Annotated in this window: 92 protein-coding genes, 1 tRNA gene, 4 pseudogenes and 1 riboswitch (2 of these 98 cut by a window edge); of the genes and pseudogenes, 63 read left to right on the top strand and 34 right to left on the bottom strand. The window is 40.8% G+C overall.

All coding sequences use genetic code 11. The annotated features are described in order from the left end of the window. Together FSB73_RS06115 and FSB73_RS06110 are read right to left on the bottom strand one after the other, a co-directional pair. Nucleotides 1-815, bottom strand: the 5' portion of a protein-coding gene (locus tag FSB73_RS06115; protein WP_146780591.1) for a basic secretory protein-like protein. 1453 nt of this gene lie to the left of the window's left edge; only the first 815 of its 2268 coding nucleotides appear in the window; the start codon lies at nucleotides 813-815; the stop codon falls past the left edge of the window. A 111-nt stretch (nucleotides 816-926) separates the two neighbouring features. Continuing rightward, a complete protein-coding gene (locus FSB73_RS06110; protein ID WP_146780590.1) occupies nucleotides 927-2600 on the bottom strand; it encodes a molybdopterin-dependent oxidoreductase in 1674 nt (557 codons plus the stop codon). A gap of 308 nt (nucleotides 2601-2908) precedes the next feature. On the opposite strand from FSB73_RS06110, the gene FSB73_RS06105 reads away from it, so the two are divergent. Further along, nucleotides 2909-4009, top strand: coding sequence for a mandelate racemase/muconate lactonizing enzyme family protein (locus tag FSB73_RS06105; RefSeq protein ID WP_146780589.1), 1101 nt, complete (start codon nucleotides 2909-2911; stop codon nucleotides 4007-4009). Nucleotides 4010-4131: 122 nt separating this feature from the next. Here the strand turns inward: FSB73_RS06105 and FSB73_RS27450 are convergent, their stop codons facing one another. The 7 genes and pseudogenes from FSB73_RS27450 to FSB73_RS24270 all read right to left on the bottom strand — a co-directional run bounded on the left by FSB73_RS27450 (nucleotide 4132) and on the right by FSB73_RS24270 (nucleotide 12487). Beyond that, complete coding sequence (locus tag FSB73_RS27450) at nucleotides 4132-4368, bottom strand: T9SS type A sorting domain-containing protein (protein ID WP_158639434.1); 237 nt, start codon at nucleotides 4366-4368, stop codon at nucleotides 4132-4134. Between the two features lie 38 nt (nucleotides 4369-4406). Next, nucleotides 4407-5666 (bottom strand): choice-of-anchor Q domain-containing protein, encoded by a 1260-nt coding sequence (locus FSB73_RS06095; protein WP_146780588.1) that lies wholly within the window; start codon nucleotides 5664-5666, stop codon nucleotides 4407-4409. Nucleotides 5667-5766: 100 nt separating this feature from the next. After that, a complete protein-coding gene (locus FSB73_RS06090) occupies nucleotides 5767-8328 on the bottom strand; it encodes a ligand-binding sensor domain-containing protein (protein ID WP_146780587.1) in 2562 nt (853 codons plus the stop codon). A gap of 486 nt (nucleotides 8329-8814) precedes the next feature. Then, nucleotides 8815-9096, bottom strand: a complete 282-nt coding sequence (gene rpmA, locus FSB73_RS06085) for a 50S ribosomal protein L27 (protein WP_146780586.1) — start codon at nucleotides 9094-9096, stop codon at nucleotides 8815-8817. A 45-nt stretch (nucleotides 9097-9141) separates the two neighbouring features. Continuing rightward, nucleotides 9142-9447 carry a 50S ribosomal protein L21 gene (gene rplU, locus FSB73_RS06080; RefSeq protein WP_146780585.1) on the bottom strand — a complete coding sequence of 102 codons (306 nt, stop codon included), beginning with the start codon at nucleotides 9445-9447 and terminating at the stop codon, nucleotides 9142-9144. Between the two features lie 603 nt (nucleotides 9448-10050). Continuing rightward, a pseudogene (locus FSB73_RS24275) lies at nucleotides 10051-11126 on the bottom strand (zinc-dependent metalloprotease). A gap of 380 nt (nucleotides 11127-11506) precedes the next feature. Beyond that, on the bottom strand, nucleotides 11507-12487 hold the full coding sequence (locus FSB73_RS24270; RefSeq protein ID WP_225974534.1) for a DUF5117 domain-containing protein: 981 nt from the start codon (nucleotides 12485-12487) through the stop codon (nucleotides 11507-11509). A gap of 527 nt (nucleotides 12488-13014) precedes the next feature. Here FSB73_RS24270 and FSB73_RS06070 point away from each other — a divergent pair. The 12 genes from FSB73_RS06070 to rpoB all read left to right on the top strand — a co-directional run bounded on the left by FSB73_RS06070 (nucleotide 13015) and on the right by rpoB (nucleotide 25147). After that, nucleotides 13015-13707, top strand: coding sequence for a MotA/TolQ/ExbB proton channel family protein (locus FSB73_RS06070; protein ID WP_225974533.1), 693 nt, complete (start codon nucleotides 13015-13017; stop codon nucleotides 13705-13707). Nucleotides 13708-13871: 164 nt separating this feature from the next. Then, nucleotides 13872-14558 (top strand): ExbD/TolR family protein, encoded by a 687-nt coding sequence (locus tag FSB73_RS06065; RefSeq protein ID WP_146780583.1) that lies wholly within the window; start codon nucleotides 13872-13874, stop codon nucleotides 14556-14558. Between the two features lie 34 nt (nucleotides 14559-14592). Next, on the top strand, nucleotides 14593-15069 hold the full coding sequence (locus FSB73_RS06060; protein ID WP_146780582.1) for an ExbD/TolR family protein: 477 nt from the start codon (nucleotides 14593-14595) through the stop codon (nucleotides 15067-15069). A 145-nt stretch (nucleotides 15070-15214) separates the two neighbouring features. Continuing rightward, nucleotides 15215-16063, top strand: coding sequence for an energy transducer TonB (locus tag FSB73_RS06055; RefSeq protein WP_146780581.1), 849 nt, complete (start codon nucleotides 15215-15217; stop codon nucleotides 16061-16063). Between the two features lie 467 nt (nucleotides 16064-16530). Next, nucleotides 16531-17136, top strand: a complete 606-nt coding sequence (locus FSB73_RS06050) for an ExbD/TolR family protein (RefSeq protein ID WP_146780580.1) — start codon at nucleotides 16531-16533, stop codon at nucleotides 17134-17136. Nucleotides 17137-17479: 343 nt separating this feature from the next. Further along, nucleotides 17480-17668, top strand: a complete 189-nt coding sequence (locus FSB73_RS23220; RefSeq protein ID WP_158639433.1) for a hypothetical protein — start codon at nucleotides 17480-17482, stop codon at nucleotides 17666-17668. 186 nt (nucleotides 17669-17854) lie between these two features. Next, entirely contained in the window at nucleotides 17855-18304 is a 450-nt protein-coding gene (locus FSB73_RS06040; RefSeq protein WP_146780578.1) for a hypothetical protein, read from the top strand. After that, nucleotides 18301-18693: an energy transducer TonB gene (locus tag FSB73_RS06035; RefSeq protein WP_146780577.1), complete on the top strand. Its 393-nt coding sequence runs from the start codon at nucleotides 18301-18303 to the stop codon at nucleotides 18691-18693. Before FSB73_RS06040 ends, FSB73_RS06035 begins: the two co-directional genes overlap by 4 nt. 337 nt (nucleotides 18694-19030) lie before the next feature. Then, on the top strand, nucleotides 19031-19711 hold the full coding sequence (locus tag FSB73_RS06030) for a FadR/GntR family transcriptional regulator (RefSeq protein WP_146780576.1): 681 nt from the start codon (nucleotides 19031-19033) through the stop codon (nucleotides 19709-19711). A 182-nt stretch (nucleotides 19712-19893) separates the two neighbouring features. Then, nucleotides 19894-21132, top strand: a complete 1239-nt coding sequence (locus FSB73_RS06025; RefSeq protein ID WP_146780575.1) for an ATP-grasp domain-containing protein — start codon at nucleotides 19894-19896, stop codon at nucleotides 21130-21132. A gap of 212 nt (nucleotides 21133-21344) precedes the next feature. After that, nucleotides 21345-21593 (top strand): hypothetical protein, encoded by a 249-nt coding sequence (locus tag FSB73_RS27930; RefSeq protein ID WP_225974532.1) that lies wholly within the window; start codon nucleotides 21345-21347, stop codon nucleotides 21591-21593. An 8-nt stretch (nucleotides 21594-21601) separates the two neighbouring features. Next, entirely contained in the window at nucleotides 21602-25147 is a 3546-nt protein-coding gene (rpoB, locus tag FSB73_RS06020; RefSeq protein ID WP_262712514.1) for a DNA-directed RNA polymerase subunit beta, read from the top strand. Between the two features lie 403 nt (nucleotides 25148-25550). On the opposite strand, the gene FSB73_RS06015 is transcribed toward rpoB, so the two are convergent. Then, nucleotides 25551-26204: a type II toxin-antitoxin system HigB family toxin gene (locus FSB73_RS06015; protein ID WP_146780574.1), complete on the bottom strand. Its 654-nt coding sequence runs from the start codon at nucleotides 26202-26204 to the stop codon at nucleotides 25551-25553. Nucleotides 26205-26804: 600 nt separating this feature from the next. Here FSB73_RS06015 and FSB73_RS06010 point away from each other — a divergent pair. The 3 genes from FSB73_RS06010 to FSB73_RS06000 all read left to right on the top strand — a co-directional run bounded on the left by FSB73_RS06010 (nucleotide 26805) and on the right by FSB73_RS06000 (nucleotide 28635). After that, nucleotides 26805-27461 carry a PD-(D/E)XK nuclease family transposase gene (locus FSB73_RS06010; RefSeq protein ID WP_146780573.1) on the top strand — a complete coding sequence of 219 codons (657 nt, stop codon included), beginning with the start codon at nucleotides 26805-26807 and terminating at the stop codon, nucleotides 27459-27461. Between the two features lie 156 nt (nucleotides 27462-27617). Continuing rightward, nucleotides 27618-27881: a hypothetical protein gene (locus tag FSB73_RS06005; RefSeq protein WP_146780572.1), complete on the top strand. Its 264-nt coding sequence runs from the start codon at nucleotides 27618-27620 to the stop codon at nucleotides 27879-27881. Nucleotides 27882-27999: 118 nt separating this feature from the next. Continuing rightward, a complete protein-coding gene (locus FSB73_RS06000; RefSeq protein ID WP_158639432.1) occupies nucleotides 28000-28635 on the top strand; it encodes a PD-(D/E)XK nuclease family transposase in 636 nt (211 codons plus the stop codon). 535 nt (nucleotides 28636-29170) lie between these two features. On the opposite strand, the gene FSB73_RS05995 is transcribed toward FSB73_RS06000, so the two are convergent. After that, nucleotides 29171-30136 (bottom strand): sensor histidine kinase, encoded by a 966-nt coding sequence (locus tag FSB73_RS05995; protein ID WP_146780570.1) that lies wholly within the window; start codon nucleotides 30134-30136, stop codon nucleotides 29171-29173. A gap of 658 nt (nucleotides 30137-30794) precedes the next feature. On the opposite strand from FSB73_RS05995, the gene FSB73_RS05990 reads away from it, so the two are divergent. Next, the gene (locus FSB73_RS05990; RefSeq protein ID WP_146780569.1) at nucleotides 30795-32516 is read left to right on the top strand and encodes a helix-turn-helix domain-containing protein; all 1722 of its coding nucleotides are present in this window, start codon (nucleotides 30795-30797) and stop codon (nucleotides 32514-32516) included. A gap of 112 nt (nucleotides 32517-32628) precedes the next feature. Here the strand turns inward: FSB73_RS05990 and alr are convergent, their stop codons facing one another. From alr to FSB73_RS05965, 6 genes are all read right to left on the bottom strand, one after another. Next, nucleotides 32629-33477, bottom strand: a complete 849-nt coding sequence (gene alr / locus FSB73_RS05985) for an alanine racemase (protein WP_262712513.1) — start codon at nucleotides 33475-33477, stop codon at nucleotides 32629-32631. After that, nucleotides 33393-33794 (bottom strand): alanine racemase, encoded by a 402-nt coding sequence (locus FSB73_RS26370; RefSeq protein WP_262712512.1) that lies wholly within the window; start codon nucleotides 33792-33794, stop codon nucleotides 33393-33395. Before FSB73_RS26370 ends, alr begins: the two co-directional genes overlap by 85 nt. An 84-nt stretch (nucleotides 33795-33878) precedes the next feature. Next, nucleotides 33879-35048 (bottom strand): amidohydrolase, encoded by a 1170-nt coding sequence (locus FSB73_RS05980; protein WP_146780568.1) that lies wholly within the window; start codon nucleotides 35046-35048, stop codon nucleotides 33879-33881. A gap of 613 nt (nucleotides 35049-35661) precedes the next feature. After that, nucleotides 35662-36771: a homoserine dehydrogenase gene (locus tag FSB73_RS05975; RefSeq protein ID WP_225974531.1), complete on the bottom strand. Its 1110-nt coding sequence runs from the start codon at nucleotides 36769-36771 to the stop codon at nucleotides 35662-35664. Nucleotides 36772-36777: 6 nt separating this feature from the next. Beyond that, nucleotides 36778-37818, bottom strand: a complete 1041-nt coding sequence (locus FSB73_RS05970; RefSeq protein ID WP_225974530.1) for a homoserine O-acetyltransferase family protein — start codon at nucleotides 37816-37818, stop codon at nucleotides 36778-36780. Between the two features lie 79 nt (nucleotides 37819-37897). Then, the gene (locus FSB73_RS05965; RefSeq protein WP_146780566.1) at nucleotides 37898-39202 is read right to left on the bottom strand and encodes an O-acetylhomoserine aminocarboxypropyltransferase/cysteine synthase family protein; all 1305 of its coding nucleotides are present in this window, start codon (nucleotides 39200-39202) and stop codon (nucleotides 37898-37900) included. A 571-nt stretch (nucleotides 39203-39773) separates the two neighbouring features. After that, nucleotides 39774-39890, bottom strand: a riboswitch (SAM riboswitch). A gap of 213 nt (nucleotides 39891-40103) precedes the next feature. On the opposite strand from FSB73_RS05965, the gene FSB73_RS05960 reads away from it, so the two are divergent. The 6 genes and pseudogenes from FSB73_RS05960 to FSB73_RS05930 form a co-directional block, all read left to right on the top strand. Next, nucleotides 40104-40176, top strand: a tRNA-Lys gene (locus FSB73_RS05960). Nucleotides 40177-40651: 475 nt separating this feature from the next. After that, a complete protein-coding gene (locus tag FSB73_RS05955) occupies nucleotides 40652-41614 on the top strand; it encodes a hypothetical protein (protein ID WP_146780565.1) in 963 nt (320 codons plus the stop codon). A gap of 237 nt (nucleotides 41615-41851) precedes the next feature. After that, nucleotides 41852-42067, top strand: coding sequence for a hypothetical protein (locus FSB73_RS05950; protein WP_146780564.1), 216 nt, complete (start codon nucleotides 41852-41854; stop codon nucleotides 42065-42067). 1133 nt (nucleotides 42068-43200) lie between these two features. Next, on the top strand, nucleotides 43201-44313 hold the full coding sequence (locus FSB73_RS05940; RefSeq protein WP_146780563.1) for an acyltransferase family protein: 1113 nt from the start codon (nucleotides 43201-43203) through the stop codon (nucleotides 44311-44313). A 379-nt stretch (nucleotides 44314-44692) separates the two neighbouring features. Continuing rightward, nucleotides 44693-45904: a basic secretory protein-like protein gene (locus FSB73_RS05935; RefSeq protein ID WP_146780562.1), complete on the top strand. Its 1212-nt coding sequence runs from the start codon at nucleotides 44693-44695 to the stop codon at nucleotides 45902-45904. A gap of 194 nt (nucleotides 45905-46098) precedes the next feature. Further along, nucleotides 46099-46887, top strand: a pseudogene (locus FSB73_RS05930) (DUF6929 family protein); the annotation flags it as partial. 122 nt (nucleotides 46888-47009) lie between these two features. Here FSB73_RS05930 and FSB73_RS05925 read toward each other — a convergent pair. Further along, entirely contained in the window at nucleotides 47010-47681 is a 672-nt protein-coding gene (locus FSB73_RS05925) for a hypothetical protein (protein ID WP_146780560.1), read from the bottom strand. A 333-nt stretch (nucleotides 47682-48014) separates the two neighbouring features. On the opposite strand from FSB73_RS05925, the gene FSB73_RS05920 reads away from it, so the two are divergent. The 5 genes from FSB73_RS05920 (at nucleotide 48015) to FSB73_RS05895 (ending at nucleotide 53890) form a co-directional block, all read left to right on the top strand. Beyond that, nucleotides 48015-48938 (top strand): hypothetical protein, encoded by a 924-nt coding sequence (locus FSB73_RS05920; protein WP_146780559.1) that lies wholly within the window; start codon nucleotides 48015-48017, stop codon nucleotides 48936-48938. Nucleotides 48939-49170: 232 nt separating this feature from the next. Next, the gene (locus tag FSB73_RS05910) at nucleotides 49171-49938 is read left to right on the top strand and encodes an enoyl-CoA hydratase-related protein (protein WP_146780557.1); all 768 of its coding nucleotides are present in this window, start codon (nucleotides 49171-49173) and stop codon (nucleotides 49936-49938) included. A 413-nt stretch (nucleotides 49939-50351) separates the two neighbouring features. After that, on the top strand, nucleotides 50352-51242 hold the full coding sequence (prpB, locus tag FSB73_RS05905) for a methylisocitrate lyase (RefSeq protein WP_146780556.1): 891 nt from the start codon (nucleotides 50352-50354) through the stop codon (nucleotides 51240-51242). Between the two features lie 4 nt (nucleotides 51243-51246). Continuing rightward, on the top strand, nucleotides 51247-52398 hold the full coding sequence (gene prpC / locus FSB73_RS05900) for a bifunctional 2-methylcitrate synthase/citrate synthase (protein ID WP_146780555.1): 1152 nt from the start codon (nucleotides 51247-51249) through the stop codon (nucleotides 52396-52398). A 37-nt stretch (nucleotides 52399-52435) separates the two neighbouring features. Further along, a complete protein-coding gene (locus tag FSB73_RS05895; RefSeq protein ID WP_146780554.1) occupies nucleotides 52436-53890 on the top strand; it encodes a bifunctional 2-methylcitrate dehydratase/aconitate hydratase in 1455 nt (484 codons plus the stop codon). A 215-nt stretch (nucleotides 53891-54105) separates the two neighbouring features. Here FSB73_RS05895 and FSB73_RS05890 read toward each other — a convergent pair whose 3' ends face one another. The 4 genes from FSB73_RS05890 to FSB73_RS05875 all read right to left on the bottom strand — a co-directional run bounded on the left by FSB73_RS05890 (nucleotide 54106) and on the right by FSB73_RS05875 (nucleotide 60248). Then, complete coding sequence (locus FSB73_RS05890; RefSeq protein ID WP_146780553.1) at nucleotides 54106-56355, bottom strand: 3-hydroxyacyl-CoA dehydrogenase NAD-binding domain-containing protein; 2250 nt, start codon at nucleotides 56353-56355, stop codon at nucleotides 54106-54108. A gap of 52 nt (nucleotides 56356-56407) precedes the next feature. Next, the gene (locus FSB73_RS05885; protein ID WP_146780552.1) at nucleotides 56408-57574 is read right to left on the bottom strand and encodes an acyl-CoA dehydrogenase family protein; all 1167 of its coding nucleotides are present in this window, start codon (nucleotides 57572-57574) and stop codon (nucleotides 56408-56410) included. A 385-nt stretch (nucleotides 57575-57959) separates the two neighbouring features. Further along, nucleotides 57960-59867: a M56 family metallopeptidase gene (locus tag FSB73_RS05880; protein WP_146780551.1), complete on the bottom strand. Its 1908-nt coding sequence runs from the start codon at nucleotides 59865-59867 to the stop codon at nucleotides 57960-57962. Between the two features lie 24 nt (nucleotides 59868-59891). Then, nucleotides 59892-60248, bottom strand: a complete 357-nt coding sequence (locus FSB73_RS05875) for a BlaI/MecI/CopY family transcriptional regulator (RefSeq protein WP_146780550.1) — start codon at nucleotides 60246-60248, stop codon at nucleotides 59892-59894. A gap of 564 nt (nucleotides 60249-60812) precedes the next feature. Here FSB73_RS05875 and FSB73_RS05870 point away from each other — a divergent pair. From FSB73_RS05870 to FSB73_RS05805, 14 genes are all read left to right on the top strand, one after another. Further along, nucleotides 60813-61562 (top strand): hypothetical protein, encoded by a 750-nt coding sequence (locus tag FSB73_RS05870; protein ID WP_146780549.1) that lies wholly within the window; start codon nucleotides 60813-60815, stop codon nucleotides 61560-61562. Nucleotides 61563-61709: 147 nt separating this feature from the next. After that, nucleotides 61710-62990: a T9SS type A sorting domain-containing protein gene (locus FSB73_RS05865; protein WP_146780548.1), complete on the top strand. Its 1281-nt coding sequence runs from the start codon at nucleotides 61710-61712 to the stop codon at nucleotides 62988-62990. A 932-nt stretch (nucleotides 62991-63922) separates the two neighbouring features. Beyond that, nucleotides 63923-65335: a T9SS type A sorting domain-containing protein gene (locus FSB73_RS05860; RefSeq protein ID WP_146780547.1), complete on the top strand. Its 1413-nt coding sequence runs from the start codon at nucleotides 63923-63925 to the stop codon at nucleotides 65333-65335. 195 nt (nucleotides 65336-65530) lie between these two features. Further along, nucleotides 65531-67117 (top strand): apolipoprotein N-acyltransferase, encoded by a 1587-nt coding sequence (gene lnt / locus FSB73_RS05855; RefSeq protein WP_146780546.1) that lies wholly within the window; start codon nucleotides 65531-65533, stop codon nucleotides 67115-67117. Between the two features lie 142 nt (nucleotides 67118-67259). Continuing rightward, nucleotides 67260-67784, top strand: a complete 525-nt coding sequence (locus FSB73_RS05850) for a 3-hydroxyacyl-ACP dehydratase FabZ family protein (protein WP_146780545.1) — start codon at nucleotides 67260-67262, stop codon at nucleotides 67782-67784. A 2-nt stretch (nucleotides 67785-67786) separates the two neighbouring features. Then, complete coding sequence (locus FSB73_RS05845) at nucleotides 67787-68605, top strand: beta-ketoacyl synthase N-terminal-like domain-containing protein (protein WP_146780544.1); 819 nt, start codon at nucleotides 67787-67789, stop codon at nucleotides 68603-68605. Then, nucleotides 68542-69093, top strand: a complete 552-nt coding sequence (locus tag FSB73_RS05840) for a beta-ketoacyl-[acyl-carrier-protein] synthase family protein (RefSeq protein ID WP_146780543.1) — start codon at nucleotides 68542-68544, stop codon at nucleotides 69091-69093. Before FSB73_RS05845 ends, FSB73_RS05840 begins: the two co-directional genes overlap by 64 nt. A 56-nt stretch (nucleotides 69094-69149) precedes the next feature. Beyond that, the gene (locus FSB73_RS05835) at nucleotides 69150-70433 is read left to right on the top strand and encodes a beta-ketoacyl-[acyl-carrier-protein] synthase family protein (RefSeq protein WP_146780542.1); all 1284 of its coding nucleotides are present in this window, start codon (nucleotides 69150-69152) and stop codon (nucleotides 70431-70433) included. A gap of 28 nt (nucleotides 70434-70461) precedes the next feature. Then, nucleotides 70462-71328 (top strand): enoyl-ACP reductase FabI, encoded by an 867-nt coding sequence (locus FSB73_RS05830; protein WP_146780541.1) that lies wholly within the window; start codon nucleotides 70462-70464, stop codon nucleotides 71326-71328. 23 nt (nucleotides 71329-71351) lie between these two features. Beyond that, on the top strand, nucleotides 71352-71855 hold the full coding sequence (locus FSB73_RS05825; protein ID WP_146780540.1) for an acyl carrier protein: 504 nt from the start codon (nucleotides 71352-71354) through the stop codon (nucleotides 71853-71855). Nucleotides 71856-71858: 3 nt separating this feature from the next. Further along, on the top strand, nucleotides 71859-72614 hold the full coding sequence (gene fabG, locus FSB73_RS05820) for a 3-oxoacyl-ACP reductase FabG (RefSeq protein ID WP_146780539.1): 756 nt from the start codon (nucleotides 71859-71861) through the stop codon (nucleotides 72612-72614). 257 nt (nucleotides 72615-72871) lie between these two features. After that, complete coding sequence (locus FSB73_RS05815; RefSeq protein ID WP_158639431.1) at nucleotides 72872-75064, top strand: 2OG-Fe(II) oxygenase; 2193 nt, start codon at nucleotides 72872-72874, stop codon at nucleotides 75062-75064. A 103-nt stretch (nucleotides 75065-75167) separates the two neighbouring features. After that, nucleotides 75168-75929 (top strand): DUF6597 domain-containing transcriptional factor, encoded by a 762-nt coding sequence (locus FSB73_RS05810; RefSeq protein WP_146780537.1) that lies wholly within the window; start codon nucleotides 75168-75170, stop codon nucleotides 75927-75929. Nucleotides 75930-75963: 34 nt separating this feature from the next. Next, nucleotides 75964-77133 carry an FAD-dependent oxidoreductase gene (locus tag FSB73_RS05805; RefSeq protein WP_146780536.1) on the top strand — a complete coding sequence of 390 codons (1170 nt, stop codon included), beginning with the start codon at nucleotides 75964-75966 and terminating at the stop codon, nucleotides 77131-77133. An 18-nt stretch (nucleotides 77134-77151) separates the two neighbouring features. Here the strand turns inward: FSB73_RS05805 and FSB73_RS05800 are convergent, their stop codons facing one another. From FSB73_RS05800 to FSB73_RS05790, 3 genes are all read right to left on the bottom strand, one after another. Further along, entirely contained in the window at nucleotides 77152-80157 is a 3006-nt protein-coding gene (locus tag FSB73_RS05800; protein ID WP_158639430.1) for a ligand-binding sensor domain-containing protein, read from the bottom strand. Nucleotides 80158-80362: 205 nt separating this feature from the next. Then, nucleotides 80363-81445 carry a Gfo/Idh/MocA family protein gene (locus FSB73_RS05795; protein WP_146780534.1) on the bottom strand — a complete coding sequence of 361 codons (1083 nt, stop codon included), beginning with the start codon at nucleotides 81443-81445 and terminating at the stop codon, nucleotides 80363-80365. Nucleotides 81446-81527: 82 nt separating this feature from the next. Further along, nucleotides 81528-82976, bottom strand: a complete 1449-nt coding sequence (locus FSB73_RS05790) for a Gfo/Idh/MocA family protein (protein ID WP_146780533.1) — start codon at nucleotides 82974-82976, stop codon at nucleotides 81528-81530. A gap of 295 nt (nucleotides 82977-83271) precedes the next feature. On the opposite strand from FSB73_RS05790, the gene FSB73_RS05785 reads away from it, so the two are divergent. Continuing rightward, nucleotides 83272-85470, top strand: coding sequence for a ligand-binding sensor domain-containing protein (locus FSB73_RS05785; RefSeq protein WP_146780532.1), 2199 nt, complete (start codon nucleotides 83272-83274; stop codon nucleotides 85468-85470). Beyond that, the gene (locus FSB73_RS05780; RefSeq protein ID WP_146780531.1) at nucleotides 85449-86357 is read left to right on the top strand and encodes a sensor histidine kinase; all 909 of its coding nucleotides are present in this window, start codon (nucleotides 85449-85451) and stop codon (nucleotides 86355-86357) included. Before FSB73_RS05785 ends, FSB73_RS05780 begins: the two co-directional genes overlap by 22 nt. 62 nt (nucleotides 86358-86419) lie before the next feature. Here FSB73_RS05780 and FSB73_RS05775 read toward each other — a convergent pair whose 3' ends face one another. After that, on the bottom strand, nucleotides 86420-87064 hold the full coding sequence (locus tag FSB73_RS05775) for a response regulator transcription factor (RefSeq protein ID WP_146780530.1): 645 nt from the start codon (nucleotides 87062-87064) through the stop codon (nucleotides 86420-86422). Between the two features lie 464 nt (nucleotides 87065-87528). On the opposite strand from FSB73_RS05775, the gene FSB73_RS05770 reads away from it, so the two are divergent. The 6 genes from FSB73_RS05770 to arsB all read left to right on the top strand — a co-directional run bounded on the left by FSB73_RS05770 (nucleotide 87529) and on the right by arsB (nucleotide 94852). Continuing rightward, nucleotides 87529-88239: a hypothetical protein gene (locus FSB73_RS05770; RefSeq protein WP_146780529.1), complete on the top strand. Its 711-nt coding sequence runs from the start codon at nucleotides 87529-87531 to the stop codon at nucleotides 88237-88239. Next, nucleotides 88236-91781, top strand: a complete 3546-nt coding sequence (locus FSB73_RS05765; RefSeq protein ID WP_146780528.1) for a T9SS type A sorting domain-containing protein — start codon at nucleotides 88236-88238, stop codon at nucleotides 91779-91781. Before FSB73_RS05770 ends, FSB73_RS05765 begins: the two co-directional genes overlap by 4 nt. 589 nt (nucleotides 91782-92370) lie before the next feature. Then, entirely contained in the window at nucleotides 92371-92706 is a 336-nt protein-coding gene (locus FSB73_RS05760) for an ArsR/SmtB family transcription factor (protein ID WP_146780527.1), read from the top strand. Between the two features lie 62 nt (nucleotides 92707-92768). Then, the gene (locus FSB73_RS05755; RefSeq protein WP_146780526.1) at nucleotides 92769-93215 is read left to right on the top strand and encodes an arsenate reductase ArsC; all 447 of its coding nucleotides are present in this window, start codon (nucleotides 92769-92771) and stop codon (nucleotides 93213-93215) included. Between the two features lie 33 nt (nucleotides 93216-93248). After that, on the top strand, nucleotides 93249-93713 hold the full coding sequence (locus FSB73_RS05750) for a DUF6428 family protein (RefSeq protein ID WP_146780525.1): 465 nt from the start codon (nucleotides 93249-93251) through the stop codon (nucleotides 93711-93713). 41 nt (nucleotides 93714-93754) lie between these two features. Beyond that, nucleotides 93755-94852: an ACR3 family arsenite efflux transporter gene (gene arsB, locus FSB73_RS05745; RefSeq protein WP_146780524.1), complete on the top strand. Its 1098-nt coding sequence runs from the start codon at nucleotides 93755-93757 to the stop codon at nucleotides 94850-94852. A 36-nt stretch (nucleotides 94853-94888) separates the two neighbouring features. Here arsB and FSB73_RS05740 read toward each other — a convergent pair. Then, nucleotides 94889-96174: pseudogene (locus FSB73_RS05740) on the bottom strand (lysine N(6)-hydroxylase/L-ornithine N(5)-oxygenase family protein). Between the two features lie 689 nt (nucleotides 96175-96863). After that, nucleotides 96864-97496, bottom strand: coding sequence for a GNAT family N-acetyltransferase (locus FSB73_RS05730; RefSeq protein WP_146780521.1), 633 nt, complete (start codon nucleotides 97494-97496; stop codon nucleotides 96864-96866). Between the two features lie 449 nt (nucleotides 97497-97945). Between FSB73_RS05730 and FSB73_RS05725 the strand changes: the two genes are divergently transcribed. From FSB73_RS05725 to FSB73_RS05680, 11 genes and pseudogenes are all read left to right on the top strand, one after another. Beyond that, on the top strand, nucleotides 97946-98980 hold the full coding sequence (locus FSB73_RS05725; protein ID WP_146780520.1) for a helix-turn-helix domain-containing protein: 1035 nt from the start codon (nucleotides 97946-97948) through the stop codon (nucleotides 98978-98980). 149 nt (nucleotides 98981-99129) lie between these two features. Beyond that, complete coding sequence (locus FSB73_RS24260) at nucleotides 99130-99432, top strand: hypothetical protein (RefSeq protein ID WP_225974529.1); 303 nt, start codon at nucleotides 99130-99132, stop codon at nucleotides 99430-99432. Nucleotides 99433-99503: 71 nt separating this feature from the next. Beyond that, complete coding sequence (locus FSB73_RS05720) at nucleotides 99504-100340, top strand: glycoside hydrolase family protein (protein ID WP_225974528.1); 837 nt, start codon at nucleotides 99504-99506, stop codon at nucleotides 100338-100340. A gap of 258 nt (nucleotides 100341-100598) precedes the next feature. After that, nucleotides 100599-101854, top strand: a pseudogene (locus FSB73_RS27445) (DUF2264 domain-containing protein). Nucleotides 101855-102045: 191 nt separating this feature from the next. Beyond that, nucleotides 102046-102450 (top strand): Rrf2 family transcriptional regulator, encoded by a 405-nt coding sequence (locus FSB73_RS05710; protein WP_146780519.1) that lies wholly within the window; start codon nucleotides 102046-102048, stop codon nucleotides 102448-102450. Nucleotides 102451-102620: 170 nt separating this feature from the next. Beyond that, the gene (locus tag FSB73_RS05705; protein ID WP_146780518.1) at nucleotides 102621-103259 is read left to right on the top strand and encodes an NAD(P)-dependent oxidoreductase; all 639 of its coding nucleotides are present in this window, start codon (nucleotides 102621-102623) and stop codon (nucleotides 103257-103259) included. Nucleotides 103260-103707: 448 nt separating this feature from the next. Then, nucleotides 103708-104235, top strand: coding sequence for a DUF2059 domain-containing protein (locus FSB73_RS05700; RefSeq protein ID WP_146780517.1), 528 nt, complete (start codon nucleotides 103708-103710; stop codon nucleotides 104233-104235). A gap of 163 nt (nucleotides 104236-104398) precedes the next feature. Continuing rightward, a complete protein-coding gene (locus FSB73_RS05695) occupies nucleotides 104399-104935 on the top strand; it encodes a DUF2059 domain-containing protein (protein ID WP_158639429.1) in 537 nt (178 codons plus the stop codon). A gap of 61 nt (nucleotides 104936-104996) precedes the next feature. Next, nucleotides 104997-105596, top strand: coding sequence for a methylated-DNA--[protein]-cysteine S-methyltransferase (locus FSB73_RS05690; RefSeq protein ID WP_146780515.1), 600 nt, complete (start codon nucleotides 104997-104999; stop codon nucleotides 105594-105596). A gap of 562 nt (nucleotides 105597-106158) precedes the next feature. Next, nucleotides 106159-106407: a hypothetical protein gene (locus FSB73_RS05685; protein WP_146780514.1), complete on the top strand. Its 249-nt coding sequence runs from the start codon at nucleotides 106159-106161 to the stop codon at nucleotides 106405-106407. A 285-nt stretch (nucleotides 106408-106692) separates the two neighbouring features. Then, entirely contained in the window at nucleotides 106693-107499 is an 807-nt protein-coding gene (locus FSB73_RS05680) for a copper resistance protein NlpE N-terminal domain-containing protein (protein WP_146780513.1), read from the top strand. A gap of 46 nt (nucleotides 107500-107545) precedes the next feature. Here the strand turns inward: FSB73_RS05680 and FSB73_RS05675 are convergent, their stop codons facing one another. Continuing rightward, nucleotides 107546-107791, bottom strand: coding sequence for a hypothetical protein (locus FSB73_RS05675; RefSeq protein ID WP_146780512.1), 246 nt, complete (start codon nucleotides 107789-107791; stop codon nucleotides 107546-107548). A gap of 218 nt (nucleotides 107792-108009) precedes the next feature. Between FSB73_RS05675 and FSB73_RS05670 the strand changes: the two genes are divergently transcribed. After that, the gene (locus tag FSB73_RS05670; protein ID WP_146780511.1) at nucleotides 108010-108441 is read left to right on the top strand and encodes a hypothetical protein; all 432 of its coding nucleotides are present in this window, start codon (nucleotides 108010-108012) and stop codon (nucleotides 108439-108441) included. A gap of 494 nt (nucleotides 108442-108935) precedes the next feature. On the opposite strand, the gene FSB73_RS05665 is transcribed toward FSB73_RS05670, so the two are convergent. Together FSB73_RS05665 and FSB73_RS26355 are read right to left on the bottom strand one after the other, a co-directional pair. Further along, on the bottom strand, nucleotides 108936-109508 hold the full coding sequence (locus FSB73_RS05665; protein ID WP_225974527.1) for an NUDIX hydrolase: 573 nt from the start codon (nucleotides 109506-109508) through the stop codon (nucleotides 108936-108938). Next, entirely contained in the window at nucleotides 109508-109639 is a 132-nt protein-coding gene (locus FSB73_RS26355) for an NUDIX hydrolase (protein WP_262712510.1), read from the bottom strand. Before FSB73_RS26355 ends, FSB73_RS05665 begins: the two co-directional genes overlap by 1 nt. Nucleotides 109640-109946: 307 nt before the next feature. Between FSB73_RS26355 and FSB73_RS05660 the strand changes: the two genes are divergently transcribed. Then, nucleotides 109947-111083 (top strand): aldose epimerase family protein, encoded by a 1137-nt coding sequence (locus tag FSB73_RS05660; protein WP_146780510.1) that lies wholly within the window; start codon nucleotides 109947-109949, stop codon nucleotides 111081-111083. Between the two features lie 191 nt (nucleotides 111084-111274). Here the strand turns inward: FSB73_RS05660 and FSB73_RS05655 are convergent, their stop codons facing one another. The 3 genes in view from FSB73_RS05655 to FSB73_RS05650 are tightly spaced (at most 17 nt apart) and all read right to left on the bottom strand, a layout consistent with a single transcriptional unit that may run on beyond the window. Continuing rightward, entirely contained in the window at nucleotides 111275-112864 is a 1590-nt protein-coding gene (locus FSB73_RS05655) for a RagB/SusD family nutrient uptake outer membrane protein (RefSeq protein WP_146780509.1), read from the bottom strand. A gap of 17 nt (nucleotides 112865-112881) precedes the next feature. After that, on the bottom strand, nucleotides 112882-113688 hold the full coding sequence (locus FSB73_RS24255) for a SusC/RagA family TonB-linked outer membrane protein (RefSeq protein WP_225974526.1): 807 nt from the start codon (nucleotides 113686-113688) through the stop codon (nucleotides 112882-112884). Further along, nucleotides 113658-115343, bottom strand: partial view of a SusC/RagA family TonB-linked outer membrane protein gene (locus FSB73_RS05650; RefSeq protein ID WP_225974525.1) — the 3' portion only. Its footprint extends 507 nt past the window's final position; only the last 1686 of its 2193 coding nucleotides appear in the window; its start codon lies beyond the right edge, outside the window — the gene reads right to left on this strand; its stop codon occupies nucleotides 113658-113660. The genes FSB73_RS24255 and FSB73_RS05650 overlap by 31 nt, the downstream gene beginning before the upstream one ends.

Raw genomic sequence — 115343 nt, 5'->3', positions numbered from 1 at the left:
TCCCTGCGTAAGTTTCCAAGGATGGTTGAATAGACGGCAGCTGAAGGCTTTGAGCTGCCTGCTTTGCCTAATAACAGATCAAAAGGATAGGGTTGAAATTGATTTCTTTTGGCTCTTAATAACTGGATCTCTTGCGCTAACTGCGCTCCCTGACCAGCATAATGTAAATTTTTACCATGGGTTTGTAATAAAGTAATAGATGAACCTGGTAATAGGTATACTTCACCCCGTTGATCTCTATAAGGGAGATTGATTTCAAGTAAAACCGGATTTGTTACAGGAATGGAAAGGTGTAGCAGGCCTTGGTGGTCTACGGGTTTAAAATAAGTGGTTGTCAGCCCTGTTAATAGTTGATGTACCTTAATGGATATCTGTTCTGCATTTGGTGTTAATAGGAAATAATTAAAATAAACAGAATCCTTTTTAAAATGAGAGGATTTGATGCGGGCAAGGTTGTGTTGGATGACGCACTTTGTTTGATCATGGAGACAAACGACTGGTTTGCCGTCTGTAGGCAAGAATTTTAATTGGTCATTTTTCTGGTTAAGTTGCAGGACTGCCTTTTGATTATTGTCATTTGACAAATTAAGGGTGGTTTTATTGTGTTTGTTGCTGATATTATAGTAATGCCAGAATGTATTATTGTAAAATACGCCCCTTTCATATAGGCCGAACATAAAGTTTCCGCCTTCTTTCGTATACCATTCACCAAGCAGTTGCTCAGGCAGTTTTTGATTTTGTTCAACGATTTGCCCGAAAAGGAATGCAGAGGGTATGAACAAAAGAAGTAAGGATGCGCAAATGGATCGCTTCATAAGCTTAATATTTGCATTAAGTTAAAAATTATTTACATGTTGAGGCGAAGTGTTAACAATGTATTAATGGTTTGGTGGTGCTGTTTAGCTAAATAAAAGCCTCCATATACATTAAGTGTCGGCCAGTAAATCAAAATACTCATCATCCTCATTTTTACCACCAAATCCTTTACCTACATCCTTATGAGACTCAATAAACTCGATATAATCAATCCATTTGACCATTTTATATCCCAGTTGATTTTCAATACGCAGTCTGAGGGGAGCCCCATGTTCAATGGTGAGCGGTTTATAGTTCATTTCCCAGGCCAGCAGACTCAAGGGCTTTTTACAATTATCCAGCGTATGGGTATCATAATAAACACCGCCATACAAACCGCTGCCAAAGGAATAAAAGGCAACAGTGGTTACGTTGGCATGGGGTTTAACCAGTTCTATTAACTTAGACATGGGTAAGCCACCCCATTCAGCGATACCAGACCATCCCTGAATACAATGGTGCATGGTGATATTCTGGTCTTTTGCGATCTTTTTGAGCTCATCCATGGATAATTCCATTGGATTTTCTACGAGCCCGGTTATTTTGAGCTTATAATCTTTGAAGTCATTTTTGGCTAGCGCTAGCCAACGCTCGGAGTCCTCAGGGATTTTTCCGTTCGGCCAAAAATAAGGGGATATATCCTTTTTCGTGTAATAACGGGCGGGCTTGAAAGTATTTATGCTGCGGCGCCAGAGATTGCCATTAATATCTGCCTGCAATTTCTGTAATGGTCTGGGGTGGTGCCAGGAAAGCCATAAGGCGATAAAACAACAAAGCACCACAAAAAGGACTATACCGATACCAATATATAATCCCAGATGGCTGGTGGTACTGTCTGTGCCCATGACAATATGATTCATATTGCGGGAGAGGCCAGTGGCGACTACCAGAGATACATGGATCAGAATAAAGACCAAGTAACAAACCATGACCATAAAGTGACCGGACCTGGCGGATTGACGGTTGCCAAATAGCTTTGGATACCAGGGGAATCGGTTAGCGATAGCAGGAGACATGGCCATGCCTGTCAACATGGCCAGCGGCGCTAAAATAAAAACGACGGCAAAATAGGACAGTTGTTGAAGGGCATTATAATGATAAAACCCATTAGGCTCTACCGGAAAATTAAAGGTGGCATAATGCACAAAAACATTCCAGGCATCGGGTAGAACCTGCCAGGAGGTTGGCACCAGTCGCAGCCAGTGATTGGTGAAAAATAAGAAGAAAATGAAGATAATCCCGTTGATGATAAAAAAAGGCACGGTCAGAAAATGCCAAACCCTAGCCAGTCCAACACTGTGCCGATAACCAGGAAGACCTAAAATTGGACTGATATAACGGGCATCTTCCTTTGCTGTCCACATTTTGTCTTTTGGTACTTTAATTGGAGTAAATCGCACCCATTCTGACTCAGGTGAGCATCCATTATTGAAGTAAAGTCGGGGATGGTCTACCAGGATAGAAAGGCCACTTCTGATAATCAAGGAAAGGAACAAAAAATTCACCCAGTGACTAAGTCTTGCCCACGCCGGAAACCCAGGTGTGGCCTCAGAAGGTAAATGTACTAATACTGCCGATGGATCCGGCGGAAGGCCGAAAAATAAATATTGTATCCAGGCCGCGCCCAATGGAATTAGGATAATGGCCCCAAAGATAATCCACATATAGGGCTTAATGACCATGGTGAGTCTTCTGTCTTTGGGATAGAGAACCGCCTGTTCTGCTTTACTTAAGTGACCAATCATACCTTCAGAATTTTATTGTTATTAGACCACCTTGTACCTAAATAGCTATATTTCTGAATAGCGGTTACTCCCTTTAATTATACACCTTGCCTGAGCACCCGCATTTTGTTCGCCTTTAAAAGGGCATATTGCGCCTTGAAAACTTACCACAATTTACAAAAGCTGCGGGGTTTGACAAAAAATATCAAGGAATGCGTAATTTTATTTAACAGGAGCTTCTACTTCCCATTTGGTCAATTGCGGCTATTCCAGACAGTTGTTGTTGGTTGGATCTTGAAGGAGTAGCTTTTTAACCTAATAATTTCAAGATGAAGATTACATATACTGAGATTTACCAGTTTAGTATCCCTATGGTACCCTTTACCATTGCAACGGGCACTATGGAATTTGCCCAAAATGTGCTGATTCGGATTCATACAGATGCGGGATTGATTGGTATCGGGGAATGCTCCGCCTTTCCAATGATTGTAGGAGAAACTCAGCAGACTTGTATCGCTGTAGGTAAAGACCTGGCGAAAATCATAAAAGGGCGTGATCCTTTAGCGATGGTGGATTTACTGGAGGATTTTGATCACTATATTGCAGGTAATACTACTATTAAGAGCGCTTTTGATATGGCGCTTTATGATCTGGCTGCGCAGGCGGCTGGATTACCATTATATGCGTATTTAGGTGGACAGTTAAAGCCCATAACCACAGATATTACAATTGGGATCGACTCCCCTGAAAAAATGGCTGCCCAGGCTTTATTTTTTAAAAACAATAAAGCCAGTATATTAAAGGTCAAAGTAGGTAAGGATCCGGATATGGATATTCAACGGATTGAGGCGATCAGAGCTGTTGCGGGACCGGACATGAAAATTCGCCTCGATGCCAATCAAGGATGGAGTCTCCCGGCAGCTATTGCCGCCCTGGAAGGTATGCAGACACTTGATATTGAGTTTTGTGAACAACCATTGCGCTCCTATAATGATGCCGAGATTAAAGAACTAAAAGCAAAGGTGCAAATACCGATTATGGCCGATGAAAGCTGTTATCATCCTAGAGACGTCAGCGGCTGTGCAAATGCAGGATTTGACTTTATCAATATCAAACTGGCCAAATCAGGGGGCATATATAATGCGCTTCAGATTGCCAGTAGTGCAGCGACGCTGGGTATTCCTTGTATGATGGGCGGCATGCTGGAAAGCAGGGTAGCGCTTACTGCCATGACCCATTTGGTAATGGCTACGGATAATATCAGGTTTTTTGATATGGATACCTGCCTGTTGGGGCACAGCGAGGATCCTGTTTGCAGCGGGGTAAATATACAAGCGTATCAGCTAAGTCTTCCACACCCAGAAAGACCAGGAATTGCAGTGGAAATAGCTCCCGTGTTTTTAAGTAAATGCCAGTCTTGGAAGGTATAAACACTAAAGTGTTGAAAGATGGACTTTCAAAGGCATTGCTAAAAGAGGATAAAAAAATGGCACTGCTGTGTAAAGGCTAAGTTTACACAGCTGTGCCATTAAGCAATAACTTATGAGTTTGTTTATTTTTTAATAAAGTTTGCTTTTTGTTGGTTTAGGCGAATATAATACATCCCTGCTGCTAAATTGGCTATTTGGATTTGGTTTTGACCTTTAATAATGCGGCCGGATCCAACTTGCTTTCCGGTAGCGTCATATATGTAATATTGCCCCACCTCCGCACTGTTTATCTTTATATAATCACTGGCAGGATTTGGGAACAGCGTGAAATTTTGTATTTGCTGAACTAATTTGATCACCTTGCTGTAGCCTGGTTGCCCTTTTTGATCTATTAGTTTCAGGCGGTAATAAGCGGTAGCTTCCTGTTGCGGACAGCTGTATTGGTAAAAGCTATTGTTTCCTGTTGGAAGCGTGGTGGCAATCTGATTAAAAGTGATATTATCTGTACTTTTTCTATTTCAAATTGCTTAAAATTAACCTCTTCCCCTGTTTGCCAATTTAAAGAAGCCTGACCATTTTTGAGTCCGCCCTCAAATTTGATTAATTGGATTGGTGTGGCAAGTGGAATATAGGCTACAGAGCCGCTGCTGAACTCAGATACCTGAAATTCAAGATAAAACAACTTCTGGTATTGTCCGATGATAAAATGACTCAAATCTGCCGTCTCGTTGTTTTCGCTAAAGGTATATTGTTTGTAGTTGGTCGCATTTGATGCATAGGCATCATCACCTTCTACTTTATAGACTCGGATTAAAGGAGCAAAATCCATCCATTCCGAAATGGAATGCGGTAACTTAGTATTTGCAGGCATCTCCGTAATCAAGTCTCTTAGATCGGTTGTATCAATAAAAAAGCGTACGGTGACGGGGTTATTAAAATCCGGATTGGTCAGGGTTACATGCCAGGAGCGGTTTAAACAATGGACTTCTCCTTCAATTCCAAAGGGGCTTTCAAGTGTGGTAGGCTGGCCTGATCCATAATTAGTACTAAGTGAACCTGTAGCTTCAATATTCCCCAGATCCTGTCCATTGGGGTCCACACCTACAATCACAGTATTTTCTGTATTGTTATACAGGTAAATAACACCGCCTGAGGCTGTATCTGCCCGGTTAGACGTTAATTTTTGACCGGGAGTGGCAAAAAACTCAAGTCCTTTGCTTTGGAAAGCGCCCAGGTCGATCTTATTATTTTCCACACGTTGATTGCCTGCCAGATCGGTGGGGTAGAAATTAGCTAAAGAACCCACACTAATGCAAGGACTCGCTGGTTGTAACCTAAAATCACTGTTTTTGGCATCCATAAACATGGGGTCTGTATTATATGGGAGGTCGTCGATCACATCCTGCTCGTCAATAATACCATCTTGATTGAGATCGACCTCATAACCTTTAATGACACTACGATTAATATTCAGGGAGTTGGCAGTCAATTGAGCGATATGACGAGAAGGGGCACCATCCACAATGCTGTTCAGCAGCCTTACTTGGCTGCTGCCAGTACCGTAAGGATCAATGGAGAGTGTGTTACCTTGTGAAAGTTGCGTGCCGAATAATGCGGTTGACATATTGCCATAGAAGGTACAGTTATTTATATCCACTCTACTATTATCAATAAAGATGGCACCGCCTCCGCCATCATTTTACCCAGAGATTTGTTATCCTCAAAAAGGCAATTATAAAAGGCGGTATTGGTATTGGTCAGACATGCAGCCCCCCTGCCCCTGATTCTCCTGTTACATTACCGGCCTGATTTTCTTTAAATACACAGTTAATATAGGAATTACTGGAGCCTTCTTCATACAAGGCGCCGCCATTGTATTCTAAGGTAACTTTATTATTTAGGAACTGGCAATGCTTAATATAGATAGCGCTGGCTTGATTATAGAGTGCACCACCAACGCCGGCCTCATTATCTTCAAAAATACAATCCGTAATGGAAGGGGATACATTAAAGTTAGCCATCGCGCCACCTCTATTCAAATTGAAGCTATTGTACCCTCTGCCTTGGGTGAGGGTAAAGCCATCTAATACCGTAGAGGCAGTCAGGCCATTATTGTAATTTACAATGATAGCTGAGCCATTGCCTTTTATGACGGTTTTAAATTCGTTGTCCAGAAAACGCTGGGAAAAGTCTGTTTCGGTCCCCTTAAATCCTCCAAAGAGTTTAACACCAGCTTTTAGTATAAAAAAACTATCTTGGATAGGTTGAAAAATACCAGCGGCAACAAATATGCTGTCTCCGGCATTTGCCTTGTCTATGGCATAGGCAATATCGCCTGAGGCATCTGCCCAAGAACTGCCACTACCGGACGCATTTTGTCTGACGAACCATTTTCTTTGCGGTTGAAAGTCAATGATTCCATCAAACAGTTCACATAAGCCTCCTCCAGCGGTGGCGATCCATTTATTGTTTTGGGCATCCACCTGGATAGAGCAGATATCATTGGCAGTGAGGCCACCTGTGCCGTAGACAAAAGTTGCCCACTGAGATCCGTCAAAAACACTTACCCCGCCCGTTGTGCCCATCCAGACATTATTATTCTTATCAATAGTTAGCGTCCTGATATTGCCATTAATTAATGGGCTATTGGCGGTGGTAAATTGTTGCCAATTCTTATGCTCAATATTATATTTTAATAATCCATTAGGCGAACTGAGCCAAAGATTGCCAGCAAGATCCATGGTCATAGCCATGATGGATTTAGACATAACGCCCTCTAAGTCTGGCACAATAGAAGTAAAAGCAGTGCCATTAAACTTATAAAGACCTTCATCAATGGTGCCGATCCATAGATTTCCCTGATTATCTGCCAATAGACTTTGAATAAGCCGGGCATTAAAACCATTGCTGAAAGACGGAATTATTGACCACTCATGACCGTCAAATTTACTCAAGCCATGCTGAAAACTTCCAAACCAAAGATTGCCTTGTGCGTCGCAGGCAATACTTGACACATAATTATCTCCAATCTGGCTGTTTCCAGTTGTATAAATCGACCAAGCAGTACCATCAAATTTAATTGCACCGTTTTCTCTTGTGCCAAGCCAGATATTGCCCTCCTTATCCTCTGCAATACAGGTAAAGCCACTGACTGGGAGGGTGGAAGTGTTGCTGTGGTTGTAATGCGTCCAGGTACTTCCGTCATATTTGGAAATATTGGCTGGATCCGTAATCATCCAATGATGCCCATTATGGTCAATAAAATGTTGTATTAGGTGGTTGGAAAGAGGGCCGGGGCCTCTGGTCGTTTCTTTATTGTAAACGACCCAGCTTTGGGTGTCCATTTTGGAAAGCCCTGCCGCTGTAGCTATCCATGCTATTCCATTTTGATCAAAGGCAATACGGTTAACTGTATTGCTGGGCAAACCACTGTTGGCGGTTGTAAAAACTGACCAGGTGCCATTACTCAGTTCAAATAAGCCGTTTTGAGGGCTGCCTGCCCACAGATTACCTTGCGAGTCAATCGCTACGGTAGTTGGCTCTTTGTCTATAGGGGGTAATATACTATTGATATAACTGTAGTATTCAAAGCTTTGGTTACCCACTGAAAATTTACAAATGCCGGCCACGTGCGTCGCCATCCAGATATTACCACTTGCGTCTTCTGTCAGATCATAAATGAAATCGCTTCTCAAGTCGCCATTCGTATTTGCATTGGTATAAGTCACCCAGTTGTGCCCGTCGAATTTACTCAGGCCACCGCCCCAGGTCGCAAACCACATATTGCCAGCATGATCTGTCAGAATCCTACGGATTATATTGCTTTTCAGGCCGCTGTTATTCATATAAATTGTACTAAAATCAGTTCCATCCCATTTAAGGGCACCGCCACCATCAGTACCAAACCAAAGGTTGCCCTGGTGATCCTTTGTCGCTGAAAAAGTCATATTGGATAAGAAAGCACCGTTGGAATTAATATTGTAATTAGTAACAGTCGCATCAATGCGTACAATACCGCCACCATAGGTGGCTAGCCAGGTAGCGCCTTCGTTATCAATAACTACGTCTGAAACGTCGTTGACCAATAGTGGCATATTAGCTGTCGTATAAGATTGCCAGCTACCACCGCTAAACCGACTCGCGCCGCCACCCCAGGTACTACACCAGATGTCGTCCGGACCAGCGACCGTAATGCCTCTGATATCATTAGAGATTAATGCCTGGTAAGGCGAAGGAGACATGAAATGTTGCCAATTTTGTGCTTGTAGTATTGGATAAAGTCCACCAATACACAAAAGAAAAAGTAATAGTTTTTTCATGAGACAGATAATTTAAGTGAGAGAAATAGTACCTCGAATGCCATTTACTGCATTCCCATCCGGAACTATGATTACATAAAGCCAGTTATTGACAGGGCTGATTTAAAAGCAAGGAGATGGTCATTTTGTTTTAATACGACTACCCGCCTTTAGTCTGCCTGAAGTAGTAAAAGTAACTCGGATAACAGGTTTAGAAAATACCCGCTAGAGGGTATTTTTTGGGCGATTTGTCAAGAAAAACGACTTAATACGGATAGGGATGTAGAGGGAATAAAACTAGGGGAAAAGCCATAAAGTGGCTAAAACCAGGTCAGCGTAGGGGTATATTGCAATAAAATTATTTGTCGGATGACAAGGGCAAGCACAAAAAAGCTGTCGGGTACTTATAAGATATACTATAAGTACCCGACAGCCAATGAATCTATTATTAACCTAAATAGTAGTTGTGAATCGTAGCTTTAAAAGCGAAATCAGCAAGTTTACTTACTAAGCTTCTGCAACTTCCACCGGGGCTTCTGAAGGAATTACAGAAACCTTGGTAACATCACCTTTGGTTTTTCTGAATTCAACGATACCGTCAGTCAGTGCGAATAAAGTAAAATCTTTACCAACACCTACATTCTTACCAGAATGGAATTTGGTACCACGCTGACGTACAATGATGTTTCCGGAGATAGCAGGTTGACCACCAAAGATCTTAACACCTAAGCGTTTGCTGCGGGAATCCCGTCCGTTTTTTACACTACCTTCACCTTTCTTATGTGCCATGGTATTATATAATTAAAAAGTTTGTAAATGGTTATATATCAATGATTATGCAATTGCATCAATCTTGATCTTTGTGTACTGAGTTCTGTGACCGTGCTTCTTACGGAAGCCTTTTCTTCTTTTTTGTTTGTAAGCAATTACTTTATCACCTTGTACCAGACTAGTCAGGACTTCAGCCTTTACAACTTTAGTCACATCGGTACCTATAGATAAAGTTCCGTCGGTGCTTACCAGCAGAACGTCTTTAAACTCAACTTTATCACCATTATTTGCAGACAGGTGAGGTACGAAAAGGGTGTCACCTTCCTGTACTCTGAATTGTTGGCCTGCGATTTTTACAACTGCGAACATAACATTAAAAAATTAGGACTGCAAAGGTAGGTATAAAAAGCATATGTCACAAGATTATTGCAAAATAAATTTTCCAGGGTTCTGCTAAATGTCCTGAAAATGCCAAATTTCTGGGAAGTTCACCTATAAAATCGAAAATAAGCCTATAGTTCCGGGTTAAATTTAAATGATTTTACATGCGAAAACCTCCCTACCTGGAAGGCGTGGTTGGCTCCACTGTTTCCACAAAATCTACTAAAACTGTCCTAAAGGTTAAAATCAGGGACAAAATTAATAATAAACCTGGCAATATAATTATAAAGTAAGGATAAAACCGCTAGAGTACAGCACTGGAAATTACTAGGCGGCTAGTAGAAACAATCTTAGCCATTAGAACAATCAGAAAGGTCAGAAAAACAAATAAGGGGCCGTGGGCCCTTATTTTGCTTGTTTTATTTTTTAGAACTTATTAGAATTTATTAGAATTTATTAGTGCTTACTTTTCCATTAACTATTTTATATCCAGGGCTTTATTTACCCTAAATACCAAATCCTGTAAATGGTATTTACTCATTGAATCACTATAACCACCTGCTGCAGTTTCCAATTTGGATTTTAGCGCCATCAGGTGACCTCTGACCAGTGAAGGGACGTCAGATTCTGCATATGCGCCCCTAAAATGGATTGTAACTGGTCATTGACGGCGGATTTATCCGGACTTAAATCCTGGATCAAACCGTCAATATAAGCCTTTTGGAGTGCTCTTCTGCTGAATGAAATGGCCTGATGGGCACTAAGTTCCTTAAACAGGTTACCTTCCACAGCATTCAGCAGCGCTTCAGGCTGGTAAGTTTTGTCACTGCCATAACGCTGACTACAAAAACTGAGCCTTTGGAGTCTTGAAGCCGAAATCAGACTGCCCAAAATCCCTTTTTGCAACCTGTATAAAGTTTCCTCTGTGGCAGGTGTGGAGATCTTATCCAATACAGTGGTATCCAGCAGCCACTGTGGTGTGGTAAATAACTGATCATTTAAAAAGGCCACCGCTTTTGCCTGCATGGCTTTGGGAGTAGGGGTATAGACATCGCCCATCTGCTCAATGCTCTTTGGCGTACTTTCTATCCCGCCAACGTTTTTCAGTACATGGCCCATATAACGGTTAAACTGCCCAATCAGCTGGTTGTACATTTCCCCTAGATTTTTATATAAATCAGCCTCTTCATAAGTCCATTCAGGTAAATTTTTCAGGACGATTTTCAGGTTCTTGATGCCATATTCACTAGCCAGGACATTATCGTCTCCCAGGCACTCACTCTGACTTCTGGGATCATAAGGATCAGTCTCTGTACCAAACCATAATCTTGGATTTTTGGAAAGATTGTCGACAATCCATTTGCTGGTAATCTTATGATCTTCTTTAGGTGTTGCGGCGCCCGTATATGAATAACCCACCTGATAGCCCAGTCATCGTACTCTCCAATCCTGGGGTAAATACCCTTTGGACCAATATGATCCTCCGGCTGGGCGACATAATTAAAGCGGGCATAATCCATAATGGAAGGTGTATGACCATGAGCTTCGACCCATTTTTTGTTGCGTAGCAGTTCAACCGGAACAGTGCTGCTGCTACCAAAATTATGACGCAGGCCTAAGGTATGGCCTATTTCATGAGAAGAGACGAAACGGATCAAATCTCCCATAAGTTCATCATCAAAGACCATTTTGCGGGCTCTTTTATCAATGGGGCCTGCCTGGATCATATACCAGTCATGGACAAGTTTCATGACATTGTGGTACCAACCAATGTGGCTTTCCAGAATCTGACCACTTCTGGGATCATGCACGTTAGGACCATATGCATTTTCAATATCTGAGGCAAAATACCGGATAACTGAGTACCTGGCATCCTCCATACTCATGGTGGTGTCATTTTCCGGCCAAGGCTTGGCGACAATCGCATCCTTAAATCCTGCCTTTTCAAAGGCTTTTGCCCAGTCATTGACACCGGCAATCAGATATGGGCGCCACTTCTTTGGGGTGGCAGGATCTATATAATAGACAATCTGATGTGCCGGGGTAACTAACTGACCGTTTTTCCATTTTGGTAATCTTCCGGTTTAGGTTGTAAGTTCCATCTGACGATAAAGTGTTCATCCTTAACGCGCTGTTGGTCATCTCCGTAACGGGTATACCCATCCGCGAAGTAACCCACCCTCGGATCGAATAACCTGGGCTGCATAGGCGTTTTGGGTAATAACAAGAAGGAATGATTAAATCCGATGGTGACTAGCCCTACGTCGCCGGCTGCATCAAATGCCCGGCTTCTGCGCATGGGTTGACCCGGCTGGTGCGGTGCGGGTTGACTGGTATAGGTCTTGACGGTTTTAATTTCGGTGTTGATCGGATAGGTATGGATGGACTGAATAAAGGAACGATCTTTTAATAAACCACCGATACTCAATCCTTTGCGGGTGCTGGATCTAAAAGAGAGTGCGGGATTATCTCCTAAGAACAAATCATTCACCTCCACGACAACACTATGATTTTTCCCATAAGCCTTGATCGGTAAGGAGGCTAAATAAGGATCCGCGTTGGAATTTATCACAGCTTTGTAGATGGCATTGGTCGAATCTGCCATTGCAATGGTCATTTTTAGCTGCAAATAGATATTTTTATCAGGGCCATTGACAAAACGGACCATTTGCTGATTAACAATTTCCCCGGCATAAACGCCGGCACCTCCCGGCACTTTGTCATAGCGGGTGACCACTAGAATATCCCGATTAAACAGTGAATCGGGTATCTCAAAATACCAATTATTATCCACTTTATGGATGGTAAAGAGTCCGGTTTTGCTAATCGCAGAATCTGGAATTACCTCCTTATATGGTTTGATCGGATCGGGCTTTTCCGGCTTTTTTTTCTCCGGTTTGTGCGTCGAATCCTTTTTAACTACTGATAATGAGTCTTTTGGATGTGGAGGCAGACTGTCTGGTTTTTGGGCAAAGGACAAAGCCGAAAACAGCACGAGTCCTGCCAACATGGGTAGCTTTTTGTGCATTTTGGTTAAAATTAGTTAATACTTGAGCCGTAAAGATAATGGTTGTTTGTTTATGAAATACTATTTTCCAAAAACGGTCAAAACTCCTTAGGGGCGGCTTTAAAGCTCTATAAATGACCTCAATAAAAAGTTAAACAAAAAATGCAAAATCAAAATTTTTTTAAAAAAATCGAAAAAGAATTTGGTCGGTAAAAATAAATATATAATTTGCTCTGCCTTTCTATGGAGTATTCGCAAGTTTAGGGCTAGTTTATTATAATGTAACAAACTAATGTTCTTTATTTAAGAATTTCTTCTTAGTATTGGGGTTATTTAAAAATCATTAAACACAGTTATTCATTAAAAAACAATTTCATCATGGCTGAAATTAAACCAACTGCTCAGGCAGCAGCAAAACACGTTTCTAACGTAAAACCTAAAAAAGCTCTAATGCAATTTCTTGGGTGGCCCCTATTTTGGGGATTGTAATCGGTTACATTATTTGGAGGTTTGTATTAGGTAATCCGGCTAACTTTAATAAACCGGATATGAGCGGTGGCTTTTGGCCTAAACACGAGGATGCCAAGACAGGGTTATCGAGGATGTATGATGGTGGTATCATCGTGCCTGTATTGATTGGTTTATTTTTAATCGTTATCACCTTTTGTATTGAAAGATTTTTGACAATCGCAAAAGCAAGTGGTAAGGGCAATAGCGGAGAATTTATCCGTAATGTACAGTTCAACCTGGCTAATAAAGACGTAGACAAAGCAATCGCGCTTTGTGACAAACAGAAAGGCTCTGTTGGTAACGTAATGAAAGCAGGTCTGGGTAAGTACAAAGAAATGATCACCAACACTGAACTGGATACGGATCAGAAAGTATTGAACATTCAAAAAGAAATCGAAGAAGCAACAGCACTGGAACTGCCTATGCTGGAAAAGAACCTGGTATTCTTGTCCACTATCGCCTCTATCGCCACTTTGGTGGGTCTGTTAGGAACGGTTGTCGGTATGATCACGGCCTTTGCGGCCCTGGCTGCCAGTGAAGGTGGTAGTGCTTCTACACAGCTGTCAAAAGGTATCGCTGAGGCGTTGTATAACACAGCCTTAGGTATCGGTACTTCTGCTGTTTCCATCATCATGTACAACATCTTTACAACTAGAATCGACGGTATCACTTATGGTATCGATGAATCTGGTTTCACTTTGACTCAGAGCTTTGCTTCTATCTATAAATAATCGCTGCTAGTCAGTTGGTTAAGTAAGCCGCGTCGCATAAGCGCAGCCACCTTGGTGGCTGCCATGGGCCGCAGCGAAGACTTTTTTAGAATTTTAATAAAAAAGTTTTATGGAAATTAGATGCATGCAGCATCTATATTAAAGAAGCATTTAAAAAAAATAAAATGGGAAGAGCCAAAGTAAAACGCAAAAGTACGACCGTAGATATGACGGCGATGTGTGACGTTGCGTTTCTTTTGTTGACTTTCTTCATCTTAACGACGAAGTTTAAGCCCGACGAAAAGATACCCATCACCACGCCATCTTCTGTAGCGTCAAAAATAGCTCCGGAGAAGAATTTTATTATGATCTCTTTGGACAAAAATGGGCATGCTTTCTTAAACAGTGACATGGTTCCTGTCAAAGAACAGGCACTGGATTTAATCAACCAGGAACAAAACCTGGGACTTACGCCAGGGGAAATCCACAAATTGGCTACCATGCCAATTATCGGAACCAGTTTCAATAACCTGAAAGCATACAGCAAAATGCCGGTTGCGGCACTCAATGATAAGTTACCGGGGATTCCCATTCAGGATACGGCAAACAATCAGTTGAAAGTCTGGATGAAGGCATTTGTAGCGGTACAGCAGGATCTGGGTACAGATGATCCTAGTGCAAAAATGGCTGTTATTCTCAAAGGAGACAATATGGCCAAGTTCCCAGAGTTTAAAAACGTCATCGCTGCATTGACAGAGAATAACATCCTGCAATTCCAGATGGTGACTAATCCGGAAGGCGTGCCTACCGGATCTGAACTTTGGAAAAAAGCACAGAGTGTAGGTGCAACGACGACACCGGTAAACGGATAAATTAATTATTAAAAAACTTTAAAAGCAATATCCTATGGCAGAAATGGATACCTCGTCGAAAGACACGGGGAAGAAAGGTCCTGGGGTCAAAAAAGGGAAAAAGATGTCCACGAGAGTGGATTTGACCCCCATGGTGGATTTAGGCTTTTTGTTGATTACATTTTTCATGTTTACAACAACGATGAGTCAGCCTACCTCCATGAATCTTAAAATGCCGGACGACAATAAGAATACAAAGGAACAGAATGTAAAACAGTCCGGTGCAATGACCATCTGGTTAGGAGATAAAAACAGACTCTATTACTACGATGGTGAGTTAAAAGCCGATTTGTCCAATGTTCAGGTGTCTGATTACAAGGCCATCCGTAAAGTGATTCTGGATAAAAAAGCAGTGACACCTCCTGACGATCTGTTTATGATCGTTATGCCAGGCAATAAGAGTACTTACAAAACATCATTGATATTCTGGATGAATTCTCCATTGATGTGGTTGAAAGATACGCGCTGGTAAACAAGGTAGATACTGCCTATTCTGCAGATATCAATAAAATGGATGCTATTGCAGATCAGGCTGGAGGACAATAAATAAGCCAGATACATATTGAATTTTATGTATCAGAATTATTAAGGCTTAAAACATTTAAATAAAATTTAAAATGGACGCAAATAAAATATTAAGTTCGAGTGCGCTGGACATCCTGTTTGATGGCAGGAATAAGGAGTACGGGGCTTATGACTTGCGGAAAACATATGCCAAAAGAATACGAATAGCACTACTGGGAACCCTGGCAGTCGTCGTATTATTTGTGGCGGGTATGTTAATCAACCCTAAAAAGGATGAGGCCGCGGCCAAGAAGTATGAAGTGAAGGATGTCACGATTGAAAACTACAAGAAGCCTCCTCCACCAAAGAAAGCCCCACCACCGCCGCCGCCACCAAAGGCAGCGCCTCCTAAGATCGAAATGAAACAGTTTACTGTGCCCAAGGTCGTGAAGGATGAATTGGTGAAACCAGATGAGAAACCCCCTAAACAGGATGAAAAAATCACTGTAGGTCCGGTAACCCAGCATGGTCTTAAAATGGATGGTGCATTAGCAGCACCTCCTGAAGTAAAAGGTATCGGTGGAACCGGTAAAGGCCCTGGAGCGGGTGGTACTGGTGATGGCGACTATAACAAAGAGTTTACCTCTGTACAGGTGGAAGCGAAGTATCCTGGTGGCCCAGCTGCCTGGAAAAAGTATCTGGAAAGAAACCTGCGTAATCAGACACCAGTAGATAATGGAGCGCCTCCGGGCACCTACGCCGTTGTGGTATCCTTCCTGGTTGCTAAAGATGGTACAACTTCTGAAGTAAAAGCCATCTCTGCACCGGATCCTGATTATGGTTGTTCTGCGGAAGCAGTACGTGTAATCGAAAGAAGTGGTAAATGGAATCCCGCAATTCAAAATGGTCGTTCCGTAATTTACCGTGAAAAACAAAAAATCATCTTCCAGGTAGCTGAATAAGAACAGTAATTTTGAGATAATCTAAATACTCAAAATATTCAAATTCGCTCCGGTAAGGAAATGACATATAACGTTTAAAGCCCCGGGCTCAGATCGATAGTTAGCTATCGTCTGAGCCCGGGCTTTTTTTGTACCATAAACTTCTTTGCTGCCTAAAATTGCTGCCTAAAATTGCTATCCAGAATTGCTGTCCAGAATTGCAACTCATAAAACTGTTCAAATCTTATGGAATTTACCCTTATTTAGCATCTATATAGGGAAGGCAGTCCAAGTTTAACTGTAATAATTACTGGATTTAATTGTCATGGCCATGGCAGAGACTTTTACAAGTGTTGGTAAATAATAAGCATTAATCTGTGGCGCATTAACGGATAGGTGTTGTATTTTATGATGATACTATCCGCCTAAGCAACAACACAGGTTTTTGCAGACGGAAATTATTTTTCTAAACGTAAAAAACAACAACTATGGCAGAGTTAAATACAGCCACAAGTAGTGGCGCAGGCAAAATGGATATTAAGGGTAAAAAGGGAGCAGGCGTTAAAAAAGGAAAGAAGATGTCCACCAGAGTGGATCTGACACCCATGGTAGATTTAGGGTTTTTACTCATTACCTTTTTTATGTTTACCACTACCATGACCCGCCTTACTTCTATGAATCTTAAAATGCCAGACGATAATCGTACAACTGAGCAGGATATTAAAAAATCGGGCGCATTAACCATCTGGCTGGGAGATAAAGACCGCCTTTATTTTTATGAGGGAACATTATTACCAGACCTGTCCAATGTGCGGCTATCAGATTACAGGCAGATCCGTCAAAATATCCTGGCTAAAAAAGCTGCGTTGCCAGATAAGGATGATTTGTTTGTAATTATTATGCCGGGCAATAATTCGACCTACAAAAACATTATCGATATGCTGGATGAACTTTCCATCGATAGGGTAGCTCGTTATGCTCTTGTAAATAAAGTAGACCCGGCATACAGCGACTATATTACCAAAATGGATCTGGTGGCTAGTTCAAGCACTGTTACACCTTCAAGTGCGACTGGTAAGAAAGGCGCATTTTAGGGGAGTCGTTGGCTATTATATAGATACCAGTAGAAAGCCTATTTATCCCATTTTTAAAAGAGTTCCAGATTGTTTAATTAGACGCAGACGGTGGTGGCAATGTCAGTAAATGCTAGGCGAAGGATTGTTTATTTGGACTTACAGATGCGTTGTAAAAATCTGCTAAAGCCTCCTGAAATTATTTAAAAAATGACGGCAAAAAACAATCGAGCATACACGGAAAATAATGTAAATTTTTTATGGAAAATACAGGAGCCACGCATCTATATAAGGTAGACCGCACGGGTATTGTAAAGGGATGCTAAGCATGTTTTCAAGGATTATTTTCTTTGAATTTTAGGAGGTGAACTTTATTGTCATGGCCACCGATCAACCGCACCTTCCTGGCGTCGTATACCCACGAATCAGTATCATCAGTATCATCAGTATCATCAGTAGCATCAACGTTATCAACTGTGTCATCAACTGTGTCATCAACTGTGACATGAACTGTGTCATCAAAAGCAGCAGCAATAAAGCAGTTGCCAGCTAGCTTATAAATTAAGCGACCAATAAGGCACTGTCTGCCATTAATCAACTTCTCTGAAGTGCTTCAGCGGTTGATTAGTGATGTGACTCGTATGTCCTATTATGTCATTATATGCCATGTCATGATAGGATAGGATATTATTTGTTTTCTTTTTTTATTCCGATTTATTCACATTTAAAATTTAGTCAAATGAATGCCAAAGAAATTTTGCAGGCCAGTCAACTGGATATCCTCTTTGACGGCAAAAACAAGGCCTACGGCGCATATGCGCTTAGAAAGACTTATCACAAGCGTATTGAACTAGCCATGATGGGAACCGGCCTTGTTGTGTTACTTTTTGTAGGTAGTACATTATTGCCACGCAAAAAAGCAGACGCTTCACCCAAGGTTATGCATGTTGATACCGTACAGCTAAAAGAGTACAAAGCGCCGGAAAAAAAGCCCAAAGTTATCCCGCCCCCGCCAGCTGCAGCGCCCATTAAAATGGAGATGCAGCGCCTGACCGTACCCAAGGTGGTGGATGATCACCTGGTGAAACCAGATGAAATGCCTCCTAAACAGACAGATAATATTAAAGTAGGACCGGTCACCCAACACGGAATAAATGCAGACGGTATGTTGACGGCTCCCCAGAAGTGAAAGGCATAAGCGGTAATGGCAAAGGCCCTGGCGGTACTGGTAACAGTGCGCCTGATTATGAAGGTGAGTTCTTAAGTGTCCAGGTAGAAGCCACCTATCCTGGAGGGGCGGCTAATTGGAAAAAATATCTGGAAAGAGGCTTGCGCAGCCAAGTTGCTGTTGAAAACGGTGCGCCTGTGGGGCTATATACTGTTGTTGTTTCTTTTTTAGTCGCCAAGGATGGGTCTACCTCTGAGGTAAAGGTAGTATCCGCTCCAGACCCGGATTATGGTACCGCCGCCGAAGCGGTCCGAGTTATTGAGCGCAGTGGCAAATGGAATCCGGCCATCCAAAATGGACGGCCAGTCATCTATCGGGAAAAGCAACGCATCACATTCAAGGTAGAATAAGGATCTCCTTAATGATAACTTTTCAGGTGATATTTTGTGGTTGTTTTAGGCTTTATATTTTGATAATTAATGTATTACGAAAAAAAGTGCCGCAAAAAGACAAGCTGTCTATTGAGAAAGATGTCGGCATACATTTATAGGTTAGGAGCTGATGGGCTGAACTGACAGATGCTGATTCAAAGCTAATAGGGATGGTAGGGCTGTAAGGCCTTGCCAACCTTATCAGCCTTGTATATATAGCCAGTTTAGCAAAAGAAAAGACAATTGTAGGTGGATTTATAGGGTGGGTGGTCTGGGAAAAGTGTATTATTTTTGAACAATATAACACCCTTACTGAATGAAAAGTATAGATAAAAAATCTTTGGTCGATAAAATTGAGAAATCCCTGGTAGCACTACTTTCCAGTAAAGAATATACCATCGGAGCCGTTATTCCAAAAGAGATCGAACTTTCTGAAAGGCTCGGTGTAAGCCGAACCGTCGTCCGGGAGGCCCTTTCCAGGTTACGCACACGCGGCATGATCGAATCCCGGAAAAAAAGAGGTGCCATCATTACCAGTCCTGATATCGTCTCTGTGATCGGACAAGGCATGAATCCCGATATGTTGGATCAAAGCACCTTAAAAGATATTTTCGAGATGCGCCTGGCCTTGGAAGTCGGTATGGCAGATTTTATTATAAAACGCGTTACGCCGGAGGATATTAAACAGTTAAGAGCCATTGTTGCGGTGGAAGCACCCAATAAGGCGCCTAACCTATTTGAAATAGACGAAGAGATTGCCTTTCACAGTAAACTCTATGAGATCTGTGATAATAATACCATGAAAGGCTTCCAAAAGTTACTACTTCCTATATTCAATTACGTGCATAGTAATGGCATGCTCGACGATTTACCGGTATATACCAAAGTGGTCACACATGGTGACCTGATTGACCTGATAGAAACCGGATCGGCGGATAAATTGCGCAAAGGCATCCGACAGCATTTAAAAGGTCACTTTAAACGAATATTCAAGTAACGTTTAAAAAAAACGTTTTAAAATGGGTGCCTCGGCTTGTTACCCAGACTGGTTAGCCTTCGCCCAAATCAAATCAGCTACAAGCCGAATACGACCCTTTGGGCAGACCAAGCTACCTTTTTTGATCTTAAAACCGAACCTTATCTTAAAACCAGCCAGTATCTTAAAACCAACTCAAGGACATGTTAGCCCAGCCCCGACATCAATTCAATAAGGATTTTACTGAAGCGCAATACCAGGCGTATTTACAGGTAATTCAAGCAGATTTTCCAGGTGCACTCGATTTTAGGGTAGCGGAATCCCCCGTATTTGTCTCCACCGATTTTTTACATAAAATGCAAGCTACCTGTGATTATATTATAACGCAGGTTAAACAACCGGATTTTTTAGCAAAAACCGGGTCCGCCATACCTAAGGGCCTTCGGGTTCCTGGACCGGAAGGGCGGCCTCATTTTCTGATCTTTGATTTTGGTATTTGCGAAGATCCAAATAGCCCAGGACATTATATCCCGCAACTCGTGGAGATGCAGGGATTCCCGACCTTATTTGCCTATCAGTTAAAGCAGTATCAGGCAGCAGCCGGTTCCTACAAATTACCAGCAGGATTTACTCCTTTTATTAATGATCTGGACGAACAAAAAGTAAAGCAAATTCTTGCGGACCTATTAAAAGGCCAGGAAAACCCGGATAATACGCAGCCCCATACCGTTTTACTGGAATTATTTCCTGAGAAGCAAAAGACCCGGATAGATTTTCTATACACTGAAAAATATTTTGGGATTCCAACCGTCTGCCTGACAGAAATTAGAAAAGTAGGCAATCAATTATTTTACCATAGAAACGGGAAAGATATTTTAATTGAAAGAATCTATAACCGGTTGATTTTTGATGAATTAAGTAATCAGAGCGCAATAGTAAAAAAGCAGGCAGCATTACTGATGCAACCGCTGGATGTCAGCTGGGTAACTCATCCCAATTGGTTTTACCGCCTGAGTAAATTTACGCTGCCATTACTTAATGATCCAGGCATACCTGAGACCCGGTTGCTGTCAGATTTTAATAAGTGGCCAACAGATCTTGAAAATTATGTTCTTAAACCCTTATTTTCCTTTGCCGGCAATGGGGTCGTCATTGATGTGACCAGCGCTGATATTGAGGCTATTGCAAAAGATCAGTATAAAAACTACATATTACAGAAAAAAGTAAACTACGCACCGGCTATTAAGACACCCGACGGACCCGCAAAAGCAGAAATCCGGTTGTTTTATGTCTGGCCGGATGAGCTGGATACGCCTATTGCTATTTGCAACCTGGCCAGGCTGACCAAAGGCAATATGGTAGGTGTCTCACAGAACAAAAACAAAACCTGGGTAGGGGGGAGTTTTGCTTTATTTGGCCAGACAAGTAAAGAAAAGTCCTAACAATAGATTAAATTTGACAAGAAAAGACAGTTGAAAGGCGCTCTGTGCTAGTCCCGGGAAAATACATTTTGCCAGTATGATTACAATTAGTACCTTTGTTGCCCTTTAAAATAGGGTAAATAGACAGATAAAATAGGAAAATGGCCAATTTCTTCCTGTTTTTTCTTGCTGTTTGCCTCAACTTAATTAAGTAAAACCGGTTAAAATCAGATATGTCATCAACTAAAGTTACCAACAGGATCAGCTTCGGTAAAACCAAACACCTGGCTGAAACCCCTGACCTATTAGACATTCAGCTTGAATCTTTCCGTGAATTTTTCCAATTAGAAACAACGCCCGACAAACGTAATAACGAAGGTCTTTTCCGTGTATTCAAGGAAAACTTTCCTATTACCGATACGCGTAATATCTTCATGTTGGAGTTCCTGGATTATTTTGTGGATCCCCCAGATATTCTATAGAAGAGTGTATGGAACGCGGACTCACCTATGCTGTACCGTTAAAAGCCAAATTACGGTTAAGTTGTAATGATGAAGAACACGTAGATTTTCAGACAATTGTGCAAGATGTGTTCTTAGGCAACATCCCTTACATGACCCCTAGAGGCACCTTTGTTATCAATGGTGCTGAACGTGTTATTGTATCGCAGCTGCACCGTTCACCTGGTGTATTCTTCGGACAGTCTACACACCCTAACGGGACCAAGATCTATTCCGCCAGAGTTATTCCTTTTAAAGGTGCCTGGATGGAATTTGCTACAGACATCAACAATGTCATGTATGCTTATATCGACCGTAAAAAGAAATTCCCGGTTACCACTTTACTTCGTTCTATCGGATTTGAAACAGATAAGGATATCCTGACCCTGTTCGGCATGGCTACAGAAGTACCTGCAGACAAAAAATCCCTGGAAAAACATGAAGGACAAAAACTTGCTGCCCGCGTTTTAAAAGCATGGGTAGAAGATTTTGTGGATGAAGATACCGGTGAAGTCGTTTCTCTGGAAAGAAACGAAGTCGTTTTAGAGCGTGATACCGTTCTGGATGAAGAAAGCATCCAGCTGATCGCTGATCTGGAAGTGAAGAGCGTATTTATCCAGCGTGAAGACGTTGGTGGAGACTACGCCATCATCTACAATACCCTGAATAAAGATACCACTAACTCAGAACTGGAAGCTGTTCAGTTTATCTACCGCCAGCTGCGTGGTGCTGACGCCCCAGATAATGAGACTGCCCGTGGTATTATCGATAAATTATTCTTCAGTGACAAACGTTATGATCTGGGAGAAGTCGGCCGTTACAAAATCAACCGTAAGCTGGACGTCAAACAGAAATTACAGAACAAAGTCCTGACCAAAGAAGATATCATTGAAATCATCAAATATCTGGTTCGCTTAACCAATGGTAAAGCAGAAATTGATGATATCGATCACCTGAGCAATCGTCGTGTAAGAACGGTGGGTGAACAGTTATATGCACAGTTCGGCGTAGGGCTGGCCCGTATGGCCAGAACCATCCGCGAAAGAATGAATGTTCGTGATAATGAAGTGTTTACGCCCGTTGATCTGATCAACGCCCGTACACTTTCTTCCGTGATCAACTCATTTTTCGGAACCTCCCAGCTGTCCCAGTTCTTAGATCAGACCAATCCGCTCTCTGAGATCACGCACAAGCGTCGTATCTCCGCGCTCGGACCCGGCGGTCTGAGTCGTGAACGTGCCGGATTTGAGGTGCGTGACGTACACTATTCTCACTATGGTCGTCTGTGTACCATTGAAACACCGGAAGGACCCAACATTGGTTTGATCTCTACACTTTGTGTACACGCCAAGATCAATGACATGGGCTTCATTGAAACCCCCTATCATGAAGTACATGATGGAAAGGTTGATCTGAAACACCTTAAATTCCTGAGTGCAGAAGAAGAGGATGAAGCAAAAATTGCCCAGAGCAGTGCACCCCTTGATGATAAAGGCGTCTTTGTAGACGAGCGTATCATCAGCCGTGAGACCGGTGACTTCCCTGTCCTTGACAGAAGCGATGTTCAGTTCATGGATGTGGCGCCCAATCAGATCGTTGGTCTGAGTGCTTCTTTGATTCCATTCTTAGAGCATGATGATGCCAACCGTGCCCTGATGGGATCCAACATGCAACGTCAGGCAGTACCCTTATTATTACCACAGGCACCGATCGTCGGTACTGGACTGGAAGGCAAAGCAGCACGCGATGCCCGTATCCAGATCCATGCAGAAGGCGATGGCGTTGTTGAATTTGTCGACGCCAAAGAAGTGCATGTAAGATATAACAGAAACGATGCAGACAGGCTGGTAAGCTTTGAAGACGATCTGATCATATACAGACTGACCAAGTTTATCAAAACCAACCAGGCAACTTCTATTAACCTGCGTCCAGCCGTGAAGAAAGGACAGCACGTGAAAAAAGGCGACTTCCTGACAGAAGGTTACGCAACTAAAGACGGGGAACTGGCTTTAGGACGTAACATGCAGGTAGCCTTCATGCCTTGGAAAGGGTATAACTTTGAGGATGCGATCGTAATTAATGAAAAAGTCGTCAGAGAAGACCTGTTCACTTCTATCCATATTGAAGAATATGAACTGGAAGTACGTGATACCAAATTAGGAGAAGAAGAGTTAACCTCCGATATCCCTAACGTATCCGAAGAAGCGACCAAAGACCTGGATGAACATGGTATTATCCGCATCGGCGCCACTGTTCGTGAAGGGGATATCCTGATCGGTAAGATTACACCTAAAGGAGAAAGTGATCCTACACCAGAAGAAAAACTCTTAAGAGCGATCTTCGGAGATAAAGCCGGTGATGCCAAGGATGCTTCCTTAAAAGCACCTAATGGTACTGAAGGTGTGGTGATCGATAAAAAACTCTTCCAGAGAGCCAAAAAGGACAAAAACGGAAAGATCCGTGAAAAGGCACAGCTGGAAAAGATCGAAAAAGTACACAATGAAAACGCTGCCGGCCTGAAAACGCTGCTCCTGGAAAAATTACAGACCCTGTTGAAGGATAAGACTTCTTCTGGTGTCAGTAATAACTTCGGAGAAATGCTGATCGGCAAAGGCGCGAAGTTCAATCAGAAAAACCTGGGTTCAGTGGATTATCAAAATGTCAACCCATTGGGTTGGACAAATGATGAAACCATTGATAACCAGATCAATATTCTGTTGCACAACTACAATATCAAGTACAACGAAGAGCTGGGACGTTATAAGAGAGAGAAATTCAATATCTCTATCGGTGACGAACTGCCTGCAGGTGTATTGAAACTGGCCAAAGTATACTTAGCTGTTAAGCGTAAGCTGAAAGTAGGAGATAAGATGGCCGGTCGCCACGGAAACAAAGGTATTGTAGCCAAGATCGTCAGAGCAGAAGATATGCCGTTCATGGAAGATGGTACACCAGTAGATATCGTACTGAACCCACTAGGGGTACCCTCCCGTATGAATATCGGTCAGATCTATGAAACGATCCTGGGCTGGTGTGGTAAAAACCTGGGTGTTAATTTTGCAACACCGATCTTCGATGGTGCAGAACCTTCAGAAATTGCAGATTACTGTGATAAAGCAGGGATTCCATCCATGGGACATACCTACCTGTATGACGGAGAAACAGGAGAGCGTTTTGACCAGAAAGCCACCGTTGGTGTGATCTACATGATCAAACTGCACCACATGGTTGATGATAAGATGCACGCCCGTTCAATCGGACCCTACTCTTTGATTACCCAACAGCCACTGGGCGGTAAAGCACAGTTCGGTGGTCAGCGTTTCGGGGAAATGGAAGTATGGGCACTGGAAGCATACGGTGCAGCCAATATCCTACAGGAACTGTTAACCATTAAGTCAGATGACATCATCGGTCGTGCCAAAACCTATGAAGCCATCGTTAAGGGAGACAACCTGCCTAAGGCTGGTATACCAGAATCCTTTAATGTACTTGTACATGAATTAAGAGGATTGGGACTGGATCTTAAGTTTGATTAATAGCCCTGGCTCCGGCTAAGTGCCGCAGCCCCAGGCATACATCATACATAACAAAAGCCCGCAGCATATTATATGCTTGCGGGCTTTTTGCTTATGCTAAATGTACAAAATAAATAATGCAGGAAACAAATTGCCGATTACCATTATTTGATTGGATAAATGAGCGCGCATTGTAATTAAGATCACCCTTATGACATATTGCTCCTTTTGACGATTGCTATAAAAGTTACACATTAACTGTAAACCTCAACAGCAAAGCGTTGAGGTTATGTTTTTTGATTGCTTATAAACCGTAAAAGTACCGGATTATATAGTTGCTTCTAATGCAATGCAGGCTGATAGCGGCCTTTCCTTCATCGATTTGTCACAGTTTTGGTCGTTTAAATAATTGTCTCGCATATAATCAATAAGCCTGGATTAATACATCAGCGGGGATATATAATTGGTCCACTAATTTACGGATCATGTCTAAACTTAATTTTCTTTTGCCAGAAAGAATCTCAGATTTTCTTGATCTGTGCCCTAAAATGGTAGATAATTCAGATTCTGACATATTCATCTGCTCTAAACGAAATTTGATAGCCTCTAGTGGAGTAGGCTTTGCAATAGGAAAGTATTCATTTTCATACTCTTTGATTAAAATGGATAAAACTTCCAGTTCATCTGACTGCTTTGAATCCACTTTAAGGTCTTTTTGCATCAGCAAGTACGCACGTTCTAAAGCGTTTTCGTATTGCTGATTATTTTTATTAATTTTAACATAACTTATCTTTTTTGCGTCTATTTTATCGTATTGGGAATGCGTTCCAAACCAAACAATAAATACTATTTTTAATCGGAACTCAATATCGACTATTAATCGGAAGGAGTTGCCGTGTATGTTGAAAACCACTCTTTTAGCCGTAAGAATAGAAGCATTTTGATATTGGGCTTTTAGCTCATTAGGATTGCTCCAACCAGCTAAAGTAGCCTCTTCGTGCCATGATAGCAGTGCTTGTTCGGCTAGAGGAAATTCTTCTATATATTCCTTTAGTGTTCTTACAGCGATAATTCTCATGAGCAAATGTACGAAATGTTCCCATATTGGTAACGATTTTTATCGGAATTAACTTAATGTTGCCAGATGTCATGCCGAGTGGTTGATTCGTCCAGAATGCTCCGTCATTTGATTTTTGGTCTCCCATTATTTTGAATCGCTCTTTAATATTTATTTTTGCGCGCAAAACAAATCCATAGTACACAAACTGGCAGCTAAAAACAGTCAAAGCCCCGGCTATGTGATATTTAAGCAAATTTAACTGCAATATGACTTAAATTCCAGATAGCCCATCCGTAGCTCATACTTAGCCAGTCAAGGGCCGCCAAAACCCCAAGCGGCCTCCCTAAATAGCTTATAATCAAGTAATACACCTCTTTAATTTACGATACAGCCCATTTCTTTTAAAAATGCGTCCGATTTAGTTCGCTTTTTTATTTTTAATCTGATATTTTTGTAACGTAGTCTTGCAAATATGTATAATTGCCTGTTTTGAATGTTAAGTTTGAAGCATCGGCGAAGGGAATCATCCACAAATAATGCAATGAACGGCCAATCGTCATTGCCAGGCATTAGGACTGAATAAAATTATTTTTTTAATCAATAAAAAAGTGTTGCAATATGAATACAACAGCAGCAAATCAACCTGTAAGCCCACATAAGGGACGTTATTATGACCTAATGTCCCATTTTGGATTTGAGAAAATCTTTAATCAGGACGGCTATAAGTATTTCCGTGCTCTGGTAGACGCCATATGCGTAGGGGAGCCCTGGCTCAAGAATTTCAGGTATACCAATGTATTTGAGTATGTAAAGACACAAAAGCCCATTCAAGTCTATAACTACGACATCTCCTGCAACGCAGATCCGAAGACCATTATTACCGCAGAGCGGCTAGGATATAAAGATGAGAAATTTTCCTCCAGGAATTCAGCGAGACTGGCCTGGTTGATGGCCAGAAGTTTTGATCCCGAAGTCTCTGTAACCGGATACAACCGGATAATCAGTTTAAATATTGCCAACTTTGTTGAATGGGAGGGACGTGAAGAATATGTTGATTTTTCAAGAATGGCCTTTAGTGATAGCCCACTTGCCACAGTCGTTTGGGAAGTTACCATAGAAGTGCCCAAATTCAATAAAACACTAGAGGAACTGGACACCGATCTAGACAAATGGATATATCTATTAAGGAATATGCCCTATTTAGATAAACGCCCGGCACAGTTTGACGCCCCCATCTTTAAAGAACTCTTTGAAGAGGCCCGGCTACCCAGATAGAAGACCTTACTTGTCTGCCTTACTTCTATTAAGTGGGCGAGCGGGTTTGATCAACTAAGCAAAGCAAGCTTAGCAAAGCAAGCTTAGCAAAGCAAGTTTAGAATAGTAATTAAATCAACTTACATTAAATATTATATCAACATAAAAATAAACATTATGTCAAATCATACAGGCAGCTATATGCTCAATGAAGTAATAAAATCATTAAAAGAAATCGGAATATTCAACAAACTGACCAGGACAGACTCCCGGGCGTTACTCAAGGCGGTTTTTGGCGTCGGTTATCAATACGATTGCAATCCGGGTGAAATACTGGAAGATATTGCAGAGGAATTTGACGTATGTTACAGCTGTCTAACATTCGATGTCCCGTTAAGAGACGGCATTTGTCAGAAGTGCGGCCGCTGGGAATCGGCATAAAGCCATAAGGCCATAATACCAGAAGGCATCAGGTGGCCTGGTATGCCAGGCTGCCTGACGCCTTCAATTATTTTAAAGTGCAAATAAGCGCTAGAATTAAAGAAAAAGTAAAATGTCCATGTACAACAGTAAAGCAAAAAAGAACGGATATGTTAATTTAATGTCAGGTAAAGGATTCCATAGAATTTTTGGATGGCGAAATCCTGCACCCTGGCTAATTGATTTTGCAAATGAGGTTATTGACAGCAAAGTCGTACTGCAAAATGGTCGATATGAGTCTGGTGATACTTTTATATTCAACCCAAGAAGTATCAAAAGACTGGATTACGATATCCTATGTAAAGCGGATCCCAAAACCTTGATATTAATGGAAAGAGCGAACTACAAGGATAAAAAATTTGAGCAAAGGGCAACCAAACGAATCTCAACGGTGGTCGGGAATTGTAATTTATTTGGGGAACATCCCGATTACAGTAATTTTATCAATATCAATATTGTCAATTTTACCCTGCAAAAGAAAAGTCCGGCTTATATTCATTATTTCGACCTGTATTATGAAAAAGGAATAAAAAATGATGTATTGAAAATCATTATTGAGTTGCCTAAATTCAATAAGGGCCTTGAAGCGCTGGAAACAGAGCAGGATAAGTGGCTATATTTATTTAAAAACCTGCACAATTTAAATAAAAGACCCTCTCAATTTGACTCAGATGTATTCAAGCGGCTATTTGAGGACCCTTTGCTTCAGTGGTAACATTCATAAATCCATAAGGAAGATTGCTCTGAAAAAGTAAAATGACAAAGGAAAAATAAGCAGACAGCCGAAGCGGCTATGGCAGATTAAAAAAATCCATATAAAAGCACCAAAATAAACCTAAAACATAATAAGTAAAATCATGTCCAATCATGCAGACAGTTATTTATTAAATGACTTGTTGAAAAAAATAGCGGCGCGCAGAATATTCGAGAAATTAGGCCAGACAAAAACACGTGCATTCCTAAAAAAAGTATTGGAAATCAGTAATAAATATGACTGTAATCAGAATGAGGTATTAGAAGACTTAGGCAAAAAGCTTGGCATATGCAAAGAATGCCTCAGGTTCGATAAAAACATAAAAGAAGATTTGTGCCCAAAGTGCCAGATAGAGTGGGGAATTTAGCTATGCCAGGAAGATTTGGGTAGTTATAATTGGTGTAAGCAGGAAAGCATAGGAGTATTCTTCATGCTTTCTTTCTTTTGTTACAAAGGGTGCAAATGCTGACATTCTGCTTCCATTCGTGAACCCGGGTTATACGAGTTCACCAACAAGATATTTTTGCTTATAATCAGGTAAAAGCGACCAGCTGGCGACTGGACTAAATTCCACTTCCATAGCCACAGGAGCTAATTCTATGGTAAAAATACTCCCCTTGCCAGGGGTAGAGGTTACCGTAAGTCTCCCATTGATTTTTTTCAGCATCCTTGCAATAACCAGACTACCCATTCCAGCACCTTCTGGTTGCTGACAAGGCTGCAAAATGGCCTGTATTTGCCTTTCATTTAGGCCTTGACCGGAATCTTTTACCTGAATACAAAGCCGCTCCCTACTAATATAACAGCTTAAGTAGACCTTGCCACCTTGCGTATATTTATTCGCATTATCCAGCAGATTGCGTACAATAAGACATAATACATGCTGATCCGTCTCCCAGGTTAAAGTAGTTGGAGCAATAATTAATTGATTTTCATTATAAGAAAGAAATTCCCCATAAAACGTTTCCATTTTATTAAAGACCTCCTGTAACCGGATCCGCTTTATGGACAAATGAATACCCTTGTCATTGTTACGCACCCAGAAATAGGACTCCTCTACAAAACTTCTAAGTGCCCCGACTGACTGATGTAATTTTATTAAATGCTCATGATTCTCTTCAGTGGATCCAATTTCAAAATCTTTTACAACAGCCTTACTAATAGTAGACAGAAAACGTAAGGGCGACCTAATGTCATGTAATAAAATGGCGAGCAATTGGTCATCCTCCCAACGATCCTCCTTGACTGGCTGCTGACCATGGGATTGGACTGCCTTTTCCAAAGCCTTTAACCTTTGCGTATTGTTCTCAAATTCCGCAATTTTTGACAACAACAGCTGGTTGATCTGCAAATTTGTTTTTTCCAGTTGCAGGACCTTTAGTTTGAAGACAATAAAGCCAGCGGCTGGAATAAGTAAAGAGATGATTAGATAAAAACACCAGGTGTTATACAAATAAGGCATGTCTTTATATATATTAAATGAGCATTAGGAACCCCAAATAGCAATGGACACAACACAATGGTCGATTAAAAACCCAAATAAGATAAATTCTTATAAATAGGTCATTATCAACAAAATCTTTTCCTTGCATGCAATAATACACCACCCTCCCTTCACTTAAAACAAGTAAGCGTCATAAATAACCAAACAAAGACCCCTTCAAGGTCCAAAAACGACAGGGCACTCAAAACAATAAAATTAATTTATAATACTATAATATATTGAATATCAATTGCATGTTACATAGGTAAGGCATATTTTTTGGAAAATAATGACAACAAAGCAATGTCAGCAAACACTGAACAGATAGCAGGCATAAAACGGGATATAAAAAACAAACAGCTTGAGTAGCATAAGCGTCCTAATTGCATTTTTTAATTTCAGTAAAATTATGAACCTTTAGCTAATATAAAATGGCTTTATAAAACAGCACTTATTTGAAAATCAATTTATTATCGAAAATGCTACGTGCAAGAACCCGCCCCGATCAAAATACGACAATGTTTTGATCGGGGGCAATTCTTATTTTATGCCTTTGATGTTCAAAAAGCCATATAGTTTTTATGCAAGCATTGAGCAGCTTGCATATTTTTAATCTTTCTGAAAATACATATTATTGATGAAACGTATTTTATTGCTTTGGGGTTTAATACTTTTTTCAGTTTCGGTCTATAGCCAAAATGCTACCTCTTTGACAAAAGCTGTTCGGAAGATACATCTGGAATTGATTACTACCGACAACAGTGATAGGGCCATTACTGATAGCAAATTAGTTGCATTAAACAATCTTTATTACCAATCCATAAAACAGGGGTATCAACTCGGCATTGAAATTTGCGGTATTGATTTGATGAAGCAATATAACCGCAAAGGCGCTCATCAAAAGATTATAGAAATCGGCCAGCAAGTAATTGCCTCGGCAAAGACTTTCCGTAATTCAACTACAGCAACAGAAGTCCACCGCATGATGGGACTCGCTTATAGCGATCTGGGCTTTTATGCAAAGGCACTGGAAGAGTACCACCTGTCAATAGATGCTATATCGCAGGTCAAAACGGTAGATTTTCGTCATTATCTTCGTGCCATTGCATATGAGAATATCACCAGTTACTTTGAGGTAACAACTCAACATCTGGATTCCATGGAATATTATTACAGAAAGAGCATTGAAGAAGCCAAACTAATTTCTGATACCAGCACCAGACTGCCTTCCAACTATAAATTCAATGCGATATTATATCCCCACAAAGACCTGGCAGATTATTACCTGAACATCTGTAAGCCTCCCCAGCCACAAAAAGCCCAGCGAGAAATAGAAATAGCCTTAAAAATGAATGAAGGCTCCCATGGCAAGGTTATGATCAGCAATAAAATCGCATTTTTATCCACCTTGTGTCAGTGCCTGTTTAATCAAAAAGCCTATGAAAAGACAATAAGCTACGGAAGGCAAGGGCTAGACCTGGAATCCACAGCGCCCTCTCCATATGACAGGGTTAAGATTTATGAGATGTTAGCCAAGTCCTATCTCGCCCTAAACAATCAGGAAGGCTCCTCAAAATATATGAACCTATATACTGATCTAAAGGATAGCCTGCAAACCAGCGAGAAAATGCAGGCATCTGCTGCAGTAAATCAACTATTAACTTCAGCAAGTAAAACACATGCGAGGACCTCCCGACAGATTATTTTATGGGCATTAGGCGTCCTTTTTTGTATTATCCTGATTGTATATATCATCTGGCAGACCGACAGTAGATCCTTGCATAAAAAATATGCCTACTTATTACAGCAGCTGCGTGAAGAAAAGCATGCAGGGGAACAGAAAAAATTAGCTTTTGACCCCACTGGAGCGCAAATAACAGATGCCAGTAACCTATTACAGGACGATCTTCCCAATGATGCTATTTCAGATATTAATGGACGGGAGATTTCAGAACTCAGTAGCACTGATAAGGCAGGTAATAGTGGGATTTCAGATGAGACCCTTTCCAGGTTGCAGCTTAAACTCGAAAAGTTTGAACGTTCCCAAAAATACCTGAAACCGGACATCAATCTGGCTTACCTGTCCCATTACCTCGGCACCAACCCCACTTATCTGACCGAGCTACTAAAAGTGCAACGGGGCACAACTTATAGAAATTATATAAACGGACTAAGGATAGATTATATAAAGAAAAAGCTATATGAAGATCCTATATACCGGGAATATAAAATCACGCACCTGGCAGCTGAATGTGGCTTCGCTTCCAGGCAAGTATTCATCTCTGTTTTTAAAAAGCATACCGGCATGCCGCCTTCCTTTTACATTAATCGGCTTAAAAGTGAAAAAGATTTAAATTAACGGGCAGGATAATACAAGACTTGGTACGGATTAGATAAAAGCGTGTTTTCAGATGCTAATCAATCAAAACACAAATATGGAACTTGCGGCGTACCAAATATGGCTAAGAGGATTATTCACTGCCAACAGCAAAATGCCTGGGGATGTCCATTGGTAGCCGGGTAAGCAACTCATAATTGAGCTGATTGGAGAGCTCCCCAAAAGAAGCAACAGAAATCTCCAGATCATCCGCCGCCCCTATAAGGATAACCTCATCGCCCACCTTTGCCTCGGGAACCTGTTGCAAAGAAATAGCAAAAGAGTTCATATTAATATTACCAAGCACCGTTGTTCTGACCCCTTGAATAAGCACTCGCCCGGAGTTACTCAGCATCCGACTGTAACCATTACTATAGCCAACCGGTACAATGCCGATCAGCATATCCTCAGAAGCCTGATAGTTGGTGCCATAGCCAATAAATTCTCCCATGGCCACTTTCTTAATAGCCATCAGGCGGCTTTTCCAGGTAATAACCCGGTGCAGGTTAAAATTGACCAGCTTATTTTTTCTAAGGTATTCAATTTTAATTTCCGGGGAGGGCCAGTAGCCATATTGCAGAATACCAATCCGCACCATATCAAAGCGCATTTTAGGCAGCCGGATAGCTGCAGCACTGCAGCAAGTATGGGTTCTTTCAGGAGGTAAGCCAGCAGATAAGAACAATCTTCTGGCACGAATAAATTTGCGCTGTTGTTGCTCAATACGCAGGTAATTGGCAATACTTTCAGCGCCGGCAAAATGAGTACAAAGACCGCTAAGTTCAAAATTAGATGGATGGGCCAGCAAATAGGGAATGACCTCCTTTGATACCACCTGCATATTAAATCCTGTTCTGTTCATCCCTGTTTCCAGCTCAATATGTAATTTGGCAGGGATCTGTAGTTCTCCTGCAAGTTCAATGGATTGCCTGAGTCGGTCCATATCAAAGACAAAAAAGAAAAACCAGCTTGAATGACCAGTCTAAGTTCCCCGGGAGCGATATCGCCCATAATCATAATTTCTGTCTTTTCATCCTCGGTCACTGCTTTAACCCTGGCTGCTTCGCCAGTACTGAAGACCGAAAAATGCCGGACGCCCAGTTTTTCCGCCATCGGTACATAGGCCTCAATACCATGTCCGTAGGCATTTCCTTTCACAACTGCGGAAATGACAACATCAGGCCCCATTTCTCGATGCAAAAACGCCAGATTAAAAGCAAGCGCCTCTGGATTTAAAACGATTTTACTGGTGTGCTCCATAATAATGTAAATAGGGTCGATAGCAACTTAACCCTTAGCTTCTTCTAAATAACCAATTATAAAAACTAAAAAAGACTCCTTTAATTATTGACCGAGAAAATTTCTGAGTACTTTATCAAAAAGATTACTGGCCGGTTCTATTAATGCATCTACAAAATCATAGTCTGGATTATGCAAGGCAGGATGATGCTCGCCTGCCCCAATGCCAAACATAGCCCCTTTAAATTGCCGGGTAAAAAGGCCAAAGTCTTCCCCCCATTTCATGGGATGAGTAAGGTGCTGTACAGGCAGCCCTAAGGATAAAGCCGCAGCCTCTACTTGGTCCACAACTTCAGGGTCATTTTCATTGGCTTCAAATTGCTCCGTCCAGGAAGTTACAGTAGAGAGTCCGTAGTGCGCCCCGATTTTTTCAGCGAGTGCTTCGAGCTCCTTAGCCCTTTTATCCAGTAATTTATTTTCCCAACTACGAATGGTTAAATGCACCTCTCCATCCCCTGCGGTGACTCCATAGGACTTTTCACCCATATGCATATAAACAGGAGACACCAGAAAAAAGCCAGCGTTATTGGGATCAGCGCTGGCCATCGCCAACGCACTTTGCAAAAACTCCGCCATGGCAGGAGCCGCACAACGTCCGTTTTCCGGCTCCGCAGCATGGCTGGTATTTCCTTTATACTGAACGATAATGGAGCGGACGGCCGGCGTAAAATTGCCTTTTTTAAGCAGTATACAGCCCTTGGTAAACCCAGGAATATTATGTAGTGCTAACACCTCATCCGGCCCCTTGCCCTGGCGACTGACCACTTTTTTAAAAGCCGGATCTGCTAACACAGCTCTTGCACCTTCACCATTTTCTTCCGCCGGCTGGAATAACAAATAGGCCGTGCCATTAGTCAAAGGCTTTTGATGCAAGAGCCAGGCTAGCCGGGCCATGATGGCCATATGCCCATCATGGCCGCATTTATGGGATATGCCAGGATAGGTAGACCGGTGATCAAAAGTATTTACTTCCTGGATCGGCAAGCCGTCCAGCTCCGCCCTAATCAGCATGGACTTGGCCCTGGCCTGATCTGGATTAGCGCTTTTAAACACCAGTAATAGCCCTTTGCGGTCTACACCGATTTCATGGAGCTCGCTAGGCGCAAAAGGTTCGACAAAGGCCCGAACGAGTTCTCTGGTAGCTGCTTCATTACCCGAAGTATCCGGAAAGCGGTGCAGCATCTGTCTAAAATCGATAAAATGTTGTAATTCCATGCGTCAATTAATTTAATGCAATAAGGATATTAGCGCCTTCCAATAATTCAACAAAAGAAGCGTAAAGAAGCCAGCGCCATCAAAGGCTTTAATGTTTCGCTTCATGTATTTTTTAAAATATCTTGTATTTCTTGTACAAAGTGCCATTTGAGGCTGGCTAAAACAAATATACTCAAAAAAGTGCAGCTCAGCAATGCACGAAAGGTTAAAGCTTACTGCGGGAAGTAGTTGCTATAAGACTATACAATGCAGCAGGCGAGCTGGAAAATGGGAATATCCCAAATGCAAATAGCTAGACAAGCAAAAAAGCTTAAGTGATTTACTGCATTATTACAACAGTAAGCACTTAAGCTTTAATGTTATCTAAACCACAACTTATAAAACCAATTTTATTACCGGCAAAAAAACGGTCATTACGACCAGTAGCGATTGCCAGTGGCGACTGCAGAGTAAGCCAGCCGCTACAGATGAATCCCAGCCAGCTCCAGGCTACGACGTTTAGCGTTACGAGAATCAATCTCCTCGATAATACCGTCGGCAGCAAGGATCAGAGAAACGCCGTTTTCCTTCCACCAAGTGCTTTTCTGTAATTTAGCAAAATGGATAACCCCCGTCAGGTAGCTTCTTTCCAGTCCTGCATGCCACTCTTCAATCCATTCAAAATCTTCTTTCTGAATTTTTTAATATCATCAAAACTGATATACACCCTGACATAGAATTCACTGGTCAACTCCTTAGGCGTATGGTGATAGCGTTTTTTGTATTCATATTTGTACCCATAACGCAAAGCAGACACGTCACTCATAACGGCAGAACCGGTAGCCAGACTACCTGCACCCTTACCATAGAAAAACTGCCTGTCCGCAAAGCCACTTTCAATCACCACCCCATTGAACTCATTTTTAACAAAAGCCAGCTGATCATCAAGTCTGACGAACTCCGGCAGTACATACGCCGCTACTTTGCCATTTAGTAAAGTCTTGGCCTGTGCGACTAGTTTAATATCAAATCCTTTCTCCTTGGCCACCATGGCATCAGAGAGCTGGATATTTTGAATGCCTGAGAATAATACATGGTCAATAGTCTCAACAATGCCGTAGGCATGGTTGAGTAGAATAACCCATTTATTCACCGCATCGTAACCTTCAACGTCCAAAGAAGGGTCACTTTCTGCAAAGCCTAATTGTTGGGCCAGTATTAGTGCATCCTGAAAGCTGATTTTATCATCAAACATTTTAGTCAGGATAAAATTGGTAGACCCATTGACAACCGCACGAATAGAGTGCAAAAGGTCATTGTCATAATACTCTTCCAGATTACGGATCACTGGGATGGAAGCGCAGGCTGCCGCCTCGCATAGAAAAGGCTGCCCAGTCTCCTTTTGTAATTCCAGCAGTTCAGCCAGGTGTTCAGCCACCATCTTTTTACTGGCGCTAACAACAGCCTTGCCATTTTTAAGAGCCGTGCTAACGATCTCAAAGGCTGCGGTAGAATCATCAATCACTTCGACAATTACATTGATTTCTTTGTCGTTTAAGAGTACATCTTTATCTGTTGTAAACAATTCTTCCGGTGCGTTTCTTTTTTTGCCGGGATGTTTGATGCAGGATTTTTTGATGCGGGCGTTCAGAGAAGGCGTCTGTTGGAGGATTTTATAAAGCCCTTCGCCTACGACACCAAAGCCAAACATACCGATAACGATATCTTTTTGTTTGTTATTCATAAGGGTTTAAAATTTTGGGGTTAAGAACCGGGTTATTAATTTATCTATTGCCTCGAATTCCAATAAGAATCCATCATGACCATACATAGAATTAATGATATGTACCTCTGCATCTCTTATATGTTTAGCCAGGAATAACTGCTCATCCGGTGGAAATAGAATATCGGTAAATATGCCAATAATCAGGGTTTTGGCCTGAACCAGGCTTAATGCCTGTTCAACTGAGCCACGGTTTCTGCCCACATCATGACTGTCCATGGAGCGACTGAGTGCATAATAACTGAATGCATTAAATCGCCGGGCCAGCTTCTCGCCCTGATAACGCTGATAAGTCTCTGCCCGATAAATTTGCTCATCGACATTTTTGTCTATAGTATCAGGGCTAAAACCTTGTTGTGTCTTATTATAAGCCGTATAATCGCGGTAAGATAGTAAAGCGATGGACCGGGCGACCTTCATTCCATTATGGCCAGCCTCATGGCTTTTGGTTTTCCAGCTGCAGTCACTCTCAATTGCCATCCGCTGAGAAGCGTTCAGTGCGATACCCCAGGGAGAATGCTTGGCATTGGTTCCAATAGGGATAATGTTCTCAAATCGCTCTGGTTCCATAATAGCCCATTCGAGTAATTGCATGCCTCCCATAGAACCACCAATACCCAGCCAGATCTTGTCAATACCCAGATGCGCACGTAACTCTTGGTAGGTTTGAACCATATCTCTTAAGGTAAACAGCGGAAAATCATGATAATAAGGCTCGCCCTTATCTGGATTCGTATCCAAAGGGCAAGTACTGCCATAGTGGCTGCCAGGCATATTAACACAGATGATAAAATGATTTTCCGGGTCGAAGATTTTGCCTTCTCCCACCAGCCCGGGCCACCAGTCAGCAGCTTCGCTGCTGGCTGTCAGGGCGTGAAATACCCAGACGACGTTGTCTTTGTTTTCATTTAGTTTACCATAAGTCGTGTATTGTAAATGAAAGCTCGGCAATACTACACCACTTTCAAGGGTTATAGGCTGCGAGTGTTGGTAAATAAGTTGATCCACTTGTAAAGTTTGTTCCATTTGTATATAAAAGCAGGAAGACCCCTTCATCCTTTATAAAAGGACCTTCCTGCATTATTTGCTAATCCAGCGCAGCAATTGCCTGGCTGAAATCTTCAATAATATCATCAATATGCTCAATACCCAGACTCACACGGATCAGGTTGGGCAGCACGCCTGCTGCTTTCTGATCGGCTTCACTTAACTGTTCATGGGTAGTGGAGGCCGGGTGAATCACCAGGGTTTTAGCATCCCCTACATTAGCCAGTAATGAGGCGAGTTTCAGGTTATTGATCACTTTTGAGGCGCGCTCTTTATCGCCTTTGACCCCAAAATTCAATACACCGCCTGCACCATTAGGCAGGTACTTTTGTGAAAGTTCATAATAAGGGCTGCTTTCCAGGCCAGGGTACCAAACATATTCCACCTGATCATGCGCCTCCAGCCATTTAGCGAGTGCCAGCGTATTGGCAACCGTTCTTTCCATTCTAAGGGAAAGGGTTTCCAGACCCTGGGTAAGTAAAAATGAGTTAAACGGACTAGGAGCCGGTCCAAAATCCCGAAGCCCTTCCACCCGAGCACGAATGGCAAAAGCAATATTTGGCAGTCCAAGTGGGTTGTTGACCCCAAATATTTCTGCAAACTTAAGACCATGGTAGGCTTCAGAAGGTTCAGAGAATTGCGGAAATTTACCATTCCCCCAATCATAATTCCCGCCATCGATAAGTACACCCCCAATGGAAGTGCCATGTCCGCCGATCCATTTAGTAGCAGCATGGGTTACCACGTTTGCGCCCCATTCAAATGGGCGGAATAGATAACCGCCGGCACCAAAAGTATTGTCTACGATAAAAGGAATATTGTGCTTTTTAGCTACTGCCGCGATTTTTTCAAAATCAGGAATATTCAGTCTGGGGTTGCCCAGCGTCTCTAAATATATGGCCTTCGTATTTTCATCAATCTGCGCCTCAAATGCCTCAGGCTTGTCACCATCTGTGAACTTCACCTGAATACCAAAGCGTTTGAAAGAAACACTGAACTGATTATATGTACCTCCATATAAGAAGGGAGAAGAAACAAAATTATCACCTGCCTGTAAGATATTGGTCAGCGCCAGAAATTGGGCAGACATGCCAGAGGCGGTGGCCACCGCCGCCACACCGCCTTCCAGAGCAGCAATACGCTGCTCAAAGACATCAGTGGTCGGGTTCATAATACGGGTATAGATATTACCAAACTCCTTTAAGCCAAAGAGATTGGCAGCGTGTACGACGTCATTAAAAACAAAAGAAGTTGTCTGGTAAATGGGCACAGCACGAGAAAGCGTTGTTGGTTCAACGGGCTGACCTGCATGGACTTGCAGGGTTTCAAATTTTAGTTTACTCATGGAAAGTAAAATTTAGAAGTTTTAGTAAAAGAAAAATCAGAAAATACTATAGAAAGGGGGCAGCAGGTGCCAATAATTGGAGATAGCGCAGCTATTAAAGCTTATGCGCCCATACAAATACAACAACAGCACATTACTGGCATAATGTACATCATACGAATGACTTGTATATTTGTTGTTAATTGCATCTTTACCCCACAAATTTAATAGATTAATTTCCTAATTACCAAAAAAATCAAGAAAGATCTTATCCGGAAAACTTACAACTACTTGTAAATCTATTATAAAAGTCTATTAAACCATTATAAATCAGCACAAGGCTAACAAATACACACAGTAGTTGACCCGAGTAAACCAATAAAGAAGGGGAGAGCGGAGAAGCGGTAAGGACTACCTAGCACTACAATTTACCACCTAATGATTTATAACCCTAATACCAACAAACAGTGATACTATAATAAGGTAAATAATAACGCATAAAATAGCCAATAAAACAGCGCATAAAAAAAGCCTGCCAAGTCAGGCAAGCTCAAATATGATTAATTGAAACCAATGTTTTAAGTTTTACACTGACTTATCTACCCGATTAGTAAAATAAACTACTAAAACGGTTGGATTTGGCACCTTTCACTTACGTGAGGTTGCCAAGGCTTCATCGGGCCAATCCCTCTGCCTTTCTTGATAAGATACTTTAAAGAACTGCTGCGAAGGTAGGGTGAAAAACAGCACAAAAAAAATATTTTACAAAAAGCTTCAGAAAACCCAAGACAGTCAATTCGGCCCCACATTTAATAATCCTGCCAGAAGCCAATAAAACTGCGATTTTAGCCAGCACTCAAGGATATTTTTTTAATTGGTATTTGGAATAAAGGAAATATTTACTGAAATTGCAGCCTCAATTGACTCCGTAGCTCAGTTGGTAGAGCAGCTGACTCTTAATCAGCGGGCCCAGAGTTCGAGTCTCTGCGGGGTCACTTTATAATCAGCCACTTACAACGAATACGTTTGTAGGTGGTTTTTTAGTTGTAACATGTTTTGATACATGTTTTTAAAATCTGCCATTTTTTCTATCAATTTCTAGGAGTATCATAATGTTTAAACTTCACTTATACAATTCGACATATGGAATTCATTCAAGCTGAACCGATCTATAGGATATTTGATGATTCCATCTGAAACATATCTTCATTGAACCGCATTTTTGACACTTGGAAGCCGACAATATATTTAGGACAGAGGAAGAAAAAATATAGTTTGGATAATTCAAGCGAACCATAACCACAAAAATAAACTGAGAAGAAAGACATCAGAAGTATACTTTAGTTTTTGGGGAAATTTAATTAATGGGAATGAGATGATTATCGGCGTGCCGTCCTTTTGGCAACATTTTATAGATGGAGTAGTTTTGCATAATGAAAAATTGTAACTTTAAGTTTTAAAACTTGATTTATGAGCGATGAAAAGCCGTTGAAATGTTGGGCGGAAAGAGCCAATGGTTTTCTGGAACTGGATAATTATGGTGGAGAGTTTATGAGCAATAAGGAAGCTTTGGGGAAATTATTTAAAGATGAAGTTCGGTCTGAAAAGGATATTTGCTTAAGGCTCTATGTTCTTGATAGTTTGTATTCTACACAAATGAAGGCAATTTTTGGCTTTAAAGATTTGAGTGAAGAACTTTATAAATTACCCAAGACTAGAAAAGATTTAATTGAAAAAGGTAACGAATTCTTAGATGAAACCAGTAACAAGGACCATATAATAAATAAGATCTTTAATAAAAAATATGGTATCAGTAAAGCTGAGAATAGAGGAAACCAAGGAGACATATCAAATAATGATGGGCGCAATGCAGTCTCATTGATATCGAAATATCTTTATTTTGCTACAGGCTTCAAATTTCCAATTTATGACAGCTTGGCAAAACAAGCTTATAAAGCTTTAAAAAAGAAATATTTTGAAAATGACGAAGATTTGACAAGGGATATAGATCATGATGGTTTTGAAAAATATTTCACTTTAATAAATCTACTAAATAGCCAAAAAAAGTCTGGAATTGACGATTTTAATAAACTAGATAATTTGCTTTGGGCAATTGGTAAAATTCAGAACGGTAGTTTTTCTTATCTAATATCTAGGAGTCAATTTGCGAATTTAAAAGAAGCCTTTTATTATAAATTGCGTCAGAGTAATGATAGTGACCTCTATGTATTACAAGAAAAACTCGGAATACGAAAACATGAAATAACACCAGATATTAATAACAACGGGATAATTAAGAAAAAGGCAAGGTTCTCAAGCCAAGATTTTGATAATGGAATTAGGATAATGCTTAAAAAGGGTTTAATCGATATCCAAGATTGGAATTCCCAATTAAAAAAATTTATAGATTTTGTATTTGAACTTTCAAAATAATAATAAGAGCTAGATTTTGGCATACACATATTGTTTTTTTGAAACTTCCATAAAAAAATTATAGCATGATCAACAAAATAATGAAACTTAAGCAAACAAAAGGCAGTTGCCGATTTGCTTATAAGGATATCAACGAAATTGTGATCTTGGAAAAGAAAGTTGCGAAAGTAGTATCTTTAAAGAAGGATATTTCTGATGGTTCCAATAATAAATCTAATCCCTCTTAAAATATATATAATGGAATACCAATCATTCAAAGTTTGGAAAATAAATCCATCTAAAGAAGAATTAGATGAAGAAATTAATGTTTACAAAAATATACATGGAGAGGTCATCAATAGATGTATATTAAAAGTGGAGGACAATACTGCAATATTGATTGGAGATGATGGCCTAATAAAAGGGGTCTTTTCCTTGAATCATTTTTATATTAAAAATTGGATGGGAAATTAATGCAGTAACTTATATACTGCTCGCTTTGTTAGTATTTGGTTTGTTCGGAATTATCCAGGCTCGGCTGGAATCTTTTTTTGATCATAGGGGCATCACTGAATGCATGAACAAGGATGGATATGCAAGTATGGGCAATTAAAGACAACTACCGATTGGGGCGCGATATTAATTCAAAGTTCTGGCATTTGCTTTTGGCTTATCTGCTGAAATTGAAAGCAATTTGATTTTGCAAAGAACAAAGGACATCGTAGGCATTGACACAAAAAACAGAAGGCATCATTCTTGGAAGGCCCAAAGGTCGAAAATCAACAAAAACGATGCTACAGGCAAATAGCAACAAATAATGGGATTGTTTGATAAAAAAAGCATCTTATTCGGCTTGGGGCGACTGCTTGGTGTCATCCGTTTAACGGTATTTACCTTAGTTAAGATCGGTAAGTTTATCTAAAGTCTAAATAAACAATGAAATGCATTTGCCTTCCATTGTTTAATTTTCATTAGAGTCGAATAATTGTCAGAATCATCTCTCTATACATATTCGGTTTTAGCTAAAAGTGTCCTTTTAAATAGAGGCATATAAAACAGTAAAAAGAAATAAGGTGGATGAGACGCACTCCAATATAAAAAAACAAATTATATTAATAAAACAAATAATGAATGAAGAAGAGCTTCGTGAAGTAGGTACTATGAGAAAAATCGGAATTCCCGATTTTTCTACCAAACCCAGAAGCCTTCTCCGCTTGCATCAATGAATTGGCTGTGATGGACCTTCCCTTAATACGCTATTTGTAGACAAGTACCTTAACCAGTCACGAATATCATTATAGGTAGATCTGTAATTCTAACCAAAATTTTCGCTTAGGCTTTCATCCTAAACTTTACAGGTAGAAAAGTGCACAAGAATGCAGGTTCTATATCTATGACGATCCCCGGCAAAGGTCAATTGTTTTAACAGCGGTATTCAATTTCGGGCTACAATAAGAATAGCGCCTGCTCTGCATTCCCCGCCCCGCAATTTGAGACAATCTGCCTATATATTGATACAAATCCTATAATATTCAGTAGGTTAAAATCCTAAATTTATCTTTCTAATCATTATTTACATTTTATCCATAGCGCAGATTAATCGTTAAATGAATAACAAAAGCCTTTCAACAAAACCCCATTACCTGATTCTTGATGGATTAAGGGGCGTAGCAGCTATTATCGTTGTCACCTTCCATCTGACCGAACCCCTGGGCACCGGTCATCTGGACATCCTGGTAAATCATGGGTATCTAGCTGTTGATTTTTTCTTTTTGTTATCCGGTTTTGTAATAGGTTATGCCTATGACGACAGGTGGCCTAAGATGACCGTAGGCACCTTCTTTAAGCGTAGATTAGAAAGACTGCAACCCATGGTGATCCTGGGCATGACACTGGGTGCTATCGGCTTTTACTTTACAGATTCCGCTATTTGGCCCCTTATCCACACCGTCCCCCTATGGAAAATGCTACTGGTGATGTTCATAGGCTACACCGTTCTGCCCGTTCCACTTTCCCTTGATATCCGAGGCTGGCAGGAAATGCATCCCCTGAATAGCGTAGGCTGGTCCCTTTTCTTTGAGTACATCGCCAATATACTATATGCCCTCTTTATCAGAAAGTTCTCCAAAAAAGCCCTGAGTATCCTGGTGGTACTGGCCGCCATAGCGCTAGCACATATGGCCATTACCAGCCCCAATGGAGACGTTAGTGGCGGCTGGACCCTGAATACAGAGCAAGTCTATATTGGCTTTGTCAGAACCATGTATCCATTCTTTGCCGGACTCTTACTCTCCAGAGTCTTCAAACCCACCCACATTAAAAATGCCTTTTTGTGGTGTAGCCTGCTGGTGATTATCACCCTATATATGCCCCGCATCGGCGGAGCAGACCATCTATGGATGAACGGCCTTTACGAGTCCTTTTGTATCATTTTCATTTTCCCGCTTATTGTATATTTAGGCGCCAGCGGCATAGTCCATGGCAAAACCGAACACAAAATCTGTAAATTCCTGGGCGACATCTCCTATCCTTTATATCTAGTTCATTATCCACTCGTATACGTCTATGTAGCCTGGATCAGCAATAATAAAGGGGTCACCTTTATGGATGCATTACCCTATGCCATCATGATATTGATTGGAGGGATCATTCTGGCCTATGCCAGTCTTAAATGGTACGATGAACCTGTACGTAAATGGCTCAGAAAGAAATTTGCCTAAAAGGGGCCTATTATTGAATTACAACGCTAAGTATAAACAATGGGGTAGTAATATTGAATTAAGTAATCATATAAGAGAAAATAATATTTTCGGCTTTAAGATTTTAAAGAACAAATCGGCAAATAATAATAATAATAATAATAATAATAATAATAATGCAGGTAATAATAATGCAGGTAAACGGCTATTTACTTGGCTAAATACATAAAAACCATTAATTTAGATGGAGGATTATGTTTAAGACCTCTTAAATAGATATTGGATTAGACCTAAAAACCCGATGCATCGTATAAATGCTGGGCAGCGTTTACGCTGCCCAGTCTGATCAGCCATAAATAGCCTGTTTAGCTTTATTTTATATTATTAAAAAAAAAATCCCATGAAACACCTGAAAACCACCAAAAAAATTCTTTTATCCTTAAGTTTGATCTTGCTGCTGGCCATTGGTTGCAGTAAAGACACCGTCAGAAATCCAGGACCAGACCCAGATCCTGGTTCAGGCACAGATTCAGGATCAAATAATATCCCGGAACTGGATATCACGAGTAAAGCAACACTAACCGTCAGCAAGGACAATCCAGACGGACCAAATGGGGTAGAAGGATCCACAAAGTTGGTGGATGGTGATACCACCACCAAATTTCTTATAAAAGACTTTACCACCGCTAATATCGACTTCAAATTTGATAGCGCAAAGCTGGTTGCCTCCTATCAATTTACCACCGGCAATGACTTTGACGGCCGGGATCCCCTGGACTGGAAATTCTACGGATCAAACGACGGCAAATCCTGGACCTTACTGGATACCCGTATGGGTATGCAGTTCAGGCACAGAAGAACAAATTACCGATTCTATTTTAAAAATGACAAGTATTATACCTACTACCGCTGGCAAGTCGTAAAACTATACCAGGCAGATATGTTTCAGGCATCCGAGTTTAGATTATTCCAGATGCCGCCAGGTAAACAAAAACTGGCGCCTATCTATTGGGTAGACAGTACAGAAAAGGACGGATTAAAACTAATCTTTGTCAATCACTCAGAAAAAGAAAACCTGGCATATCAATCTGTACTCACCCATACCTTTTTCACCGTTTATCCTGAGTTGCTTAAGGAGTATAACCCAGAAGCCGTAAAAAGAGTCTATTTTATCATAGACCCCACCTATGACGGAGTAGCCTACTCCTTTGGGGATGTACTCGTATTTAGTTATGATTACATGGAGGGGCATCCAAAAGAAGGAGACGTCGCCGTCCATGAAATCATGCATAAAGTTCAAAACGGCTATAAAGGCAGCGTTCCCAGTTGGCTCATAGAAGGAATGGCTGATTATGTCCGCTATCGTTACGGAATTGATAATCCCGACTCCTGGGCCCTGCCAGATTACAGTTCCAGCCAAAATTACGATGACAGCTATAGAGTAACCGCTAGATTTTTAGTCTGGATAGAAAACCACAAAGAGAAAAACTTTGTAAAACTACTGGATACGGCCCTTAGAAAAGGCACAGATTATAAAGACTTCTGGATCCAGACACTTGGTAAATCCATTGATGATATTTGGACAGCATATGGGGAAAGCCCTGCATTATAAACCTAATTCAATCCTAAGTACAAACGTACCACAACCCTCATCACAACCTCTTAAAGCGGCCTAGATTTTATCATTGAGATGGATATCCTATCACCGATTATATGGTTATTTAGCATTATAGGTTTTAGTGCAGCATCAGGGCTCCATTATGAGCCGTCTCATAATGGGGCGACCCGTGCAGGGGAAGTGTATACGTAATCGCGGACAACAGCCCCTATCTTTATCATTATAATATCCGGCAGGAAACACTTGGTAAAATCCTTTTAGACAGCATGCAAAAAGAAGGCCTAGTCGCAAAATCTGAAAAAGATGACCTGGAAGCTATGTGTGATCTAGGCGAAACCATAGTAATGGTGGGGTCGGGATCGACCCCCACCAGAACAAAAGGGTTTATTTTTCATAAAAAGACGCAGCTTGTTGAAAAACTAAATCTGGGTACGCTGTACACCCAGTTACGCCAGGCCGGTCAGCTCAATGAGCAAAATTTTAATATTGAAGCTGTCGCCTATAAAGAGCACACCTGGTATTTTCTAAACCGAGGCAATGGAGATAAAAACCGGAACGTGGTATTTACCTTCAAAGCAGATAGCAGCCTTAACCTCCCCCAAAAGGAGCAGTTATTCATAAAAGCCCACCACATCAAATTGCCGCCCCTGGATAATTGCCCCAGTGGATTTTCAGATGCAGTTATAAAAGATGACCGCCTTTATTTTCTGGCTACGGCGGAAGATAAAGCGAGTAATTATGAAGACGGCATAAACAAAGGCACCTTTATCAGTTACCTGGACATCCATAGCTGGAATATAGGTCTGGTTCGGCGCCTTTCCAGAACCAAAAAGCTGGAAGGGCTAACTTTATATACCCAAGGAAACATAGAAGGGAACGAAAAAACTACAAGCTTTTTATTATGTGAAGATCCAGATGATGCCACAAAAACGATTTGTCCCATTTATCAATACAATTATAACCCGAAGATCCAGTAAGTAATTCAGGAGCAACACTAGGACTAGGATTAAGACTAAGAATAGGACCAAGACCATGCCCGCACTTATTCAATCAATTAAACAATAGGGGGCGCTCTTAGTATTAAAGCTATTAATAAAGCTCAATATTCAAGTTCAAAGGTATAATAGCTGGCCACCCCATTCATATGGGTTGAGAGCTTAAAGGTATGATCGGTTTTGCTTAATATTTGATAACAATAAATATCCCCCGGCATACTGAGTAGTTGCTTGTATTCATTATTACTCTCAATAAACCTGCTTTGAAAGGTCTGATCATTAAGCCTTTCAACACTGAGCTTAGAATAAGTATTATTGGCCATGGAGTCTATCCAGAAGTCCTTGTCCAAAGTTAAATGCACTACTGTGCTATCCGTGTCATGATAAATAAATTTATTATGTGTCCAAAAAGAAGCGCAATCTTCCCGACTGATAGAAGAGGCGGGCATTTCTGTACTATAAGTCCAATATTTACTTTTTGGAACTTTTTTTATTAAATATTGGGCAATAACACTACTATGGTGAATCATCCTAATTAGTAGCAGAACAGGCAAGGTTTGAAGCTGTTGTTTTGTGACAGCATATTCAGGCTCTTCCAACTGCTTGGTTGTTTTGGTAAAATATTGCACAAAGGACGCACTGTCAAAATTGCTGATATGCTCCGTTATATAATCACTCATGGCTACACTTAGAGAATCCACAAATATTTGATACTTGGTTTGCGAGATGCCATGCACGGTTATCAACAAAAGTAAAACACATATTATCTTTCTCATATGGCTTAGTTATTTATGGACATTCATGATAGAAATAATTTTTAATATTCAAAAAATAAAAATAGTCGATTGGTTTCACAAAAATAGGGATTTATGTATATGCAAAACGTTTATATGGAATCAATATTATAGCTGTATTAATAATTTTTTTTTGGAGTCAGTTAATTTCTGCCCCAATATTTAATTCGCATTCAAGGAATCCCCTTATATTCGTAAGGCACTTATTTTCAATGCATAGATTCAATTAGAACGATTTTTAAATTTGAATCAAACGTCGTTTGAAAACGTAAATCATCAATGCAATTAAAACCTAAAATCAAATATAAGCTAACAATGAGAAAAATGTTTTTACAGGCCGCCATGATACTAGCTGGCCTTACCATCACGTTCATGCTACCCTCCTGCGGTAAAGATGATACCCTGGGCAGCCAAAGCGGCATCCAGACAGGAGATACAACAGTCGGTATTTATGTGGGGTACAACCCAGTAACAATGAACTCGGCCCTTTATGAGCTTCGATTTAAATACAATCACCAGGTAGCTACCGATATAAGCGCTGTCGTTCGCTTTTATATACATAACAAAAGCCAAAAGGATATTGCGTTCACTATACCCGCTGGCAATCAAAATCCAAAGTCAGAAATAAACGGCCAGTATCTAAACAACTGGATTTATCCTGGAGGAAGCACCGATACCGCGACAGGGTTGCAAATACCAACGCTCATCAATGCCTCCTGGCAAATAGACTCCGTAAAAATTATAGGCGTGCATACTGCAGATAAACACTATGGATTTAATGTACTCGGTAAAAATGATAGCTGGTCAGCCTATTATAAGGTACAAAACCCCAAAACCTCCATAGCGTTTAGCTATAATAACAAGCCGCTTCATTTTGAAAGCTTTGATTTTGAGGCTGGTGGCGCAACCTATTCAAACCAGTTTCAAAATTATTCCTTAAGCTATTTTAACAGCCAAATACAAATAATTACAGACAAGGCCGCCTATCCCCTCCAGTCAGGCATGGAGATAGATATACCCTTTATGCTCTTTTTTGACCAAAAAACCTATGGCGGGGAATCTGATCATCCAGACGGCTCCAATGATACCTATTCAACCATAAAACTAAAAATCTCCAATGTAACAGACAGCCATTTTGATGCAAGTTTTGAAGGCAAGCTCTTCTCCAGCAGGCAACCCGATACCCTGTATATTACAGAGGGGCTGATCAAAAATGCAGCACTCCCGGCAAAGCAGTAGCCGAACTCACTTCAACCAAATCAATACAATAGCCACATATGGATATTGTCACAGTAGAAGCAGTAGGGGCAGTACAGGCCGTACAAGCAGAAAGACGGGTGACACAGCTGAAGACGCCATAAAAGTTGTAACTTTCATCCGCAATGGCAATGGCTATGACAGTAAACGCAAGACCAACTGTCAAAGTCACCTGCAATACGAAAGAGCAACTTTTTAATTGGAAAGAATAAAGATGGAAACCACAAACCTATTAATAGACATTAAGGACAGGATTCAGGTGATTACGCTTCACCGGCCAGAAAGCCTCAACGCTCTAAACAAAGAAACCTTGTCGGAGCTTAGCAGTCAACTAGATGAAGCCCAGCAAAACACCGATATACGCTGCATTATCCTGACAGGATCCGGCCAAAAAGCCTTTGTGGCTGGGGCAGACATCAAAGAATTTGCAGATTACGGTCAAAAAGAAGGACGTGAGATGGCGCTCTCTGGGCAAAAGAACGTCTTTGATAAAATAGAAAACCTGTCCAAACCGGTTATTGCAGCGATTAACGGCTTTGCCCTGGGCGGTGGTCTGGAGCTCGCCATGGCCTGTCATATCCGTTATGCGGCAGACTCGGCCAAATTGGGCCTCCCGGAAACCACCCTGGGGCTAATTCCAGGCTATGGCGGCACGCAGCGTTTACCGGCACTGGTAGGTAAAGGCCTTGCCATGGAAATGATCCTCTCGGCCAAAATGATAACCGCCCAGCGCGCCAAAGAAATAGGCCTGGTCAATGCCGTATTTCCACAAACGGAACTCCTGGAAAAAACCATGGCACTTGCCAGCATTATCACCAAAAATTCACCACAGGCCATTCAGGAAGCCATAAAGGTTATTAACAGTGCCGGCACAACTAACGGCTACCAAAACGAAATAGAAGCTTTTGGACGGCTTTTTGACAGCACCGATAAGAAAGAAGGCGTGACTGCCTTTTTAGAAAAACGCAAACCCGCATTTTGATTAGGCACAGATAAAAGTACAGATGAATATATAAATAGAAGTACAGATGAAAATACATAGGCATAGAACGCATATTAAAACCGCATAATAATCCAGCATAATAATCCAGATTCACCCGGCGCCCCAAGCAGTGCCTGATGAATCAATTTTCTGTAGGGTAACTATCCAGGTAATCTGGCTGCCTGCACATTCCTTCACCTACCTTTACAAAACCTTACATACCCTTATACATCTGCTAACACTTTTTTTCTCCATAAAAGTGCTAACCCAGCAGCCTCATCCAACAATCTTCTCATTTTCTTAATGGATCTGTGGGGCTCCATATATTATTTATGCGTACATTTGTTAGCATTGGGCGAGGGCCTTTTAACTATAATTATTCAATAAAAACATCGTAAAATTTAAAAAAATAAATGGCGCATAATCATTCCAAAGGATGGGCATTCAGGCAGGCAATGGAAAAGGAACAGCCCCTACAAGTAGTAGGCGCAATTAATGCCAACCATGCCTTATTAGCTCAGCATGCAGGATTTAATGCAATATACCTGTCAGGCGGCGGCGTAGCCGCCGGTTCCTTAGGCATACCCGATTTAGGTATTACTGGCCTGCAGGATGTGTTAATCGATGCTGACCGTATCACTAGTGTCTGCAACCTGCCCTTAATGGTAGATATCGATACTGGTTTTGGCGCTTCTGCCTTTAATGTAGCCCGCACGATTAAGACCCTGATCAAGGCAGACGTGGCAGCGGTGCATATGGAAGATCAGGTAGGTGCCAAAAGATGCGGCCACCGGCCAGGCAAAGAGCTGGTGGCAACAGCAGAGATGGTAGACCGTATCAAAGCGGCTGTCGATGCGAGGACAGATGAACATTTTGTGATCGGTGCCCGCACTGATGCGCTGGCGGCAGAGGGAATAGAGCGCGCCCTTGAAAGAGCAGTCGCCTATAAAGAGGCCGGGGCGGATTTTATATTTGCAGAAGCCGTGAAAAGCCTGGATCAGTATACCCAGTTTAGCCAGGCTACCAGCCTGCCTATTTTGGCAAATATCACAGAATTTGGGCAGACACCGCTTTTTACGGTAGAACAGTTAAAAGCGGCTGGCGTATCCATTGTCCTTTATCCACTTTCCGCCTTCAGAGCCGCCAATAAAGCAGCCGAGAATGTCTACCAGCATATCAGAAGTGACGGCTCGCAAAAAGCCGTCCTTGAAACAATGCAAACCCGCGATGAACTCTATAAAAGCATTGACTATTACGAATATGAAGCGCACTTAGATCAATTATTCCAAAAATCAAAAAAATAAACGCATGTCTGAATCTGCACCTACAGCCTTTAAACCCAAAAAAAGCGTCGCCCTGTCTGGTGTACCTGCCGGTAATACAGCGCTTAGTACCGTAGGCAAAAGCGGCAATGATCTTCATTACAGAGGCTATGATATTCTAGAATTAGCCAGCAAGGCCAGCTTTGAGGAAGTCGCCTATTTACTGATCTATGGGGGCCTGCCGACACCTGCGCAGCTGGCGACTTATCAGACAGAATTAATAGCCGCCCGGGAACTACCGATGACGGCCAAGACGATCCTAAAAAAACTTCCATTAGTCACCCATCCCATGGATGTGTTGCGCACCTACAGCTCTGTTTTAGGTTGTATTCAACCAGAAAAGGAAGGACATAATCTTGCCGGTGCAAGAGTGATAGCAGACAGGCTTATGGCCTCCATGGGCTCCGCCTTATTGTACTGGTACCATTATTCAAAAAACGGCCGGGAGATAGATCTGCAAACGCCGGAAAAGACCCTGGGCGGTCATTTTTTGCACCTGCTGCACGGCAAGGCAGCTGCTGACAGCTGGATAGAGGCCATGCAAATATCCCTAAACCTATATGCCGAGCATGAGTTCAATGCCTCCACCTTTACCGCCAGGGTAATCGCAGGTACGGGAGCAGATATTTACTCTAGCATTGCTGGTGCCATTGGCGCACTCAGCGGACCCAAGCATGGCGGCGCCAATGAAGTGGCTTTTGATATTCAATCCCGCTATACCAGTGCCGATCAGGCAGAGGAAGATATTAAAAAAAGACTGGAGAAAAAGGAAGTCATCATAGGTTTCGGGCACCCTGTCTATACGATAGAAGATCCCCGCAGTAACGTGATTAAACAGGTGGCTAAAAAATTATCAGAACAGGCCGGTGATACAACCCTGTTTGACATTGCAGAGAGAATTGAAAAAGTTATGTGGGAAGAAAAAAGAATGTTCCCGAACCTGGATTGGTATTCGGCTGTTTCCTATCACCTGATGGGTATTCCCACAGCTATGTTTACCCCGCTTTTTGTTATTGCACGCATGACAGGCTGGTCGGCCCACGTCATAGAGCAACGCCAGGATGGTAAAATCATCCGACCCAGCGCCAATTATACCGGTCCGGAAAACAGGGCCTATATTGCCATTGAAAACCGTTAATTATATTCATCAACACAATTACGTTCTAAAAATAAAAATGAGCACAACTATCTCCAATGAAAGACCACCTGTAGATCAGGTACTGGTGGACATCGCAGACTATGTCCTGCAATACAAAATTGACAGCGAAAAGGCCTTAAAAACAGCCTTTTATTGTTTTATAGATACCCTGGGATGTGGCTTTGAAGCCCTGACTTACCCTGCCTGTACAAAGCTATTAGGCCCAGTGGTGCCTGGCACCATTGTGCCAAATGGCGCCAAAGTGCCCGGTACCAATTACGCGTTGGATCCTGTGCAGGCCGCCTTCAATATAGGTGCCATTATCCGTTGGCTGGATTTTAATGATACCTGGCTGGCAGCAGAGTGGGGACACCCATCCGATAACCTAGGCGGAATTCTGGCAGTGGCCGATTGGATCAGCAGAACAGCTATCGCTAAGGGCGAAGCCCCGCTAAAAGCAAAAATTGTTCTGGAAGCCATGGTAATGGCCCATGAAATTCAAGGCGTACTGGCCCTGGAAAATTCATTTAATAAAGTAGGACTGGATCATGTCCTGCTGGTAAAAGTAGCTTCTACAGCCGTTGTAGGAAAACTATTGGGACTCACAAAAGAGGAGTTGATTAATGCCATTTCCCTGGCATTTGTAGACGGGCAGTCACTTAGAACCTATAGACATGCGCCCAATACAGGCAGTCGTAAATCCTGGGCCGCCGGCGATGCCACCTCAAGAGCAGTACGGCTCGCCCTAATGGCCAGAACAGGAGAAATGGGGTATCCATCTGTACTCACAGCACCCGTATGGGGTTTTTATGACGTGTCCTTTAAAGGACAAGCCTTTAAATTTCAAAGGCCATATGGTAGTTATGTGATGGAAAATATTCTGTTTAAAATCTCCTTTCCGGCTGAGTTTCATGCGCAGACAGCAGCAGAGGCGGCCATGACCTTACACACAAGGTTAAAAGAAGCCGGTAGAACTCCTGAGGACATAGCCGACATAAAAATCAGAACACATGAGGCCGCCATCAGAATTATTGACAAAAAAGGCCCTTTAAACAATCCGGCAGATAGAGATCACTGCATCCAATATATGATCGCCGTGCCCCTGATATTTGGTCGCCTGACAGCAGAAGACTATGAGCTGGGAGTCGCCAGCGATCCCAGGATTGACACCTTAAGAGCCAAGATGCACACCGAGGAAGATCCGCAGTTTACCAAAGACTATCACGATCCGGAAAAAAGAGCTATTTCTAATGCACTGACTGTTACCTTTAAAGACGGGACAAGCTTACCGGAAGTCGTAGTAGAATATCCCATTGGCCATCCCAGAAGAAGAGAGGAGGGTATTCCTAAACTGATCGAAAAGTACAAGCAGAACCTGGCTAGAATCTTTCCTGCAAAGCAGCAGGCAGCCATCCTGGAAGCCACCATCAGCTATGACCGGTTTATCCAGACAGATATTCAGCAGATAGTAGATTTAATGGTGAAACCTTAGGAAGCCCGCTTATCAAAAAACAGTAAAAGTAGCAGATAAGAAAAGGCAAGGATAAAAAGTAAAAAAAATGAAGCGCAGCAGACAAACTGTAACTTAAAATTTGTCCGTTGCGCTTCTTAATTATCCATTCCCGACAACGCAAAAGCACAGGTATTGAGCGTAAGCCTTAACATGCGAGCAGCTTAAAGCGCCCATGACAACAAGAACAGCGGGTGTTACCCTTTCGTTAGAGGCCAATTGGAATTAAATCCATCGTAAAAAGTGAAATTTTTGCTGGCTAAATCAATTAAGGAGACAGGCATCTGCCACTGCTCCCCATATGGACTAAATGATTTGCAGTCTTGTACAAACTGCTGCAAGCCAGTTTGATCTATGTGAGAAAAAACACCCCCTGTATGCGCCGCATATCCAACACCTAGTATTGAACCAATATCCCCATCTATGGGCCTGTCCAGCACACCTTCGTCCAGGAGACGATAACTATCGAGTGCCATCACATGTAATAACCGTTTTTGGATGATTTCAGTAAATGTGTTGTTTTCCTGTACTGCATTTGAATCGATAGTTGCATCGATAGTTGCCGCGTTAGCTCCATTGTTACTAGTAATAGTGGGTGAAACTTGGATATTACTGTCCTGCCAGAGCGCTTTTTTGCCCGTCTGGGCGTCATAAGTATAAAAACCTTTATTTGATTTGCGGCCAGTCCTACCCTGATTAATTAATGAACTAAGGTAATTATAAGTACGCTGCTGGCTATTGGATAGTGCAGGTAGCTGATCATACACATGTACCATGAGCGGCAGGGAGATTTCATCTAGTACCGCAAGTGGACTGACAGCAAAGCCAGCTTTCAACGCCTCCTTTTCAATGAGCTCAGCAGGGATGCCTTCCAGCAGCATAGTAATCGCCTCCAATAGATAATTAAAAAAGATGCGCGACGTGAAAAAGGCCGGACTGTCATGTACGACTATGGGCGTTTTACCTAGCTTTAAAGCCAGTGCTTTTGCTTTATTTAAGGTTTGTTGACTGGTTTGTTTGCCCAGTATAATTTCTACCAGTGGCATTCTGTCTACCGGTGAAAAGAAATGCATGCCGATAAAGTTTTCCGGTAGCCGGCAGCTGAGCGCTAGCCTGGAAATAGGCAGCGACGTAGTATTAGAGGCTACAAAACCATTAGAAGCCAACATGGCTTCACTTTCATGGATCACAGCATTTTTTAGTGTTACCTGCTCAAAGACCGCTTCTATAATGGCGTCCGCTCCCTGTAATGCGGTTACTTTATCTGTGGGCTCAATCAGCGCTTCCATGGCTTCTTTTTGAGTAGCAGCCATCCTGCCCATCGCAATTAACTTATCACAGCATTTTGTCGTATAGGCCTTGCCGCGCCGGGCAAGCTCCACCTTTGTATCCTTAAGCACTGCTTGCAGGCCTGCCCGGGCCACTTCAAAGGCAATCCCGGCACCCATCATCCCGGCACCTATAATGCCAATTTTTTTAAATTCAGGTGCTGGCTCATGTATAGATGAAGCTTCTAACGGCCTTTTGGCCGCCTGCACACCGTAATACATCGTTCTGATAATGGCCAATGATAGTGGGTTTTGCAATACAGATGTATAATGAACAGCTTCTAATTGCAACAACTCCTCCAAAGTAAGCTTTCCTTCTATATTTGCAGCTATTAGCTCAAAACAGGCACTGGTGCCGGGAAATTTAAGATTGGCTTTTTTCTTTAAAACGGCGAGCATTTGATCCGTGTCAGTTGTATTGATCTGCTGCTTAGTTGCGTTACTTTTCCCTTCAGTTGATTTTGCTCCATTTGGTTGCGTCAGTATCCAATCAACTGCCCGTTGACCTAATTGGGAACTGTCTTGGACCACGGCGTCCAAAAGGCCAGATGCTAGCGCCTGCTCATGGTTATAACTAGCACCTTTTATAAGTAATGCTGCTGCGTCTTCCAGCGCCAACCTTTGAACTATATAAACTGTTGTACCTAAACCAGGGAAAATACCCAGACTACAATCTGTGCACCTGATTTTGGTGCGCGTTGTACCCATTATATAATGCGCCCATAGCATGGGGGCCATTTGTAGGCTATTAACAGCGCCATCTAAAACAGCAACAACTGGAATCTTAGCCTGTTTAATGGTCGCTGACCATTCTAATATCCGCTGAATACGCGGCGTAAAGTCAGGGCTTTTGGCTGCTTCAAATAAAGCCCTGTAGTCAACCACTTCGGATCCAAAAGGGCAATGATAGATGATACCCTGAATGTTCTTTGTTGGGTCTAACAGACTAAGCAACAGTGCTCCGAATTTCTCCAGTAGCAAAACAGGATTAGTTGCCTGCTTTCTGTATCCTTCTTTAGTAGTGATGCGTATGACGGCATTGGCGTCAATGGCCAGATTGAAAAGGTTGTGATCGATTTGATCTTTCGATTGATGGTTTAAGGGATTATAAGGCTCCATAACTGTTTACTTAGATGTTGGGTGGCGCTTTTATTTCTGAATCGCCATTCACTTATTTATTTTTATAACTAACACCGTCAATTTCCATTTTGGCGATGATCTCCAGCATGATTTCTGAAGTACCACCAATAATAGTTCCGGCTCTGACATCACGGTAAAGCCTGGCAATCTTATAATCCTCGGTAAATCCATACCCACCAAATAATTGCAGACACTGATGGACAATACTAATAGCCAGTTCATTGGCCTGGAGTTTGGCAATCGAACAGTCTTCTACTGCATAAATACCGTCATTTTGCAGATCGCAGCAATAATTAACAAAGGCCTTGGTCGTTTTGATATCCGCCACCATCTGTGCAATCCTGTGACGGATCACCTGGAACTCCTGGAGCTTTTTACCAAATGCCTCCCTGACATTGATATACTCCATCGTATACTTTAGGGTAAATTCAGCGGTAGCGATACTCTGGATGGCAGCAGTAAGCCTTTCTAATTGCAGGCCATCCATCAGATAGCCAAATCCGGCACCTTCTTCTCCCAATAGATGGCCTACTGGCACCTTTACATTGTCAAAAGAAAGCTCAGCAGTGTCGGAGGCATGCCAGCCCATTTTGTCAATCTTTCGTGCACTGACACCTGGCGCATTACGGTCTATGAGGATCAGGCTTATGCCTTTGGCGCCTTTTGTGGGATCGGTCTTTACGGCAGTAATAAAGAAATCACCATACACACCGTTGGTGATAAATGTTTTTGAACCATTTATAATATAATGGTCGCCTTCTCTGACAGCAGTTGTCCGGATATTTTTGACATCAGAACCTGCACCAGGCTCCGTAATAGCGATGGCGCTGACCATATTACCCAAGATAACAGGCTGCAGATATCGCTTTTTAAGATCTTCTGATCCATATTTAAGCAGGTAAGGGGCAGACATAAATTGAATAACCAGCGCAGATATGGTAAAACCACCGGAAAAGCAATGCGAGAGTTCTTCACAGAGAATCATAGAATAATAAAAATCCAGATCCAGACCACCATAAGCCTCAGGGAAATTAACACCCATAAATCCCATGTCGCCCATTTTCTTCCAAATCTCACGGTCAATTTGCTGGTTTTTTTCCCACTGATCAATATGGGGATTGATTTCCTTTTCAATAAAGGCTCTAAGTGTATCCCGAAAAATCTGATGTTCCGGGGACAACTGAGTCGCACGTATCATATTGTTTATGTGTTATTTAATTACGAATACTATCAAATGTTAGTAAAGGTATCAAAAATAATCAATAGATCCTGCCTTACCTGAAAATTTTTAGGATTTCTGTTAAGTGGACGGTAAAACCAAACCCATAATAAAGCTGCAGGGCAACGATGCAAGAAGCACAGATAAGCGGATAAAGCTAAAAAGCAATAAAGCCAGTGATTGTACCGGGGTTATGCCGGAAAAGAAACTACCAGCAATATCCTGGCGCATAAGGTAAAATAAAAACATATGCAAAAGGCAAATTCAACAGCAGGTTCAAATGAAAAAGCGCAAAAGAAAATAAACATATTCTTTTGCGCTTTTCATAATTTTAAAGGACGATCCAAATACCAGATTGAATTTTTTATTTAATGGTCGTAATTACCAGGTCCCGGCCATTTTTCATGTCAACCGTACCAATGTCATTAGGTGCAAGTTTTTTACTTGCCTCGTCAAACGACATCTGTTTCCCATCGACGCTAATGGTTAAGTTGTCAAGTATGGTATATCTGGAGGTGGTATTTTGGCTGATGACCCAAATAGCGCTGTCCACTTTGACAATCGCCTTGTGGGTAGCTTTTACTTTTTCGGCTATCGCATCATATTTGACTTTAAAGTCCAAGGCTGCCAGTGCGTCCTGATAAGTTACCTTCTTATCCTGTCCTGTTGAGTAGGAGGAGGGGAAAGGGCCGTCTTTTGGTATAGGAGTTTGAGACAGACCGATATTTGTCAGTAAATAAGGGTGAAGGGCTTCTTTTTGTTTTGCAGGGTCAATACTGAGTGCAAAGGGAAAATCCTGATAACCCTGTTTTGTAAAATTTATATAGTATTTGACACCTATAATTTCCTTTTCATCGATTACTAAAGAATAAAAGCCTTTGTCATCTGTATGACCAATGACTTTATCAGCGGCACTTTTTAAAGTAGCATTAGAAATGGCAGTATGTGAAGCCTGGTCAAATACAATTCCGGAAATTTCCATATGATCTGCCATAGTAGTGGCACTTGTAAAACGATCCCTGGTTTTCTGTAGACTGCGGTACTGCTCAGTGCCCTTTGCGGCTCCGATAAGAATTGTGGTAGCAGGTTGGGCATTATCCAATGGCTGAAGCCCCGCATTTGCCATATAAAGCGCATTTAACTGACCATCCTTGCCTATTAGGCTTTTCATTTTGATCTCGGCTGATTTAAAACCCTCTTTTTGAATCCTGAGATCAATAGGGTAATGTACTTCTTTTTCGTTATTAAAAGAAAATGTATAATACCCATGCTTATCAGTGGTGACTTTAATATGATTAGCGAGATCCGTGATGGTTACGGCTTCCATGGGCTGGTTATTGGTGCCATTTAAAATAGAACCGTAAAATTGGATGGCGCCTTGCGCTTTATTAGCCACCGCCCTGAATGAAAATAACAGTACCACAATTAAAGGCAGCAAAAAAGTAAATTTAAGGAGCTGCACTTTGGCTGTTTTTGTTTTGTTCATCATTTTAATTCTGTTTTTAAGTGAAGAGAGATTAAATGCATTAGTAGGCCCTGCCTGGTGAATACCACTTACATGAAGCAGAAGATACTGATATTGTTGTTTATTTATGCCACGTTCAAGCACCTGAGCATCGGCAATATATTCCAGATTTTCCTTGACCGCTCTTCTAAGCAGCCATACAAATGGATTGAACCAATTTATAATGACCAGAAATTCTGCCCATAAATTATCCAGTGTATGATATTGCAGCACATGCACCTGTTCGTGGGCAAGTATCTTATCCAGCTCAGTAGTTTCATGTAGGTCTTTATTTAAAAAGATGGAATCACGAAAGGAAAAAGGTGTTATATTTCCATTTACCTGATAGATTGTAAAACCCGCTCGCCGCTCCAGAATTTGGGACTTTTGTTTTAACCGGTAAATGGATAACAATGCAAAGGATAGTTTAATCAGCATGGCCACCATGCCTGAAATCAACAGTATGGTTATAATGGCAGTGGAGCTGATATGACGCGTGGCCTCCTGAACAGGTGTATAGTTTATGGCCACCTGAGGAATGCCACTGATAATGGTTTGCTGAAAGGAGATGGTTGAGGACGGCTCAGAATGCGTGAAGAACTTTGAGATATCAATGAACGGCATGATCAGACATAAGACTGAACAAGTCCAAAAATAAGCCCTGTTCCATCCATAGAATGTAAACTTCTTAAGCACTACAGCATAAAATAGGTACATGCAGGTAAGCCCCACGGATACCCGCAAAAAATATTGTAGGATCGTAACCATGATTATGAATTTAGCGTTATTTAATTATTTCTCTTTTTCAATCATTTGAATAATTTCCTTTAATTCCTCAGCAGACACCTTCTTTTGCTTTACCAGAAAAGAAACGACCTCCTTATAGGAATCTGAGAAGTATTGTTTTACGACACTGCCGACAAATTTCTTCTTGTATTCTTCCTGACTGATAGAGGAGGCATATATATAGGTGTTACCCACCATTGTACTGCTTAAATATCCCTTTTTTTCTAGGTTTTTAATGGTGGAAGCAATAGTCGTGTAGGGCGCGTCCGCATCCATTTGCTGCATAATGGATTTGACATTACCTGATCCCACCTTAAATACTGCGCGTAAGACCTCTTCTTCTTGTTGGGTTAATTTCTGCATATCTACGAACTTTTCGTAAAACTACGATAGTTTCGTAGAATAACCAAATTTAATTTAAAAAAGTTTTTAAGGATCAGTCCGTACTCCATACTCCATACTCCATGTCCCGCTGAATTATGCTAATATGATAGTAATCCAAATTACTTATATAGGTCATAAAGTTTCTTGAAGCCTCTTTGTGATCAAAAATTGGATGCAAAACAATTTGCCTCTAATGTTCCTTTGTCTTTGTTATGAAAAAAAACTCAGCTGACACTTTCGCGACTACAAATAACTGATGGAAATACTTACAAAAGATGTGCAGTAATAGTTCATGGTAATATTGGTTTTGAGGTAGGACGCAACCAAAGTAAGATTTTAAATAGATGTCCAAAATTACAAAAAATAAGTTGCGTGAATTTATTTTTCTAATTGTGGCGTAAAAGCTACAAACAAGTGTTATAATCTCTCTTAAATTTGAGTAATCATTGAATGCTAAGAATCAGGTAAATCTGTGAAGATGCTGAACAACTTATCCATTCTGATCCAACGGTTCTTTATTTTTTAAATATAAAACTTTTAAACATGAAAAAAACGTTACTCTCATTATTTATGGTTGCTTGTGTTGGGACAGCAGTTAGTTATGGACAGGTGAATGTTGGAAGTACTACCCCGCCAGATGCAAGTGTGGCTTTGCAAGTTTCTGGGACCAATTTGGGATTTATGCCACCCAAAGTCAGCCTGACCAGTACAGATGAATTTGGATTAGCGGGTGATACAAAAACAGCAGGGATAATGGTGTATAACACCAACACGGCATTAGCATCTAATTTTGCATTTCCATCTTATGGTGTCGGACTTTATCTATGGACTGGTAAAGGGTGGCTATGGCAAGGCCCTATGCCTTTTATCAGTGCATTAGCTCCTGCCAGTGGCAATATACCGGTTGGCACAGTTGATGTACCATTAAATGTATCAGGTCCGGACCATGGAGTAGGTAACCCTGATATTTTACCAACCGTTGATGGAGGGGCTGTAGTAGCCACTGTTGGAGGTAATTATAAATATGAATTGGATGGGTATATTGCCCAGGCCCCGGATGCACCTGGATCTATTGTGTTTGAGGTGCAGAAAAATGGTGCTTATAGCACACAATTTCAAGTTCCAGTTGCAGGGCAGACAAATCACATCAATATATTTCACTTTTCTGAAGAAATATATTTAGCTGCTGGAGATAAACTGACTTTTAAAGTCATACAAAACAATACTGGTAAGATTGTCAGTTATGTATATATACCTAATATAGTTGTTAAAGCGCTGGAGCTTGGCGAATAATGAAAGAAATGTTTAATTGGGATAATTCTTTCCCAGGGTTTAATTGTGGCTGTAATACGTCTTTATGTAACAATTAAGATCAGTATTATAGTATTTACTTCTGGCAAAGCCAGAAGCAGATCATTATTCATTTTAAAGCTTAAAATTATGAAGCAGATAACTTTTCTTACAATATTTTCTATTATAGGCCTAGCAGCTACTGCTCAAAATTACATAGGTGCGCCGGTTGGATTATATGGCCCGGCCTATAATGGAAGTACCCTAATAGGGGATGGAGGCAATGTACTGGTGGAGGGAAACGGGAATTGGTATTTTGGAGGACCTGTTGTCAGTGCTGACAAAGGTGGCCAAAATGCGCCCAATGCAACTGGACGCTCCGAGATTATGATTTTTGATGGTTCTGGTACTTATGATAACGCAGCAACTATAAATGGTGCTACAGGATTTTTTATTGATGGCTATGCAGGTGCTATCAATAAAACGGCTTCCTTTATATTGCCCCTCGGTGAGGGAACAATTGCGCATCCCTTAACGATTATGTCCGGCGCCTCTGGTAATGTTGCCTATTTTTCCGGATTGGGCACGAAGCAAAATACAACTTTAAGCGGTACCGCCGCCGAGGTTTTTAGTCCCTATTTTGATTTTAATGGCATCAATACCGGAGATTATATTTTCGGTTTTGAAACTGGCTTTGGAAATACCAGTGATTTACATTTGTTAGAATCTGGCAATACCAGTGTAAACGGCACAAGTGGTACAACAAGCTATAATGAAGTTCCAAGTACAATTAGTTACGATAATACAACAGGCGTATTAAATGCTACCATAACGAGTACATACGGCGCAACGCAGCTTTACGTAGGTAGTACAAGCAGCGCATTGCCGGTTGGACTCCACGGATTTGCCGCATCTTTTGCGAACAAAACGGTTTCTTTAGTTTGGAAGACTTCTTTTGAGTCGAACAATCGAGGATTTGATGTTCAACGAAGCCAGGATGGTGTTCATTATAATAGTATAGGTTTTGTGCCGTCATTAGCTGCCTCAAGTGGTGGTAATAGTAGTCTTGAGCTTGATTACGCCTATGTTGACAATACTCTTCTTACGGCAGGAACTTATTATTACAGGTTGATTCAACAGGATAATAATAATAAGCAAACCATTTCAGGAACAGTTAACATCGAGGTAAATGGACTAGCGTCTACAATTAAAGTATATCCTAATCCAACATCGGGCAAATTTTGGGTGGTTGGACTGAAAGCAGGTAGCCGGATTGAGGTATTTAATGCTGCCGGACAAAAAGTCAAGTCAGTTGTTACTAACAGTGACCAGACGGCTATTGATTTAAATGGCTATGCGCAAGGTGTTTATTATTTGAAATTTGTTGATGATAAAGGCGCAATTGGAGGATCTAATTTGTTAATTAAATAAATGAGGAGCCTATGAGGAGTGCTTAAGTGAGTCTTTGAATTTTCTGTTATGATTGAAAGTCCTAAACTCAGTTGATTAATCAATTGAGTTTAGGACTTTTTTTTGTGGATGTGTCAAAATGGAGAAAATAGTAAACAAGGAAGGTATATTTCGTTGTTTGTAGTTGAAGCGCTACAATTATTTTGTCACCTTCTTGTACATTTGCAACAGATATATACATTCTGGTAAGCAAAATTGGATACATACAAAATAACAATGCTTGCCATATATCTGGAAAACCATGTATACCAATCATAATAAATAAAGGGTGAAGTTGATTTTAATTGACTTAATGCTCACAGTGAAATGGGACGTCATTACTCTTTGCGTCCCATTTTAATTTTTTAATTCTTCGAGGTCTATGGATGAAGCAATTAGTCAATGTCTTATACAGGCATAGTAGTCAAGTGTAATTGATTAACCAAATGCTTAGTTGATGATTTTTCGGCTGTTTAAAACCTATATTTTCCTCCTTCTAAATTGCAAAAATTTAGAAGTATATTATATATTAATATTTAATTATATATGGGTATTATATCTGGTATATTTTTTAAAAAGGATTAATAAAATCTCAACGAATATTTACATCAAATATTTGAGATAATAAGTTGCTTAATTTCTAACTTTTTGGTTATTAGTTCAAAACCTTATCTGGAGCGTATTTTAGACGGTAATAATTATTTTACATTTTGTAGCTGATTAGCTACAAATGAGCTTGCATGGTTGGTTTACTTTTGTTAAAACATTGGGAGTAATGTATATAAACTATATATAGCTGATAATATGAATATATATGCTTTATTTACTGGGTACAACTTTCAATATTAAAGAGGTTAATCTAGTATTGTTGTAGTCAAGGGTATTCAACATTTTTTAATTAATAATTTATTTCTATGAAAAAGATTTTTACATTCATGATCGCAGTATTTGCGATAGGCCTTGCAAAGGCAGGAACCTTCGGCATGGGGGATTATGTCTGGAAAGACGATGGTACGCAAACAGTTTTGAAAACTAACGATGCCTATGTTAAAAATGACCGTAAACCGGTTGATTTGGAAATGGCACTTGGTATGTGGACTTTCTTTGAGAATCAGGGTAGTGGTGTTATTGTACTTCAATATGCCAGGGGGAATGCCAATGGACAGTCATTTGTTGCTGGGGCGGCGGGAACAACCCAGGCGCAAAGTCCAAACTTCCAATTGAATTGGCAAGATGTTAATAAGGATTCAGTCAACAAAGACTGGATGCTTGCAGGTGATGCCAGTTCATTAACAAATGGAGATTACACGCCTTCAGGGCTGACAGATTATTCCGGTGTGAGTGCCTTTGTTGGAACTAATGTGGCAAAAACACCTAATATTATTGATTTTGGCGGTAAAGTGTTAGTTTCTTCTACGACTGATGGTAGTATTACTTTAGACGGAACGACTTCTCCGGACTTCTCCGCAGGAAATTATAACTATATGAAAGGGGGCATTAAATTCGCTATTAAACCTGGAGCCTCTGTTTTGCCAGATTCTGTATATTCCTTTAGATTATACTGTAAAAGCTCCAATTGGGATGGCGAAACACGCGGAACACAAATTGGAGAGCGGACAATTAACTTCAATACTTTTGAAGGAAATAACAATAGAATTAAGACCAATAGCCCGACAGCGGCTGATGGTGTTCCTGATCCCAATGCCGTCAACGGTGGTAACCACTTTGATCACGGTATGCCATTTATCATGACTGGCCCAGATATTCAAACCAACTTAGGTCTTGCCGTTAACTGGAGTGCACCAGGCTTACAAGCTTCCGTATCAAATGGTAGTGTTATTTTAACTTGGGGCACAGAAACAGAAAGCAATAATAAAGAGTTTATCGTTCAAAGAAGTGTAGCTGGAAGCAATAGTTTTGTAAATGTAGGCACAGTAGCTTCTAAATCAAACGGAGGCAACAGCACATCCGCCCTGGATTATAAATATATAGACGCGTCGCCAATTGCAAACGCTGTTTATAGAGTAGCTGAAGTTAGCAATAGCGGAGAAACTCATTATTCAAATAGTGTTTCCGTTGCGTTAAATGATGCTAGCAGCAAATTATCTGTATTCCCTAACCCTGTTGTTTCTGGTACCCTGAATGTAAAAGGTGCGAGCGCAGGAAGCGTTTACCGTATCGTAAGTGTGAATGGTATCAATGCACTTAGCGGTAAATTAAATGCTGCAAAACAGATCAGTGTAGATCATTTAGCAACTGGTGTTTATGTCTTACAGGTAGCTACTGCAAATGGTAATACCTCCTCTGTTATGTTTGTAAAGAAATAAATAATTCAATAATTTCCTGGAAGAATAGGATGTTCGCTATTATAAGTGAACATCCTATTTATATGATGGTTATAAACACTGAACGTCGCTTGTAGCTGAGATTTGATAGGATCAATTATACCAAGGCATAAGGAACTGCCTGTTTTGATATAGTATTCATTTAAAGCATATAAAACCACAAAGATAAAGATAAGAATGGGCCATAAACTAAGCAAAAAATACTGGATACTGCTACTCAGTGCGATACCGATTACAATGTCCATTCAAATGGCAGATACGCCCCTTAACTGGATTGTTTATGCGCTGGTCTTTTATGCGTTTATGGATTTAGAGAAGGCAAAGGATGCCTTTTGGCGTGGCGCCTTGGTAGGAGGCGTGACAGCCATATTAAACTTTTTTTGGATTATTGGTGGCGCACAGAAATTTACTGGAAAAGGCGTCTTAATTGGCATTGGTATTACCCTGATATTTACGGTAATTTTTGCTTTATATGCCGGGATACTCGGATGGGTCATCCTGTTTCTAAAAAGAAAAACCCGTTATAAGCTTGAATGGTTGGTGAATGGAATTTATCTGGCTTCCTTTTGGGTATTGGTCGATGCATTTATGATTTACTTTGCCAAAGGCTTTGCCCTTTGTCTATTTGTTTCTTATACGGCACTTGCGCAGAATTTATATCTAATCCAATTATCCACCATTACGGGGCCTTTACTATTTACATTTTTAGTGGTATTTCTAAGCTATATCACCGCCTATTTTGTGTATTATAAAAAGTGGAAACTGCTATATATTCCTGTAGCGGTCATCCTGACGAGTCTGGCAATAGGAGGTCTGATTTTAAACAGCTATGAAAATCAGCTGGATGCGGCTAGTCAAGCAAAAAAACAAACCAGTTTTAAAGCAGCCATATTGTCTCAGAATCTGGACCCTCAGTTCAGGTGGGATCCAGAGAACGGCAATTATCTCGCGCAGCAATTATTCAAAATGAATAAGATGGCCTGCGAAAATAAAGCACAACTCACTATTTGGTCAGAATCGGCCATTCCCTGGAATTATACGCCAGATGATGATTTCCTAAGAGTATTAGATTCCCTTACAGCCTCCTATAATGTGACACATTTAATTGGGATGAATACCGATTATGACAGAAAGCATCGGATATTCTACAATTCCATTTACAGTATGGAGCCCGGTCGCAAAATCATGGGCAGGTACGATAAAAGACTCGCCCTAAGCCTGATTGAAAAGCCGTTTATGGGGATGCTGATTCCATTTTATAATAGTACCGGCTTTAGGGTAAAAGAAGGGAAAAGTGATAAACCTTTGCCGACACCTTATGGAGGCGCAGGGATTTTACTTTGCAATGAATCTGTAATTCCGGACCTTTCCTATAGTTCTGTAAGAGAAGGCGCTAATTTTCTAGTAAATCCAGGCAATGATGGCTGGTTCAGTCATACCTATATATCCAAACAGCATTTATACCATGCCAGGCTTCGGGCAGTTGAAACCCGAAAAGACCTGTTGATTAATAATAACGACGGCTATTCTGGCAAAATTGAGTCTAGTGGGCGTATGCCGGAGATAAACAAAGGGCAATCTGCCATGATAGGCTATGCAACAGTCTATCCAAATGGGGTTAAAACCTTTATTGTTTTACATCCGCATTGGTTTGCATTATTATGTTTGATTGTGTTTTTAGCCATTTTATCATATAATTTAATTTTTGTAAAAGAAAAATGGGCCGAAGGACGTGAACATACAGTAAAAGGATACAAGAAATAACATTGCAGAAACCCAACAGCTAAAACAGCATTTAGAATAAAAGGTTAAGCGTACTGCTAGAAAGGTAGTTGAGATAAAAGTTCAATATTGACTATATAAAAGTAAGCTTTATTGAAACTTGAAAGGGTAAATTTAAAAACTTATGAAAGTAACGAAAGAATTAATTATTGAACATTTTCCATGCAAAAGCCCCTATTGTTTTATTAATGAAATAATAGAAGTAAATGCCGATCATATTTTGGCCAGCTATCTTTTTAAACAAAATGAGTTTTTCTTTGCAGGACACTTTCCAGGCAATCCAGTTGTACCAGGTGCCATTTTACAAGAAGCCGCTGCACAAATAGGACTATTGGCATTTGGGATGTACCTTTTGGGCAATGGTATTGAAGTACTTAGTGATCTGCCTGTAGAATTACCTGCAGCGCTTTTAACCATGAAATTACCAGATGTTGCTGCCTTAGAAAAGAAAATGAATAATATATTTTATTTGACTTCCGCAAATATGGATTATAAATATTTCGTCAAACCTAATGACAAAATCTTCGTTTACGCTGAAAAGGTATTTTTCAGGTTAAATAAATTGAAGTGTAAAGTGCGCATTGAAAATCAGGATAAAGTATTGATCAGTAAAGGAATTATGTCTGGGGTCGTGATTAAGGCTAAATAATTATGGCAAAAAAAACGAGAGTAGTAATAACAGGATTGGGGATTTGCAGCCCAATTGGTAATGGGGTGAAACAATTTACCACTTCCTTAAAAAAGGGCGTATCCGGCGTTCGTTACCATGAGATCCTAAAACAGCAAAATTATAGATGTCATGTAGGGGCGCTGCCTGCTTTGGAACCAGCCGAGGTGCAGGCGTTTACCAGTAGGTACGGACTTGTCAAGATGAAAGGAACGGGAATCGTATATGGTTGTATGGCGGGTGTGGAAGCCTGGTTTGATGCCGGCCTTTCCTTGCTGGATAGTAAAAGCAATCAAGCCGCCTGGGAATCCGGATGCATATTTGGTACCTGTACCAATGGTATTGACGCCATTGATTATGGCATTGGCCTTGTGGACACCGGAAATGTGCGAAAAATGGGGGGACGCACTGCCCAGCAGGCCATGAACAGTGGAGTGAGCGCCTATTTAGGAGGCATAATTGGAATCGGCAACCAATTGAGTACAAATTCCTCCTCTTGTATAACTGGCGTAGAATCTGCCATGGAAGGTGTCAACCGAATCAGGCAAAACAAAGCCAAAATTGTTTTAGTCGGATCCTCAGAAAGTAGCCATCATAACGTATGGGGCGGTTATGATGGGATGACCCTGTATGATGATTTTTATGCACTGGCCAAAGGGTATAATGACAACCCTGAAAAAGCCAGCTGTCCTATGAGTATCCATGCCAATGGCCTGGTGCCAGGTGGCGGCGGGGGGCCATGGTCATTGAGAGTTTACAGTCAGCCCGTAAACGAGGCGCAAAGATTTACGCAGAGATATTAGATGGCAGTATTATCTCCGGAGCGCAAAGAAATGGCGGCACCATGACGATGAATAGCAGAAAAAGCATGGAAGACGTAATTGAATTTGCCTTATCTAAATCCCAAATCAGTGCGCGGGATATCGATTTGATATCCGGACATTTACCCTCTTATATAATGGATGTCTATGAAGTAGAAGCATGGGCAAAAGTGCTGAAACGAACAGGGGAAGATTTTCCTTATATAAATGCGTTAAAATCTATGACCGGGCATTGTTTTGCCGCTTCTTCCTCTATGGAACTGGTTGCCTCTGCCCTGCAGTTGCATCATCAGTTTATCCATCCAAGTGTTAATTCAGCAGCGTTACATCCGCAAATTGAATCCATTATAGCAAGGAAGAAAATACCTTTAAAAGCTTTGAAGAAAAAAATAAATATTATTGCTAAAACCGCATTCGGATTTGGTGATGTCGCCTCATGTATCGTATTAAAGAAGTGGGAAGACGCTTAAATTGTTTTAGGGTAATTCGTTGAACAGAAGGTATATAAACTAAGTATAATATAAATATGGAACAGAGAGTTGTTATTACTGGTTTGGGAGTTGTCAGTCCGAATGGGGTGGGGGTAGAGAAATTTACTAAAGCCATCAAAAACGGGCAATCTGGAATAAAGTTCCATCCTGAATTAAATAAGCTTTCTTTTAGGTGTCAAATAGGCGGCGTTCCGGCTATAAGCGAAAATGCCAGGCAGCGTTTTCTTAAAAAGCATGGGATTGAAGAAGTTTTTAGTACCGGCATTACATACGGATGTATTGCCGCTTCTGAGGCGTGGCGCGATAGCGGACTCAAGGTCAGAAAGGCATCAGAGTCTCCCGATTATGAAAGTGGATGTATTTTCGGTACCGGTAGCAACGGAATAGAAGCCACACATTACGGCATTGCGCTTAGAGAAAGCGGACAAGATACCAGAAAAGGCAATCCGAGAGCGCTGCCACAGGCCATTAATAGTGCGGTCAGTGCTTTTATTGCAAAGATTATTGGACTGGGAGGTCAAGTGACCAGTAATGCATCAGCCTGTAATACCGGTACGGAAGCGATACTTATGGCCTTTGATAAAATTAAAAATAAGCAGGCAGTGCGCATGCTTGTCGGTAGCTCTGAAAGCAATAGCCCCTACGTATGGGGTCCATTTGATTCTATGTTTGCAACCGCCCATGGGTTTAACGATCAGCCCAAAAAGGCCTCCAGACCCATGGATAAGGATGCCTCAGGATTTGTACCCAGCTCCGGTGCGGGGGCATTGGTTATAGAAAGCCTCAGCGCTGCAAAAAAACGGGGTGCAAAAATATATGCAGAAGTTCTGGGAGGCCACATAAATTCAGGGGGACAAAGAGGCAAAGGAACAATGACCATTGGCAATGTAAATGGGATGGTCCGCTGCATCAAAAATGGTTTGAAAAGCTGTCAAATTACACCGGACCAGATAGATCTGATCTCCGGGCATTTGTCCTCCACCATAGGAGATATTACAGAAATAAATGCATGGGTTAGCGCACTCAAACGAAAAGGTACAGATTTTCCCTATATCAATTCCATGAAATCAATGATTGGACATTGTCTAAGTGCTTCTGGTTCAATAGAGTCTGTAGCAGCAGTATTGCAACTCTATAATGGATTCATTCATCCATCCATCAATGCGGATCAGTTACATCCCGAGATCGCCTCCTTAATTTCACATACAAGGGTGCCTCCAACTGCCATACTGGATGCCCCACTAAATATTGTGTGCAAGATTAGTTTTGGTTTTGGGGATGTCAATTCGTGTCTGCTATTAAAAAAATATATAGATTAAAGGCGTAAAATTATATTTGAGTGTGATTATGGGTAATCATTTATTAAAAGGAAAGAAAGGGATTATATTTGGCGCATTGAACGAACAGTCCATTGCCTGGCAGGTTGCATTAAAGTGCAAGCAGGAAGGGGCGGATATTGTTTTGTCCAACCTACCCATTGCCATCCGCTTTAGTGATACAAAGGAGTTAGGTAAATTAATTGGGGCACCAGTATTGGGCGCAGATATAACCAAAGTGGAAGATATTGAGCAGCTGTATGATTTAAGCCTAAAGCATTTTAAAACAAAAAAAATAGATTTTATTTTGCACAGCGTGGCCAATAGCCTGAATATCCGTAAAAAACATGCCTATACAGACTTGAACTATGACTACATGTTTAAGACATTAGATGTATCGGCTATCAGCTTTCATAAAATTCTGCAGGTCGCCTACCAAAAAGACCTGCTTAATGAATGGGGGAGTGTTCTGGCCATGTCTTATATTGCTGCACAGCGAATTTTCCCGGATTATAACGAAATGGCAGATGCAAAAGTGCTTTTAGAGGGCATCGCCAGGAATTTTGGTTATCATTATGGGGTAAAAAGAAATGTAAGGATAAATACGGTTTCGCAGTCGCCTACACTGACCAGGTCGGGAGGTGTCATCGGCGGATTTTCAGAATTTATGCAATACGCAGATGATATGAGTCCGTTAGGCAATGCACCAGCAAACGATCTGGCCGGTTTTTGTGTGACGCTATTTAGTGATTATACCAAATACGTAACCATGCAAAATATTTATCATGACGGCGGGTTCAATGCAACTGGCTTGTCAGGAAAACTAATTGATACGGTAACAAGTACGGTAGCTAAGAAGAAGAAAAAAAGAAATAAGTATACCCTTCAATCAAGTTAAAAAAATAATTAAAATATTATAGAATGCCTACAAAAACGATTAAAGAAAAGCCGGTGACCACTCAGAAAACCAGTGCGAAGACAGCCAGATCCACGGCCACGGCTGTGCGCGCAAAAGAAAAGTCCACTGAAAAGAAAAAGTCGGAAGATTCTACCGCTAAAAGCAAAAAAGCAGCGCCAAAACCGAGTGTTTCCAGTTCGGCAAAGAGCAGTCCTAAAAAGAAGACTTCGGCCAAGCAAACCATCAAAAAGGCGATTAAATTTGACAAAAAAATCACCGATGAATTAAAAAAGATCGTAGCGAGTTATACGGAATACCCTGAGTTATTGGATAATATTGAAAGCGATACTACCAAGAGCTTTATTGATGAACTCAATATAGATTCAGTGGATTTTGTGGAAATCATCGTTGATGTAGAACAAGCCTTTAATATCACCATTGAAGACGACGAAATCTATGATTTAAAATCATTTGAGGATTTATATTGTGCCATTGAGAAAAAGATTAAAGGGGCTAAAAAGAAATAGACTATGTCACGCTTAAAAGGTAAAGTAGCTATTATAACTGGTGGAACAAGGGGTATAGGCCTGGCCATTGCCAGGGCTTTCTTAAGGGAAGGCGCCCAGGTAATCATTACCTATAAAAAAGAGTACACCAAAAGCGAATTAGACGAAATTCTAGGTGAATTTAAAGGGCGAAAAAGCAAGATTCAGGCCTTTCAGGTGGACGCGTCTCAATTTTCTGCCTGCGAAATGCTTGTAAATGACGTTTTTAATAAATATGGCCGAATAGATATATGCGTGAATAACGCAGGCATAACCAAAGACAATACACTGTCACGTACAACACCAGAAGCTTGGGATGAGCTGATTGTAAATAACCTATACAGTGTTTTTAATATGACCAAATTGGTATCCCGCTTTATGTGTAAGGCAAAATCAGGAAGCATCATTAATATGAGTTCCATTGTTGGTCTCCATGGTAATTCCTGGCAGAGTAGTTACGCGGCAGCCAAAGCCGGCATTATTGGTTTTACTAAATCTGTCGCCAAAGAAATTGGCAGTAAAAATGTTCGCTGTAATGCAATCGCCCCGGGCTTTATACAAACAGGGATGACCCAGCATTTAATAGACGCAGATATTTCAACCGGATTTTTAAAAAATATATCCTTAGGCCGCTATGGACAACCCGGCGACGTGGCTAGCCTGGCAGTATACTTAGCCAGCGATGAAAGTGCCTATATGACAGGTCAGGTGATATGTTTAGATGGCGGCATCGGCAAATAAGGAGGTTGAGCAATAATTGAGTGCCATTATGAAGGTCCTTAGGCTAACTTATTCGTAGTAAGGATTAAACATATATTTATTAAACCATTACTTATTTTATTGACAAGTAGGACTCCGATTGTAATTTTTTTAGGGATTTATATAATTTTGGATGCATTCTTAATAAAAGATCCTTTGCAAAAGCGGCGTGTTGTCAAAACACACCGCTTTTTTCTATGACCAGTATTGTTTATTTTCGGCGAAGAAAACAATACAAGATGGACAAGGGTAAAGAGAAAATAGTTGATTTATTAAGTGGATTAAAAGGTGCCGGCAGTTTTGTTACAAATGGCCACCAACCCTTAAAATCGCCAGGAATAGAGATTGAAGGATTTGGAGAGCTAGCGTTCCCGGTAAATGCGGTTCAGACAAAAGCCTTGATGGAAATTGCCCAAAAAGCACCCTTTGGGAAAGGCCATGACACTGTATATGATGATCAGGTCAGGCGCACCTGGGAAATAGATGCCAGTCAGATTAAATTTCTAGGGAAAAGTTGGAAAGGCCAGCTAGCCAAAATTTTAGAAGAAGTCCAGAAACAACTGGGAATTATTGGCTATAAAGTGGAGGCCTCTCTGTATAAATTATTGATTTATAATAAGGGAGATTTCTTTTTGCCCCATAGAGACTCCGAAAAGGAAAAAGGCATGTTCGGATCTTTAATTATTAACCTGCCTTCCAGATTTACAGGCGGAGAATTAGTCGTGTCCTTTGGCGGAGAAAGTAAAGTGGTGGATTTTGCGGCCTCAGATGAACTCGAGAATTTGCAATATGCTGCTTTTTATGCAGACTGTGAACATGAAGTAAAGCCCATAACAAGTGGATTTAGGGTATGCCTGGCTTATAATCTGATCCAGAAAGCGGGAGCAAAAATAGCCCCTCGAAAAACAGACCAGCTCTCCTTGGAGTTAATGAAATTGCTGGAGGCGGCGCACAAAAAAGACAGGCTCGAACCTCAAATTATTCTGCTAGGCCATCAGTATACACCAGAGAATTTTTCTTATGAAACCCTAAAACTAAATGACCGACCTAAGGCGGATGTCATTTTAAAGGCAGCGAGCCAGGCTGGTTATTATGCAAAATTGTGCCTGGTCACTTCTTATATTATGGGGGCACCAGAAGGCGGAGGTTATTATGAGTTCTATGATGAGGGGGATGAAGAGGCTGTAATGGAAGAAGTATATGATGAAAGCCTGTACATAGAGCATTGGGCTGCTGGCGACTGCCCCTCATTATACCGACTAGAGATTGATCAAGAGGCGTTAATTACCTCCTTTCCCATCAATGACGGCGATCCCATTGTTAAAGAATTTTCTGGCTATATGGGTAATTATGGCCCCGATTTAGAACATTGGTATCATTATGGTGCCATTGTCTTGTGGTCCCACCAGACAAATGCCGACAAATTAACAGCGCAAGATTCAAATACGTTATTAGCCTGGATGGATTATTTTTTACAAAATCCAGATAAGGCGACAAGTGAAGAAAAAGCGGCCATTGATACGCAATTAATGGAAGGATTCAAACAGACAGGCCGAAAATCAGATCCAGAGAATTACAATAAATTGATTGAGTGGGTTATCGCCCAGAAAAATAAAAACTTTTTTGATGCATTGCAGCCGGAGTTATGGGCTAGCTATTTTTTAAAAATTGATACAAAAAACCTGATAGAACTATTTCAGTTTTTAGGCAACGGCCCGAGCCAGAAGCTGCTCATAAGCATAGGGGAGCGCTCAGATAAGAAATTACTGGAGAAATGGATCGAACTATTAATTGAGCTGGACACTGCAAATGTACTGTCTGAACTAGTTGCCCAGCAATTAGAAGGATTGCCGGAAAATTTGATAAAAACCATGGGAAATGCCAAAAAGGACAAATCGCCTCTAAATGAGCACACATTACAAATGGTTATGGGGCTACCAGGGCATTTTAAACTGTCAAAAGCTTGGCAGGACAAAACCCTGGAACAACTGGAGGATTTTACCCTGGCACCCTATAGAAATACGGTTGTTTTCTCTAGTTTAATCAGTGCACAGCTAAAAGATGCGTTCCCTAAAAAACTGGCTAAAAGGTTGATTACTTATTTAAAGGCTTTAAAGGAACCTAAGGCTCCAGAAAACTGGATCAGGCCACTGCCTGAAGGTGCATTACACGGTAAAGTGCATAAATTACTAGCTGGATTTTTTAGCGATCCTGATCAGCAAATTTTTGACTATAAAGCCCTCCAGGCCAATAGAAGAGAGGTCGAACACGCATTAGACCGGGCAGATCTCGATATTAAATGGGAAACCATCCGGCGAGGGTCTCCGCAAACCCTTAGAATAACGAAAACCTCAAAAAGTTTTAAAAGGCTTCATAAACAGTGGGAGCTTGACCAAAAGCAGTTAGAAGAACTGCAAAATAGATTTGGATAATTAAATCAGTGTCATAAAAAGGTGAGAAGCTGTGATAGACGCAGCATACAACGCTGCTCTTTGCACCCATCAAAACCACCGAGGGAACATTAAAGATAAATAAATGGCAAAGTCACCAGAAATAGCGTACCAATATCAATCTCCACCTGAAGAGATTAGCCTGTATGTGGACAGATTTTGGTGTTTAAAGCATACTGGCAAAACAGCCAAAGAAGTGATCTTATTGCCAGATGGTAAGATTGATATACTCTTTTCTTCGTCCGATACAGCCCCTTTTCAGGTGGTACTAGTCGGACTTGCAACAATGCCCGACCAGCAAATGCTTGAACCTGGCCTCATTACTTTTGGTATTAGTTTCAATCCGCTGGCCATGGAATACATTGTTCAAAAATCCGTGGCCGCATTCGTAAATGAAGCCATTGAGCTAAAAACCGATTTTTGGGGCGCTCGTGCATCGTGGCTTAAAGATTTTGACCTTTTTTGCAAAAAAGTCTCCGAGATCATTATTGCATTATTGCCCAAAGCGCCAGATGATAGAAAACTACGTATGCAGGCCTATTTACTCAAGTCAAATGGCAATACCACTGTTCGTAGCATTGAAAAAAACTGTTTTATTACCGCCAGAGCATTAAATCGTTATTGGATGCAAACCTTTGGTATCCCGCTAAAAACCTATCTTTTACTTTTAAGATTCAGATCTGCATTCCCCCATATCAAAAAAGGCAACCTATACCCCGAGGCAGATTATGCCGATCAATCTCATTTTATTAAAGAAGTGAAAAGATTATCCGGACATTTGCCCAAAGAGCTGTTGAGAAATCAAAATGACCGATTTGTACAATTTTCTGTTTTAGATCCAGACTAATTTTGCAGCTGTTACATCAAAATACACAGTTGATATGTTACTAGATCAGAAAGTCGTAGCGATTATTGGTGGCGGGCCGGGAGGCCTTATGCTAGCCAGGTTATTACAATTAAAAGGGGTTAAAGTGCATGTATATGAAAGAGATGCACATCCAGGTATCCGCCAGCAAGGCGCCACACTGGATCTTCATGAAGAGTCCGGATTAAAAGCGTTGCAGGCGGCAGGACTAATGTCCGCCTTCACCGGGCATTACCGGCCAGGTGCCGGCAAAATGCGCGTGGCCGATAAAAATCTTAAGTTTTTCATAGATGACCATGCAACAGGCCAGGGTTACACAGAAATCCGTCCGGAAATTGACCGCGGTCCACTCAGAGATATATTAATAGAATCTTTGCAGCCCGGTACCATTATCTGGGACAGCCATTTTCAGTCCATGAAGCGCATGCAAAATGACGCGCAAAACATGGGTAAATGGGCCATTAATTTTAAAAACGGACAAACGGCCATAGCTGATTTGGTCATTGCAGCAGATGGCGCCAATTCTAAAGTAAGGCAATATCTAACAGACTTACAGCCGGTTTATTCAGATATTACCATGGTAGAAGGTAATATTTACAATGCAGCCGCGCACGCTCCAAAATTGTGGCAACTAACAAAAGGAGGCAAATTATTTATGCTGGAGGATGAAAAATCCCTAATCCTGACAGCTAAAGGTGACGGCACACTAACCTTTTACACGGGCAGTAAGGAAAAGGCAGATTGGGTAGCAAATAGCCAGATAGATTTTGATAATCAGCACTCAGTGTTTGACTGGTTTAAAATCGCATATGCCGGATGGGATCCCCGTTTACACGAACTTTTTCAAAGTGAGGTTAAATACATCCCCAGACCCATGTATCATTACGCCAAAAATCAACAGTGGGATACCGCGGCTGATTTAACTTTACTTGGAGACGCCGCCCACCGCATGCCGCCTTATGCGGGAGAGGGCGTTAATATGGCGCTCTTGGATGCCCTGATGTTGTCCAAGGCATTGTTGACAGAAAATTGTAACACACTAAAAGAGGCTATTTCGGAATACGAATCAGAAATGTTGCAAAGAGCAGATGTATACACAGAGATGAGCCTTCAAAATACCAGAATGCTACATAAACCTGGAGCCATCTCTTATATGTTGCAGCTTCTAAATGAAGAGACGTCATAGATGTTTCACCAGCTGGTCTTATAAGCGGATTGTAAAAGTACTGCCCTTTGAAGTGCTCTCAATAAAAAGATGGGCATCAATTTTAAGTACCATCGTTTGTATAACCTGACTACCAAATCCCGTCTTATTTTCGCTTATTTGACTAAGCCTGTCCTTTTGCATGAACATGGCCATTTCATTTTGGCTAAGACCTTTGCCCTCATCTTGTATGGTTATCAATAGGTGATTATCTACGGTCGCAGCTTTAAGTGTGATACAGCCACTGGTCGTGTTTTTATTCGCATTATCTACTAAGTTTCTGATAATCAATAGTAATATGTTATAATCCGTCGTACAGATAATCTTTGTTGAATGGATGAGCAACTGATTGTCATTTAACTTAACAATTTCTGCATAAAAGGAAGCGACCGTGTCAAATATTTCTTGTAAAGGGAAGGTCGTTTTCTGGATTTCAAAATCCTCCTGTTGCGTGATGGCCCAGGTGAAAAATCGGTCCGTAAATTCCCAAAGAGAGGAGGCGGAGCCGTTGAGCTTATTTAAGGTGGAAGACAGATTAGTTGACATTTCCTGCTGATAAGCATTCATAATCCCACTCGTGATGGTCTTTAAAAACCGTAAAGGTGACCTTAGATCATGCACAATCATCGTGATGATTTGTTGCTTTTGTTGGTTGCTTTTTCGTAAATCATTCTCTGATACCCGCAATTGTTCTGCTGTCATTTTAAGATCCTCCGTACGCTGCTTAACGATCGATTCAATCTTTTGCTTTTCCTTTTTTATACGCGTAAGCCTTATTCTAAAAAGCAGATAACAAATCAAAATAATAAATACAAATACCAATAGAAAGAACTGCCAGGTATTATAAAAATGAGGTAATACAGAAAGCCTTATCACTAGAGGGTCATCCTGATTTTTGAGTGTTCCCGCTTTGCGAACCATAATCTGATAGGCGCCCGGAAGTAAATTGGTTATCGCGATGGTTCCATCTGGAGATAAAGGTTGCCAAATCATTGGTTGTCCTGCTCGATGAATGGCGTATTGAAGATGAATATTGTCTGGATTGCCAAAATAAGGACAATTCACCTGCAGGTTGATGATTTTAAATCCCGGACTGATGGAGATGGCACGACCGGAAAGGTCCAGGGTCAAATCAGTTGTGTCAACAGTGAATTTATCGATAAGAATCCGATTGTCAGGATGATCAATTATTAACTGACTCGGTTTAAATTCAACAACCCCATCCATGGATGTCAATGCAAGGGGGCTGTCACCAAGCCATTGGAAATTAGGGGTAGCACCATTGAATTCGGCGGTTGTTAACCCATCTTTTGTATTGAACGTGTATATAGAAAGTTCCGCTGTATCATGGATCATATAATCCGCTAAACGGTCAATACCCGTTTTTAGTAACCCGTTATTGGTTGCCAGCCAGAAATAGCCATGGCCATCGTCGATAAAGGCATTAACCGGCGTGAATCTTTTAATGTCTTTTTTATGAACGCCATATACTTTATTATTTTGATATAAAAAGATACCATTTGGATCACTTCCAAACCACATTCGACCTTTGGTGTCCTGGTAAAAAGAAAATAAATTAATGGAATCCAATATTGATTTTTCAATTTTACCCGTTTGGAAATTATACCACTTGGCTCCCTGCGTCGTATTTAACATATACATCGAACCCTGTAAGTGGTAAAAGTCGTTTACACTTTCATCACTGTAATTAATGGGAAATACTTTTTGCCAGAGAATGGCTTTTTGAGAGATCGAAAATTTAGTTAAGGACTTTCTGGTGCAAACCAGTAAGGCATCTGCGCTATCACCGGGTAAAATACCTGCCAGATTCTCATCCAGCGGCATTAGCAGCTCATCTATTTTAGATTTAAGGTTATAACGATATAAGTTTGGCCCACTCTTGTAATAAAACCAATCCTGTTGATCTACAAAAGACCTGAACTGGTCTGTATTCAGGTTTAAATAATACGGCGTGCCATTTTTGGGGATGACCGTATTTTTGACAATCAAATCATCCGAACTTGTTTTGCTGATGGCATAAAAAGTAGTTGTCCCCGAGGATTTAGGTATTGTTGGATATGAAAAATCAGACACCTTAATTATGTATAGACCTTTTGTGGGCGTTCCAATATAAAATGTATGGTTTTTAGCGGTGTAATATATACTGGAAACTTTATTAAAGGGCAGATCCGTCAACACCTTTTTGACCGTTACGTCATTATTCTGATCAATACTAATCTGGTACAGGCATTTATCAATGAAAAGAAAAGTACCCTCCGGACTCCATAATAAGGCGCTGGGATATTTGCGTAAAGCGCCAGCCAACGAGGTAGTTCCGTGCAATTTACCAACACAAAGCAATTGCCCACTTTTCCATAAAGCCACCTGGCTATTTTCCCACAATTGAATAAGATAGCCACTAACAGGAGCCGTTGAAAATGGAGTGGTATCCCAGGTCCTTAATAATTGACTTGAATGGGGAAGAATCTGATAGATGGATCCTTTATTGACCAGATAAGTGTCACCATTTTGGCAAGTATAATGCTTCCGCACGTATAAGTTCGAATCCGCCTTTTGTAAAGCCTCCCACAGCGTATCTATTTGCGTATTGGCTATGGCATAACCTGCCATTGGGTAATAATAAGGACTGGAGGTAGGAAGCAGAATGGGCGCGGGTGCCAATAATGGATTGGTTGGAACCGTTGAGATTTCCTGGCCATGCAGATTTTTAGCGAAAACCCGCCCCTGCAGGGTGATGATTAATCTGTGAATCCTATTGTCCTTTAAACCCGGTAGATTATCCGCTGCATAGGTTTTAAATTCCTTATTGTCAAAACGAACCAGCCCAGCTTCAGTGGCCATCCAGCAATAGCCATCTTTATCAAATTTGATTTGTAATATACTGTTTTGGGGCAGCCCGTTACTAGAAGTGTAATGCCGAATTGTATAATGGCGTACTTGTGCCAGTCCGTTAATATAAAGCAATAGGAGTATACTAACGGTCAAATAAAGAACTCTATGCAGAGTGCTGAGCTTAAAAATTGGCCTGCCCTTCATTTTAATATTGCCAGCAAATATAGCCTAAATGGTTTTACGGTAGCTGATTAGCTACAATAAAAGGCTTTCAAATAAAGCAAAAAGGCATGTGAAGTAGGAAATGAGCATAAAAGCGACCCATTTATGCAGACCCGAGTAATAAAACGAACTATTACTACAGCTTCACGATCTGCCCGGTTTTAACAGACTCGTCACATGCCAAGGCAATTGTAAGGCTACTGATGGCATCCCTGGTAGAAGCTGATAAGTCTAGATCCTCATCAATCGCCTTTAATAAAAATAATTGCTCCCTTTTGCATAATTGCAAATGGTCAGGCTCATCTCTAAGGTTGATCCACTGATCTTTTTTGACAAATTCACCTTGTTCATTTAAAGCACTGTAATGTATTTTCAAGGCCTCCGTTTTCGTATGTGCATCTATATTATCAGAATTGCCCGCACCGGCAGCTTCGCCAGCTACAATTGAGACAGAACCAGCCGGCCCCCAGACATCCTTAATAAAAAAAGCAGTTTCGCTGGCCATGGGTCCCCAGCCTGCCTCATACCAGCCAACAGAGCCGTCCTCAAATTTAATCTGTAATTGCCCATAATTGTAATTCCAATCGGGAATCTGATCGGTAAGGCGAACGCCGATAGCCGACACCTGCAACGGTTTTGACCTGGTCATCTGACACATTACATCAATATAATGCACAGCGCAATCAACGATTGGACTTAATGATTGCATCAAATGCTGATGTACCAGCCATTTGGCACCCTGACTTTGTTGATTCAGGTTCATGCGCATCACCAGCGGTTTACCCAGCTGCTGACTCTGTCGTATAAATTCCTGCCAGGAAGGATGGTGACGCAAAATATAACCTACTACCAACTTCTTACCGGCTTTTTCAGCGGCTTTTGCCACCTTTAAAGCCCCTTGTACCGTATCTGCCAAAGGTTTTTCAATAAAAACATGACATCCCGCTTCAAATGCCATCACCGCATAGTCGCAGTGCGTGTCCGGGTAAGTACAAATACAGACAATATCCGGTTTTGTTTCACTAAGCGCACTGGCATACTGATCAAATAAAGGATAATGCTGAGCCAGGCTCTTGTTGAGCATAAATTTACTTTCCCCTCTGGAGACCAGCCCACAAATCTCAAATCCATCCAGCTCCTGATAGGCCATGGCATGAGATTTTCCCATATTGCCACATCCAACGACCAGGACCCTTAAATTATTGCTGTTTTTATGCATCCCTTATACTTTTGATATACTACGAATCCCTTTTTCAATTAGTGAATAAAATATCCTTATGCAAATACCCTTTTCTCACTCCTTATACCCCCAAATGCCAGCCCTTGCGGTACTCCCTTTTGATAAATTGATTAGCCAGGTCAAAATTAGTCACCCGCATAGCGGCCTTATCCCAAAGTAACTTAATATCCCTTCCCGGAAAGTCATATTCATTTTGTTTCCCGCTTTTGGCCGCAAGACGGATATCTGTAGCCCTTAATGAGAGATTGGCGATTAAAAGTGTTTCTGTGAGCGGGCCGGCAATCTCGAAATCGGAGCTTAATTTAACTTTACCGTAGCCTGCCCTGGCAGCAATGGCCCATTGCCAGTAATGGCCATCCACGCCACCAGGTATTAACGGTGTCGAACGGGGCGTTTGATCTTCCTTATTTTTACTTAGAGGCAATAACTGTGGATCCTGCCCATAAATCCCACACATCATTTTACCTTTGGTGCCTTCAAATAAAACACCGTTATCCCCAAAACGTTCATTGGGGCCTAACTCAGCAGGCCGCATCGGTTTAATACCGCCATCCATCCAATGTAAAACCAAATTACCCTCCGTTTTATCTGTTTGCTTAAAAGTCATAATAATATGGCTGCTGGGCGGACAACTCTCTGGCGTATACCCCCGTTTAAATTCACCGATATAGTGAGTCCCTACACTACATTGCACGTCCAGGGGATTGTCCAGGCCGAGCACAGTAACGGGCGGTTCAACTAGATGGGCGCCCATGTCACCAATTGCGCCTGTACCATAATCCCACCAGCCACGCCAGTTAAAAGGGACCAGATTGTCAACGTAATCTTTATAAGGCGCGCTGCCAAGCCAAAGATCCCAATCTAAAGGCCGTGGAATAGCCGCCTTCTCAGTAGGCCAGTGAATGGCCTGCGGCCAAACCGGCCGGTCTGTCCAGCAATATACAGTATGCACCTTACCCAGCAGTCCGGCGTTGCACCAGTCCTGGAGTCTGCGTACACCATCACCTGAGGCTCCCTGGTTACCCATCTGCGTAACCACTTTATAGCGCTTAGCCGCTTCACGTAGCATTCTTGCCTCATAAATATCATGCGTCAGCGGCTTTTGAACATAGACATGCTTACCCAGACTCATGGCCGCCATCGCAATCATTGCGTGATTGTGATCTGGGGTAGAAACCGTCACGGCGTCAATATTTTTATGCTCCCTGTCCAGCAGCTCTCTATAATCCTTATAATACTTGGCTTGAGGGAAAGCCTTACGGGAGGCTGCAGCTCTTCTGTCATCTACATCACACAAGAAAGCAATTTTAGAGATACCGCCTTTATGGATAATATCCAGATCGCTTTGTCCTTTCCCGCCGACACCAATACCGGCAACGATCAATTGATCACTGGGTGCAATAAAGCCTTTACCACCAAGAACATGACGAGGAACAATTATAATGCCCGCAGCGGCGGTAGCTGTTGTTTTAATAAATGTACGTCTGGATTGTACGGGTTTGTTTTCCATGGGAATAAGCGTAAATTTTAAAATTAATCATCCAATCAGTATGGACAAGGTTGAAGTTACTTATTATTCCTAAATAAAATTGAACAAGAGGTGCGTTATTTAGAGATATCGCTTAAAACTATTTTGCCGAATTGCCTACGCAAACCCTTTTCAGCCTGCTACCCTGGGTGAATGGTTACCTGCCAGGACCACTTTTAAGTCATATATTTTAATTGCATCAGTGCTGTACAAAACAATTAAAGGATTTATCCAGTATATTTGTCAGAACTGAAAAATCCGACTACGATAGATAAAAATGAAAACCGCACACCTAAAAAAATGGGTTGCCTTGGCAACTATTTATTTACTGGATTTTACCTTTATTTTCGCTCAAGGCGGCTTTCAATTGACCCATTTTACGGATGAGGATGGGCTTCCTCAAAATAGTGTAAAATTTATCATATCTGATAATGCGGGTTTTATTTGGCTTTCAACTGAAGACGGTCTGGTTCGATTTGATGGGTATCAATTTACTACATTCAGTAAGAATGACTTGCATAATAGCTCTAATAGAATGCAGGCGTTTTACAGATTCAAGCATGAACTCTTTTGTTATAGTGCTGATTATGAACCTATAAAAATAGAAGATGGCCACGCATCTATTACCAATAAACCTTCAGGATGGTTGGAACAGCAGATCGATCTTAATGTTCTTCCAAAAGGCATTTTTAAAAATAACTTTCAGGACGGAGCTCGATATCTAAGCGATGGCAGCATTAATATGAACTATGGCAAAAAGGCGCAATTCAAAGAACTATATATACTAAGCCAGCAAGACAGTCTTTTTAGATATGACAATAAGCAGTTTTCTGTTTTTTATAAAAGCAAACTGATCCATACATTCCCTTACACAACAAAGGCAGATTGGCGTTTTTTTATGTTGAATCACAAACTGTTCTCGTTAGAAAACAGCGGTAGAGTTAGTGCCCTTTCCCCAAAAATAATCAAAACAAGACTTAAAGGTGATATACTACAATCAACATCATTTAAGGCAAAAAAAACAGATATTAAAGTATTGTGGAATATATGTGTTGATAACCATGTGATTTTATATATGGATAAGTCCTTTTACCTAGCCACCTTGGATACTACAGATCATATCACCACTAAAATGTTGTTTAAAGGTTTTGACGCTGCTGTTGAAAATATCTGTAGTGCCTATTACAATAAGCAATCAGGACAATTGTTTTTGGGTAGTAGCACCAAAGGATTATTTGTCCTAAAACCGCACTTATTCCAAACCATTACTGCACAGTATGGCGAAAATATATACGGACCCCAAATAGAATACCAGCCTAATAAAATTTTGACTACCGGCAATCGTTCATTTGACTTTTCAGCACTACCCAAAATAAGCATTTCTCACGGAGCTAATACGCCCCTGGATTTTATCTCCCTTGCAAAAGACCATCCTACTGGAAACTTTTGGGCTGTTCGCAGGCGCTGGCTCTATTTAATTTCTGCAAAAGACCTACATAAGATAGCTCAATGGCAAATGCCAATCTCCATTAATGCCATTTATCAAGATAAATTGGATACCTTATGGATAGGCACGATTAATGGTAACCTGTATACTAAATCGCCGACTGATACCACTGTTCATCATTATATAAAATTTCCGGATAGAATTACTTTTATATTAAGAGCGGGGCCTTATGATCTGTATGTAGGCACGCTCAAAGGTTTATTCCAGGTCAATCTATTATCCAAGACCAGTCATACGATTGCTAATCTGGAAAGTGCCTCTGTAAGAAATATTTTCAAAAGCAGCTCAAATGAAATCTGGGTAGCCACTTATGGAGACGGTTTCTATTTACTAAAGCAAAGTAAAGCTATTGCGCTGCCATTGGATAGAGAACAATATCTCAGAACACCACATTACTTTATAGAAGACGACCAGGGCTTCCTATGGATTCCGACCAATAAAGGATTGTTTCAGGTGGCAAAAAGTGACCTATTATCCTATGTAAATAATATAAATAGACATAATGAGCCGCCATTCTATTTTTATTACGATAAAGAGAGTGGATTTAAAACCAATGAATTTAATGGAGGTTTTGAGCCAACTGCGACACAAACGAGCAATAAAATCTGGTCATTATCCTCTATGAACGGCCTGGTTTTGTTTAACCCAGACAAAATGGCCCCTCTATTGCCAACAAGCGGCCTTTATCTGGATAATATTATTATAGATAGCCAGCAGGTGGATAGAAAGGACTTAACTGCACTTTCAGAAGATTTTTCGCAGCTTAGAATATCTGTTTGTACACCATTTCTGGGTAATCATAAAAACCTGCAAATTACCTATGCATTAATTGAAAATGGGTCTAAGGATACAATATTTTATCCCTTGGAGGATAAAGGTAAGATCACACTATCACGCTTAACTTATGGGAAATATACGTTAATTGTCAAAAAAGAAATGGCTTTGGCGTGGATAATTTTAGTACTTTGATCTTAAGTCTGAACGTGCGACCCAAATGGTACCATAGTCTATGGCTTGGGATTTTGCTAATTATCTTGTTTCCGATTATAGGCATTTTGGTCAGCAATATCAGGTCAAGATATGTGGTCAGAAAGAACCGCGAACTCAAAAAAAGAATCGAACAGAAAACTATCCATCTCGCAAATAGGGTCCGTATGCAGGAACTGATCATTCGAGCTATTGGCCATGATATCCGCACACCTTTAAAATATCATATCATTCTATCAAAAAATATTAAAGAGCTAACTGAAAAAGGTAATGACCTGCTCGCTAAAAAGTCCGCCATTTTAAACGACTCTTCGCAGCAACTATTTCAACTTGTAGAAAATTTCGTCCAATATTTAAAGGCACAAAACAATACCCATATCGGCCAAGCTAAAGAAGTAGTATTGAACACTGTGCTGGAGCGCAAACTGGCCTTTTTTAAGGATATTTCCCATAAAAACAAAAACGTATTGCTAAATATCGATACTGTGGATGTTGTGGTATACAGCGATCCGGAGTTACTTTCTATTATTATACACAATCTGATTGATAATGCGATTAAGGTGGCCAGTGATGGATTAATTACCACCCAGATCGGCATCAATAAAAATAATAAGCCTTTTCTAACGATTAGAGACTGCGGTCCCGGACTACCATTAAATATCTTAAAATGGTTCAATAGACCGAATGAACTAGACGAGCAAAGCACAGCAGATGATAGGCCATCCAACTGTGGGCTTGGCCTGACGATGGTTAGGCAGTTGGCTCGTTTACTTAAAATAGAAATTAAGGCGCATGCTGATTTTGATCATGGAACCACCTTTACTTTGTTATTTTTACCCCTTAAGGCTGGGCAACCAATCAAATACTAAACATATTTTTTTAAAGGATAATCTAAATTAGCTACCTGCCACTTCTAAAAAGTAAAGCGACCTTAATTTCCCTTTTTCATTTCTGCTCTCACCAATTGCTCTAATTCAATTACATTTTCCACATTTAATTTAGTAAAGATTCTTTCTTTATGCGTACTGATGGTCGAAGCCTGGATATTTAAAATGGTTTTTATTTCATTGGTTCTATGCCCTTTGATCAGAAGATTCATAATTTCACGCTCTCTGGCAGATAGTACCATCAGTCCTTTCTTAGGCTTGTTTCCTGTTTTGAGCCATCTATTAACCATATTTTTCTGAAGATCTGCACTTATATATTGCTCATCATTTAGCACCTTGGCAATGGCTATTTTGACGATTATGTTGCTGGCATCTTTTTGCACATACCCCATAGCTCCGGCTTGAATATAATTTATGGCAAATAGCCTTTCATCATAACTGGAAAATATAAGTATCCGAATCCCGGGTTGTCTTAAATGGATGGTTTCAATCATTTTTATATTATCGCCACCTGGAATATGGATGTCTAAAATTATCAGATCAAATTTGGTTTGACTTAATTGTTCAATGACTTCATCAAAACTGGCAGCTTCTGAAACAAGTATATTTGGATACATCTGCTCCAACATAACCATTGTGCCCATACGGACAACGCTATGGTCTTCTGCAATTAATACGGTTGGTCTCATTGGATATGATCTTGTGCACGTAAATTTACAAGCAAATTTTCAATTTATGGACTTAATCTGGATTTTCAATTTGGAATGACTCGATTTTCGAACGGGTTTTAGGGCCACATTGTTTTTGACTATATTGCTGTTAGTGCTAAAATCTTAGCAGTAATGCATTTGCCGCCATCAAAACACCGTTGTTTATGCAAATGAAGTGCCCCCCATATAAAAGCTTCTGATATACTTGGGAGATGCAAGTTAATTACTGTTTCATATAATGAAATTTCTAAATAGAATTAATTCTACCAAGATTACGAACTTATTCTATGCTGCTGATAGTTAGTTAAATATAACTTGCTGCGAATATTTTAGTGCTTTTCTTCTATAAAAATTTACGATAAGCACCCTAATATTTTTGATGCACCCTTCTATTCATTTTAATTAAAAAATCTCATGAAAAACATTTACTTTTATTTTTAAGTTTGCTGCTCATTACTGCAGGAAGCCTGCAAGCTGCCGACTACTATTGGGTTGATGGTGGCGGTAATTGGAGTGACATTAATCATTGGCGCCTGGGCAGTGTTACAGGTGAAACGCCAAGCATTGTCCCTTCCTCGCTGGATAACGTTTATTTTACGGCATCAAGTGGCTTTGGGACAACGGCCGCCCAACGCACAGTTGTTTTAGATGCAAATGGCTTTTGTCATTCTATGACGTGGGTGGATGTGGAAAATAAGCCCATTTTTAACAGCACTAACTCTAGCTATGCAGTGGCTGTGTCTGGTGATCTCTCTTTATCCGCTGATGTTACCTATAATATAAAGGTTATTTTTAAAGGTGCAACAGAAAATACTATTAAGACCAACGGTGCGGTTTTGGGCTACATGGCCATAGACGTGGATAAGCCCGGTGGCAAATTGACCTTGCTTGACAGTTTAGTATTCAATACCACAAACCGGACTAATAATCTGGCCTTAACCGCAGGAACATTGGATGTGTCTGGTAAGCATCTGGCAATGGTTCAGTTTAATAGTGCCAATGACAATATCAGAAATCTAAACATTAGTGACGCGGCCATTGATTTTAATTACAGATGGGATTATAGAGGCGCCAATAAAACCTTGATTGCAGACCAGTCAGACGTGAATATAGGTTCCTATCTGATCGTCGATGGGGGATTTATCATAATGTGACCTGTGGCGGGCTTAGCAGTAACGTATTCTCAGTCAATAATACTACTTTTTCCTCCTTAACCTTTACAAACACAAGTACAGCTTCCTTTGCACAGGTGGGCAAAACTAATATAGTAGACAGTTTAATTTTTAAAGGAAGAGGCCGCATTTATGATAACAATAAGATTAATCATGTCATTTTTGAACAAGAGGGCTTGGTGCTGGGAGCTAATAACACCATCCAGTACATGAAAAATAATGGTAATTTAAGCATCACTAAAGGCCCCCAAATCATAGACAGCCTGCTTCTTGCTCCAAATAAAGCATCTAGTTTTGCAGGTGTATTGACAATCTCTAAGTATTTGGAAGCCTCTGGCATGTCCTGTGAAGCGTTTACTGAGTTGACGGGAGATACAACCAGTTTTCAACTAATTTTTGGTCCGGAAGCGACCGCCAGCATTAACAATGTATTTCTTACGGGCATACGTGCTTCTGGCCCCATAACCCCTTTAACGGTTACTGGCATAGATGGAGAGGGAAACGAAGGTTTTTCTTTTAATCCACCTGCTTCCAGTGGTGCGGCTACCTATTATTGGGTTGGAGGTGCAGGAGACTGGAACGATAAGGCCCACTGGAGCCAGACAAGCGGGGGTACTGGAGATGGCTGTATTCCTTTTATTAATGACGAAGTGGTATTTGATAGCAACAGTGGATTTACAGCCGGCAATAATACTGTTAGCACCTCCGGAAATGTTTATTGCCATAACATGAGTTGGATGCCGGGCGTAGGTGCGGCTGTATTTGAGGAGTCCGCTCAGCAAAAATGTCTGGTTTATGGTTCTGTTATTTTGGCACCTTCAGTTACCATGAATGCAACATTAGAGCTCTCAGGTACAGAGGCGGTGAGTGCTACCATCAATGGCTCCACGGCAGGTGCATTGCAATTTTATGTTAAGAAAACAGATGCCGGGCAATTAAAAGTCATGGACGATTGGACAAATTCTGAGGGTTCCATTGAATTGGTGGATGGTACGGTAGATCTTAGCGAAAGAAATATTTCCATAGCAGCCATTAACAGTACGCAGACCTACCCAGCGCGGCACATTGATATTACCAATGCAAGGATTCATGTGAGTAACGCCTGGCGGTTTACCGGACTTTATAAATATATAGAGTCAGCTGGGTCGGTCATCACTTCTGATTATATATTCGTCACTAATGGGTTAAATTACCCGGTAGTTAATCTAACCTATGGTGGCACATATAATGCATTTAATATCTCATCTACTAGCTTTGGCGCTCTCACCTTTACAGATCCAGGAACGACAAGTAAAGCAAGTATTAATGGAGGTAATACCATAAGAAGACTGGAATTTAAAGGAGCAGGAAGCGTGGCAGGAGGCACCAATACGATCGACTCTCTCATTCTTGGTGCTTCCCGTAATTATACCTTTAATGGAACAAATGCAGTAAATAAATATATGAGGGCCTCTTCTGTTTCCTGTACCGGTTTGTCAGAACTGAGGGGTAACCCAACGGGCACCTTGGCTTTTGATCCAGCTGCGGAGGTAGAGATTTCTAATGTATATTTGATGAATATGGCTGCCACGGGTCAAACACCTTCCTTTACCGGGGCAGACGCTGGCGGTAATACAGGTTGGACGATTAATAGCGCCGCAGGTAGTGCTCGATATTGGGTCGGTGGCGCTGGCGACTGGAATAATGCAGCGCACTGGAGTATTACCAGTGGGGGGGTACCTGGTGCCTGTATCCCTACAGTCTACGACGACGTTATTTTTGATGCGGCCAGTGGATTTACTTCAGGAAATAATACGGTGACTATAACCAATGGCAATGCCTATTGCCATAACATGGACTGGGCAGCTGTAACTGGAGCGCCGACTTTTACCAAAGATGCGGCCTGGAACATGGAAGTCTGGGGCGAAAATTTAAAATTAAGTGGGGATGCGACCTTCAATGTTTCGCCTTTAATCTTAAAAGGAAATTCAAACACGTTTATATCCGGTTTTGTTAAAGGAAATTTTGATATAAATATTGATAAACAAGGCGGCAGTTTGACCCTAGACAATGATTACAGTAATACCGCCACTGATATATATGTAATCAATGGCATTTTTAATGCCATGAATAAACAAATAACAGTTGGTAGAATAGACAATTCTGCACTCAGCAATGCGATGAGTCTTAATATTTCTGGTTCTGTAATCAACACCAATTATTGGCGTTATTCAGGAGACTCCACATCGCATACACTGGACGCCTCTAATACAAAGATTTCCACACCTGTTTTCATTGTAAACGCAATGCAATATGACACGGTTAATGTTAGCGGTACTTTATCTACGCATGCACAGCTAAGTGGGGCACAAATAAATAAATTAACATTTACAGATACGGATGGAGCATCGAATATAGGGATTAACGGTGCCGCCAATCAGATTGGGACGCTTACTTTTAAAGGTGGAGGAGCCATTTATGGTACCGCCAATGTGATAGATACCCTTATATTTTTTCCAGGCAGTAGTTATACATTTAAAGCCGCAACCAACACTACGATTAATAATGCATGGTATGGCAGTGGTACGCCATGTAAGCTGACTGAAATTAAAACCGATGGGGGAGCTAATGCAATCATTACCAGATCCACGGGTGTTACTGATTTTGATTATATAAGAGTGAAAGGAATCACTGCGGTAGGTATCGCTCCATTTAAGGCAGAGGCCCACAGTATTGATTTAGGGGGCAATAATGGCTGGGAAATTGCCCCATATGATGGCGTAAAACCGATTAACGGATTGGGCCCAGACCGTGCGATTCCTAAAGCTGATTTTCCATATACGCTGCACACGGACGGCTTTTTCGGCACCCCACTGGCGCAGTATCATTGGGGTGATGGCAGTATGCTGGATAGCCTGGTCATCACCGATACCGGCACCTATCATGTTGAGGTTAAATTTGAGGATAATTGTAGCGCCTTAGACGATGTCCATATTACCTATGATCTTCCACTGCCGGTGGGGTTGAGCAACTTTGACGTGAAAATTATAAATTGCACCCCTATACTTAGTTGGACAACAAGTCAGCAGCTCAATTATGATGCGTTTGAGGTTCAGCGAAACCAGGACGGCCTACCTTTTGTAACCATCGCTAAAGTTGCCTCTTCTCTGCAGAAAAATGACTATACCTATACAGATAATAGTGCACTTGGTAAAAGCAATTACAATTATCGCTTAAAATTGGTCACCCATAAAAATAGTGAGCCGGTCTTTTCCAAAGTGAAAACAGCTAAAATGGATTGCGTGGTAGCGCGCATCAGGCTTTATCCTAATCCTACGAGTGGAATAGTTTATGTTACTCTTCCATCCGACTTTAATCAGGTAAAGATTAATGTTTATTCCGCGTCAGGACATCATGTCAATGCAGCCACAAAAATTAAGGGTAAAAATAGCACAGTTAATTTAAGCCATCTGGCTGCAGGAGTCTATTTTATTGAGGTCTTAAACAATGGTCATGGCCAGAAATTTAAAGTAATCAAAAATTAAGATGGAGATTCTGGGATGTAAAATTTGGAAAAACATTTAATCCAGATAATACGAGGCCAATAAATGGTTAATCACTATTTGATTATCTTTTTATTGGCCTCTTTTTTTATGATAGTCCTAATGGGAAAAGTCGAAACATTTTTTCACTACCGTACTATCTGGTGTTGCAAAAAAGGATTAAAGGTTTTATTACGATGCTATCTGTAAAATTCAAAAACCAGTCTTACTTATTTCTTTATCCCAAAATCTTATATTTGATATTTGACTGTAGGTTTAACTTATAATGGCCACAGGGTAATAGCTAGCATGGTGAAGAAATTTTCGGATTTGTTTTCTTTTATCCAATAATATTTATAACCTTTAAAAATATAACTACTGGAGCGTTTTCATAGCCTTTGTCGGGACATTGACTTAGGAGACACACGCACAACCCTTTAAAGGTAGATACAAAAAAAATACTGTAATATAGAAAGCCTAAATAGGCAACCCACTGAAATCAAAGTTTTGTTAAATGGCGGGCCTTGTTTTTATAAGATTTTTGCTTTATCGTAATATTGCAATTAAGTATACAATTAAGTAAATAATTATTATGGGTGCCACAAAGACAGCATTATTTAGCAAAAAGCAAAATGAACTCGCTAGTATGGCTAAGGCAATAGCTCATCCGGCCCGGATTGCCATTTTACAGCAACTAGTAAGCGCGAATACCTGCATTTGCGGGGATTTAGTAGAAGAGTTAGGGCTAGCCCAGCCAACGATATCACAGCACCTGAAAGAATTAAAGCAGGCAGGTATCATTCAGGGGACTGTAGAAGGCACAAGTGTATGTTATTGTATTAACCCCTTGATTTGGAATAAATACCGTGCACTTTTCAATAGTTTTTTTGTAGCCGTAAAATCTTTGGATGCAGGAGGCTGTTGCTAATATTTTATTTTTTAGCTTAAATCAATCGTATTATTGCAATAAACAAATGAATTAAAATAAATATGACAAAGCGCAAAATACTTTTTGTATGCATTCATAACAGTGCAAGAAGTCAGATGGCGGCGGCGTTTTTAAATGAAACCGGCAAAGATTTTTTTTCAGCACAAAGTGCAGGCCTGGAACCTGGAATACTCAACCCTTATGTCGTAGCTGTGATGGCAGAAGCGGGCATAGATATCAGCGACAGTCAAACAAAGGCAGTATCGGCGCTCCTTGGAAGCAAAGATCCATTTGACGCGGTTATTACGGTCTGTGACGCTGCTAGCTCAGCGCGCTGCCCTGTTTTTCCAGGACGTACAAAGCGTATTGCCTGGTTTTTTCCCGATCCATCAGGTTTTAAAGGCACTAAGGAGGAAATCCTTGAGCAAACCCGTAAAGTAAGAGACCTTATAAGAGCACAAGTAATACAATTTGTCAAGCAAGCAGCTGACACCAAGTTTTGGGCATAAACCTAATTCTATTCACTATAAAAAATTCATATAATGAAACTTTCAAAGATCAAACAATATTTAAGTACTGTTGAAACGGTAAATTTTATATTACCAGATGGGAGCTATGTACCCGAGCATTTTCATGTTACCGAAATTGGTGCTGTAACAAAGGATTTTATTGATTGCGGTGGAAAGCAGAGGAGGGAGCAGCGCGTTAATTTCCAGCTCTGGGATGCAAATGATTATGAACACCGGTTGAAACCTCAAAAACTACTTCATATCATTGCCCTTGCTGAAAATAGATTGGGCATAGAAGACCAGGAAATAGAGGTAGAATATCAAGGAAATACGATCTGCAAATATGGACTGGATTTTAATGGCAAGGATTTTATGTTGACAATAAAGCAGACTGCCTGCCTGGCCGAGGACAGGTGCGGTGTGCCAAAGCAAAAAATCAAACTCTCCGAACTGGGTCAAAAAGAAAATTGCTGCTCGCCTGCTGATGGCTGTTGTTAACCAATTATTAGAATACATAGAACACAAAGAATACATAGATAATGTCCGCAAATAACTGTGCGCCCTTGCATCAGCGAAAAAGGTTAAGCTTTCTGGATAAGTACTTGCCCCTATGGATACTACTTGCGATGTTAATAGGGGTATCCATCGGGTATTTTGTACCATCCTCTGCTGCGTTTATTAATTCGTTTTCTTCCAAAACGACCAATATACCGCTGGCAATCGGCTTGATTTTAATGATGTATCCACCGCTGGCCAAAGTTCGCTATGAACAGATTGGCAAAGTATTTCAGCAAAGAAAAGTACTTGGCGCTTCCTTACTGCTCAATTGGGTTATTGGACCCATCTTAATGTTTTTGCTCGCTTTACTTTTCTTACGACATCATCCGGCATATATGACCGGCTTAATCCTTATTGGCCTGGCCAGGTGCATTGCAATGGTGATCGTATGGAATGAACTGGCTGAAGGTAACAGGGAATACGCCGCCGGGCTTGTGGCACTCAACAGTATTTTTCAGGTACTACTTTATAGCGTTTATGCATATGTATTTATTACCGTGTTGCCGCCACTGTTTGGTCTTAAAGGATTGGAAGTGCCTATTCATATGGGTGCTATCACCCAGAGCGTTGCTATATATTTAGGAATTCCATTTTTGGCGGGTGCGCTCAGTCGTTACTTCTTAATAAAAATAAAGGGGGCAAAGTGGTACCAGCAGAAATTTATCCCAGCGGTTTCACCCATCACATTAATTGCCCTACTATTTACCATTATTATCATGTTCAGCATAAAAGGTAGGATGATTGTGCAGATTCCTTTCGATGTTCTACTTATTGCAATCCCTTTGACCATCTATTTTGCGATTATGTTTGTTGTTAGTTTTTTTACGGGCAAAAAACTAGGGGCAGATTACAGCCAAAATGCGGCGATAGCCTTTACAGCTGCCGGCAATAATTTTGAGCTCGCAATTGCCGTATCCATAGGCGTATTTGGTATTAATTCAGGGGAAGCGTTCGCTGGGGTAATTGGCCCCCTGGTGGAAGTGCCAGCCCTAATAGCACTCGTTAAAGTAGCTTTTATGTTGCGTAATAGATTTTATAAAGATAGGCACCCCCTGGCTTCAAACAGAGAGTGCCTTTAAAAAAGATAGCCAAAGCAGGAAAACTCTTATCCTATGTTAGCTCATACCAACACCGGGACCCGCGAACCCCTGGAAGGGCACATTTTCCTCTATGGAAAAATGTGCTCTGCCCAAAATCGTATTTAAGATAACGGCGTTTCGGTATGGCCCCATACCCAAATCTGGCGTGTTATAACCGTGTGTATGCATTTCAGCATTTTGGACAAAAATGGTAGCATCCCGATCGATATGATAATCCGCCGCTACGTCAAAGCGTCCATTACTGGTCCATTGTATCCGATTCATAAGCGGATGCAAAAACCGAGGCGTATTATACCTGTAACCAGTAGCCAGAATCAAGTGCATCGTCTTATGATCAAAGGTTCGGCCAGTTTCCTGGTGGACAAACTGGCAATTTAGCCAGTTATCCGCCTTATTAACCTGTGTAAGTGCGCAGTTGGGGAATAAATACGGCTGTTTTACAGTAGCGCTATCCAAGTCTCTTTCATAGAGTTTATCATAAATGGAAGAGACCAGCTCTTGATTGATCCCCTTATATAAAGCAGATTGCTCTTTTAGAACACGCTCTTTTGTTGAACCATCTAAATGGTAAAAATGCCTGATATAATCAGGAGAAGTCATTTCCAGTGCAAACTTGGAATAATCCATCGGAAAAAACCGGGGAGATCTGGTAAACCAAAAAGGCCTTTTGCCATCATCTAGTAAATCATCAAAAATCTCTGCAGCACTTTGCCCCGAACCAATAATGGTAATACGCTGACTGTCAAGCAGCGCTGCCTTATGGTATTTGTACTGACCCGAATGAATCACTCCCTTTAAGTCCTTATCAACTGAGGATGGGATATAAGGCGCTGTGCCGATGCCTATTACCAAACGCTTACATTTAAAAATGACACTATGGCCAAAAGGTAGTTTCATACAATACACAACATAATAGCCTTTTGCCGTGTTATAGACTATATCCATACAACGCAGATGAAAGCGCAGATTGGTGAGCTGCCCCGCGACCCAGTTACAATAGTCATTATATTCGCTTCTAAGCGGAAAGTATTCCTCCCGGATGGTAAATCTGAAAAGCCTTTTTTCGCCTGTAAATAGGAAAGAAAGCTGTATTTGTTACGCGGATCTGCCAGCGTGACCAGATCTGCATGAAAAGGCACTTGAAGCTTAGTGCCTTTAAGCATCATGCCCTGGTGCCAGTTGAAACTTTCGTTTTGGTCAATAAAAAGACTATTAATGGAGGTATTTGTCTGGATAAGTGCTGCCAGACCTAAATTAAAAGGGCCGATGCCAATACCGATAACATCATATATCGTATCCATGATTTTTATTTTAATAATTGATAGAAATAAACGATGGGGTATACATTATAACAGACACGACCTGTTTAGTACCTGAATATAAATAAAGATTCAGCGAAAGGCAATAAACGGTCAGGACCCCTAGCTAGGTAGAGATCTTCCTGTTATAAGCGGCAATAAACTGTACGCATTACAGCGGTCTTAAGCTATCCGGCCTAAAATTTATGCTGCTTCATGAAGTAACAGGTTTATGCTTTCACATAAATACTGGTGCATACACTGGCCTTAGCAAAGTACAGGCACGCTGTCATCACGTACGTCTATTGCGCAAAAAAAAATAATAAATTATTTGAAAGAAGGCCGGCCAAAGAAATAACACAACAACCTGACAATTTTTATCAACGACTGGAGAATATATTATAGGAGATTCAATCAATTCGGCTACTTAATTGGGTTAATTAGTTCAACTGTTTAGTTCAACTATTTAATCGAATGAATCAAGCAGGTGATTTAATCCAATGATGGCCAGATTCCAACCTATGGATATATTCAGCATCAATATAAAGCTGACCTGGGGTGCCTCAAAATGGTTGATCGTGTCGCCGGCAAAGGCTTGGCGCCGTCAATGAACAAACAAGAGGTGTAAAAAAGCTTTCATAAAGTAACCGTTAATTGTAGAAGATATTAATCATTCAAAAAACCAAAATGCATTAGCATTTAAAATCTTCCTTATTTATGTGGAAGAGCGCTGCCGTTTTATCAGTCAAAACCACTTCTCGTAAATAGGTTAGCCCTGCCATTCTTGCCAGGTGACAAGCCTTGTGGTTTTCTTTATCCGGTTCAGCGTAAATATTCACCGCTTTAGCTGTGTTAAAAAGATGGCCCAAGGCTTGAATAAGCGTAAAAAAGGAAATAGACCTTTTGAATTCCCTAAACTCCTCCGCTATTTTTCTTGGGGGTGCCATTAAAAAGTGAATACCATAATCCAGATCAGTGGCCTGTTGAATATGAGGTTCCAGTTCACTACCTATAATAGGATAGGCTTCTGTAAACGCCAAAGGCTTGCCGTCCAGGAAAAACATCGTGTGCTGGACACCAGGGACCATCATTCTTTGTTGATAATAGGCCATAAACTGTTCATAACTACCGGCCATATCCCAGAATTTAGCACTATAAGGCTTGTTACACCATTTGTGTAAGGTTGTGCCATGCTTTTTTAAATCAAAGCGCTGATAGGAAAGCACGCCTTTCCCGTTTAACCGTCCCAGGATAGGTTGCTTTTCACTTTCCTGCTCACTAGCGGGCTCAAAGCAACTCAACCGGATTTTAAATAAATTTTCCATTTTTCTGAATTTTTAAATGAATGAATAAATAGTTATTGTTCTGCATGGATGCAAAACTTTGACGGCGGCAATGTACAATTCCAAAATTTAAAAACCGGACTATTTTGGACGCAAATAAAAAATAAATGGGCTGCTTAACAAAGTACGGGTTTATGTAATTATGAAAGCATACTGGTAAGAGATTCTCAAGATGCGACAACAAATTCGTTGAATCATCTAAGAAGCCAGATATTTGCTTTGTAATTAATATCCATGCGATTTATTAAAGATGATATATTGCTTTATCAAGACGCACCTATCTGTTTATGGTGCGTGGGGGCCCTTATACGCATAGGTGCCTGTCTTATCTATTGACGCGTCCTGTTTTACAGTTCAGGTGAATTTTATTGCCTATATAACGAAAGGCATATAACAGATAATCAGTTTTTAATAACGTCAACAGATAAGTAATGAATGATTTAGCGCTATTTGATTTTAATAATGATAAAGACTATCACAGCTCCTGGGTGCAGCAAATGCCGGATTCATATAAAGGGTTGATTTTGCCCGGTAGTTATGTAAGAGGAATTGAGGGAGTTTTTGGCCATATGCTCTTTCAATGCAGACCCTATAAGCGTCTGGCACTCTGGTATAATAGTTATAGTGTGCAGCGCAGACTGAAAACCCATGCCCGTCTGGAAAGACCTATTATAGAAATGAGTCTGGTACTAGACCAGGAGTTGGAATTTACATTAAGTCCTTTCAAGACTATAAAACCCAAAAGCTGGCAATTTAATATTCTATATACGCCTTACATGGATAACAAAACCCAGTTTGAGTCATTTGCAAAATTCATGACCCTTGATATTCATTTTGATTTGAGTATATTAGAAATGCTGTTTGAGGATTTTCCAGACCAGATAGGGCCATTACTGGACAGTGTATATAATAACAAACCAATGCTCTATTTTACCGATTATTTATATGCCAGTCCGGCAATGGTTTCATTAATTTTCCGCATCATAAATATAATCAAAAGTCCAGTGCAAAATGAAGCCTTAGTAGAATTTCTATCCTGTCGTTTATTGTTAGAAGGAATGAATATTAAAAAAGGTCACCGTTATTGCGCATTGCCATTTGACGTGGTGCTTGAGATGGAAGCCTTAATAGAATATGGTATTGGCCTGGCCATGGCTGATAAAATTAAGTACAAGGGAAATCCGTATTATGCGGCCAGATGTTTTATGTCCAATACCACCTTTAAAAAGTATGTTAAGTTATTTAAGGGCAGGAGTCTTAAAAGTATGTGGCAGGACGCCAGGTTGGAAAGGGCACTGGAATGCGTATTACACTCTGATGAACCAATTGAAAAAATAGCCCATCAGTTCGGTTTTGCCAGTCCGGCGCATTTTCGGACTATTTTTTTGAAGCGTTATGGCGATATGCCCATAAAACTAAGAAGAATGGCAAAGGGTTGCGCTCCCGGTGCGGTACTCAAAATGTAATGGACATGAAAAATGGCCAATACATAGGCGGAGGATTTCAGGGACTGATCAGCTATGGAAGCTGACATAATTGTGAATGGTACAATTAAGTAGATTTATGCTTATATTTGAGCAGCCTTAATTTTCAAGGATAAACATAAATCACCGTTATGCAAAGCCCATTAATAAATTGCAACAAAAAGTATATCGAGGTTATATTCAAAATTAGACGTATAGCTGGATTTAAAGGCTTCGCCCTGGTCATCTTTTTTATAGGGCTGTTTAGTAGTTTTGCCGTGAAGGCGCAAAATGCTGTTTTAAAGAACACTAAGGTAAAAGGCTACGGCTATTTATATTGCCATATGAGCCAAAAGGGAGAATACACTGCCTATGCCCTGAGTAAAGACGGCGTACATTTCCATGAATTACTGGGGGCGACCCCGTTTATGACCCGGCTAAAGTTTCCAAAATAGAAGGTGGCAGTAGAGATGCTTATATTGCCAGATCTGGGGATACAAAACAATATGTAATGGTGGTGACCGATATGAGCAATCACAAAAGCCACAGTTGGTATAACTACGGCATAGATTTATTAAAGAGCAAGGATCTGATACACTGGACCTCGGTCAGTTTTGATTTTAGAAAAGGACCGGGCATCTTTTGTGATCCAGCTTCCCCTGACTTTTATAAAGACTACAGTGCTATTTGCAGGGTATGGGCCCCGCAGGTGATATGGGATCCAAATTATCAATGGACCGACGGACAAAAAGGCGGCTATATGATTTACTACTCCCTGCTCAATAGCAAAGAAGATCATTATGACAGAATCTTCTATTCCTATGCCGATGCCAGCTTCACAAAACTAACGAAGCCGCGCCTATTGATTGATTGGGGATATGCGACCATTGATGCAGATATTCATTATGTACCTGCTGATAATAAATTTCACTTATTGATTAAAAAAGAAGGCGGCCAACCTGGAATATTTACCGCGACATCTGACCACCTGACGGGTAAGTACTCGTTACCAGATGAAAAGGACTATATCAATTTTGAGGGCAACCGTAAAGTAGAAGGCCCTTCTGCTTTTCAACTAATAGGAGATACTGCCTGGCAAGTAGCCTATGTAGAATATTCGACCAGACCAATAAAATACAGGATCTGTCAGGCAGACCGCTACCTGACACATTTTCAACACCCAAAAGATATCGAAGGAGACGTAAGTTCAACAGCACAGCACGGCTCTTTTTTAATACTCAATAAAAAAGAATATAAAAGACTGGAACGCTGGTCTGAAAATTATCAGAAACAAAAGCGCGTAAAGGCTGAAAAAAAGAGTGATTTCAGGGTGATTAGTGCCCAAAGAACGCACAAAACATGAATTTGCTTAAATGGTGCACATGCTATATTTTTGAAAACGTCCTTGTGCGATTTATTTATATACGAATTGATTCAACTACCCGGGGCATAGACAGCAATTACTGGCTTTAAATAATAAAGTGAAGGCAGAAGTTAAAAGTTGTACAATCAGTTTATCAAAAGCAGGTCTTATGACCATTGACGTCGAATTCGTTACTTTAAAATTGATCGGCCTTGATCGACTGAATTTGATTCTTCCAACCAATTAATATATTGATTTATGCAACAAATCAAAGGTAAGTTTTTAGTTAAACAACAATTAATCATCGCATTTTTGCCATTCCTATTGGTCTGCCTTGGCATCACGACTGCATTTGCACACAGTTCCAAAGACGGGCAGAAAGAGCGTAAATATCTGGTGAGCAGTCTGGTTAAAATTGCAGACCCGGTATTAACTGCCCTAAGCCAAAATAAATTAGCCGCCACGATGCCGGTAGAATCAGTGGCAAAAGGGCGGGAGCAATACACATATCTGGAAGCCTTTGGTCGACTGTTAGCCGGAATGGCGCCCTGGCTGGAGCTGGGACCTGATCAGACAAAAGAAGGGAAGCTGAGAGAAAAATATATTTTGCTGGCACGCAAGTGCCTGCATAATGCGACGGATCCAAAGAGCGCAGATTATATGAATTTTAATAAAGGTGGACAACCAGTTGTGGATGCAGCCTTTTTAGTACAAGCCTTGCTGCGCGCTCCCCATCAGCTCTGGGATCCACTAGACGAGCAAACAAAAACCAACATTCTTAATGCCCTTAAAGCAACAAGAGTCATTACCCCTGGCAACAATAACTGGTTACTTTTCAGTGCTATGGTAGAGGCCGCTGTATTAAAGTTCACGGGTACCTGCGAGATGGCCCCATTCAAAAGGCAATTGATTCCCACTTAAAATGGTATGTAGGCGATGGTACATATGGCGATGGGCCTAATTATCACTGGGACTACTATAATTCTTATGTGATTCAGCCCATGTTTCTGGAAGTATTACATGAACTTATTTTGGCAGGAGTAGATAAAGAAAAGAATGAAAAAATATATGCTTTGGTACGCAAAAGAGCGGTCCGCTATGCGTATATACAAGAATCATTGATTTCTCCGGAAGGGACTTATCCACCGCTCGGTCGTTCACTGGCCTATAGATTTGGAGCCTTTCAGCTGCTTTCAAAAATGGCACTTATGCAAGCGCTACCCAAAGACGTGCAGCCTCAGGAAGTTCGCGCTGCCTTATACACCGTTATCAAAAGACAATTATCCTTTAAAGGAACCTTTGATAAAAACGGATGGTTGCAAATAGGCATGGTGGGCCATCAAAGAAATATCGCTCAAGGATATATCTCAACCGGAAGTCTATATCTATCTTCAGAAGCATTTTTAATTTTAGGACTGGCGCCCCAAAACCCACTCTGGCAAGGGGAGGATCAAGATTGGATAGGAAAAAAGGTCTGGGAAGGCCAAGATGTCTCTATTCATCATTCCATTTAAACAAGCACCAAAACCTTCCTTAATTTGTTTATAATCAATAATAAACAAGTTAAGGAAGAAACCCTCATGGAAAAGCCATCCACCTGGTAAAGCTAAAATGCTCAAAAAAAATGGTCTACTTAAAAAATTTCCATTGCCTTTGTTCTGTAATAAAAAGGTTACAGTTAAATTTTAATATTAATGGCGATTTAATGAACGGTAAATTCCCCATAGCGATACATATAATGACCTTACTTTGTTATCAGGCAGAGCAGTTGTCCTCCGATTTTATCGCAGGCAGCCTGAATGTGAATTCAGTGTTGGTAAGAAAGGCGTTGAAGGAATTAATCGCCGGCGGACTTGTCATAAGTAAAGAAGGCAAAAATGGTGGGTATCAGTTAAGTCGTCCGGCAACGGATATTCAGTTATCTGAAATATACAGATCCGTTCAACAAAACGCCCTGCTGGGCACCACCCGGAATCTACCAAATCCTGATTGTCCTGTTGGCAGGCAAATTGCCGGTCAATTGGACCAGCTTTATCAGGAGGTAGACGCAGCGCTTCAAAAAAAACTGGCTCAGAAAAGTTTACAGACCTTTTGTAATCAATTTCAATAATCTGGCCTTCCATTAATTATTTTAATTATTAAAAGGATGTTCGCAAAACTGTAATGAAATATGTTACATTTAATGAAGGCAAATAGGAGGTCTCGTATTTTTTTTATGTTACTAGCAAGGGTATAAATTAAAATTATCATTATAATAATCTTAAAATAAAAAATAAAATCATGAAAGTAGTCATTATTGGCGCCACAGGCTTTGTAGGCAAAGCCATTGTAAAAGAAGCCAGCAAAAGAGGACACAGCATAACCGCCGTCGCAAGAGATACAAGTAAAGTTGATACACTAGCAGGCGTAAAAGCAGTAGCGGCAGATGTATACAATACGCAAGAGTTAACCAATGTACTCAAAGGAAATGACGCCGTTATCAGTGCCTTTAACCCGGGCTGGAAAAACCCAGAGATTTACAGTGATTTTCTAAAAGGTTCCGATGCCATACAGTCAGCAACCAAGGCGTCATCAGTAAAAAGGCTGCTCGTAATTGGAGGTGCAGGGAGTCTTTTTATTGATGGAAAACAACTTGTGGACAGCCCTGAGTTTCCAGGTGAGTGGAAGGCAGGGGCCACTGCGGCCAGAGATTATCTGACCAGTCTGCAAAAGGAAAAGCAACTGGACTGGACTTTTTTAAGCCCCGCCATTGAACTCGTACCTGGTAGCAGAACGGGCGAGTTTAGATTAGGTCTGGAAAACCCTGTTTTTGACCCAGAAGGGAAAAGTAAGATCTCCGTGGAAGACCTAGCTGTTGCCGTCATAAACGAAATTGAAAATCCACAGCATATCCAAAAGAGATTTACACTAGGATATTGAGTCTTATCTAAGTATTGAATTTATCCATATAGGATAAGCACGAAATTAAAATCACAATTACAATTATAAGATAAAAGGGCCGCCTGTATACCCTAAGTAATAAGGCGGCCCTTCCTTTGTGCTATAAGTACGCACATCTTTCAAAACTTTTGGCAAACCATCAAATCAAAGCAAAAAAATTATCATCAAAACCGGTTAACATGCAAAAAAAGCGACAGGCCGGCAAAATATGAGGGAACCGGGTAACAGATTAAGCCAAGACCTGTCGATGTTGAAAAACCATTCTGAGAACAAAGATGCATTGATAATGAGATAATTGTTTATCAATTTGGGAAAACAATTGTCGGAAAATGGAAAAATCAAAAAAAGATCATGATGACCAAGGAATTGATTGCCAAATCATTGAAATTGCAGATTTTCTGTTATTTTTGAATAAATTAATTCTACTATGAGAAAATTTATTCTGGGATTCTTACTGGCCTGCACCTCCATAACTTGCTTTCAGCCACCAGCAAAGGCTCAACAAAATGACAGCATTGCCCCTGAGAAAAAAGAGGCTATCTTGGAACTGTTGGAAGTTACAGGTGCAAAGCAGAATCTGGAGGTAATGGCAAGTGCCATGCGTGAAAATCTCAAAACACAGATTCCTGATATTACCGAACCTATTTTACAGGAAGTCAATAATGCGCTAAATTATGATTCCCTGGCATACATTATTATTCCCATCTATGCCAAACATTGGTCAACGCAGGATTTGAAGGATATGGTAGCCTTTTACAGGAGTCCACTGGGAATGCGGATGATGAAAGAAATGCCGGCCATTTTAAAGGAATCCATGGCTGCCAGTATGCAGCGTGGAAAAGATCTTGGCGCAAGACTCTATGAGAAAGTTCAACAATTGAAGCAAGCCCAGCAAGATAGCCTGCCATCAAAAAACGAGGTGGAGGAAAAACAGCCCCTTAGTGATGATATCTAGCCAGCGTTAACCATGCAAAAAAGAACACGCATGAAAAACAGTGGACTGACCATCTGCCAGCAGTAGCCAGCGCTAAGCATGATTACACATAGCCCTATAATTTTCAAGGATTAATACTTGCATATTCGTTTATCTAAGCAATACAAATCAACAGATGAGAAAAGTGAATCCAATATCTTTCAGGTGCCTGGCACTAAGTTTTATCTTAATTGTCAGTTCACTTTGTTTTTCAAAAATTTATGCACAGGCGACAAATGCCATGGTTTCAGATAGCAAGCAAGCATTTACGGCTGAAAAGGAGTATAAACGAGCCTTAAAACAACTGTTGACATGCACAGGTAGCAAGGAGGGGCTGGATCAGGTCGGACAGCAAGCAGTTGGATATTACCATTCAAAATATCCAATGCTGTCAGATTCGTTTTTGGTGCAAATTGACCGGTCGCTCAGCATTGATTCACTAATCACCAGATTTATGCCGTTATATAGCAGGCATTTTACCCTTTCAGAGATTAAAGGATTAATCACTTTTTACAATACAGCCCTGGGAAAGAAAATAATGCATGAAATGCCATTATTGATGCAGGAAAAGGCGGCAGTGACTGAAAATCTTTACCAGTCCATTCAGCAAAGAGTAGAGCAACAAGTGGCTAATCAAAGCAATGCTGCGAATGGAAAACAAGAAAATAACCAGGATAAATAAAAAATAGCGACAAAATAGCTACATTTGAAAATTACTAGCCGCCACCCAATTCCTCGCAATAATGGAAAATATAAATACAAATACAACCACAGCCGTTAATAATACAACCACCTCTGGTATTTGTGTATGCAGAATTGAAACACCGCTGGGCACCATGGTGGCGGCTGCCACTGAAAAGGGATTGGCCTTATTGGAATTTGGCAGTTTGGAGCAAATCAAAAAAGATCTGCGTGTCATCGAAAAAAGTGTCGGGCAGGACCATAAGGTTCAACAACATTCCATTCATCATCCCATTTTACAACAGACGATAAGAGAATTGGACGCCTATTTCACTGGTCAATTAAAGATATTTACTGTACCCTTGGACTTTGATCATTTAGGCAATGAATTTGCCAGATCCGTCTGGCAGACCCTTTTAAAAATTCCTTATGGCAGCACATGGACCTATAAGCAACAAGCCGATATTATGAATAATCCTTTGGCTATCAGAGCCATTGCGTCAGCCAATGGCCGTAATCCCATTGCCGTCATCGTACCTTGTCACAGGGTTATTGGCAGTAATGGCAGTCTGACAGGCTATGCGGGAGGCGTTGAAAAAAAGAGATGGTTATTAATAATGGAGAAAAACAATAGCCCGGTACAAGCTGGTCGGTTATTTTAGTCGTTAGTTCGTATCTGATTGTGTATTATTTTGTTATGATTTTAAACTGTCCTAAGCTTAGCTGCCCTGTGAAAAGATCAAGAAAATAGCTGGATTTTTGTTGAAAAATGGGGGTAAATACCTAATCAGGGTACTTATGTTTATCCATCTGAACCCCAGAAGGTCATATAAAAATAGTTTATTAACCTGGAGAATACCTGAAACTGTATAAGTGATATATTTATTTAATTTATTAATGACTGATAATAAATAAATAGAAGGATATTCTAGTTGAAAACCGTGAGCAAAAATGAAAAGGAAAGACTCAACATTTTCAAAATACACGATTTTATGGTTAATCGCAGGATATTTCCTGTTGTGGGCTGTCGCATTTGCGTGGCTCGCGGGCTTTTTGCGCTTCCTATAGCCTTTACGCTACATTAAATTTTCCTTTATTGCTGAAATTAATTTTGGGTTCCCAAACAAATGCCTTAACTTCGGTTAGCGAACGAGGTATATAATTTGTTTAGAATCCACTACTGCCTATAGGATTGATAATTATGTATCTGCAAAACTAATAAGCATGAAACTACTGTACTATTATCTCCAAATCCTGCTACCAGTGGCACTCATGGTCTATTTGTACGATTGTGCATTGTATGAAACAACCTTAATTTCAATTTTAATCTATGTGCTAATATACCGCCCATTGGTAGATGGTCACAGATTGATCCGACTTAGGCAATTACCCAAAAAAGACCTGTGGAAAATGTTTATTCCTTTTTATGGTGCCAAGTACTTTGGCGCCCTGTATTTTGGGGTTTTGACCTAAATAATTGATGCCAGCTAAAGGCTCGTCTCACAAGGCCTTCACATAAGCTTTGAATTTCATCAAAGGTAGCAATTTATGCGCTTATCGATTCTGGATAGGACTGCATAGCCATGTATTTAGGCCGCTGCAAGTGCCTTTTGCGGTCAGTTGTACACTTAAGCTATTGATTTTCTGCGTGTTTATTTCATCGTTATGGTAGCGTTTCAATAATCAGGTACGTTCCATTTGGTATGTGCTTTGCAGGTAACCATATACATAACTCCCTAAAAATTAAACGCACAACAAATGAAAAAAATAAAAATAATTGTAAAAGGTTGCCTTTTTTTATTCTTATTGATAAGCTTTACCCTGTTGTATACAAGCTGTAAAAGCACCGGCAAAACACAAAATAGCCCTGAATCAACCCTCAGCAATGCGCATAATAGCAGAAATTCCCTGGATTGGGCTGGTGTTTATAGCGCAAAATTACCGTGTGCAGATTGCAGCGGGATAGATGCCATAATAACCTTGAATTCAGATGGAACCTATAAAAGGCAATACAGGTATGAAGGAAAGAGCGATTCCATTTATACTGAGACAGGTAAAATTTCCTGGGATAAAAATGGTTCAATAATCAATTTGGCAGCTGAAGGTCAACCGCAAAACTACAAAGTAATAGAAAATGGCTTGCAACAATTAGACGGTTCAGGCAAGCCTATATCAGGAGCAACAGCCAGTAGCTATCAGTTCAAAAAAATAGAACAAAATAAAATTGAAGAAAAATATTGGAAACTGACACAGCTAAGGGGCCAAAACATTAGTTTCTCCGGCAAAAAAGAGCCCTATATGATCTTAAAATCAGCTGATAGCAGCGTACGTGGCTTTGCAGGATGCAATGGATTTGGGGGACATTTTGAGCTTTTACCAGGTAACCGTGTACATTTCTCTAAAATTATTTCTACCATGATGGCCTGTTCTGATCTTGCTCTGGAAAAGCAGTTTATGCAAGTATTGCAAACAGCAGATAATTACAGTCAACACGGTGATACACTTTATCTGAATAAAGCCAGAATGGCGCCTTTGGCTCAGTTTGTGGCGGTTTATTTCAATTAGGCAATTGAATGCCAATAAATAGGAGAATAAGTCCGGTCTGCATATGCTAGACCGGACTTATTAGTTCTATATCCAAAATATGATAAACATCTCCAGATACCCTGCTCTCTGCGGTCTGAACATGAAGTTTTAAGGTTACCGGACTACCCAACAGATCAATTTCCAGGGTCTCTCCATCCTGATAAATATTGCCCGCTGCAATATGTTCATTTACTTTGGCCTCCAGGATTGCTTGCTGCTCCGGATGGCTCTCCCAATAAGGGTGCTGGTTGATATTAATTATTTGTTCCATGGTCAGTTGTTTAACCAAAATTAAACCATTATCCGCAGATTTTTATTTGAACTTGTCCTTTATTATAACATTCACTATAGTAGTGGAGAGGAGATGCAATGTTAATGATGCGGCAATTTAAATACCTTGCGAATTTCTGAATGAAATACAATAACTTATGTTAACTTTGAAATAAGATCTTTTAGCTAATTTTGGTTTAATTATAAACCCTGCCTATTATGAGACACTTAAATTTTTTGTTTCTCGCTATTTTTATAGTGCTTTGTCTATATTCTTGTAAGAAAGGCAGTAATCCTAGCCCTTCTGAAATCTTAAAATCCCCTGTTGGAACATGGGTACTGACAAAAAGAGGTGTTCAAGCTGGTGATGGCACGAAAGTAAATTGGCAGTGGACCGATGTTACACCAATGGAAGCCTATAAAGTAACTTTTGGAGAAAATAATAACTTTGTTTCATATGAGAAAAAGCCACCAATTAATGGTTCTTTTTCTTTTTCGAATGATTCTATTCAGGTGTTTTTACCAGAAGATGGTTTACCTAAGGGAAGGATTATGAAAGGCGAACTAAAGAATAACATAATAACGCTCCGTTTTTTATTGGGTGCTGACGGAGCGTCTGGGCTGCAATTTCGATTTATTAACCAAAATTAATAACAATTGAAAAAAAGTATTTCCTTTTTTCTGATTTTGATATTAGGACAAACTTTTCAAAGCCATATTCGGAATGGATATATCTAAACTTCAGAAATTATAGAAGAATTAAAAACGCAATAATCATCAAAAGAGTACTTCGCATTTGCCTAATCTTGTCAAAACCAAATGTTTTAAGTTGTTTTTCCATAATACTGAGTTTTCAGATGGGTGGGGAAATAAAGGTGGTGCTGAATATACTAACACAGTGGTCTGCCAGATAAACTCTATTTATAATAGCGCGAACTTTTTTTCTTTATTGTTCGATTAACAAATTGGCAGTAAACAACATTGACTCTAACCTAATTGGTACAGGCTTATCAACCCTTCGTTAGCTTTAAACAAAAAGAGAGCTGCTATCAGTCTTGATGTATGGATGGTACTTTATGGCAATATAAATTAAAAAGCCCTGTAGAATATAATCTTACAGGGCTTTTAATAATTAAAACCAAAACTTACAATAAGGGACCAGGGTTTGGAATAAATTTCAAAAAGGAATGGAAGTTTTCGCTGTATTGCTTTTTGTTCAGCTTGTAATAAAAGGCACCCTTTTTAGAGGTAGACATATCTTTGTCCTTGAGTTTCATTAATAGTTCTGTAGATAATACTTTTCTGCTGAAGTTTCGCTTGTCAAAAGTGGTGTCATATACATCTTCATAGAGATTCTGCAATTGTGGCATGGTGAATTTTTCGGGCAGCAGTTCAAACAAAATCGGATGTAAAGAGGCTTTATAGCGAAGGCGGCTTTTTGCGAGTTCAATCATTTTGTCGTGGTCAAAAATAAGCTTAGGATACTTTTTAAGTGGGAACCACTCAGCTGAATAAGTATCACTTATTTTTTCTTTGTACTGGTTGATGTCAATCAGCGCAAAATAAGAGACGCTGATTGTCCTTTCTTCCGGATCCCTTTTGGGCTGACCAAAAGCCTTTAACTGTTCCAGATATACACCCTTTAATCCGGTTAATTGGTGTAAAATTCTTTGTGCTGCACCATCCAGGTCCTCTTTAGGTGCCACAAAACCACCCATCAATGACCATTTATCTTTTTAGGTTCAAAACCTCTTTTTATTAAAAGAAGATTCATATGTTCTCCGTCGAAGCCGAAAATAATACAATCCACGGCCACCAGATAATGTTCTTGTCCTTTGTATTGTGTCATAAAAATAACAGTTTGAATTTCGATTTAGTTTTCAACTAATAAATAAGAAAGGGTTATTATGTATAAAGATATAATATTCTATGTAATTCTATAATTGTTTTCTGAATGTTAAATGTTAAAGTTCCGCTTATTTTGAGTTGCAATGCATGGCAAAAATGGCCATTGGACCTTAAAAATCTATACAAGCTACATTTATTCAGAAAAAAGACAGAACTTTAAATCCATTAAAAAAAGGAGATATAAATTGTCATAAATACAATAAAGTTATTACTTTTAATGAATTTTTAATATTTAAAAAGCATATACGATGAATAGAAAATGGTCTTTTGGCTTTTGCGTATTGGCGCTTACCGTAGGTCTTGCTTCTTGTGGCGGGACAAGCCACAGGAAAGATAATAAGGACAGCAGTAAGGCTGCCGTCAAAGTAACTTCCTGGGGTTCTTATGAAGGCAATCCGGTTAACCTTTACCATTTAGATAATGGTCATGGGACACAAATGGCCATATCCAACTACGGAGGTACCATTACTTCTTGGAAATTCCCGGACAAAAATGCCGATACAGCAGAAATTATTGTTGGTTTTGACAGTCTCAGTGGTTATTTAGCCCATCCGCCTTATTTTGGCGCACTGATCGGTCGTTATGCCAACAGGATTGCGAAAGGCAGGTTTACACTTGATGGTAAGACCTATCAATTAGCCGTTAATGATGGCAACAATCATTTACATGGCGGTATTAAAGGTTTTGATAAGGTACTTTGGAAGGTGGAGGTTCCTGATAGCAGTAAAACAGCGTTGGTGTTGCATTATACTGCTAAAGACGGCGAAGAAGGTTATCCCGGCAATTTGGAAGTAACTGTTCGCTATGATCTAACCCAGGATAATAAATTGCACATTACCTATGATGCAACAACAGATAAACCAACACCCGTAAACCTGACCAATCATAGCTATTTTAACCTGTCCGGTAACCTGACAAGGACCATTTTAGATGAACAGCTTACCATCAATGCGCCGAACTATTCACCCGTAGTAGATCAGATACCTATTGGCATGCCTGTAAGCGTTAAAGGGACGCCTTTTGATTTTACAACGGCAACAGCCATTGGCGATAGAATAGACAAAGTGCCGGGAGGATATGATCATAACTGGGCGCTTGACACAACCCACGGGGCAGATAGGCCAGTCGCCACCATATATGATTCTATTTCTGGCAGACAGATGGATATCTATACCACCCAACCAGGATTACAGTTCTATTCCGGTAATTTCCTGGATGGCAGCATAACAGCCAGAGGACATAAAGTAGTTAAATATGATGGAATGGCGCTGGAAACACAGCACTTTCCCGATAGTCCTAATGAGCCCAAGTTTCCTAATACCATCTTAAGGCCGGGGGAACATTATCATGAGGAGACGACCTATGCCTTATCCATTAAAAAATAAGGCTTAAGGGCGAAGATGCTCGCTGACATCAAATATTTGCAGCAGGGCACATTGCACCACCTATAATTGCAACATAAAGCAATTCAAAATATAAATGCGCTGAATATGTATTACAAAATACAATTCAGCGCATTTTTTGTGGCTTAAAGTAGACCTTGTTTGATAGCTAGAACACAGCCGGGTATCGAATCTTAATAACCTGGATTTTGTTTAAGGTTGGAATTGGCGTTTAAAACACTCTCCGGAATACTGAACAAGGATCTGTAAGCACCCACTGGCTTATGCTGGAACCACATTTTAGTGGAATAAACACCAAAGCGTATCATATCTTGTCTTCTATGTGCCTCAGCTGCAAATTCCCAGCCTAGTTCATCAAAAAACCTTCCATACTTTATATCAGCACCTCCCTCATCAGTTGCGATTTTCCCATCCTTCACATAGCCATAATCATAGACACTACCTTTTAGTAAATCTGCACCGCTGAGCGTTGCTTTAGCCGGCTTGGATTTAAAATCTCTTTGCCTGACCTCGGTGACCAAAGCAGCAGCCTGATCAGCTTTGCCCGTTCTAAGCAAACATTCTGCCTTCATCATCAATACATCCGCATATCTAAATATGGGAAAATCATTACTAAGTGAACCCTTAGCTCCCATTTTGATTTCATACTTACCAATCGGATATCCATAATTAAAGGGATTACCGCCGGCCTGATCAATATTGATCAGCGAATCAATATAATCGATGGCCACATCACCTTCCGGTGTAATTTGCGGCCCAGAGATCCAGCTATCTGCCAGTCTGCTGTCATCCGGATCATAGGTATGTATAAATTGCGGCACAGCGCAGCTGCCACCCCAGGGTTGTGCCTGCAGGTTATACACCTTTTGGTCGGCAGGTTTTAGTGTCTTCATATGGATAATAAAACCTGGTGCTTTGGTCTCATCGTAAGGAACAGTGAAGATTAATTCCTTAGAGTTTTCATTTTCTGTTACAAAATTGGATTTATAATCAGGTTCCAGAATATAATTACCCGATCCAATTACTTTTTCACAGGCATCAATACATTTTTGCCACTGGGGCGTACCTGTGTACACCTCAGCGTTCAAATATATTTTTGCAAGCAGCGTGTATCCTGCCCACTGATTAAAACGGCCATAGGTTTTTGAGCTGACCTCTGCACTGAGCAGCGGAATATTTTCACTTAATTCGCCTATCAGAAAATCATACACTTCTTTGCGGGTACTTTGTTTTGGGAGTTCATCGCTGGTAAAGTCTGTCACAATAGGCACATTGCCAAAGTTGTCCATCAGTTCATAGTAACAAAAATCCCTGGCAACTTTCATTTCAGCGATAATAGCTTCCTTTCCTTCCGTTATGGGAAGTTCTCCGGACTCAATCTGACTAAGTACCCGATTGGCTGCATTAATGCCATTAAAGCAATTATACCATAATGCTTCTGGTTGACCTTCTGTTGGCGTCCATAAGTGCTGGTGCATGCGGATATAAGTGCCACCATCATACCAGCCATTGGGCCTGACAGGAGTTACAATAGCATCTGCACTTTCTTCCTGCAGGTCAAAGTTTCCGTACCAGTCTGCCCACATGGGTCTAAAGCTGATATAGACCGGGGCAATAATGGAGGCGATATCATTTTCAGTTGGATTAAAATTATCACTGATGATTTCTGAATAATCTTTTACATCTAACTTGGTGCAGTTCGTGCTGGTGGAAAGAATACTTGCCAGTAGCAAACTTTTATATAGAAAATTTAATGATTTCATACTTTAGATTTTAAGGATTAAAAGGTTAGGTTAACGCCCAAAGTAAACGTTCTGGTTGTCGGATATTTATCCCTGTCGTCATTACCAGGGGCCAGACCACTTCGATTTACTTCCGGATCGATGCCTTTGTAACCAGTAATGGTAATCAGGTTAAGGCCAGAGGCATATACCCTTGCAGAAGAGAATGTCTTTTTGGTTTTAAGCGGGATGGTATAACCTAGGGTGACATTATCAATTTTCCAATAATCACCATTTTCTATATAATGACTGACATAAGAAAGGTCATAATCCAGCTCCGCTTTATTATACACTTTGTCAAATGCAGACTTCAACATATTATACTGGGCATTACGAGGGTTTTCATAGAAAAGCCGTAGAAAATCAAGCACCTGATAACCAAAAGCACCATGCATATTCATACTCAAATCAAATTGTTTGTACCTGAAAGAATTGTTCCAGGAGAGATAATACTTGGGCAAACCATTACCCAGAACACGCTTGTCCTCTTCGGTGGCATCCTTGATAGAGATGACCTCACCATCTTTATTTAAAACCTGCCAAACACCATCTTCATCGATATCAACAGATTTCCAGCCATAGAAATTGCCAATAGGCTGTCCTACTTCTACACGGTGGGTGTAAGTCTGTATGGGTTCACCCGTATAACCTGCAGTAAACCAATCCTGGGTTAAATTGAACTGATCATTATTAATAGAAACTAAAGTGTTTTTATTGGTGGAGAAAGTGACGCCAGAATTCCAGGAGAAGTCCTTTGTGGTGACCGGATTAAAGTTCAGTAAGATTTCCAGCCCTTTATTGCGCATTTTACCAACATTGGCCAGAATTGTACTATATAGATAAGGGGGACAGGTACTGGATAATCATACAACATATCCTTCGTATCTCTCTGGTATACATCGATGCTACCAGAAACAAAATGATTAAATAAGGCAAAATCGATACCTAAGTTATATTCCTGTTTTTGTTCCCACCTAAGATTTGGGTTAGGATTTCTGGTAGGAGAGAGCCCTTGAACCCAGTTGCCATTGTATAGGAAACGGTCCCCATAATTAAGGGTGGTGAGTGCATCATAGTCATCAGAGGGCGCGGTACCGGTAATCCCAAAACCTGCACGTAGTTTTAAGTCACTGATGACCTTGCTGTTTTTCAAAAAGTCTTCCTGACTGATACGCCAACCTGCGGAAACTGCCGGGAACATGCCCCAACGGTAGTTCTTACCAAACTTAGAAGACCCTTCCCTGCGCACAGAGGCCATAAACAGATATTTCTCCGCATAATTATAATTGATCCTGCCAAAAAAGCCAATCAGTTTGTTTTCTGATTTACCACTGCCCATGCCTGCGCTACCCTCTGAGAGTGCATCTCCTGCCCCCATATTATTATAACCATAAACGTCTGTGGGGAAATACCAATTATTTTCCCAGAAACCGTCCGCCATTGCGTCCTGATAGCTATAACCGCCCAGAATATTGACATGATGTGCACCAAATGCCTTGTCATAATTTGTCGTAAATTCTAATAAGTGATCCTCCGTGTTGGACTGGCCTCTTGAAGCGTAGGCATTGCCCCATCCATTGGCCGCATTGGAAGGATAGGCGCTATTGGTGGCATAGCCCCTGGTCTGCATCCAACTATTGTCTGAGGCCAGTAATTTGAAAATTAAAGATTTAATGGGCTGATAAATAATACTACCATTCAGACGGATTTCTTTTTCTGTATTCTCCCCATCAACCCCTTCCAGCAGGGCCACCGGATTGTCATAAAAATAACCGTCCCTGGTAACAAAACTGCCATCTGCATGGCGGATGCTATCTGTTGGATTACGAATGAGTGCCTGGCGGTAGATATAGGTATTGAAGCTATATCCATCTCCGCCGGCCCAGTATTTTCTTTTAGACATAATGGCATTCAGATGAATTTTAACCTTGTCGTTAAACATAGAATGGTTGATGTCAAAATTAGCGCGCAAATTAGTATTGTCAGAGCGTTTGAGTAGGCCCTGCCAGTTACTGTAATTGATATTAGCCGTATAATTCGTTTGTGCATTGCCTCCTTGCAACAAAAAGTTATGTGTATGACTGACCGGCGTTCTGGAAATAGCAGCAAACCAATCCGTAGACGTTCCGTAATCCGTATAAGCCACACCATCCTTTATTAAGCGCCGATAATCTGCTGCATCCAAAAATTCAGGTCTTTTGGCAATAGTCTGTACACTCAGATAGCCATCATATTGTAACTTAGCCTGATTGGCATTGTATTTTTTGGTCGTGATCAGAATTACTCCATTCGTAGCGCGAGTGCCATAAATAGCCGCTGCGGAACCGTCTTTTAGTACATCCACCGAGGCGATGTCTTCAGGTGCAACTGTTTTTAAATCGCCAGGAATTCCATCAATTAAGATCAGGGGAGCTGTGGAAGACATCAAAGTAGAAATCCCGCGCAGCATAATCTCAGTACC

This window comes from Arachidicoccus ginsenosidivorans (genome assembly GCF_007971385.1).
GTDB classification, from domain to species: Bacteria; Bacteroidota; Bacteroidia; order Chitinophagales; family Chitinophagaceae; genus Arachidicoccus; species Arachidicoccus ginsenosidivorans.
The sequence above is the reverse complement of the archived record's forward strand: the minus strand, read 5'-3'. Positions and strand labels throughout refer to the sequence as shown.

What these genes read in the sequence shown, in the direction of transcription:
- FSB73_RS06065 (WP_146780583.1), top strand. Translation starts at nt 13,872, where the DNA reads ATGGGAAGAGCCAAAGTAAAACGCAAAAGTACGACCGTAGATATGACG.
- FSB73_RS24260 (WP_225974529.1), top strand. Translation starts at nt 99,130, where the DNA reads ATGCAAAGCCCATTAATAAATTGCAACAAAAAGTATATCGAGGTTATA.
- FSB73_RS06030 (WP_146780576.1), top strand. Translation starts at nt 19,031, where the DNA reads ATGAAAAGTATAGATAAAAAATCTTTGGTCGATAAAATTGAGAAATCC.
- FSB73_RS05940 (WP_146780563.1), top strand. Translation starts at nt 43,201, where the DNA reads ATGAATAACAAAAGCCTTTCAACAAAACCCCATTACCTGATTCTTGAT.
- FSB73_RS24270 (WP_225974534.1), bottom strand. Translation starts at nt 12,487, where the DNA reads ATGCACAAAAAGCTACCCATGTTGGCAGGACTCGTGCTGTTTTCGGCT.
- FSB73_RS05720 (WP_225974528.1), top strand. Translation starts at nt 99,504, where the DNA reads ATGAGCAATCACAAAAGCCACAGTTGGTATAACTACGGCATAGATTTA.
- FSB73_RS27930 (WP_225974532.1), top strand. Translation starts at nt 21,345, where the DNA reads ATGTCATCAACTAAAGTTACCAACAGGATCAGCTTCGGTAAAACCAAA.
- FSB73_RS05725 (WP_146780520.1), top strand. Translation starts at nt 97,946, where the DNA reads ATGAATGATTTAGCGCTATTTGATTTTAATAATGATAAAGACTATCAC.
- FSB73_RS05665 (WP_225974527.1), bottom strand. Translation starts at nt 109,508, where the DNA reads ATGGGTGGTTTTGTGGCACCTAAAGAGGACCTGGATGGTGCAGCACAA.
- FSB73_RS05815 (WP_158639431.1), top strand. Translation starts at nt 72,872, where the DNA reads ATGGACAAGGGTAAAGAGAAAATAGTTGATTTATTAAGTGGATTAAAA.
- prpB (WP_146780556.1), top strand. Translation starts at nt 50,352, where the DNA reads ATGGCGCATAATCATTCCAAAGGATGGGCATTCAGGCAGGCAATGGAA.
- FSB73_RS05910 (WP_146780557.1), top strand. Translation starts at nt 49,171, where the DNA reads ATGGAAACCACAAACCTATTAATAGACATTAAGGACAGGATTCAGGTG.
- arsB (WP_146780524.1), top strand. Translation starts at nt 93,755, where the DNA reads ATGTCCGCAAATAACTGTGCGCCCTTGCATCAGCGAAAAAGGTTAAGC.
- FSB73_RS05920 (WP_146780559.1), top strand. Translation starts at nt 48,015, where the DNA reads ATGAGAAAAATGTTTTTACAGGCCGCCATGATACTAGCTGGCCTTACC.
- FSB73_RS05750 (WP_146780525.1), top strand. Translation starts at nt 93,249, where the DNA reads ATGAAACTTTCAAAGATCAAACAATATTTAAGTACTGTTGAAACGGTA.
- FSB73_RS06005 (WP_146780572.1), top strand. Translation starts at nt 27,618, where the DNA reads ATGTCAAATCATACAGGCAGCTATATGCTCAATGAAGTAATAAAATCA.
- FSB73_RS05835 (WP_146780542.1), top strand. Translation starts at nt 69,150, where the DNA reads ATGGAACAGAGAGTTGTTATTACTGGTTTGGGAGTTGTCAGTCCGAAT.
- FSB73_RS05760 (WP_146780527.1), top strand. Translation starts at nt 92,371, where the DNA reads ATGGGTGCCACAAAGACAGCATTATTTAGCAAAAAGCAAAATGAACTC.
- FSB73_RS06090 (WP_146780587.1), bottom strand. Translation starts at nt 8,328, where the DNA reads ATGAAAAAACTATTACTTTTTCTTTTGTGTATTGGTGGACTTTATCCA.
- FSB73_RS05890 (WP_146780553.1), bottom strand. Translation starts at nt 56,355, where the DNA reads ATGGAGCCTTATAATCCCTTAAACCATCAATCGAAAGATCAAATCGAT.
- FSB73_RS05880 (WP_146780551.1), bottom strand. Translation starts at nt 59,867, where the DNA reads ATGGTTACGATCCTACAATATTTTTTGCGGGTATCCGTGGGGCTTACC.
- FSB73_RS05830 (WP_146780541.1), top strand. Translation starts at nt 70,462, where the DNA reads ATGGGTAATCATTTATTAAAAGGAAAGAAAGGGATTATATTTGGCGCA.
- FSB73_RS05950 (WP_146780564.1), top strand. Translation starts at nt 41,852, where the DNA reads ATGGAATACCAATCATTCAAAGTTTGGAAAATAAATCCATCTAAAGAA.
- FSB73_RS05685 (WP_146780514.1), top strand. Translation starts at nt 106,159, where the DNA reads ATGAAACTACTGTACTATTATCTCCAAATCCTGCTACCAGTGGCACTC.
- FSB73_RS05995 (WP_146780570.1), bottom strand. Translation starts at nt 30,136, where the DNA reads ATGCCTTATTTGTATAACACCTGGTGTTTTTATCTAATCATCTCTTTA.
- FSB73_RS26355 (WP_262712510.1), bottom strand. Translation starts at nt 109,639, where the DNA reads ATGACACAATACAAAGGACAAGAACATTATCTGGTGGCCGTGGATTGT.
- FSB73_RS06055 (WP_146780581.1), top strand. Translation starts at nt 15,215, where the DNA reads ATGGACGCAAATAAAATATTAAGTTCGAGTGCGCTGGACATCCTGTTT.
- FSB73_RS05675 (WP_146780512.1), bottom strand. Translation starts at nt 107,791, where the DNA reads ATGGAACAAATAATTAATATCAACCAGCACCCTTATTGGGAGAGCCAT.
- FSB73_RS05990 (WP_146780569.1), top strand. Translation starts at nt 30,795, where the DNA reads ATGAAACGTATTTTATTGCTTTGGGGTTTAATACTTTTTTCAGTTTCG.
- fabG (WP_146780539.1), top strand. Translation starts at nt 71,859, where the DNA reads ATGTCACGCTTAAAAGGTAAAGTAGCTATTATAACTGGTGGAACAAGG.
- rpmA (WP_146780586.1), bottom strand. Translation starts at nt 9,096, where the DNA reads ATGGCACATAAGAAAGGTGAAGGTAGTGTAAAAAACGGACGGGATTCC.
- FSB73_RS05965 (WP_146780566.1), bottom strand. Translation starts at nt 39,202, where the DNA reads ATGAGTAAACTAAAATTTGAAACCCTGCAAGTCCATGCAGGTCAGCCC.
- FSB73_RS06070 (WP_225974533.1), top strand. Translation starts at nt 13,015, where the DNA reads ATGAGCGGTGGCTTTTGGCCTAAACACGAGGATGCCAAGACAGGGTTA.
- FSB73_RS05955 (WP_146780565.1), top strand. Translation starts at nt 40,652, where the DNA reads ATGAGCGATGAAAAGCCGTTGAAATGTTGGGCGGAAAGAGCCAATGGT.
- FSB73_RS05700 (WP_146780517.1), top strand. Translation starts at nt 103,708, where the DNA reads ATGAGAAAATTTATTCTGGGATTCTTACTGGCCTGCACCTCCATAACT.
- FSB73_RS26370 (WP_262712512.1), bottom strand. Translation starts at nt 33,794, where the DNA reads ATGGAGCACACCAGTAAAATCGTTTTAAATCCAGAGGCGCTTGCTTTT.
- prpC (WP_146780555.1), top strand. Translation starts at nt 51,247, where the DNA reads ATGTCTGAATCTGCACCTACAGCCTTTAAACCCAAAAAAAGCGTCGCC.
- alr (WP_262712513.1), bottom strand. Translation starts at nt 33,477, where the DNA reads ATGGACCGACTCAGGCAATCCATTGAACTTGCAGGAGAACTACAGATC.
- rplU (WP_146780585.1), bottom strand. Translation starts at nt 9,447, where the DNA reads ATGTTCGCAGTTGTAAAAATCGCAGGCCAACAATTCAGAGTACAGGAA.
- FSB73_RS05935 (WP_146780562.1), top strand. Translation starts at nt 44,693, where the DNA reads ATGAAACACCTGAAAACCACCAAAAAAATTCTTTTATCCTTAAGTTTG.
- rpoB (WP_262712514.1), top strand. Translation starts at nt 21,602, where the DNA reads ATGGAACGCGGACTCACCTATGCTGTACCGTTAAAAGCCAAATTACGG.
- FSB73_RS24255 (WP_225974526.1), bottom strand. Translation starts at nt 113,688, where the DNA reads ATGCGCAATAAAGGGCTGGAAATCTTACTGAACTTTAATCCGGTCACC.
- FSB73_RS05690 (WP_146780515.1), top strand. Translation starts at nt 104,997, where the DNA reads ATGGAAAATATAAATACAAATACAACCACAGCCGTTAATAATACAACC.
- FSB73_RS06060 (WP_146780582.1), top strand. Translation starts at nt 14,593, where the DNA reads ATGGCAGAAATGGATACCTCGTCGAAAGACACGGGGAAGAAAGGTCCT.
- FSB73_RS06050 (WP_146780580.1), top strand. Translation starts at nt 16,531, where the DNA reads ATGGCAGAGTTAAATACAGCCACAAGTAGTGGCGCAGGCAAAATGGAT.
- FSB73_RS05860 (WP_146780547.1), top strand. Translation starts at nt 63,923, where the DNA reads ATGAAAAAGATTTTTACATTCATGATCGCAGTATTTGCGATAGGCCTT.
- FSB73_RS06025 (WP_146780575.1), top strand. Translation starts at nt 19,894, where the DNA reads ATGTTAGCCCAGCCCCGACATCAATTCAATAAGGATTTTACTGAAGCG.
- FSB73_RS05755 (WP_146780526.1), top strand. Translation starts at nt 92,769, where the DNA reads ATGACAAAGCGCAAAATACTTTTTGTATGCATTCATAACAGTGCAAGA.
- lnt (WP_146780546.1), top strand. Translation starts at nt 65,531, where the DNA reads ATGGGCCATAAACTAAGCAAAAAATACTGGATACTGCTACTCAGTGCG.
- FSB73_RS05670 (WP_146780511.1), top strand. Translation starts at nt 108,010, where the DNA reads ATGAGACACTTAAATTTTTTGTTTCTCGCTATTTTTATAGTGCTTTGT.
- FSB73_RS05840 (WP_146780543.1), top strand. Translation starts at nt 68,542, where the DNA reads ATGGTCATTGAGAGTTTACAGTCAGCCCGTAAACGAGGCGCAAAGATT.
- FSB73_RS05885 (WP_146780552.1), bottom strand. Translation starts at nt 57,574, where the DNA reads ATGATACGTGCGACTCAGTTGTCCCCGGAACATCAGATTTTTCGGGAT.
- FSB73_RS05825 (WP_146780540.1), top strand. Translation starts at nt 71,352, where the DNA reads ATGCCTACAAAAACGATTAAAGAAAAGCCGGTGACCACTCAGAAAACC.
- FSB73_RS05895 (WP_146780554.1), top strand. Translation starts at nt 52,436, where the DNA reads ATGAGCACAACTATCTCCAATGAAAGACCACCTGTAGATCAGGTACTG.
- FSB73_RS06105 (WP_146780589.1), top strand. Translation starts at nt 2,909, where the DNA reads ATGAAGATTACATATACTGAGATTTACCAGTTTAGTATCCCTATGGTA.
- FSB73_RS05655 (WP_146780509.1), bottom strand. Translation starts at nt 112,864, where the DNA reads ATGAAATCATTAAATTTTCTATATAAAAGTTTGCTACTGGCAAGTATT.
- FSB73_RS05705 (WP_146780518.1), top strand. Translation starts at nt 102,621, where the DNA reads ATGAAAGTAGTCATTATTGGCGCCACAGGCTTTGTAGGCAAAGCCATT.
- FSB73_RS05925 (WP_146780560.1), bottom strand. Translation starts at nt 47,681, where the DNA reads ATGAGAAAGATAATATGTGTTTTACTTTTGTTGATAACCGTGCATGGC.
- FSB73_RS05810 (WP_146780537.1), top strand. Translation starts at nt 75,168, where the DNA reads ATGGCAAAGTCACCAGAAATAGCGTACCAATATCAATCTCCACCTGAA.
- FSB73_RS05975 (WP_225974531.1), bottom strand. Translation starts at nt 36,771, where the DNA reads ATGAATAACAAACAAAAAGATATCGTTATCGGTATGTTTGGCTTTGGT.
- FSB73_RS05790 (WP_146780533.1), bottom strand. Translation starts at nt 82,976, where the DNA reads ATGGAAAACAAACCCGTACAATCCAGACGTACATTTATTAAAACAACA.
- FSB73_RS06015 (WP_146780574.1), bottom strand. Translation starts at nt 26,204, where the DNA reads ATGAGAATTATCGCTGTAAGAACACTAAAGGAATATATAGAAGAATTT.
- FSB73_RS05660 (WP_146780510.1), top strand. Translation starts at nt 109,947, where the DNA reads ATGAATAGAAAATGGTCTTTTGGCTTTTGCGTATTGGCGCTTACCGTA.
- FSB73_RS05805 (WP_146780536.1), top strand. Translation starts at nt 75,964, where the DNA reads ATGTTACTAGATCAGAAAGTCGTAGCGATTATTGGTGGCGGGCCGGGA.
- FSB73_RS05850 (WP_146780545.1), top strand. Translation starts at nt 67,260, where the DNA reads ATGAAAGTAACGAAAGAATTAATTATTGAACATTTTCCATGCAAAAGC.
- FSB73_RS06010 (WP_146780573.1), top strand. Translation starts at nt 26,805, where the DNA reads ATGAATACAACAGCAGCAAATCAACCTGTAAGCCCACATAAGGGACGT.
- FSB73_RS05795 (WP_146780534.1), bottom strand. Translation starts at nt 81,445, where the DNA reads ATGCATAAAAACAGCAATAATTTAAGGGTCCTGGTCGTTGGATGTGGC.
- FSB73_RS06110 (WP_146780590.1), bottom strand. Translation starts at nt 2,600, where the DNA reads ATGATTGGTCACTTAAGTAAAGCAGAACAGGCGGTTCTCTATCCCAAA.
- FSB73_RS05980 (WP_146780568.1), bottom strand. Translation starts at nt 35,048, where the DNA reads ATGGAATTACAACATTTTATCGATTTTAGACAGATGCTGCACCGCTTT.
- FSB73_RS05730 (WP_146780521.1), bottom strand. Translation starts at nt 97,496, where the DNA reads ATGGAAAATTTATTTAAAATCCGGTTGAGTTGCTTTGAGCCCGCTAGT.
- FSB73_RS06000 (WP_158639432.1), top strand. Translation starts at nt 28,000, where the DNA reads ATGTACAACAGTAAAGCAAAAAAGAACGGATATGTTAATTTAATGTCA.
- FSB73_RS05775 (WP_146780530.1), bottom strand. Translation starts at nt 87,064, where the DNA reads ATGAGACCAACCGTATTAATTGCAGAAGACCATAGCGTTGTCCGTATG.
- FSB73_RS05870 (WP_146780549.1), top strand. Translation starts at nt 60,813, where the DNA reads ATGAAAAAAACGTTACTCTCATTATTTATGGTTGCTTGTGTTGGGACA.
- FSB73_RS05865 (WP_146780548.1), top strand. Translation starts at nt 61,710, where the DNA reads ATGAAGCAGATAACTTTTCTTACAATATTTTCTATTATAGGCCTAGCA.
- FSB73_RS05845 (WP_146780544.1), top strand. Translation starts at nt 67,787, where the DNA reads ATGGCAAAAAAAACGAGAGTAGTAATAACAGGATTGGGGATTTGCAGC.
- FSB73_RS05680 (WP_146780513.1), top strand. Translation starts at nt 106,693, where the DNA reads ATGAAAAAAATAAAAATAATTGTAAAAGGTTGCCTTTTTTTATTCTTA.
- FSB73_RS06040 (WP_146780578.1), top strand. Translation starts at nt 17,855, where the DNA reads ATGAATGCCAAAGAAATTTTGCAGGCCAGTCAACTGGATATCCTCTTT.
- FSB73_RS05875 (WP_146780550.1), bottom strand. Translation starts at nt 60,248, where the DNA reads ATGCAGAAATTAACCCAACAAGAAGAAGAGGTCTTACGCGCAGTATTT.
- FSB73_RS05785 (WP_146780532.1), top strand. Translation starts at nt 83,272, where the DNA reads ATGAAAACCGCACACCTAAAAAAATGGGTTGCCTTGGCAACTATTTAT.
- FSB73_RS05710 (WP_146780519.1), top strand. Translation starts at nt 102,046, where the DNA reads ATGAACGGTAAATTCCCCATAGCGATACATATAATGACCTTACTTTGT.